The sequence below is a fragment of the Hymenobacter sp. R533113 genome, assembly GCF_056835965.1.
This window is the reverse complement of sequence record NZ_JAKWBD010000011.1, coordinates 115,344-230,686: the sequence shown is the minus strand read 5'-3', so window position 1 is coordinate 230,686 and position 115,343 is coordinate 115,344. Positions and strand designations below refer to the sequence as shown.

The following is a 115,343-nucleotide window of genomic DNA, read 5'->3' as shown; positions in this document are numbered from 1 at the left end:
GCCGCAAAGCCCATCTAGGAGGCAAAGTAGCTGCGGCCCTCATGGCGAATGCGGGCGAACTGCTCTCCGCCGACCCTGTTATTGAGATGATTGATATCCTTGCTTCTAAATAGTAGCTCAGGGTGAGTCAGGCATAAAAAAGCCCCCCAGAAGTGTGAATAATACTTCTGGGGGCTTTTTTATGCCTGATTAAGATCGAAATATCAGACTGCTTCCTGGCCCTCGGCGGCTAAAGCGCGCAGCACCTCGCGCAAGCCTACAGGCTCCTGGATCAGGCGGGCCACGTGCTGCACGTACTCGGCCTCGGCGCGCAGGTGGCGCTTGAGTTGGCGCAGCTCGGCTTCCTGCTTTTTGCCGGTGCCGCTCAGCACTTTGGACGGCCCATATTTCAACTCGTTCAACTGCTGTTTCAGCTCAATTTGCTGCTGATGAAGGGCCTGCGTGTAGCGCGTAAGCACGTCATCATCGGCCTGATCAGTTGGGGCCGATTCAGACAGGAGCTGGAGTAGGGTGTAGAGGTCGTTGGCCTCGTAAGCTTCGGTGATGCACTGCATAAGCGCAGTTTTCTGCCGTTGGGCATCGGGGTTGCGCTCCAGGTCGGGGTGGTAGGTGCGGGCTAGCTGGCGGTACAGGGTTTTGGTGTTGGATAACAGGCGCTGCTCTTCCTCGCGGGCTGCTTTTTCGGCGGCTTCCTGCGCTTTTTGCGCCTTGGTTTTGCGCCGGGCTCGCGCCTGGGCGGCCGCTTGCTCGTGTGGGGGCAGAGTAGGGTCAAAGCCGGCCGCGGAATCAGGAGCTTCGTTGCGAGGCTGGGTGGCGCGTCTCTGGGGAGCGTATTTCAGCAACACGTCCGACGCGTCTTCCCCAAACCGCTCCTCCAAAGCCCGGGCATTACCAATGATTACTCGGGTAATCTGGTCCTCCTCAGCCCGACTGAAAAAGTGGAGCAGCAAGGCATTTTCCAACGGTGCAAACAGCGTCTGCCGCGCCTCCACCACCGCCCGCGCGGCCGGCCCTACCTGCTGCCAGTAGCGCCGCCGGGCTTCGGCCTGCTCAGCCTGTATGTCGCGTAGGCGCTGACGCAACCCTTCCACCTGTTGCACCGCCTCCCGAAAGGCTTGCTGGGCGGGATTGATAGCCGTATCCGTTGCCGGAATGGGTAGGGAATTTGCGGCTGGAAGGTCAGAGAGAGTGGGAGCATTCATAGGGCGACAAAGGTAGCGAGGCTTTGACAGCCTCTCTAGAGCGTGAAGAAATGTTCATTTCTTCTATAGCCGACGAGCAAAGCGATATGTGTTGCGTTAGGAATTCGAAAGCAGCTGCTGGAGTTAGTTGGTCAGCAGTCATAACGATGTAGAGACGCGACATTTCGCGTCTTGTCGTTGCGGTCCTTAAACGACCAGGACCGTAAGATCCAGTCATCACAAGATCAGCAACGACGCGACGCGAAGTGTCGCGTCTCTACATCGGTCGGCTAATCAAGGATTAACGCAAGCAACTTCCAAGACTGGGGGGCTTTTTGCAAACCACTTTTATTTTTAGGAGGTGTCTTGGCCCACTGCTTACCTGTGGGTATTTTACGGCTGCCACCTGAGCATTCGTATCCAGCCGACCCCTTTACTGCCGCATCCGTGTCTCCGCGAAAAACCCCTTTTCTTTTTGGTTGCCTACTAGCACTTGTGCTGCTGGGCTTCTACCCCTCGGTCCGGGCGCAAGGGCAGTCCATTACGGTGAAAACAGACCTTGGGGTAGAGTTAGTAAATGCCCTCATGGTGCAGCTTTCGCCCGAATTTTTAAAAGATTCGGTCGCGGACCCGCACCTGTTTCGCACCACCCGGCTGATGCGCGAAAGCTATACCCACTTTGCGCCATTCCGCACCCACGCAGCTGTGCAGCGCACTCACTGGCTGGCCGACAAAATCGGTACGGGCGTGTACTTGCTGCCCTTATTCTATCAGGGATTTCCGCGCCCTCGACGGCACACGCCCATTTCAACGCCGTTGCTCGAAGCTATTCACGCTAATCCAGACTCGGCAGTACGCATTGCCGACGCCTATATGCGCTTGGTGGGGCAGTTCTATCAGGACTCACACTTCGCACGCTTTCAACGCACCAACCACGTTGTGTACGAGGTAGCCATCTCGGAAGTGAGGCGCAACCTTCCTTCTCCGGCCTTTATACCTACCATGGAGCGCTATTATGGTGCCCAAAAGGCGGGGTATTGTATTATCGTCAATCCATTTTTTAAATCGCAGTGGGGCATGGCCTGGGAGGTAGGAGGCGCCAATGGCCCGGTTGCTACCCAGATTGCGGCGCCTTTCGGAGAGCAAGTGCGCGTACGCGGACTCTTGTTAAAAGCTGGGTTTGACAACGCCGCAGAAGTACGCAACTTGTCGGTGCACGAGTTCGGACACACCTTTATCAATACCCTGACAGCCCGGCCAACCTTTGCGGCGGGCATTAGAGCGCAAAGCGCCTTATTTCAGCCCATTCCAGGGCAGGGCCAATACCGCGACTGGGAAACGTCATTCAATTAACATTTGGTACGGGCCGGCGAGGTTCGCCTGGCGCTGGCACTGGGCCGGGGAGATGTCAGCCAGAAGCTACGAGCAGACTACGCGGCCTGGATGTACCTGCCTTTTTTGAGCAGCAGCTCCGGCGCTATGAAGCGGACCGGCAGCGCTATCCTACCCTGGAATCGTTCTTGCCAGACTTAATTAGTGCTCTGCCGACGCTCAATCGATAGTTAACTGGTCACTAAACTGACCACCAACTAATCGTTCTTCCGCAGTACGAGGAGCAGCTCAAATGCTTGCTAAGTCATTCCATACTTCATACGCCACCCGAAACGTATTGCAATGCGCATCCACTATGTCGCTGATACGCTCGGAGTAGCCGCCGCCCATACTCACGGCCACGGGCAAGTTATTGTCCCGACAAAGCTTTAATACGAACTCATCCCGCTGCCGACAGCCAGCTTGGGTTAGGGCGAGCTTGCCGAGCTTATCAGTCGCCAAAACATCCACGCCTGCTTGAAAAAACACGAAATCTGGCTGAACCTCGGTCAGCAAACGAGGCAAAGTTGCCGTGAGCTGCGCCAGATACTCCGCATCTTCAGTGCCCAGCGCCAACTCCACATCCAGGTCCGACTGCTCCTTGCGCAGCGGATAATTGGCCCCCGCGTGCATAGAAAAAGTAAACACCCGTGGTTCATGCTGAAAAATGCTGGCCGTGCCGTCGCCCTGGTGCACGTCCAGATCCACGACTAATATTTGCTTCGCTAACCCATGATGCAGCAAGTGCGCGGCCGCAATGGCAATATCGTTGAGCACGCAAAAACCCTCGCCCCGGTCAGCAAACGCGTGATGGGTGCCGCCCGCCAGGTTCAGCGCCACACCGTCATGCAAAGCACGCCGCGCCGACTGCAAGGTGCCTGCGCTGCTGCTCAGGGAACGGCGCACCAACTGCTCGCTCTGCGGCAAGCCCAGCCGCCGCACTTCGGCAGGGGAGAGGCGCTGGTCGCGCACTTTGTGCCAATACTCGGGGGTGTGCACGCGCAGGATATCCTCCTCGGCGCACAGGCCAGGGTCGTAGAAATCGGCCTGGGGGGCAATTCCCTGCCACAGCAGCTGCTCCCGAATCAGCTCGTATTTGGCAATCGGAAACCGATGGCCGGGGGGCAAGTCCAGGGTGTAGCGTTCGGAAGTGGCGAGGCAGGGCATAAAAGAATCAAAACAAAGAAACGGGTTGGCATACGTAGGCAGCACAATAAGGAGTGCCCAGCTTAGCAATAACCCGATTCAGGCAAGGTAAGCTTTCATGCTAGCGGTTTCCCGATCCGTGTGCCTTGTAGAGACGCGACACTTCGCGTCTCCTCGTTGCTGAGGTTGTTAAGTCAGCAATTCAGGTCGTTCAACGAGGAGACGCGAAGTGTCGCGTCTCTACAAGGTGCTTACAAAATTTAGTAAACGATTATCAAAAAAATTATCAATATGATTATTCAAAAAAACACTCCCAGTAACGATTTAAATGAGGTTTTGTAAACAAACAATTAATGCCAATAAAATTTATTTTAAAAATATATACACTACCTATTGCATAAATAAAATCAACCCTGCATATTTGTCCCATCAACTACACAACGCCATGCTACGCTGCACCAATTTTATTTCAAAGCAAGACGCCATGGAGCCACGGAGCTCCAGCGCGGTTCGGTACAGCTAAGTAGCAGCAGATTCTCCTCTGATACTTCCGCAACCCGAACCTAAGCAGTTCGGGTTGTTTGTTTTACAACAGTTTACACCCGCACGGTCATGCGTTATCAACGCCCCACCTTCCTGCATACCTCCCTGATTAAACGGTCCAAGAACCGTTTCCAAGATTGGTGCGACCGGGCTTTTCCCCTGGATACGTTACGTAGATAAACCCTGCGTAACCCTTCCACGAAAAAAGCCCGACCCCCAAAGTCGGGCTTTTTTCATGCTTATGCAACTGAAAAAAACAAATCATTTTCAGGGTGAAAGAAGTGTGTCTATTTGTGAAATAAATAAAATAACAACCGATTTTAATTTGAGTAAAACTTTCAAAATAAGATCAATAATTATTTTCTAAAAAAAGCCGCAGTAACATAATTCTCACTTCTACAACTCCACGATTATGCGCTTCAACTTTACTTTCCGCAAAGCCACTACCACCAACCACGAGGGCGCTGCGGCCTTCGCTCTTACTCCCCAGTTGGAGTTGTACGCCGCCGTAGCCACAGCCGCCCTCAGCGACCAGTTCTACGAAACCGGCGATACTCGCTTGCTCCGCTTGCGCGATTTGGTGGCCCGCAACGACCCTGAGTTCGTGGCCCGCTTGGCGGTGTATGCCCGCGAGCAGCTGTACTTGCGCACCGTGCCCTTGGTGCTCACCGTAGAGCTGGCCCGCCTGCACCGCGGCGACAATCTGGTAAGCCGCCTGGTAGCCAGGGTGGTGCAGCGCGCCGACGAAATCACGGAGTTGCTGGCTTACTACGCCCAGGCCAACGAGCGCGATGGAGTAAAAACCCTCAACCGCCTCTCCAAGCAGGTGCAGAAAGGCTTAGCCCTGGCCTTCAACCGCTTCGACGGCTACCAGCTGGCCAAGTACGACCGCGCCGGGCGGGTGCGTCTCCGCGACGCCTTGTTTCTGGTGCACCCCACGCCCCGGAATGCGGAGCAGCAGGTCTTGTTCGACCAGCTTGTGCAGGGTACGCTGCCCACGCCTTACACCTGGGAAACCGAGTTGTCGGCCCTGGGGCAGCAGCACTTTGCTTCGGCTGCGGATCGTAAGGCGGCGTTCTGCTCGGTGTGGGAAACGTTGATTGGGAGCGGCAAGCTGGGCTACATGGCCTTGCTCCGCAACCTGCGCAACATCCTCGAAGCTGGCGTGTCGGGGGCAGCGGTGGAGCAGGTATGTGCCTGCCTCACCGACCGGTTTGCGGTGGCGCGCTCCAAGCAGTTGCCTTTCCGCTTCCTGGCCGCTTACCGCGAGGTGCTGACGGTACAGTCGGGCTACGTGGCGGTGGTGTTGGGAGCCCTGGAAACGGCCATTGCCCACAGCGCGGCCAACCTGCGCGGCTTCGACTCCGGCACCCGCGTACTCGTGGCCTGCGACGTGTCGAGCTCGATGCAGCAACCTGTGTCGGCGCGCAGCAAAGTGCTGCTCTACGATGTGGGCCTGGTGCTCGGAATGCTGTTGCAAAGCCGATGCAGCCACGTAGCCACCGGCATGTTCGGCGATAAGTGGAAGCGTATCAGTCTGCCCCGCGGCCGGGTGTTGCAAAACGTGCAGGAGTTCTATCGCCGCGAAGGCGAGGTAGGCTACAGCACCAACGGCCACCTGGTCGTCCGGGACCTAGTGCAGCGCCGCGAAGTGGTAGATAAGGTGATGCTTTTCACCGACGTTCAGCTCTGGAACAGTACCGGCGACGGTGATACGCTGGCCCGAGCCTGGATCGACTACCGCCGCACCGTAGCGCCCAACGCCCGCCTCTACCTGTTCGACCTGGCTGGCCACGGCACAGCACCCCTGGAAGTGCGCGCCGGCCACGGCGTCGCCCTGATTGCCGGTTGGTCGGATAAAGTGTTCGACGTGCTGCAAGCCCTGGAAAACGGCGAGTCGGCTTTAGCTGAGATAGAGAAAATTGATCTAGGTTAATGGATAAATCCAGGTGGTCATGCAGAGCAACGCGAAGCATCTCGCGTGCCGTCGTTGGATTACTAACTGTCATGCTTGATCTAGCGTCCGCTTGTCGAAGCATCTGTCCCGCTTCGTTGCAGAAGCATTGATTAGTAACCAGTATAGATGCTTCGACAGGCTCAGCATGACGGATAAACAAATGGTACAGAACAAAAACCCAAAGGTTGGGGGCCTAAATGCACAGCCAAACGGGCTGGGCCTGCCCCCGACTACTTGGAAACAACCTACAGGCAAGGTGCGGTAGATGGGCGTTACTTCGCTGGTTAGTCAGGCGGCCCTCGGGCAACCTGTTAGGGTTCGAATCCCGCTGGGGGGCTTTTTGCTGCCCAGACACGCCTACCGCTGTTGCCCTTGCCGCTGGGTTGAGTCACTAAATATCCCGCTGGGTGTCGTCGGGTAGCGTTCCTTCGTGTCGCGGGTTCGATTCCTGCCTTCCGCCCACCGCTCCAGGCGGCGAAAGTAGCTCAGTTGGTAGAGCAGAATGGCTTCGGCCGCGCTTCCCATTTTTTACCCCGGTTGGGTTGTAGTAAAAAGTACCTCGTTGGGTGCCGTAGCCTAGCCTTACTTCGATTCAGATTCGCCGGGTCGGGGGTTCGATTCCCTCTCGTCAGCCTTCGGGTTGGCCGTAGCTCAGTTGGTTAGAGCAGGTCAGTTGGCTGGGCGCTTTGTTGCCCCAATGAGTTATTGTTACTGCTTCTCAGGTGCCGTAGGAAGGCGATACTTCGGTGAGATTCATTCGTGAATTAGCGGGTTCAAATCCCGCAACTTGTGGCTGTGGCTACAGGAGATGCGCTTGCAAAAGTGTGTCGGCAGCGCCCACCGTCCGTTGCCTTGAGTAGCAGCTTGTTTTCCTGATGGGTGCCGTAGTGCAGCCTTACTTCGCCATAACGCTAAGGTCGGAGGTTCGAGTCCTTCCTGCCATTCGGGCAGTAGCTCAGTTGGTTAGAGCCTAGCACCGTGGCTGCACGCCTAGTAGCCCCAGCAGGAGCCGAGCCGGAGACGGTGTCGTCGGGTAGCCTTACTTCGTCTTTTAAACTACGAAGGCTCCCCAGCTTTTTCACCCGTTTCCGTGCCTCGGTAATTTTATCAAAACGTCAAGCTCCCCTCCTCAGATGAGGAGGGGATGCGGTGGCGCAGCCGCCGCTAGGGTGGTTGAGGGCGTTGTTTGATTGAACGTCATGCAGAGCGCAGCGAAGCATCTCGCCAGCGGCAGTAAGATTACTAATCCTGAGTCAGCACGCGAGATGCTTCGCTACGCTCTGCACGACCGCCTTTTTGAGTTTTTTAAACAACTAAACAACGACCTCAACCACCCCCGCTTTGGCTTCGCCAAACCATCCCCTCCTCATCTGAGGAGGGGAGTTGGTCGTTCTCTCGTCATTTTACTTCTCACTTACAAACGCGAAGTACCCCTTCGCAAACCTATTCATGGCTCAACAATTACGCGGCAACGACCTCCGGCAGCTTGGCTTCCCCGAGGGCCGCGCCATCGGGCTCGCGCTGGCTCAATTGCAGCGCAAGCATCTCAAACGACTCTCGCTTACCAGTCAACTCACGCTCTTACAGCAAATTCTGACTACTCCCATGGACTTTATTACGCACCTCGATTGGAGCCACGTGGCAGCCGCGTTGCTCCCGCCACCTTCGCGCCAACTCGAATTGGTGGCGCGCAAACCTTACGCCCTCTACGGGGCCGAACACATTGAAGCCGGTGCCCTGCACCAAATGGACACGGCCATGAAACTGCCCGTGACGGTGGCTGGCGCCCTCATGCCCGACGCCCACCACGGCTACGGCCTGCCCATCGGCGGCGTGTTGGCTACCGACAACGCGGTAATTCCTTACGCTGTGGGCGTTGACATTGGCTGCCGGATGGCGCTATCGGTGTATAATTTGCCCCCCAAGCACCTCACCCAGCGGGTGCAGGAGCTGCAAAAGCTGCTCCTGGACAACACCCGCTTCGGTAACCGGACTGGCTTTCAGCACGGCAAAAAAATCGGCCACGAGGTGCTGGACCGCGACGAGTTTCGCGACATTCCTTTCCTGCGCAACAAGCAGGCAACCGCCGCCGAGCAAATTGGTACGTCGGGTTCCGGCAACCACTTCGTCGAATTCGGCATCGTGGACATCACGGAGCCGAATAACGAGATGGGCGTACCGGTGGGCCAGTATGTGGGCTTGTTGTCGCACTCCGGCTCGCGGGGCCTGGGCGCTGGTGTGGCTAACCACTACACAAAGCTGGCCATGGAAAACTGCCAGCTGCCCAACGAAGCCAAGCACTTAGCCTGGCTTTCCCTCGACGGTGAATTGGGTCAAGAATACTGGGCGGCTATGAACCTGGCGGGCGCTTATGCGTCGGCCTGCCATGAGCACATTCACCAGCGCATGGCGAAAGCCTTGGGTGAGCGGCCTTTGGCGAAAGTGGAAAACCACCACAACTTCGCCTGGCGCGAAAAGCTGGCCGACGGCCGGGAGGTGATTGTGCACCGCAAGGGCGCCACACCAGCCGGCAAAGGCGTGCTCGGCATCATTCCCGGCTCGATGACGGCCCCCGGCTTTATCGTGCGCGGTCGGGGCGTGGCAGATTCCTTGGGGTCGGCCTCGCACGGGGCCGGCCGTCTCATGTCGCGCACGCGGGCCAAGCAGGAGCTAAGCGAGTCGGCGGTGCGCCAGCACCTCACCGACCACGGTGTAGTGCTGCAAGGCGGCGGCCTCGACGAAGCGCCCATGGCCTACAAAGACATCCACGCCGTGATGCAAAGTCAGCAGGAGCTAGTGGATGTGCTCGGCTCATTCACCCCGAAAATCGTGCGTATGGATGGTGCGTAGTTGATTAAAAAAGTCCCCCAGAATAGTTCTGGGGGGCTTTTTTATGTCAGGCGGTCATGCTGAGCGGAGCGAAGCATCTCGCGTGCTGATGTCAGAGTAGTAAATGTCATATTGAGGAATTGAAGCATCTCTACTGGATAGTATTCCCAACGAAGCGGCAGAGATGCTTCGACAAGCTCAGCATGACATATACTGTGGCAACGCCCGCTGGCGAGATACTTCACTGCGTTCTGCATGACGTTCTTATGGACCAAAGTCAACTGTATGGGCTTTGCTAATCCCAGCTCAGCCATAACCTATAGCTACCTATTAGCGCTACAACTGGGTACCACCCACCTCCTGGCATCATGGCCAAATCGACCAATAAACTTCACAGTAAGGACCTCCGCCAGATCGGTTTTACCAACGACCAGCACATTAGCCTCGCCCTCGATATCCTCGACCAGCGCGAGCTGCGCCGACTCGATAAGGGCAGTGCGCAGGCCTTGCTGCAGGAAATAAAAAACGACCCATTCAAATATCTGCGCGACGAAATGTGGCGACCCCTGGCCGAGCAGCTCGTGCCCCAGCCGTCGCGCGATGTAGCCCTCAATCTTGAAATAAAAGACTACCGTCGCTACGGCGAGCGGTTTATTGAAGACGGCGCCCGCAAGCAAATGGACACCGCTATGCAGCTCCCCGTCACGATTGATGGAGCCCTCATGCCTGATGCTCACCAAGGCTATGGGCTGCCCATCGGCGGCGTGTTGGCGGTTGATAACGCAGTAATTCCCTACGGCGTAGGTATGGACATAGGCTGCCGAATGGCCCTGTCTATCTTCGAGTTGCCGGCCAGCTACCTGAGTAAGCACAGCCAGGATTTACGCAAGCTGCTGCTGGAACACACTAAGTTTGGCAACAAGGAAGTGTTCAAGAAGCCCTTCACCGATGACCCCATTTTCGAGCGGCTGGAGTTTCGCGAAATTGGGGTGGTGCGGCACAAGCGCGATTCGGCGTTGGCCCAAATTGGCAGCTCGGGCTCGGGCAACCATTTTGTGGAGTTTGGGCTGGTGGATATTACCGATCCGAATAATGAAATGGGCGTGCCGGTGGGGCAATACGTAGGCTTGTTATCGCACTCTGGCTCGCGGGGGCTGGGAGCGGCCGTGGCCCAGCATTATACCAAAGTAGCCATGGAAAAATGCCCCCTGCCGCCCCAGGCGCGGCATTTGGCCTGGCTGTCGCTGGACTCGCAGGAAGGGCAGGAGTACTGGAGCGCCATGAACCTGGCCGGCGACTATGCCTCCGCCTGCCACCACGATATTCACCGCCGCCTCAGCAAAGGCTTGGGTAATGCACCCTTAGCACAAGTGGAAAACCACCACAACTTTGCCTGGAAAGAAACCCTACCGGACGGCCGCGAAGCTATTGTACACCGTAAGGGCGCCACACCGGCCGGCAAAGGCGTGCTCGGCGTTATTCCCGGCTCCATGACCGCGCCCGGCTTTATCGTGCGCGGACGCGGGGAGCGGGACTCGCTCCAATCGGCGTCGCACGGCGCCGGGCGTCGCCTCAGTCGCACCCAGGCCAAAGCGCAAATAGGAGAGGGCGACATGCGCCGCCAGCTGCGCGACCACGGCGTAGAGCTCATCGGCGGCGGCCTCGACGAAGCGCCCGCCGCCTACAAAGACATTCACCAGGTAATGGCCCACCAGCGCGACTTAGTGGATGTGCTGGGTACGTTCACGCCCAAAGTAGTGCGTATGGACGCCGGCGGTGGCAGAGGAAAAGGGTGAGGGGAGTAGCTGGGGAGCTTTTTATTTAATCAAGCTGACCCGTAAAATTGAGTAGTGGCTAAGATTTCAGCCTGTCGATTTCAATTGGCACCACGCTTTTGCTTAGACAGCAAGGCACGAATTCCTTGTCTTGATTTATAATCTTCTTGCTCAATAAGGTTGACGTGATATTTAGCTAAAATGACGCTGTCCATGAATCGATTATAACACGTCCAACTTTCGACCTCTCCATCATAGACGATGCAACCTTTTCGATGAATGAGCATACCGTACTTTTTCTCTAGCGTATCAGCATAGAGTGGGATACCAATTCCCCAGAAGTAATAGCCAATGGTTCCGTCTTTAGTATCTGCTTTTGCTTGGGATATACCTTTGTAACAGGCGCTTTCTTCTTGGTTATCAGAATCTTTAGTGCTTATGATTTTGCTTGCATTTCGGGGCGTAGCGGCAGTGGTATCGATAGCGGCTTGGCTTCTCGTAATAGTGTCTTGATGCTGGTCTCTACAGGATAACATAAGACCTACGCTCAAAACCAATACTGCAATCCTGTTGGTCAGCATAAGAGGAGGTATTTAATACAAGGTAAAACTATCTAGCATCCATCAACTCCTCCGTAGCAACCCCGACCGCCAAAATCGAGTACCGGAGAACTTCGCTTGGCGCAACTGGACTCTCGCCAAGTCACCCTTTCTGAGCTTTATTACACACATAATGCTATGCCTTCATCTTCTACCAAACGCTTAAATAAGCAAGTAGCGATAGTAACAGGAGCCAGCTCAGGCATTGGAACGGGAGTAGCTGTAGCACTGGCCGAAGCGGGCGCAAGCGTTGTGGTCAACTACCATAGCGATGCTGAAGAGGCTGGGCAGGTAGTGGCGCACATACAAGAAAAGGGCGGGACAGCCATTGCCATCAAAGCCGATGTGAGCAAAGAAGACCAGGTGCAGCAGATGTTTCGGCAGACGATTGAGCAGTTTGGTACCCTTCACATTCTGGTTGCCAACTCCGGTATTCAACAGGATGCGACGCTGGTAGACATGACCCTGGAGCAATGGCAACGGGTAATTGACGTGAACCTGACGGGGCAATTTCTTTGTGCCCGTGAGGCGGCGCGGGAGTTTATCAAGCGCGGTCCCCAGCCTGATGTATCGCGGGCTACGGGCAAGATTATCTGCATGAGCTCCGTGCACGAAACCATTCCGTGGGCGGGCCACGTTAACTACGCCGCGTCGAAAGGTGGTCTGATGCTATTCATGAAAAGTATGGCCCAGGAGCTGGCTCCGCACAAAATCCGGGTGAACAGCATCGCGCCCGGCGCCATCAAAACGCCCCTCAACAACGAAGCCTGGGAAACACCCGAAGCGGCGAATAAGCTGCTGAAGCTCATCCCATACGGCCGCATTGGGGAGGTAGAGGATATCGGGCGGGTAGCCGCCTGGCTGGCATCTGATGAGGCCGATTATGTCCATGGTACGACCCTGTACGTAGATGGCGGCATGACCTTATACCCCGGCTTTGCTGATAATGGGTAACGAGATGAAATCGGTGTAAACATAAGCTCGTCAGTACTTTGTACAGGACGGTGCCATAGCTCGTCTGTAGGTGCACAGGCCGCTACTACTTCTGTTTTCCCCGCCGCCAATACTATCTACATTTAGCCCGGCGAGTAAGCCAAGGCTACGACACACCTATGACGCAAGAACAACTACGCTTAGCTGAATCTAACGCTCAAAATACCGTCTGGAAGAAATTTGGCCCTTACCTCACCGAGCGGCAGTGGGGCACCGTGCGCGAAGACTATAGCGCCAACGGCAACGCCTGGGAGTATATCACCCACGATCTGGCCCGCAGCTACGCCTACCGCTGGGGTGAGGAAGGGCTGGGGGGCATTTCTGACCATCGCCAGCGCCTGTGCTTCTGCGTAGGGCTCTGGAACGGGGCCGACGGCATCCTGAAAGAGCGCCTGTTTGGCCTCACCAACGGCCAAGGCAACCACGGCGAGGACGTGAAGGAGTATTACTATTACCTCGACAGCACGCCCACGCACTCCTACATGAAGATGCTCTACAAGTATCCGCAGCAGGAGTTTCCGTACGTGCAGCTGGCTGAAGAAAATGCCAAGCGCACCCGCGATGAGCCTGAGTACGAACTCGATGACACCGGGATCTTCAAGGATAACCGCTACTTCGATGTGTATGTGGAGTACGCTAAGGCTGGAATCGACGACATACTGATTCAGATAACCGTGCACAACCGGGGGGCAAAAATGGCCCCCATCATGGTGCTGCCTCAGGTGTGGTTTCGCAATACCTGGTCGTGGGGGCACAACCCATACCGGCCGGAGCTCAGCACAACCGAGCCTGGGGTAGTTCAGATTGACCATCAGACCCTCGGCCACTACCAGCTCTACTGCGACCAGAATCCGGAGCTGCTTTTTTGTGACAATGACACCAATGGTGACCGGCTCTATGGGCTGCCAGCGGAGGGAATGTTTTTCAAGGATGGCATCAATAACTACGTTATTGACGGTAAGCTCGACGCCATTAATCCTGCCCAGACGGGCACGAAGGCCGCCGCGCAGTACACCCTGCATATTCCGGCGGGCGAGTCTCAGACGGTGCGCCTGCGCTTGAGTCAGGCCACGCTAGACGCGCCATTCGCCGATTTTGCCGACCTGTTTGCTTTGCGCCTGCAAGAGGCCGACGAGTTTTACGACTGTGTGCAGGAGAAAGTAACCAACCCTGATGCGCGCAACATTCAGCGCCAGGCGTTTGCGGGTATGCTCTGGAGCAAGCAGTTCTATTACTACGACATGTCCCAGTGGATCGATGGCGACCCGAATATGCTGGCCCCACCCAATGAGCGCCGCACCGGCCGCAACAGCAACTGGCGTCATCTCTACAACGACGACATCATCTCGATGCCCGACAAGTGGGAGTACCCCTGGTACGCGGCCTGGGACCTCGCTTTTCACTGTATTCCGCTGGCCATGGTGGACGCGCGCTTCGCCAAGCACCAGCTGCGCCTGCTCACCCGCGACTGGTATATGCACCCCAACGGCCAGCTGCCGGCCTACGAGTGGAACCTGAGCGACGTGAACCCGCCGGTGCACGCCTGGGCTACCTGGCGCGTGTATCAGATGGATAAAGCGCAAAACAACGGGCAGGGCGACACGCACTTTCTGGAGTCAGTGTATCATAAGCTGACGCTCAACTTCACCTGGTGGGTGAACCACAAAGACAAAAGCAACCGCAATATCTTCGAGGGGGGCTTTTTGGGGCTGGATAACATCGGAGTATTCGACCGCTCGGCTCCGTTGCCTACCGGCGGCACCATCGAGCAATCGGATGGTACCAGCTGGATGGCTATGTACGCCCTCAACCTCATGCGCATCGCCCTGGAGCTGGCCCAAACAAACCCTGTATATCAGGATATTGCCAGCAAATTCTTCGAGCATTTCCTTTATATCGTGGATGCCATGACCCGGAGCGGCGACGGCGCTTTCAACCTCTGGGACGAGGAAGATGAGTTTTACTACGACGTGCTCCACACCCCGGATAATGTGCGCACCAAGCTTAAGGTACGCTCCATCGTGGGCTTGATTCCCTTGTTTGCGGTCGAAGTGCTGGATGACGAGCTGCTGGCGGCCATGCCCGATTTCACCCGCCGTCTGCGCTGGATGCTCGACAATCGGCCCCAGCTGGCGGAGCTGGTGTCGCGGTGGCTGGAGCCGGGCAAGGACAACCGGCACCTGCTGTCGCTGCTCCGTAGCCATCGTCTCAAATGCCTGCTCCGGCGCATGCTCGATGAGGCCGAATTCCTGTCGGAGTTTGGGGTGCGGGCCATGTCGCGCTATCACTTGGAGCACCCCTACGTGTACCCCACGCCCGAAGCCAATTTCACGGTGGGCTACGTGCCCGGCGAGGCCGAGTCCAGTATGTTTGGGGGCAACTCCAACTGGCGCGGGCCTATCTGGTTTCCTATTAACTTCCTGATTATTGAGTCGTTAGAGAAGTTTTATAAGTATTATGGCGACTCTCTGAAAGTAGAGTATCCGACCGGCTCCGGCGAGCTGCGCAACCTCCGCGATATTGCCGCCTCCTTATCCGAGCGCCTGACCAAGCTGTTTTTAAAAGACGGAAACGGCCACCGCCCGGCCTTCGGTAAATCTGAGCTGCTCCAAACCGATCCTCACTTCAAAGATAACCTGCTCTTCCACGAGTACTTCCACGGCGACGATGGCCACGGCCTGGGTGCCAACCACCAAACCGGCTGGACTGGCCTGATCGTGCGGCTGTTACAGCCACAGTCGTAGCGTAAGCAGGATTTACAAAGAAAGTATAAAGCTGGTCATACAGAGCACAGCGAAGCATCTCGCGTGCTGATGAGGGAGTAGTAATCCAACAACGGCACGCGAGATGCTTCGCTGTGCTCTGCATGACGGCCTATCAGGTAAATACTAGAAAACAAGAGACTCAGGCTGCTGAGCATTTTATTGCCTACTATTGAAGCCGCATTCCTCCGTTTCACCTTCTTTCTAAGATGCTTCGTTTCAGTACTGCTGCCTTTTGCCTGGCTGGCCTTTTTTTACTGGGGTCGCCCGCCGCTGAGGCCCAGCAAAATGCCCCCCAGGATTCCGTTTTCGTCCGCCAGAACTACCGCAAGCTCGACCGCCTTATTCCTATGCGAGATGGGGTAAAGCTGTACACAGTCATTTATGTGCCCATTGACGCTACCAAGAAAAACCGGTATCCATTCTTGCTGGAGCGCACGCCCTACTCAGCCGCTCCCTACGGCGAAACGAACTACCCCAAAACCGGGCCTGGCACGAGCCGGGCATTATCGCAGGAGAAATACATTTTTGTGTATCAGGATGTGCGCGGGCGCTACAAAAGTGAGGGCCAATTTGAGGAAGTAACGCCTAACGTGCCCGGCAACAAAACCAAGCAAACCGACGAAAGCTCTGATACTTACGATACCATTGAGTGGCTGCTCAAGAACGTGCCGAACCATAACGGCCGCGCCGGTATCACGGGCATTTCCTACCCCGGTTTCTACGCCACCGCCGCCCTGCCCGACGCGCATCCGGCCCTGAAAGCCGTGTCGCCCCAGGCTCCGGTGACCGACGAATTTATTGGCGACGACGCCCGGCACAATGGCGCTTTTTTCCTGCTGGATAACTTCTCTTTCACCAACTATTTTGATGCGCCGCGCACGGGTCCGGTGGAGGAATACCAGCCGTTATTCTCCTTCAAGCCCAAAGATCTATATCAGTTTTTCCTCGATTTAGGACCGATCAAAAACGCCAACGCACCCCAGTATTTTAACAATAGGGCCAAGATTTGGAATGAGTATCAGGAGCACGATACCTACGATACTTACTGGCAGGCGCGCAATATCCGAACGGCTTTGAAAAGCATAAAACCCGCGGTTTTGGTTGTGGGGGGCTTTTTTGACGCCGAAGATTTGTTCGGAGCCCTGAACACCTATAAAGCCATTGAGCGGCAGAACCCGAAAAATAACAGTCGCCTCGTGATGGGCCCCTGGACCCACGGCGCTTGGTCGCGGCAGGAGTGGAACCAGTTTGGGCCGCTGAACTTTGGTAGCAATACCGCAAAGTATTATCAGGAGGAAATCGAGCTGAAGTTTTTCAATGCTTACCTCAAAGACAAGGGCAAATTCACCCAAGCCGAAGCCACCATTTTCAACACCGGCACCAACGAGTGGAAGACGTTTGAACAGTGGCCGCCCGCCGCTACGCAAGCCCAGACTCTCTTCTTTCAGCCCAACGGCGCGCTTGCTTTTTCCGCTACCACTGCCCCGGAAAGCTTCGCGGAGTACGTGAGTGACCCCAGCAAGCCCGTGCCCTACACCGACGGCATCTTTGCCCGCCGCAACAACGAGTACATGATAGAGGATCAGCGCTTTGCCGCCCGCCGCCCCGACGTACTCGTTTTCCAGACGCCGCCCCTAACTGAAGATTTGACCCTGACTGGCCCGCTCACCGCCGACCTCTTCGTGACCACCACCGGCACCGATGCCGACTTCATTGTCAAGCTCATCGACGTACTGCCTGACTCGGCTCGCAACCCGACACCCAACCCGAAAAATGTGCAACTGGCCGGCTATCAGCGCCTGGTGCGCGCCGAGGTAACTAGAGGGCGTTTTCGTAATAGCTTCGAGAAGCCGGAGCCGTTTCAGCCCGGCCAGATTGCAGAGGTAAAGTATGAGCTGCCGGATGTGTTGCACACCTTTAAAAAGGGCCACCGCCTGATGGTGCAGGTGCAAAGCTCTTGGTTTCCCCTTGTCGACCGCAACCCGCAGACCTTCGTGGATATTTCGGAAGCGGAGAACAAAGACTTCGTGAAGGCCACGCTACGTCTGTACCACGATGCCCAGCGGCCATCGGGGCTACGGGTACAAAAGCAGCCGTAACGCTGGGGCAGCCGTTACTTTGTGGCAGCGTCAGCGGCAACTGGCTCCAGCACATGAACTGCGTCGCCCACCCAAATTTGCCCCCCGCGCACGATGCGGGCCGTAAGGCCGCCATGTCCGCGCATGGCGTTGTAGCCGCCCGGTCCCAGCTCTTCTTCCATGCGCGAGCAAGGGTGGCACTCGCCCGTTATTTCCAGAATAACCTCTTCGCCCAGCTGTACCTGGCGATTCTTTAGCGCCAGCAGATTCAGGCCGCTCACCACCAAGTTGCGCCGCAGCCGGCCCGGTTCTACGGGCGCATCGAGGCCCAAAAAGCCCCCCACGGCCGCCAAATGCTCGTGTTGGATGAGGGTAACCTGCCGCTTGCCGCCGGGCTTGGGACGGGCGTGGTCGCCGTGCAGGTGAGCGTCCGTTATTACCTCTACTTCCGGCAGCGACACAAGGGGCTCGCGCCGCACCGGCCGGATGCCAATCCACTCGATACGGCCGGTTTGGGGCAAGGTGGACAGCAGCCGGGCAATGGTCGATTTGTCGTCGCCGAAGAAAGGGAAAGCCATGTAGTAGAGAGTAAAGCGCGTAAGAGTAAGTGCAAAAATAACGTTCGCCGGTGATGCAGAGTACCGGGCGTGCTGATGAGGGAGTAATATCGCAACCAAAGTGAACGGCGTGCTCAGGAATCGAAGTATCTCTACTGCTCCGCTGGAATTACTACTCAGTAGAGATGCTTCAATTCCTCAACAGAATCGCCTCTATTGCCGCAATATCAGCACACCAGATGCTTCGAGCAACTCAGCATGATAAGGCCGTCTTCGCTTGGTATAATGAGGAAAATATGTTTTATCATTGTAATAATTAACTTAATTATAGCCTTATTGTAAGAACAGCTTCGACATATACGGTTCCTGAATGCAAGCACAGCAATTACAGCAAAACGTAGCCCGGATTCTTGCCCCAGCCGGCGTACAGGTGAATGGCTCCCAGCCCTGGGATTTGCAGATACACAACGACCGGTTTTACCAGCGGGTGCTTGGTCAGGGTACGCTGGGACTGGGCGAATCGTACATGGACGGCTGGTGGGACTGTGAGCAGATTGATGAGTTTGTCTTCCGGGCGCTACGGGCTGATTTGTACAAAACGGCTCGTCTGGGCTGGAAAAGTGTATTGCAAGTGCTGCTAACGCAGGTACTTAACCGCCAAGCCAGAGGTAAAGCCGCCCAAAATGCCCAGCGCCACTACGATATCGGCAACAATCTGTACGAGCTGATGCTGGATAAACGCATGACTTACAGCTGCGGCTATTGGAAAAACGCCGACAACCTCGATCAGGCGCAGGAAAACAAGCTGGACCTTATTTGCCGCAAACTATACCTCCAGCCCGGCCAGCGAGTACTCGATATTGGCTGTGGCTGGGGCAGCTTCGCTAAGTTTGCCGCCGAGCGCTACGGGGTAGAAGTAGTGGGCGTGACGGTTGCCCGCGAGCAGGTAAAGCTGGCGCAGGAGCTATGCAAGGGCCTGCCAATAGAAATTCGGTTGCAAGACTACCGCGACGTGCGCGAGAAGTTCGATCATATAGTGTCGGTGGGTATGGCTGAGCACGTGGGCCACCGCAACTACCGTACGTACATGCGTACCGCCGCAAACTGCCTGAAAGATGATGGGCTTTTCCTGCTACATACCATTGGTATGGCGTATTCGCGCACTTCTGCTGACCCATTCACGAATAAGTATATCTTCCCCAATTGCCTTTTACCTTCCATCAAGCAGTTGGGCGGTGCTATGGAGCATCTCTTCGTGCTCGAAGATTGCCACAACTTCAGCGTACACTACGACTATACGCTGATGGCTTGGTTTAAGAATTTTGACCAAAGCTGGGATCAATTGCAGCCTACCTACGGCGACCGGTTTTATCGAATGTGGAAATACTATCTACTCTCCAGCGCGGCGTCTTTCCGAGCCCGCCACAACCAGCTTTGGCAATTTGTTCTCTCGAAACGAGGATTACTAGGTGGCTATGAGTCGGTTAGATAGCTCGTAAGCTAGATGAAAATGCCCCCCAGGCAACTAGTCTAACCCCAAAAAACCCGCTGGCAGTGCCAGCGGGTTTTTGGGGTTAGACTAGTTGTCGCTTATTAGCGCACCATCAGGCGCTTCGTTACGACACCTTCAGGAGTAGAAAGCTGAAGCATGTAGATGCCTTTCGCCACGTTGGTGAGCAAGAGGCGCTGCGTAACGCCGTCGCGGGCCGAAAGGGTGCGGCGCATTACGGGCTGGCCCAAAGCATTAACAAGCGTAGCTTGTACCGATTGCTTGATCAGAGCGGCTGGCATGTTGATAGAAACCTCCCCGGTGGCTGGGTTCGGGAACACATCTACTTGGGCGCTAACTTTAGCCGACGCCTTATTGCTGGATAGTACAGTGCCCGAAATCAGAGCGGATACGCCCGAAATAGGCATGCCGGCACCAATAATTTCTACTTCAGTGGCCGCGCCGGTTGTCAGATTCACCGTGTACAGTCTATCGCTATTAACAAAGCTTCCCGTGCCCGTGCTGGCTACCAAGAAGCCTTTATTCCGTGTAGCATCTGGAGCAGCTGGATCGAAGAAGATATCAAAATCGACTCCAGAAGCCGCGTTTACCGTGATTCCGGAGCTGCCTACCGTCGCGAACGTACCGGCGTTGGGGTTGTCCTGCCGAACAAGCTGATTGGTAGCTGCGTCGTAGTTGTAAAGGATGGTAGCCGTAGGTGCAGTACCTGGGCCACTGTTGGTGTAAGCCGCCGATGAGATAACTGCGCCAGCCGGGTTCAAAGGAGTGTCAAGGGTAACTTCTCCGCTGGCAGGGTTGAGGCGGTAGTTCGCATTATTGGAACTCACCACCCGGATGCGGTCTGCCACTGGGTTGAAGTCGAAGCCAATGCGGGCCGCAGCATCACCTAGCTCTAAGCGTTGGGCAGCGCCCACAGCCGTGAGAGCACCAGTGCCTGGGTTTACCGTGTAAAGTTGGGAGTTTGCGGTAGGTGTTGCTGCCGTTGCGTTGTACCCAAGAGCGAATAGCTCGCCGGTAGCCGGACGGAAATCAAGTCCTACTAAAGTCTGATTTGCGCCTAAATTAGTAACAGACGTGGAGGTGCGGATAACGCGTGGGTTGTTCGAGTCAAAAGAAATCAAATTGCCTCCCGTCAGGGCAAACAGCAGTTGACCCGCGAGGGCGGCCGGTGGCGACACCGGATTAACCGCAAACTCAGCGAATGTTACGTTGCTAATGGATAATCCATTGCCAAGCGTACCCCGTAGTGTAGCAACCCCCGAGCCCAAGTTGATTTCGAATAGCTGGGTATTCGTGCTGGTGCCCGTAGCAGCGGCCAGTAGTACGAGGTCTTCACCTGACCTTACCGAATTGATATCCAAGCTGATACCGGAGTTACGGTTCACTGTGAGGCCCGACACGACACCAACAGCTCTTAACACTCCGGCATTAGGTGGAGACTGGTAAAAGAACTGATTCAGAGCCTCATCATATACGGCTAGCGATGAGTTACCAGTGCCGAAGAAATTGTTGGAATAGGCAGCCGCCGAAATAGTCGGAGCTACACCACTTAGTTCCGTAAAATTTAAGTCACCATCGCGCTGAATGCCAGCAGTAGCGGGGTCAGCATCTACTATGGTACCATCCGTAGGGTTGAGGCGGTAGTTTGCTCTGTTCGTACTTACTACGCGCAGAAGATCAACAACGGGATTGAAGTCTATGTCGATACGCGCTGTAGCTGCACCCAATTCCAAATCTGTGGCGGCGCTACCTACGGGGGTAGCAACGCCGGTAGTAGGGTTGATAGTATACAGGCGAGCATTGGCAGCTGTTAGCGCAGCATTATAGGCCAAAGCGTACAGCTGACCCGTGCGAGGACGAACGTCCATGCCTACGATTACCTGACCAGTCGCTAGGCCTGTAATGGGAGCAGTTGAGCGGATGATGGCAGGCGCTGCTTCGTCGAAGGACAGTAGGTTGGTGGTAGTGCCCACTACTTGCGTAGCGTACATGAGCTGACCCGTCAACGGAGGAATCGTTTGGGCCGTTGCTGGCGCCATAGCGCTAAGGCATAGACCTAGCGTAGCCCCTACTAACCAAGGGGCGCGGCGAGCAGGTTTACTGAAGGAAGGAGAGAGTATGGGTAATTGCATTCGACTAAGGGTTTAAAAATGAAATTTATAATACCGTTTGAACTGTATGAAATACTGTAAAGGCCTGCAAAGCTAAACTTTTATATAGTTTTTTTAACGAGGAAAATGTGAGAAATGAATCGATAAATCAACATATTTTTTCATTTCATACCTTTTATTCAGAAAAGCTTGATTTTGACAACAACCACATAGTTGCGTCGTATGTAACATGTTTTAATGTACGGCCAAATTCTGATTTGGAAAGAAGTTTTTAGCATTCTGCTGCTATCCGTTGTGAGCAGCATAGCCAGTTGCCCTGATTTCTTGAGTGCCCCGGTGTTTCTGGCCGAAGCTGGCTGTACACTCTGGTAGCAGGCGCGCTTAAATTTCTGTTAAAGTCGACAGCAAATAAGAAGATAACGCTAACCTGCGGGGAAGCCTTGCGTATTGACAACAAGACGGAAATGGACTACTGAATTGCCCTCCATGCGCATGTGTCTGTTTTCAATTTGTTCTTAAATCTTACCTTTCTATGGCAACCAAAACCACTGATAAGAAGCCGGCCGCTGCAAAAAAACGGCCGCTGCTGCACCCAAAGAATCGAATGGCGTAGCCGTCAACCAAGGCAAGATTCAGCCCGGTAATGTGGAGCAGCCTATTGTAAACCAGCGTGCCGCCGCTATCCAAAAGTTTGGGGTGGTATCACCGCGCATGCCGGTAGGGCTGGAGGAGAAGGTTCGGCAGCAAAGCGTTGATATGCTCAACCAGCTACTGGTAGACACTATTACCATTCGTGATTTGTATAAAAAGCATCACTGGCAGGTAGTAGGACCTACTTTTTACCAGCTCCACTTGCTCTACGATAAGCATTATGAAGAGCAAAGTGTATTGGTAGATGCCATTGCTGAACGCATACAACTGCTGGGGGGCGTAAGCTTGGCTATGGCCGCCGACATTGCCGAAACGACCCTCATCCCGCGTCCGCCCCGCGACCGGGAGGAGGCGCCCGTACAGGTATCACGCTTGCTCGAAGCCCACGAAATTATTCTGAAAGAGTGCCATGAGTTCGCCAAAAAAGCCGATGACTCGGGCGACGATGGTACCAACGACCTCATTGTCAGCCAGCTGATTCGGACGAACGAGTTGCAAACCTGGTTTGTGTCGGAGCATGTGGTTGATACGCCTTTGGCGCGTTCTTAAGCAGCTTTTAGCTAATAGTGTTTAATGATGCGGCGACCTTTCCATGCGGGGAGGCCGCCGTATTGTTTTTGGTCAGGATAACGTCACACCGCTTCCAAAAAAGCTCCCCAGCAATTTAAGTGAGGCCTCACCAATGAAAAAATACCGCTGCGTATTTGCGTAGGGCGTTACGAGTGCCTACTTTTGTGCCCACTTCGCCGCCTCAGCGAAGCCGGAAACCTAGGTTTCTGGAGTAAAGCGTTTTGTCATCCTACTGCGCACGTGGTGAAACTGGTAGACACGCCATCTTGAGGGGGTGGTGCCCTCCGGGTGTGGGAGTTCGAATCTCCCCGCGCGCACAAACAAAAAAGCCCGATCAGTTATGGTCGGGCTTTTTTGTTACTAAAGCTGTTTAGGAAGTATCAAGAATCATGCTTCGACAGGCGGACGCCAGATTCAGTATGACGTTCTAAAAAGGTTACAGCGACTTCCTAAGCAGCTTCACTTGCCTGCGGTACGGCTAGAACTGTTAAGATGCGTACCAATATCTACGCTGACACTTATTTACCCCCTACGCGCTCAAACGGGTTAGCAGGCACCACCAGCACCACCTTTTCCCGCTCTACCACCACCTGACCGGGTAACGCGCCTTTGGGCTTGCGCACAAACTTCTTGGGCGTCACGGTAACGGGGCAAAGGGAGTCGTGCTGGCGACGCGAGTACCAGGCGGCCAGTTGAGCGGCGCGCTCTACCACCGGAGTTGGCACCGCGTGGCCCGACCGGTGCCGAATGACTACGTGCGAGCCGGTTACATCCTTAGCGTGCAGCCAGAGGTCCTCTTTGTGAGCATAGCGCTGGGTGAGCAGGTCGTTGTTAGCCGCGTTGCGCCCAACCAGAATGGTAAAGCCTTCATCCTCAAATACCTTAAACGGCAACTCGGTAGCCGCTTTGGCTTTGGTTTCGGGCTGTAAGTCGTGCGTCTTGCGCCAGGTGCGCAGGGCGCGCAAGTCCAAAATGCCCCCCAGTTCCTCCAGGCGCTCCAGGCACCAGAACGCGTCGGCCTCGCGGCGCCCTACGCGCTCCTGAAGCTGGCGCGTCTCTATCTGCTGGTTTTTGGCTTTACGGTAGAGGTTTTGGGCGGTGCGCTGGGGCGTTTCGGTGGGCTTAAGCTTAATAAGGCGAGGCTGATTATCCTGATAAAAATCAACGACTTCCACCTGCGCGGCCCCCACCGGAATCTGGGTGAGGTGAGCCATGATGAGGTCGGCGGTTTGGCGGTAGCTGGCGCCGTGCTCCAGGGCATGCAGACGGGCTCGGGCCTGCCCGGCGCTAATGGTGCCTTCTTCGGCCCGGCGCTCCAGAAGCTGCCGCACCTGTCGTAATTCTGTTTCGTATGCCCGCCGGCTCAAAAATAGCGGTACAAACGCGCGTAGAGCCGTAATAGGCTCGGGGGGCAAAATCTGCTCTACCTCGCCTAAAGGCAGCAAGCTCAGGCGGGTGCGCCCCTCCAGATTGATGATGTAGAACTGCTGCGGGTCTTCCAGTAGCGCTACAACTTCCCGTAGCATGTGCGCTTTGTCCGCTTCAGTAGCTGCCTCATAGCCATGCGCCCGCAAGTAACGGGGGGCAAATCGCCAAGCGATGGGTAGCGTTTGAGTGGACCAGCAGCCGGGAGGGAGGGCGCAGCAGTATCGGCGGATAGAGGAGCTAACTCGGCGTCAGTGGTGTAGCGTTGGTGAAACAGCTCGGCGGGTGCATCGGGGGCCGGGCGGAAGATGGCGTTTGGCCGCGGTCCGTAGAGCTTGAAAAGGAGGGAAGCTCCGTCGGCAAAACGTAGCGCGAGCACCCGGTCGTTGGGAAATACGTCGGCGCCGGCCATGGTGCGGCCAAGTAAGCCCGGTAGCAGATCAACGGAATTGGTGCGGGTGCGGTGAAAGCTGGTCGGTAGAGCCAGAACCGGAAATGAAGCCGTAAGCTGGGCTTTGAGCCAGAACTCAGCAGTGCCATTCGTCAGGCCGATAACCAGCTCGTCTTTTTCCTGCGAAAAGCAGGCTGCCACCTGATAGCCCGATAGCTGAGCAGTAAGACCAGGAGCAAGCTGGCGCAGGAAGTAATAGTTGTTATGCATAAGTAAATTAAAACGGAGTGGTACTCCGTTCTTGCGCGTAGCGCAAATTCTGAATCGCGCCGCATAGAACCCTGACACAAGCTTGCCGCTACGCTTTACTCTACTTCCACTTTTAACCCATCATAGGCCAGCCGAATAAACTCCGGCAGCTCCGCTTCTACGTCGCGGTGGCGACCCAAAAGGTGGCTTATATGCGTAAGGTAGCCGTGCTGGGGGGCTAAATCAGTGAGAATATCTACGGCTTCAGACAGCGAAAAATGCGAAATGTGCGGCTCACGTCGTAGAGCGTTCAGCACAATCACCCGCGAGCCCCTGATCCGCTCCATCGACTCCGGCGAGATATAATTGGCGTCGGTGAGGTACGTAAAATCACCAATCCGGTAGCCCAGTACGGGTAGCTTGTAGTGCAAGGCCCTGATCGGGTGTACCTCAATACCTTCTACTGCAAAGCTGCTTTGGTCGTCGAGAATAGGGATGGTTTGCACGCGGGGCACACCGGGGTATTTATGCTCGGCAAAGATGTAGGCAAACTCCCGTTTCAGCTGATCAAGCACCCGCTGCTCCGCATACACGGGCATATCGCGCTGCTGCTTAAAGTTGTACGACCGGATATCATCCATGCCGGCCGTGTGGTCTTTGTGCTCGTGGGTGAAAAGCAAGGCATCAAGGTGGTCGACCCGCGCCCGCAGTACTTGCTGGCGAAAATCCGGGCCCGAATCAATGACGATACTTTTGCCCCCCACCGCCACATGTACCGACACGCGTAGGCGCTTATCACGGTAATCCAGGGAGCGACAAACGGCGCAGTGACACCCAATAACGGGTACGCCCTGCGAGGTGCCCGAACCGAGAATGGTAATTTGCATGCCAGAGAAAAATCAGCCGTCGGGCGCGCCGATCAGCTATAAGACAACGGCCAAGATACAGCCCGCCTGCTAGTCGCAGCCGCCCCCACTGCTTTGCTCGTTGGAATTTAAAAACGCCTGGGTTTCTTCCTTAATCTGCTCGCGGGGCAAGCCATCTTTCACGCCCAGCGAAATCTTGCGTACGAGCATCCCCACAATAGCTTTGCGGAAGCCCAGCTTGCAGGCCATATCAACGCAAAATTCCATCTCATGGTCGTCTACCACGCCGTCGGCTAGCATCATATCCACCAGGTCGAATATCTGGTCGAAGCGTTCGGAGTCGTTATCGGGCAGGAGCAATCCTACGCTGCCTGAGTTGGCCACGACACTGCGCACGTCAGCCGGGCGCATGCCGTTTTTTCGGCCAATTGCCACGATAAAATTCATTTCTCGCTCATCAATATGACCATCGGCCTTGGCCAGCGCGGCCAGGTTCACGATATGGCTTTTGATCTTCTTGGTTTGCTCATTTTCAAAAAACCAAACATACGGCGCGTTGCTTAAGTACAGGGTGGATGGGACGGGAACGGCACTACCAATCGAAACGCAGGCTCCGACCATACGGTAAGGTAGGCGGTTGACCTGAAGGTTCCAATAGCGTCGCATACGCAGATGGCCAAAAAATAGCCAGCCGTGGGGGCTTTTTAGAACTTGGCAAGCGACTGCTGCAATATTTAGCTTGGATTTGCCACCTTTGCCCCGCCGCTTTAGGCAGCTTTCAATTTTGATTAGTGATGAAACGTATTGCAGTTTTTACCAGTGGCGGCGACTCGCCCGGCATGAATGCTTGTATCCGCGCCGTGGTGCGCACGGCCGTGTACCACGGCATTGAGGTTTACGGCATTATGCGCGGCTTTAAGGGGATGATTAAAGGCGAAATCGTGAAGCTTGACTCCGCCTCGGTTTCGAACACCGTGCAGAAGGGCGGCACCATTCTCAAATCAGCGCGCAGCCAGACATTCATGACTAAGGAAGGGCGGCAGCAGGCTTTCGACCAACTTAGCAATCATAAAATTGACGGGCTAGTAGCTATCGGCGGCAACGGTACGTTTACCGGAGCCATGCTTTTTGAGCAGGAGTTCGGCATTCCAACAGTCGGCGCGCCCGGCACCATCGACAACGACCTTTTTGGTACAGACTATACCATCGGCTACGATACGGCCGTAAATACGGCGCTGGAGGCAATTGATAAGATCCGCGATACGGCCGACTCGCACGACCGCTGCTTTTTCATTGAGGTAATGGGCCGCGACTCGGGCTACATCGCCATTCCGTGCGCCATTGGCGGCGGGGCCGAAATTGTGATGATTCCGGAAACGCAGATGTCGACCGAATCCGTCATTGATACCTTGCGAACTGGCTGGAAACGCTCCAAAACCTCCTTTATCGTCATTGTGGCCGAAGGAGATGAGGAAGGCAGCGCCACCAGCGTAGCCGCCAAAGTAAAGGAAGCTATTCCCGAGATGGATACCCGCGTTACTATCATTGGCCATGTGCAGCGCGGTGGCTCCCCAACCGCCGCCGACCGCCTTTTGGGCTCTCAAATCGGGATAGCCGCCGTGGAAGGCCTGATGAACGGTATGCGCAACGTGATGGCCGGCATCGTAGACCGCAAGCTGGTTTACACGCCATTTCACGACACCATTTACAAGAAAAAGCTTATTAACCAAAGCTTTATGCGCATGGTAGAGATTCTGTCAGTGTAGGATCTGGATAAGTATCCATATCAATTACAGGCGCCCGAAAGGGCGCTTTTTTTGTGCGCTATACTTTAGTCATATATTTAAATTATACATTGCTGACACGTATTATTTTCCTTCCCTTCATCCTTTCAATATCCATAATTATGATTTCTTGTCTCCGTGTTTTTTTAGCCTTTATACTCAGTATAACTGCCTTTTCAGTCAGCGCACAGTCAACCAATGTAAGCCCTTCAGGAACCCTCCAATTGGGAGTTGGAACGGCCGGAATGGGCACCGGCGATTATATGCTGCTGAAAGCGCATTTGGAATACGAAATGCTTTTTTTACGGCACCTTGGCTCGGGCACACGCTTGGCTTTTGCCGGTGGTAGTAGTAGTGAGGACAGAATTCAAACGGTCTATAATCCGCAACGACCTGGCAGTCCCGGCGTAAATGTGCCTGTGGCTCTGAGCTACCAGACGACTAACCTGGAGCAGGAATTTTATATGTACCCTTTCGGCAATGATCGGCAAGCACGGTTTTTCCTGGGTGGCGGCGGCTATGTTGGCTATTCTAACCGGTATGGCTATCCGCAAAATCACATTGACTTTGCCACCAACGAAACCAGCTTAGACCTCGAACATGAAAAAGGTTTTCATGCTGGTTATATGTTTTCCCTCAACCTTGACCTTCGGCTTGGCCAGACACAAGATTGGTTGATAGGCGGCAAAACCTCGTTTCAAAACGACACGTTTGGCAATTCACTCCTAGCCCTGCAAGTTAAAGTAGGTCGGCGCTTTTAAATTCATCTAATCCCTTTCCTCGTGTCACTCCTCATTAGTTGGAGCGGCCAGAAATGCTAGAATCTGTTCTTCGGCTGTATCAGCGTGCAGCCAGTGATACGCCGGGTCGCGGCGTAGCCAGGTAAGCTGGCGCTTGGCGTAGCGGCGGGTATTACGCTTAAGCAGACGCACGGTTTCGGGCCAGTCCTGGGTTTCGTCCAGAAAATCGAATATTTCCTGATAACCCACAGTTTGCAGCGCGTTGTGGTGGCGGTGTGCAGCCACCGATTCTACTTCCGCCAGCAGCCCCGCCGCCAGCATCTCGTCTACGCGCTGATCAATGCGGGCGTACAGCTCTTCCCTCTCCCGCGAAAGGGCGATTTTCAGGGACTGAAATGGGCGCTGGGGGGCATTTTTCAGCGCATGAAAGCTTGAAAAGGGCTGCCCCGTACCGCGCGTAACTTCCAGGGCTCGTAGCACTCGCTGCGGGTTCTGGCGGTCGAGGCGGGCATACGTAACGGGGTCAGTAGTAAGCAGTTCCGCTACCAGCGGCTCCAGGCCGTGTGCAGCCAGCTCCTGCTGCAAGCCAGCCCGCACCTCCGGCCCGATCGGCGGCATCATGTCGAAGCCTTCCGTCACGGCCTGTAGATACAAACCCGAGCCACCCGTCAGAATAACCACGGCATAATCCTGAAATAGCTGTTCCAGCAAAGCCAGGCAATCTGCCTCGAAGCGCCCCGCATTGTATTCCTCCGAAATAGAATGCGAATCAATAAAATAGTGGAGTACGCCCTGCATTTCCGCAGGCGTAGGTTTGGCCGTACCAATGCTCAGCTCCCGGAAAAACTGCCGCGAGTCGGCCGATACTACCACGGTTTGCAGACGCTGGGCCAGTCGAACACACAGCGCCGTTTTCCCGACGGCCGTCGGGCCGGCTACTACCAGCAGCGTAGGGCGCTGGGGGGCTTTTTAGACAAAGAATCAGGCATTATTAAGCCGGTACAGGCGCCGGTTGGAGTAAGGTAGCGTAGAGTGCCAGTAAGGTTTGCTCCTCGCGCTGCCAGTTCAGCTCAAGGCGGGCGCGGCGGCAGTTTTGGGCAAGCTGATGATAGCGGGCCGGGTCATCACGCAGCAACCGATTAATTGCCGCCGCTAACGCATCGGGCGTCAGATCTACCACCTCGGCTACGTCATATACGTCATTGAGGCGGCGGTATTCGGGAAAGTCCACGACGAGCTGGGGCACGCCGGCGTGCAGATAGTCGAAAAACTTATTGGCCAGAGAATAATAATAGCTCAAGCCGCGGTTTTCGAGCAGCATAATGCCTAATGAGGCCCGCCGCGTAACATGGCGCAGCTCGTCGGGCAGCACAAACCCCCGAAACTCAACCTGCCCACTGGCCAGCAGCCCCAGGTGTCGGGCCCGCTCCCGTAGCGAAGTAGATAAGTCGCCTTCTCCGCAAATAACCAACCGAGCCGTCACTTGCGGCATCGCATCAATAAGCGCTTCCAAACCGCGGCCCTCGTTCAGCACGCCTTGGTAGAGAATATACCCGTCGGCGGGAGCTGCAAGGGGCGTGGGGGGCAATTCTGCCACGTCGAGGCGGCTTACGTTGCGCACTACCGCAAACGGTTGGCCGTATTGTTGCACAAACCATTGCGCCAAAGCTGGTCCTACTGTATAAGCCAAGGTAGCCCGAGGTACAATAAAGCTTTCCACCTGTTGCCAAAGGCGCTTAATGATCGGTCGGCCCACAATCTCAGGTACTTCCGTGAACAATTCGTGCGCGTCGTACACAAAAGGCTGCCCGCCCAGCGTAGCCCGCAGCCACATTGGAAGGGCAGTATCCAGGTCGATGGCACACCATACGCTGGCTCGCTGCCATATTAAATACAAAAACAATTTTAAGTTATATTCTAAATAGAATAACTTGCCTTTTTTAAATAAACACCGTAACCGATGCTGCCTGTATAGTTGTGGGCTAAGAGGCTGAGAATCCGGCCACTCACGCCCAATTAACAGCACTGAGTACCCATGAGCCGCCAAACTGCCGCAAATTCGCTGCATTCGCTGATCATAGTTCAAGTCGGTGGTGACCGCAAAGAGTAAAGGACGCATACGGAGGCGGGCACAAAACGCTACTTACCAACATGCGAAAGCCGATGGTAAAGCGCCGTTTTTGATATATTTTTGACAAATTTAGAAAGTTAAACCGCGTACTGGCCGGTGGTTTAATTTCAGTTGACCTGCCGGTGCTACCTCTTGCAATGCAATGCCTATTCGCTCCGCATCATCGCTTCCTCCTTCCGCGCTGGGGGCTCTGCCGGCCCAGCCGGATTTCTACCGCACTCTGTTCGACGATGCGTATGATGGCTTATTGCTCTACGACGAGCAGGGCCGACTAGTAGATTGCAACCAAACGGCCCTACGCATGCTGGGCACCACGCGGCCCATGCTGCTGACCTCGGGCCTGATGGCCTTTGCCATGCCGCCCGCCGACGAGCGCCAGGATCATTGGCTCTCGGATCTGATGCTGCGCGAAGCAGTGCTGCTCACGGCCCGCACGGGGGAACGGTTCTCGAAATGGTGGCATGGTCGGCGAACCGACCATGTGACTGTAGATGGCTGGGTAACGCTGCACCGTATACAGCTGCCCGTGGGTATACGCGTGCAGCTCACTTTGCGCGACGTGACAAAGGGCCGTCGGCGCCACGAGGCGGGGGAGCAGCGCCAGCAGGCCGAACGCACGCAGCATCAGCTGCGCGATGTGCTCAGCCGCACCGACCTATCCTATGTGCTGGTGAGCCGTGAGGGCATCATCCAGGATGTGAACGAATTCTTTCTCAACTTCACCGAATACTCGCGAGTGGAGTTGCTGGGAAAGAACTACTTTGATTTATTCCCGCCCGCTTCCGACCAGGAATTAAGCCGCCAGGCATTCCTACAAAATATCAGGGAGGAAAGTGTTGTTGATACCTGCGAATTTCCGCTGGTAACCAAGCTGGGCCAGACGCGGCTGGTTCATTGGCACGTAGAGTTTGCCCGCGACTTTGACCAAAACGTCACAGGCGCATTTTTCGTGGGTCGCGACCATACCGACCGAATGGTGGCCGCCCGCGCCCTTACCGACAACCGCAACCGCCTTCAGGACTTCCTCGATAATGCGCACGATCTGATTCAGAACCTGAGCATTGATAATCGCTTTCTGTTTGTGAACAAAGCCTGGAAGGAAAAGCTGGGCTATACCGATGATGATCTTACGCAGCTGACTCTCAGCGAGGTAGTGCATCCCTATTACAAAGCCAAGCTGCTGTATCAGCTGCGCAATCTGTATAAGGGTGAGAAGGTCAATAAGCTCGAAACTGTATTTCTGACTAAAACGGGCAAGCCAGTTCACCTGATTGGCAGTATCTCCTGCTCCTGGCAGGACAATGAGCCGGTTTCGACCCGCGCCATTCTGCATGATATCACCGATCGTATTAAGGCGGAGCGCTTGCAGAAAGTGTATTATAGTATTGCTAATCTGGCAATTAGCTCCAAAGATTTGAATTCGCTTTACGGCGCGATTCATCGGGAGCTGAGCAAGATTATCGAAACCAATAACTTCTACATTGCCCTCTGCGACGACGCCCGCACCACCCTGCAATTCGCGTATTTCGTTGATCAAAACTCCCAGGGCAGCCGCGGCATGGGCGCCCGGCCGTTCTCCACGGGCGTATCAGAATACATCATCCAAACCGGTCGGCCGCAGTTTTTGCTGAAGCACGAGCTCCACGAGCTGATTGCAGACGGTACCATCACCGCCTTTGGCCTAATGCCGGAGGTGATGCTGTGTTCTCCATTGAGCATTGGCGAACGCATTATCGGGGTGATTGCCGTGCAGGATTATCACAAAGCCGATGCCTACGCGACCACCGATATTGAGATTCTGCACTTCATTTCCAACCAGGTAGCCCTGGCCATTGAGCGCAAGCGCAATGAAGAAATGATTAACAAGCAGAACGCGCGTCTGAACGCTATTTTTGAAAGTGGCTCCCACCTGATGTGGTCTGTGGATATGCATTCGCGCCTCACTTCCTTCAACCGCAACTATGCCGCTTACTTTCTGCGGCGCAACGGCGTGTACCCGGCCCTGAATGTGAACCTCTGGCAGGCCGATATGGCTATGATGGACGAGGATGCCCACGAGCTTTTTCAGGAGAACTACAAAAAAGCTTTCCAGGGCTTGGCGCAACGGTTTGAAGTGCGCCTGCGCGACGCTCGCGGCCAGGATACGTGGCGGGAAATCTACCTCAACCCAATCTACCTCGACGACGGCTCCTTCGAGGAGATTTCGGGGATGGCCCACGATATTACAGCGACGAAAAGCTCGCAGCTGGAGCTGGCCGCCCAGGAAGAAAAATTCCGGGCCATCTTCGAGTCCTTTCAGGATATCTACTATCGTACTGACGATCAGGGCATTATTACTATCGTGAGCCCCTCGGTATATGAGGTGCTGGGGTATAAGCCGGAGGAGGTGCTCGGTAAGCGCATTGTAGATTATTATGTGAATCCCATTGATCGTGACCTACTCCTAACAGAGGTAGCTACGAACGGATCATTACGTAACTTCCCTGCTACCCTGCGCCATAAAAATGGCCATGGCGTCCCACTGCTCATCAATGCCCGCGCCGTATCGGGGGCGCTGAGTGGTACGGAGGGCATTGCGCGCGACATTACGGAGCTGAATCAGATTCAGGAAGATCTGCGGGGGGCAAAAAATGAGGCTGAGGCTGCGCTGCATGCTAAAACCCAGTTCCTGGCTAATATGAGCCATGAGCTGCGTACGCCCATGAATGGCATTATCGGCATGATTGACCTCTTGCACCAGACCGTTTCGAGCGAGGAGCAGGAGGACTACGTGGATACGCTGCGCAAGTCGTCGGACGCGCTGCTGGCTATTTTGAACGATATTCTGGACTTGTCGAAGATACAGGCCGGCAAGCTTCAGCTCAGCGAAGCCGGCATCGATCTGTACTACACGCTCGACAAGCTGCACTCGCTGTTCTCGAACCGTGCGGCCCAAAAGGACCTGCAGTTCAATTACAGTGTTACGCCGCACACACCGCGCTTCATCCATACAGACGAAACGCGCCTGCTCCAGATATTATCCAACCTCACCTCCAACGCCATCAAGTTCACTTCCCAAGGGCTGGTGAATATTCAGGTGGCGTCGGTATCGACGGATGGTGATAACCACACCTTGCGCTTTGCCGTGCAAGACTCGGGTATTGGTATCTCGGCGGAGAATGAGAAGCTGCTCTTTACCAATTTTACCCAGCTCGATACCACGCCTACCAAATCATTTGGTGGTACGGGCTTGGGTCTGGCCATCAGTAAGCAGCTGGCTGAGTTGCTGGGGGGCGAAATTGGCGTGATATCCAATGAAGGCGTGGGCAGCACGTTCTGGTTTACAATTCAATGCAAGGTGGCTCGCAATGAGGACGAGATTTTGCAGGAGCGCATTACGGCCCGCGAGCGGACGCAGGAAGTATCGCACTTCGAAAATTCCCCCCAGGTGCTGCTCGTCGATGATAACCCCATCAACCAGAAGGTAGCCGTCCGCCTGCTCGACCGCCTAGGCTGTAAGATAGACGTGGCCAGCGACGGATTTGAAGCCATTAGCAAAGCCACTGATCCGAAGGCCACTTACGACGTCATCTTCATGGACATCCAGATGCCGGAGATGGACGGCGTGACGGCTATGAACGAGATTCGGCGGCGCTTAGGCAAAAAAACGCCCCCCGTAGTGGCCATGACGGCTTATTCTATGAAGGAAGACGCGGAGCGCTTCGTGCAGGAAGGCATGGATGACTATGTGTCGAAGCCCGTCAAGACCCAGGACTTGTATGCCGTGCTGCGACGCTGGACCACTATAACGATGGAGCCAGCAGCACCAACACTTCGCCTCGTGGGCGCAGAGGTAGCCGTGCAAGAACCCGAACTAATACCTACGCCTGAGCCGGTGGCAGAGCCGCTGCCTGAAGAAACCGCCAGCAGCATTGATACCGCTGTGCTGGAGCAGCTTCGGCAACTGGGAGGCAGTGAGTTTGCCGCGCAGCTCTATAATGACTTTGAGCGCGAGGTAGCCCAACTGCTGGAAGAAGCCACGGCGCTGGTCAAAGTAAAAGAGTACACGCAGATCTTGCCACATTTACATCAGCTGAAAGGCACAGGCTTTACGCTGGGCATAAATCAGCTGGCCGAATGCGCTAAGAGTCTGGAACATACCATTAAAGAAGGTAAGTTTGCCGGCATAGAGCAGCGTTTCTCCTCCTTGTTGCGTTACTTTAGGGAGTTCGTTGCAACTTACCCTGAAGTCACGCAAGCAGTTTAATTCAATCTATACGCCATAATTTCCAGTCTTTTCTCTCTTCACATCATATCATCTGAAACTAAATCTATTCCATCATGGCCGAGTCCAAAACGATTCTGATTGCGGAGGATAGCTCCGTTATTCTGAACCTGACAAAAAAAATTCTGGAACTGCAGAAATACCACATCCTTTCGGCCAAAAATGGGAATGAGGTCCTCAAGCAGATGGAAAGTCAAGCCATTGACTGCGTGTTGATGGACATCAACATTCCGGTAAAAGATGGTATGGAGTGCACCCGCGAAATCCGGCGCAGCTCTAACCCACAAGTTGCTCAGGTGCCCATCATCGCTATTACCGGCAATGCCAATAATTACTCCATGGAGCAGTTCCGTGAAGCCGGCATCACCGATTACCTACCTAAGCCTCTTGACTTTGATGCCTTGGTACGCGTGGTAAAGCAGTACGTAGGGTAAGAAGTAGCTTGTCAGAAAAACGTCTGTCATCCTGATGAAGGACCTTATCACGTTGAAACAACTCGTTCAACTGCTATAAGGTCCTTCCTTCATCAGGATGACAGACGTTTTTATGCGTGGTTGTTAATGGCTAACTACATAAGTAATAGCCCGCAGCAGCGCGGCGCAGGCTTCGTCAATTTCACTATCAGCGATAGTGAGCGGTGGGGCTAAGCGCAGGGAGTTGTCACAGAACAAAAACCAGTCGGTCAGAATACCTTCATGTTCCAGAGCCCGGTCAATGATGGGTTTGAGGACATCGTAGGAGTCGAACTCAACGGCCATCAGCAGGCCCTGCCCGCGTACGCCCCTGATAGCAGGGTGTACAAGCTGGCGGCGAAACCGGGCGGCTTTTTCCGCTACGTCTGCTAACAGGTTTTCTTCCAAAATAACGCGCAGTGTAGCTAAGGACGCTGCGCAGGACACCGGATGCCCGCCAAACGTAGTGCAATGGCCCAGCACCGGATTGCTGCGTAGGCCCGCCATAATAGTCTGGGATGAGATAAAAGCTCCGATGGGCATGCCGCCGCCCATGCCTTTGGCGCAAACCAGAATATCGGGCCATATCCCAAACTGCTCGAAGGCCCAAAAGGAACCAGTGCGCCCAAAACCACACTGAATCTCGTCCAGAATGAGTAGGGTACCGGTATAGAGGCAGCGTTTTCGTAGGGCTTGCAGGTAATTGTTCTCCGGTACCCGCACGCCCGCCTCGCCTTGCACCGTCTCGATGATAACGGCCGCCGTGCGTGCAGTAATGTGCTGTAAATCAACGAGGTAGTTGAACTCGATGTGGCGCACATCGGGCAGCAGGGGCCGGTAGCTGCGCTTAAACTCCTCGGACCCCGTAACGGACAAAGCGCCGTGGGTAGAGCCGTGGTAAGCGCGGTGACAGGAAATAAGCTCGGTGCGGCCGGTGTGGCGCTTTGCTAGCTTGAGAGCTCCTTCTACCGCTTCGGTGCCAGAATTGGTGAAGTATACAGCATCTAGGTGGGCGGGCAGGGTTTGGTAGAGGGCGTGCGCCAACTCGGCTGGTGGAGCTTGCACCAACTCGCCGTACACCATCAGGTGTAAGTATTTATCAAGCTGATTCTGAATGGCTTGAATGACTCGTGGATGACGATGGCCCACGTTGCTGACTCCAATACCCGAAATCAAATCCAGATAGCGCCGACCATCAGGGCCGTACATATACACGCCTTCCGCCCGCTCTATTTCCAGGAGTAAGGGAGAGTCAGATGTTTGGGCTTGATGCCGAAGAAAGAGTTGGCGAGGGGTAAGCATGCGAGTCAAAAAAGATATCTGGGGGGCAAAAGTACGCATCGCGCAGCCCGCGCCTGGATCTGAGAGGTGAATTTGAGGAGTTCCGTTATCCAATTTGCCCCTAGCCACAATCGACCAACAAAAAAAGGAGGCCGATTGCTCAGCCTCCTTTCGAGGTTTAGTGGTAAAGTCCTGAGCAGCTAATTGGCTTCGGTGGGCTTAGCGGGACGGCCACCGGCCCGGCCTTGCTGGCGCTGGCCTTTCATTTCGCGCATCATCACACGGCCAAACTCGCGCTCGGCCTTATAGAGCTGCGCCACCTGCCGGGCCGACACTACTTTTTGAAACTTGGCGAAGTAGTCCTCCGTCATGGTCAGCTCGCTTTTCGAGATAGTAATGATCTGTTTGAGGTTGTTGCGGGCCTGGTCGTCGGTCATGGTGGGCGAAGCGCTGCGGCGCAGCTGGTCGTGCGACTGGCGCAGGTCGCGGCGCTTGGTGCTGTACTCGTTGTACAAGGGCCAAAAACGCTGGCCCTGCTCCGGCGTGAGGGCCAACTCGCGGGTGATATAGGCGATGCGCGCGTTCTCAATACGCGCCTCTACGTCGGCGCGGCTGTCCTGGGCGCGCAGGCCGGGCAGGGCCGTCAGGAGCAGCGCCAACACCAATCCTAAGCGGGATAAAAGGGAGGGAATATTCATGGGAAGACAAAAGGAAATTAGAAATAAGCTTCGTCAAGCGGCTGCGGCCCTAAGGCCGCTTCAAGCTCTTGGGGGAAGCTTGCAGAAAGTAAGCCATCAGGTTGTCGTCGGGCAGAGGCAGAGAAGCTAAGTCCTCCGTTTCTAGCTCGTTATTTATGGCCAGATAATTAACCAATGCCGACTCAGGAACCGCCGCCAGCGCACTGCTGGGGGTGAATTGCTGGGCGCTGTAGCCGGTTGACTTAAGTAGAAGGCCGTAGAAAAGCCCCCCAGCACAAGCGCCGAGGCTAAAGCCGTGCGCAGAGGTCGGGAGAGGTTTGTCAGCCAGCCCCACGTCACCGACTCAGTGGTAGCCTCGGGCTGCACGCGAGCCATTATCTGGCGCGGCAGCTGGTCGAAGTAGCCAGCCGGGGGAGGAGCCAGCGGGGGATGCGGCCGGCGCGGGTAGTCATCGAGCCGAAAAGGAGTTTTCATATGCGTTGGATGTGGCTAGGGCTGGGAGGTTTAATCAGTAGTAGATTCTTCGGTCACGAATTGCTCAATCTTTTTGACGGCGTGGTGGTACGAGGCTTTGAGCGCGCCTACAGAGGTGCCCGTTACGTCGGCCATCTGCTCGTAGGTCATCTCGTCGTAGTATTTGAGGTTGAACACCAGGCGCTGTTTGTCAGGGAGACGGAGAATGGCTTTTTGCAGCTTGCGCTCTATCTCATCGCCGGCCAGCAGCGGGTCAGCTTCTATTTTGGCCGCTAATTCGGCCCCCACGTCGTTCATCGGCAGGAAAAACTTGCGGCGCTTGCTTTGCAGAAAGTTCAGGCACTCGTTGGTGGCAATCCGGTAAATCCAGGTGTAGAGGGAGGCATCCTGGCGAAAGTTGCCCAGGTGCTTCCACACCTTCACAAACGTATCCTGGGTCAGGTCGTCGGCATCGTTATGGTCTACCACCATTTTGCGCACGTGCCAGTACACCTTCTGCTGATACTTGCGCACCAGCTGGTTGAAGGCCACATTGCGGCTGGCGGGGTCCTGGAATTTGAGGAGAATGTCGTGGTCTTCCAAACGGCGAAGCGGGTGTAAATCGGGCTAAGAACGGCGGTTAGACGCGAAGGTAGGAGGGGGTTTAATGAGCGGAAGCAAGGTAGCCTGATAATTGCCACATACGCTCCAAGAAGCAGGCAGGCAGGCACCGCGGGCTGCCTATACAGCTACCAAGGAGCCGCCAAACCTATTCAATCTTATTTTTTCAGGACTTACGCAAAAAGGGGGCGTAGGCTTGTAGCGCGAAGCTTCCGCTTCGCGTCTCGTTGAACGGAATCAGTTGATACTCAGCCACGATACGCGAAGCGGAAGCTTCGCGCTACATCCTTAGTGCGTAAGTCCTATTTTTAAGAAGCGGCCGGTACCGACCAGCTATGGTCTTGCTTCCGGCCGCTTCTTATTTCAGCTTACTCATTATGCGCGGACTAAACAAAGTAACCCTAATCGGCAATGTGGGCAAAGACCCGGAGGTGCAGGTGCTGGACGGCAACCTAGCCGTGGCGAAGTTCTCCTTGGCTACCTCCGAAACCTACCGTGATAAAAGCGGACAGCCGCGCACCACCACCGACTGGCACACCATCGTGCTGTGGCGCGGCTTAGCGGAGCTGGCCCAGGCCTACCTGCGCAAAGGCAGTTTGGTGTATGTAGAAGGCAAGCTGAAAACCCGCCATTACGACGACCCCGCCGGGGTGCGCCACTACATCACGGAAATAATCGGCGAGCAGGTGCTGCTGCTGGACAAGAAAACCGGCGAAGTGCCGTCCCTGGCGCCATGAAAACTGCCGTATCGCTGCACCTAACCGACGACCGTACCGGGTTTCGGGTATTTTTTCCGTACTCCGATGCCACCGTGCGCGCGGCCCTGCTGGCGGCCGGCGTGCGCTACGAAGCCGGCGCCCGCGGCTACCTGCTGGCGGCCACGCCTGAAGCCGTGGCCCCGGTGCGGGCCGCCTGCCAGCGGCTGGGCGTACCGCTACAGGTGCCGGTGGTGCCCGCCCTGGCCATCGCCCCGCCCCCGCCCACGCCACACGAGGTGCTGCTGGCCCGCTACTGCCAGTTTATCGTGCTCAAGCGTTACAGCTCCCAGACGCTGAAAAGCTACCGGGGCGCCTTCCAGCAGTTTCTGACGCACCACACTCCCCGCCTGCCCCTAGAGCTGGACAAGCAGACGGTGCTCGACTACCTGGCCGGGCGCGTGGCAACCGGTATATCCGAGGCCTACCAGAATACCCTCATCAACGCCATCAAGTTTTATTATGAGCAGGTGGAGGGCCAGCCGCGCCAGTACTACGAGGTGCCCCGCCCCAAACGGCCGCAAACCAACCCCAAAGTATTGGCCAGGGAGGAAGTGCGCGACCTGCTGCACGGTACCCATAACCTGAAACACCGCGCCATGCTGATGCTGGCCTACGGCCTGGGCCTGCGCCTGGGCGAAGTACTGGCCCTCACCCCCGCCGACATCGACAGCAAGCGCATGGCCTTGTACGTGCGGGGCGGCAAAGGCAAGAAAGACCGGGACTTGCCCCTACCCGAGAGCCTGTTGCAGCTGCTACGGGAACAGTTCCGGCAGTTTCGGCCCGTCACGTTTCTTTTCGAAGGCCAGCGGCCCGGCGAGCCCTACGGCGAACGTAGCTTGCAGCTGGTGGTGAAGCAGGCCGCTGAGCGAATCGGCATCCGCCGGCCCATCACCCTGCACATGCTCCGCCATTCGTATGCCACCCACTTGCTCGAAATGGGCACCAACATTCGCATCATCCAGGAGTTGCTGGGACACAGCAGCATCAAAACCACCGAAATTTACACGCATGTTGCCCAACATACTCGTCCCGCCTCGCCCTTGGATTCCTTGGGACTATAAAAACAAACCTTCGGGAAGCATCCCAATTTTGGGATGCTTCCCGAAGGTTTGTTGCGGATAAAGCGCCGGTTCCCGAAGTTGGCGGGCCTCCCGGGTTTCGGGAACCCTAATGTTGTGCGTCATTTTCACGAACCCTATAATTATCGAATGAAAAGAATCATGAAACTTTTAGGGTTGATACTTCTAATATTTATTGCAGTTTTTGGCATCTCATATTTGACAAACAAGACAACATACACGAATTGGAAATTAACAAACAACTCAACCGATAAAACAGAAATTTCTTGGGCAAAATTTGATTGGGGCGGAGATACTTTAAGTGGAAAATTCTATGAAAAAGCCTCTATGCAAATTCCTTGTAAGTTAGAAGGACTTCCCAATGTATTTACATTTCAATTTGACTTAGGTGCAAACCTGACAGGTGTTTATGAAAATTCATTTAGTTCTTTCTATCCTTTAAGACAAGGCTTGAGAAATAAAATTGGAAGGCTTAAAAGCCCACTTCAATTTTGGAATAAAAATATAGTTTTTAAAAATTGTAAAATAAGTTTTGGAAATTATACAGCGACAAACCAAGTGAGTTTCATTTACAGAAGCTATGGAGAACAAATAGCCAATCCAAATTTGACAGACGCTTTTCATTTAGGAACAATTGGCGCAGATTTATTTAAAAATAAAATCCTAATAATTGACTATCCAAATAAACGATTTGCAATTTGTAACAAAATGCCAAAACAATTTTCCATAAACCTTATTAATATTGAGTTAGGTAAAAATGGAGAAATCATTTTGCCAATGAAAATTCATAATAAAAAGTATAGAATTATGTTTGACAATGGTTCAAGTTTATTTCCTATAATTACACAAGCAAAAAATATTTCAAAATTTTCAACTTTACCTGACATTGACACAATACAAGTTTCTTCTTGGGGTACAAAACATAATGTAACGGGAAAATTGATTATCGACACTTTTACACTTGCCGGACAAACGTTTTCAAATGTGGAGGTATATGCAAATCATAGCGGTTTAGGGACTGACAAAACCACCGATGGCACTACAGGAAATTATTTGTTCTGGGACAAAACAATAATCATAGATTTTAAAAACAAAAAATTTGGAGTGAAATAAAACGAACGCACAACATTGCATTGGCAATAGCTGGGCTGACGTGCATTTCATCAGCTTTTGTTCGCTATTGGGCTACAGTTCCGGGCTGAGAATTCTCTATTGAGCTATGAATCATAATTTCAACTATTTGTTCGAGTACTGTACTTTTGTTCCGGCTGAAAATTCATTGAATGCCCTGCCATCGCCAAGCCCCGTCCGTTAGCGGTCATTGTAAAGCGACACTCTACACAATTACAACATTCCGGCAAAATCCATTTTCGACAATTCAATTTTTTAATTTTTTTCAGAAATTATTTGGACAAGTTGTGTATTTAATATTATCTTTGTATCTAAGATACTTATTTAATAAGATATAAAATGAATAACGACTTAATCCAACGCATAAGAATACTAAGCCGACAATATTCAGACACATCAATTCTGATGCACGAAGCCATTGCCCGAAAGGCAGGACTTTCAGGAACTGACCATAAATACTTAGGACTTTTAATTCAAAACGGGCAGATGACCGCAGGAGAACTTTCAAGTTTAACAGGCTTGACAACAGGTGCTGTAACAGGTTTAATTGACCGACTTGAAAAGAAAAAATTAGTAAAAAGACAATTTTTAAAGGACGACAGACGGAAAGTTATCATTGAACCAAATTCTAAAAATATAATGACACTTTTAGAGCCACTTTTTGCTGAATTGCAAAAAAAATCAGAAAATCTAATCGGTTCATTTACAGAGAATGAAATTAAAATTATAGAAGCCTACTTTTCACAAGCAATTGAAATAATGAATGAAACAACAAATAAACTCAACACAAAATAAAAATATTAAAAATGGAAAATATTACAACTCAATACTTAAACAGAGCCGAAATTTGGCTATTCATTACAACACTTGTTTATTTTTTAATGAACGGTGCACAAATTTTTGAAACTGCGGTAATCGTTCCAAAATGGACAGCCTCACCACCAGAAACGTTTCAAATGTTCAAAGGCAAGTATGGACTTGACCTTAAATTTTTTTGGATAATTATCCATTCATTGCACGAAATCACTTTTATTTTAGCAATATTTTTCTGTTGGAAACTCAATATTAGAAATCCGCTTTTAATTTTATTTGCCATTCATTTTGCTGTTCGTGTATGGACACTTATTTATTTTGCACCTAATATAATTGAATTTCAAAAAATTGCTAATTTGGAAAGTATCGGAACTAACTTGCTGAACAAAACAACCATGTGGAGAAATCTAAACTATATCAGAGTTGGAATTTTTATTGCAGTTTCATTAGGACTAATTCCACTTTGTGTAAAATTAATGAACTTGAAAATAAATTAAGAACAATACGAGCTGAAGAAGAACAACGAACCGCTAACATTGGGTTTGGCAATAGCAGGGCTGACGTGCATGTCATCAGCTTTAGTACTACTATCAGCAGTAGTTCGGGCTGACATTTCTTTACTCAGCTTTTTATTCATAATTTCAACTTTAGTAATTCTATTGGGCTGCGGTTACGGGCTGACAATTATAAAATTCCCTGCCATCGCCAAGCCCCAAACCGTAAGCGGCAAGCGTACAGACCAACCTTATAGCTGACAAAACCCTAACTTAGCGACATGAAATTTTACGTTGACACATCTGTTTGGGGCGGTTACTATGACAAAGAATTTTCCGAGTGGACAATTCCCTTTATTGAGCAGGCACGACAAGGAAAATTTACTGTCATACTTTCAGACATCACTATCGGGGAACTTCAAGACGCACCACTGAATGTTCGCACATTGCCCGAAACAATCCCAGTGAAGTTTATAGAACTTATCAGTATTACTGACGAGCAGTTAGACCTTGCAGACAGTTACGTAAAGGAGGGTGTGCTAACACCAAAATTTCTATCTGACGCACAGCACATTGCCATTTCAAGCATTATTAAGGTAGACAGCTTGGTAAGTTGAAACTTCAAGCACATGGTCAATTTTTTTCGCATCAAACAATATAACTCAATAAATCTTAAATTTGGCTTTCAGACAATCGACATTAGAACGCCTAAAGAAGTAACTTATGCAACAGATAGGGAATAAAACAGCAGACAAAGAGTTCCATGCAGTGGCCTACATGCGGCAGGTAAGAGAAAAGTTGTCTGAACAGTATCAGGCTGACAGACAAAAATATTTGGAAAGAGCCAGAGAAGCTATGGCAGCGTTTAAACTTCGGCAGACCAACGCCAGCCGCTAACAAAAGTATTGCAGCATGCAGGGCTTGACGTTGAAACAATCGGCAGCAGTTCGCTATCAGCAGCGGTTCCGGCGGACGAACATCTATTTGGCTTTTTGTTGTTATCTTGTACTTTAGTTTTTCAATCAGCTTCAGTTCCGGGGCTTGACGAGCAATGAATCCCCTGCCTGCAGCAATACTCAAACGTTAGTAGGACGCTATAGAAGTTTCATGTTTTGTGTGCGGAGGAATACGCGGAGTAAAAAGCAACGAGTGGGGCGCAGGTGTATCTAATACACGAAACTGCCGGGTCGCTGGACTACTTATTCGTCGCGTAGGAAACCCCCAAAGTCACGTTCGTATTATCATTAAATCGCCCTTCGATTACCCGGCTTTCGTGGGTGTAGTTGTAAGTGAAGTTGACGGCCAGGCGGCGCGTGAGCTTGAGGGCCAGCGTCGTGAGGTTGCTGAAACGATAATCGGCGAAATCATCCAGTGAAGGCTGATAATACGTAAGGGCGCTCAGCGTAAGTATACTGTGTGAATAAGCGATTTTCAGTCGGGCAGAATTACGGGCTGTTACGCGCTCGGTACCATTCTGAAAGTTGGTTGACTCGCGGATAATCAGATTGCTCACCGACACTTCTCGTCCCAGCGAATCGGAATAAAAAGCCCAGCCCGGCCCGGCGCCCAGCTGCACCCGCCGGTCGATGCCGCGCAGATTGCTGCGCTCGAAGCCACCGATACCGTAGAAGCGGAAGCGGTCAAGGCGGTAGTAAGGTGTCACGTTCAGCAGTAGCTCGCGCTCCTTAAGAAGACGATCTTGCTTACCATAAATAAAGCTGCCGCTTAAAGGCAGACCGATATGCTCGCCGCGGGTGAAGGTGGCGGTGTGGGCCGTAGAAAGCAGAGCGCGGTTTACGCCACCCGCACTATAAGCGCCCGTCAACTGGCCGGTGTACACGATTAGGGTGGTGTCGGGGGGCAAATCCTGGGCCTGGGCGGAGCACGCCAGCAACACGAGAAGAAGGAGTAAAAAGCGCATAATAAAGAGAGAAAAACCAATGGCCTGCATTCCTTACCGCTCCCATTGGTTGGAGGCAAATAAAATAGTCCGACGCCACGAGGACACCGGACTATTTTAGTATGATTCAGAGGGTTAGCGCTGCTGCTTGCGGGCCATAACCCGTTCTACGGCCGCCACGATGTCGTTTTCCATCAGGCCGTATTTCTCCATAAGTTGATCGGGGGTGCCGCTCTCGCCGAAAGAGTCGTTGACGGCTACCATTTCCAGGGGAAGCGGCTCTTCGCGGGCGAGCAGCTGGGCGATGCTGTCACCGAGGCCGCCGTTCATCTGATGCTCCTCTGCCGACACTACACACCGCGTTTTGCGCGCCGATTGGAGAATCGCAGCCGCATCCAGAGGCTTGATGGTGTGGATGTTGATGATTTCGGCATCAATGCCTTTTTCGGCCAGAAGCTTGCCCGCCAGGATAGCTTTCCAAACGAGATGGCCAGTAGCAAAAATGCTTACATCGGCACCCTCATTGAGCATTACGGCTTTACCAATTTCAAATTGCTGGTCGGCCGGGGTAAAGTTGGGCACCACAGGCCGGCCGAAGCGCAAGTACACCGGGCCTTCGTAGTCGGCAATGGCGATGGTCGCAGCCTTGGTCTGGTTGTAGTCGCAGGGGTTGATAACGGTCATGTGGGGCAGCATTCGCATCATGCCCAGGTCTTCCAGAATTTGGTGGGTAGCACCGTCTTCACCCAGCGTAACGCCGGCGTGGGAAGCACAGATCTTCACGTTCTTACCCGAATAGGCAATGCTCTGCCGAATCTGGTCATACACGCGGCCGGTGCTGAAGTTGGCGAAGGTGCCCGTAAACGGAATTTTGCCCCCTATGGTCATGCCCGCCGCCATACTCATCATATTGGCCTCCGCAATACCTACCTGGAAGAAGCGCTCGGGAAAGTCTTTTTTAAACGCGTCCATTTTGAGCGAGCCTGTGAGGTCGGCGCAAAGCGCTACTACGTTCTCGTTGGTTTTGCCCAGTTCGTGTAGGCCGGCGCCGAAGCCGGAGCGCGTGTCTTTGGACTCGGAGTAGGGAAAGTCTTTCATGAAGGAGATGTAAAATGGAGCATTAGAACGACAAGCTCCCCTCCTTACCAAGGAGGGGACGTTTCAGCGAAGCTGAAACTGGGGTGGTTGTGGCGTTGAACGAAGCTACTATGCTTTCGTCGAACACTATTAACTGATGTTACGCACCGCATTGGTTGATTACCTGGAAACAGTCTTCTCTTAAGCAGCAAAAGCTTCTTTCCTGCATCTTGAGCGATTCACTGCGTAACATCAGCTATTAAAATGACTCGCAATAGTGTGTAATACACTTTCCAGATCCGACCAAATTACTTTGTTTTCAAATCGCAACACCCGAATACCTATGCTATTGAGAAAAGCCGTACGCGCCGCATCGTGTAAATTACCAGACACCGTGAAATGTCCTGCGCCATCCAACTCAACGGCTAATTTTTCTTTGGGGCAGTAAAAATCAATAATATATTCACCAACGCTGTACTGACGACGAAATTTGCGATTGTGCAGTTGGGCTGATTTGAGCACAGACCATAATTTAGCCTCGGCGGGCGTGAGATTGGCCCGTAGAGTGCTGCGTTCTTCTTTTTTATGGGTGAGGTTGTAGAGTTTAGTCATGCGGTTAGTTGTTCAGATGCTTTGTTCAACGCCACAACCACCCCAGTTTCAGCTTCGCTGAAACGTCCCCTCCTTGGTAAGGAGGGGAGTTGCTCGTTCTATCATTTCCCAAACATACTCACCGAAGTTGTCTGGCCGCTGCGAATGGTGAAATTCCGCACGTCCGTAAACTGGCTGCCGGTAGATGTTTTGGTGCGAAATACCAAGCGGTAGGCGCCCGGCTGCATGGTCAGGTTGATTTTGCTGGTGGTTTCGGGAAGGTTATAAATCCAGGTTTGCGATTCGTCATCGTTGAGCTGGTAGATGCTGCCGTAGCCTGTCAGATCCGTGACAATATTTAGGATGCCAGGGGCTGGATACGTAATCATTGTCTCCTGTCCTTGCTTGATCGTGACACGGCGAATGATGCGCGGCAGCGTGAGTACTTCTACTTCATAATTGCCCCCCAGCAGCTTCTGCCGACTCCCAAAAGGCAATGCCACGACCGTCGTTGCCTCACCCTGCGCCCGCACTACCGCCTGAACCGTGCCATAGGGGTTAGGCGTCATGTTTGGTCCTTGCAGGCGAAGAGTGCCCTGCGGCGTCTTGTAAGTGAGTAAGTTAGCTTGGCCAGGCTTGATTTTTAAGTTGGCCTGACGTACGGGAGGTACTGTATTGATTAGGAGGTCGTAGGACTGGAGGGCGTCGATGTCGAGCACGTCGGGCTGGCCTTGGGCGTCGCGGTAATGCACGTAGTTGTATTCAGGCTGACCAGTGGCGCTGTTAACGAAGGTCATGTTCACATTGCTTTCCACAGGCTTACCCTCGGCGTCGGTCAGGTTCACCCGAACGGTGGTTTTTTGCAGCGTTTGGGTAATAACATTGTCCAGCACCGAGCGGAAGGTTTTTACATCAGCCGCATTGTAATATTGGCCCAGGCATTCGAGCTGCTTGCCAAACTCTTTTTCGGCTCCAATGCCAATGACAAAAGGCTTCAGAAAGATATGCTTGCGCTGCAAAGCCAGCGACGTAGCGCACGGATCACCCTGGCAGGATTCGAGACCATCAGTGATAAGAATGAGCACGTTACGAGCCGTTTTATCGGCCGGAAAGTCATTGGCCGATTGCAGCAGCGAATACGTAATGGGCGTATTACCACGCGGTTGCAGGGTCTGCAATTTGGCCTTGATGGCCTTCGCATTCTTAGCTGCAAAAGCTACTTCCAAGCGCGAGTCCTGGCAGTTATTTTCCTCCCGACCGTACTGATGGCCATACACGCGCAGTCCCAATTCCAGATTTGGGTAAGTATTAAGCGAATCCACCATCTTGGCTAATAGGCTCTTAGCTACTTCCATGCGCGGCCGGCCTTCCCATACGGCTCCCATACTGCCCGAGGCATCGAGCAAAAACAGGATGCGGGTAGTGCGGGGCTTCGTGGGGGGCAAATTTTGAGCACACAGCGGAGTGATGAGCAACAAAATGCCCCCCAGCAGTGATCCGCGCAGGCGTCTGAGGTGGTTCATAAACAGGTAGATAACTTGGGACGTCATGCTGAGCGCAGCGAAGCATCTCGCCAGCGATAGTGAGGTTAGTATTCCCACTAAACACGCGAGATGCTTCGCTGCGCTCTGCATGACGTTCAAAGTTATAAAGCCAAGTCTGCGGCTCGGCTTTAGTAGTCGCTGGCTTCCCCTACCAGCAATTGCTGCAAGGCCTTCTCCAGTTGCTCATCGTTTGGTGCCACGCCATGCCACTTGTGCGAGCCCATCATGAAGTCAACGCCTGCGCCCATCTGCGTGTCCATCAGTACCATCACGGGCTGGCCCTGACCGAGTAGCTGACGCGCTTCTTCCAGCGTAGCAATGAGCTTTTCAAGGTCGTTGCCGTCGGTTTCGAGTACGCGCCAGCCGAAGGCTTCGAACTTGGCGCGCAAGCTGCCCAGGTTCATAATCTCCTTGGTAGCGCCATCAATTTGCTGGCCGTTGCGGTCCACAATGGCAATCAGGTTGTCTACCTGGCGGTGGGGAGCATAAAGTGCTGCTTCCCATATCTGGCCTTCGTTCAGCTCCCCGTCGCCCATGAGCACATACACCGTGCGGTCGTCTTTGTTAAGTTTTTTGGCTTGAGCAGCCCCCACGGCTACACTCAGCCCCTGACCCAACGAACCCGAAGCTATGCGCACGCCGGGCAGGCCTTCTTCCGTAGCAGGGTGGCCCTGCAAGCGCGAGTTGAGCTTACGGAAGGTGGCCAACTCGCTCACCGGGAAGTAGCCCGAACGCGCCAACACGGAGTAAAACACCGGCGAAATATGCCCGTTCGACAGAAAGAATAAATCCTCATCGTGGCCTTCCATCGAGAAATTAGGATTGTGCTTCATGATGCGGAAATACAGCGCCACCAGCAAATCGGTGCAGCCCAGCGAGCCGCCGGGGTGGCCCGAGTTTACGGCATGAACCATGCGCACGATGTCGCGGCGTACCTGCGCGGCAATCTGTTTTAGCTCAGTAATGCTTCTTTCGCGCTGGGCGGGCGGGTTTTCGGTCTGTACGTTGGCGGGGCTGGACTGCGACATCTGTGAGTTCTTAGAAGGTTTGGAGCGAAGATAAGCGGTGTAATTATGCGCCAAGCAGTTGAGCTGCGTGATTTTTGGTGTCCACTTTTGTAATCACCTTTTCCATGTTGCCCTGCTCATCAATCAGGAAGGTGTAGCGCATGGTGCCCATGTACTTACGGCCGTACATCGATTTTTCCTGCCATACGCCGTAGGCTTCCACTATTTTCTTGTCCTCATCTACCAGCAGGGGGAAGGGCAGGTCGTATTTAGTGGCAAACTTCTGGTGCGACTTTTCTCCGTCGATGCTGACGCCCAGCACCTTAATACCGGCTGCGCGCAGCTCAGCTTGGTTGTCGCGCAGATTGCAGGCCTGAGCCGTACAGCCCGAGGTATCATCTTTGGGATAAAAGTAAAGAGCTACTTTCTGGCCGCGTAGATCCTGAAGGCGGATGAGGTTGCCGTTTTGGTCAAGGGCTTCGAAATCGGGGGCGGGGTCGCCGGGCTGAAGGGACATGGGGGGCAAATATTAAGGTAAGTTGGCCGCAGGTTGAGGCGTGAAGATGAGCTTTTCCACCGGAAAGCCAGCGGCTTGCGCCACGGCAATCAGCTGCTCGCGCATGGGCTGCGCCAATTGAGGCGTGCGGCTCAGCAGCCACAGGTTTTCGCGGCCAGGTTCCCCCACCAGCGCATATTGGTACTCAGGGTCGAGGTCCAGAATCCAGTAGTCGCCCTCGAAAGGCCAGAAAAAGCTAACCTTGAGCTTAGCGTTAGTCTTAGAATCCACTACGCGAGCTACACCGCGCGCTATTTCCAACGGGCCCGTTGGGCTATTCTTACGACAGCTGTTTATCACGGTCACCTTCCCATCGGGGCGCAGGGTATACTCGGCTGTCACGTGCTGGCAACCTTTCTCGAAACGGGTGGGCAGACGGGCAATTTCATACCACACGCCCATGTAGCGCGATAAGTCAACGTGCTCAGCTACGGCCAGCGGTGCCTGGCGGCGATTTCGCGAATAAACCAGGCTCGCTGCTGCTACAGTAACGGTTGCGGCGGCAGCGAAAAGAATAGGGCGGCGGGTTTTCATAGGTTGGTGTTGATGCTTGGTAGATGGTGCTTAGTTAGAAACGTCCGACAGGCTCAGCATGACGGACGTTTTGCCCCCCAGCCGACTGGTGCCAGCCGCTTGTTAGATCTTAAACTGGAGAATTTTTTCGTTGCCGGCTTGGTCGGTTAGGCGCAGCTCCGCCTCACCTGTGAGGGGCACTGTTTTATCCTGCGGATCAGTGAATAAGGTAGCGCTTTTGTATTCATAGCGCAGCATGCGCCATTGCCCGTTTATCAGCAGGCGGTAGCTGCTCAGCCCCGAAAGATTGTCGGCCACCATAAAGGTGAGGCCCGCCGGCGACTTGCGCACCAGCCGCGCAGTAGGAGCAAGCGTATCGGTCAGAATGCGAAAGGAGCCGAACGTTTTCACCGGAAACGTAATCTGCTCGCCATCCCATTTACCTCCTTGATAGATGCGGGCGCCTTTGTAATTAATCATATACACTGCCGAGCGAGTTTTGTCGGCTACGGCTACGGGCGGCTTCAGGGTAGCTTGCAGCGGCTTAAACAACGGCGTGCGCGCATTATGAATTGTCCAAAGCCCGTCTTTGTAGCTGTTTTGCAGATACAAGGTATCGAACAGCGTAAGAGGAGAGAAAACCAGATTTTGAAGTCCGTTGGCAAATGCCTGTTCCGAAGCGGCCGGAATAAGGGCTTGAGGCTCGAAGGGCTTGGTAAGCTGCCCGAAGCGAATGGAATCGGGTAGGCCGGCGCGCAAATCGTAGAGGTACACATTCTCGCTTTGCACCGTGTAGCTCGGCACTACTTCCAGGCGGCGGTTGCCGCGCATCAGCATAATATTTGCCCCCTGGCGGCTGGTATCCGGGTCGGTGGCCACTACTTTGAGAATGTTGCGGTTGATATCGTAGCGCAGGGTTGCCTTGCGCACGGCCGCATTGCGTGTCTTATAGTAAACCGGCTTCTGACCGCGCAGCACAAACGTGAAGGGTGTTGTGTTACCATAGGAGTCGCTCAGGCGCACTTCAATGGTATACAGCAAGCCTTCTTCTACCCGCAGCTTGCCCTTAGTGCCGTTCGTACTATAAATCGGGAGCGTGTTGCCATCGTCCACGAACAGCTTCTCTAACGTGCGGCCGTTGGTTTGTTGCCACTGATAGTCAATGTGCTGCGAAATCTGCCGGGAGTCGCTGAAGGGAACGGCGTCAATAGTATGGCGATAATGCGGCTGCCCGTTTACGCGCACTTCCACGCGTTGCAGCCCATTGCGGTTGGAGGCTAAATCGAACCGGTCGAAGCCCTGCACCAGCAAACCCACGGTCCCGAAAGCCGCAATGGTATCGGGGTAGGCGTAGGGCGCGCCGGGAACTGAAGGCGTGGGGGCTTTTTTGGGATAAAAACCGCCTTATCAAAGCGGCCCAATACGCGCGCATCAATGCTGAGCGGCTCCACGGCAAAGGCTTGCAGGGTGGGCGCCACATGGTCCTGAATCTCAGGAAATCCCCCAAAACGCAACGGATTCAGCTGCCGATCTTCCCCATCACGCACTTCCCAGTGCAAGTGCGGGCCGCCCGAGCCGCCCGTGTTACCCGACATGGCCACAATCTCGCCGCGCTTTACCACGAATTGGTTCTTCGTCGGATACAGCTCCAGCTCAAAAGTTTGCTTGGCGTATTGCTGCTGGCGCAGAAAGTCAGCCACCGGCCCCTCGAAGCGGTTGAGGTGACCATATACCGTCGTCAGCCCGTTGGGGTGCGTGATGTACAGCACATTGCCATAACCAAACGCCGATTGCTTCAGCCGCGATATGTAGCCATCGGCGGCGGCGTACACTGGCAAGCCAATGCGGCCATCGGTTTTGATATCAAGCCCACCATGGAAGTGGTTGGCGCGAATCTCACCCATGCTGCCCGTCAAAAAGTTAGGCTTGCCCGGCTTAATGGGAAACATGAAGTAGCCGGCCGGCACGCTATCTAGCGGAGTAATAAGTCGGCTGGCCTTGGCTGTGGGCGTCGCCGGAGCGGAGCGGTGGGGCGCAGCCGGCTCCTTAAACGGGACGGGCCGCAGACTCATAACTGCTAAGGCTGCGGCCCCGGCCACCACGCTTAATCCACTCAGCTTTACTAGTTTACTAACGACTCGTACTTGATACTGCACAATTTTCAACCCTTTACTTAACAGCAACATCCAACAGCTTTTCGTTCTCTATATAGCCTTCCAGGCGGTCGCCAATTTGCACGGGCCCCACTCCGCTGGGCGTGCCGGTGAATATCAAATCACCCATTTTTAGGGTAATGAAGCGGGATATGTAAGCAATCTGGGCCGCGAAATCGTGCAGCATCATGCCGGAGTTGCCTTGCTGCCGAACCTCACCGTTCACCTCCAGCCGGAAGTTGATACTGGCTAAATCAGCAAACTCAGCTACTGGCTTAAACGTGGCAGAAAGCGGGGCCGAGCCATCAAAGCCCTTCGCCAGCTCCCAAGGCAGGCCCTTGGCTTTGGCTTTGCTTTGCAGGTCGCGGGCCGTGAAATCAATACCTAAACCGATAGCATCAAAATAGTTGGAGGCAAACCGAGGCTCTATGTTCTTTCCGTTCTTACAGATACGCATCACCAGCTCAATCTCGTGGTGAATATCCTGCGAGAAATCGGGGTAGAAAAAGGGCTGATTCCGCTGCAACAAAGCCGTATCAGGCTTGGCAAAGATGACGGGCTCGTCGGGCGTTTCGTTCTTAAGCTCAGCTATATGTTCGGCATAGTTGCGGCCGATGCAGAGTATTTTCATTTATGTATGATGCTTAATGACTTCAGCTTAGTCTGTCAGCCTTTGGTCTGCCCTGAAAATAAATGGCCCCAAAGCCGCAAACGTGTGCAGCCAAAATTAGGGCTATTTCTGTGGGATAGGAAATAAATAAGGCCCCATGCGGCTTAGCACCTCCCATAGCCAGGTTGCAAACAGTAAACATTTACCCCCGGCGCTTTCGTATAGTGAGGAGCTACCAAAGCTAGGCTGTAAGGCAGTTTGGCCTTATAAATGCTACATGTGATGGTAGTTAAGTGCCATTTTATTTCAAGATAACATCATTGTCATGTTTAGAAAGTTTCTTCTAGCCAGCTGCTTACTCGTGGCAGTAGGCTGCTCCACCGTTCCAATTACGGGTCGTCGCCAGCTTAGTCTGGTATCTGATGCCGAGATAAATACCCTGGCTGCCCAGCAATACCGCGAGGTAATCAGCCAAAGCAAGCTTTCTACAAACTCTACCCAAACGGCCATGGTCCGACGGGTAGGGCAGCGCATTCAGCAAGCCGTGGAAACGTACTTTCGGCAGCAAAATGCTCAGGATCAATTAGCTGGCTATGCCTGGGAGTTCAATCTCATTCAGGACGATGCACAGCAAAATGCCTGGGCAATGCCGGGGGGCAAAACGGCCGTTTATACCGGTATTCTGCCCATTACCCAAGACGAAAACGGCCTTGCCGTAGTAATGGCCCACGAAATAGCGCACGCCGTAGCCAAGCACGGCAGTGAGCGCATGAGCCAGGGTCTGGTGCAGCAGCTCGGCGGTCAGGCCTTGGGGGCGGCTCTTTCAACCAACTCCGCTACCACCCAACAAGTAGCGCTGCAAGCGTTTGGCGTGGGCTCGCAGCTGGGACTTCTACGCTACGGCCGTAACCAGGAATCGGAAGCTGATCGATTGGGCCTTATCTTTATGGCCATGGCGGGCTACAATCCCGACGGAGCCGTTGGCTTCTGGCAGCGCATGGCTGCTCGGGATAATGGGGCATCGCCACCCGAATTTCTCTCCACGCACCCCTCCAACGAAACGCGCATCAGCGACATTCAAAGCCTGCTCCCGGAGGCGCGTAAGTATTATCAAGCGCGCTAATCCCGTCGCTACTGTCTGCATCAAATGAACTTTGCCCCCCAGTCCCTAGTGCGGCGTGTGTTGCCCTTACTCGTTGTGCTGCTGGCCTCGCTGGCAGCCTGCGAAACCAGTAAGCGCGGCATTCCCGAAATCAATGCTGCGGACGGTACTGATCTGGAACGACGGCAGTTGGAAGTGAGCAGCAAGCTGGTAGGACGGGTAATAGAAGGTAGAGTAGAGTACGTGATACCCCGCGCACAGCTGGCTACGGGTTTTATCCGGCAGTTCAGTGATGGTACCGTCGTTGATAAAACTTCTATTCGCAAGGTGCAGGACAGTCCCAAAGACAAGGCTACTTATTATCTGGTGGGTATGGGGCTGCGCAACGGCATGTACCGCGCCATGGCAATTCCATTGGAAACCTCCACGGACAATAGCTTGTACCTGCGTTCCAATGCCGAGCGCTACATCGTGACGAGCGTGGGATGTACGTTCTGTTATTTCTCCTTCGAGAAAAACCGCATTACTGGCACTGAGTGCGAAGAGAATACCGGTGGCAGCCGCTGCGACATGGAGGTAGAAAGCAATAACAACTTCTTTCCCCGCTGATGAGCCGCAAGTGGATTATTCGCCTCACCCTGACCGCCTTAGCCTTGCTGCTAACCACAGACAAGCGCCCGGAGAAAAAACCGACTAAAGACAAATAGAAAAGGGCCGCTACGTAGCGGCCCTTTTCTATTTGTGGCTACTAACCTTAGATTATTGGGTTACGGCCTCTGCCAGCTTCGCCAAATCCAGTCCATCAAATGTGCCCGACGACATCATCAGCAAATTTGCGTCAGCCCAATTCTGCTCGTGCAGGAAGGCGGCCAGGGCGCGGCTGTCAGTAAATACGCGCAGGTCAGAGCGTTGGAAGGCGGCGGTAACTTGCTCGGGGGGCAAATCGGGGAGGCGTTTGTGAGCCAGCACCTGCGGATTGAAGTACACCACGGCAACATCAGGCGCATCGAAGGTATGGGCGTACTGGGGCAGAAAGGCCGGGTTAAGGCTGCTGAACGTGTGTAGCTCCAGGCACGCCACTAGGCGGCGTTTTGGAAACTGCTTTTTCAGGGCTGCCGCCGTGGCTTTGAGCTTAGAGGGAGCGTGCGCGAAGTCCTTATACACAACCGAGTCGTGACCGGCGCGCACCAGCTCCAGGCGGCGCGCAGCGCCTTTGAAGGTAGCCAGCGCCTCAAAAAAGTCCTTGCCCTTGATTCCCAACTGCTTGCAGACCTCTTTGGCAGCCGAAATGTTGCGCAGGTTATGGTCGCCAAAGATCTGAATCGGAATCTCGTCGTCTTTCTTGGTGAGCAAAAAGGTTTTGCCGTCGCGCACCACATGCTCGTGCGGGCCGTAGCCGATGTACTTCACGTCCGGGTCAGTGGGCACGCTCACCAGCTGCACCTGCTCGTCGTCGCGGTCGTAGATGAGCACGCCGGCTTTGGGCGTCATCTCGGCAAAAATGCGGAACTGCTCGCGGTAGTCTTCCTCCGTGGGGAATACATTGATGTGGTCCCAGCTAATACCCGAAATAACCCCGATGTGGTGCTGGTATAAGTGGAACTTCGGCCGCCGATCAATTGGTGACGAAAGATATTCGTCGCCTTCAATAATAATAATCGGCGCGTCCTCCGTTAGCTGCACCATCAGGTCAAACCCTTCCAGCTGGGCACCTACGGCATAGTCGAACTTGCGGCCGTGGTGGCGCAGCACATGCAGAATGAGCGACGTGATGCTGGTTTTGCCATGACTGCCGCCAATAACTACCCGCTGCTTATCGCGGGAAGCTTCGTAGATGAACTCCGGAAACGAATAGATGCGCAGCCCAAGTTCCTGGGCGCGCAGCAACTCGGGGTTGTCGGCCCGCGCGTGCATACCCACAATCACGGCATCCAAATCAGCGGTTATCTTTTCCGGGAACCAACCCTCGCTGGGGGGCAAAATTCCGGCGGCAGCCAGGCGACCGTGAGCGGGCTCGAAGATTTCGTCGTCGGAGCCGGTGACCTGGGCGCCACGGTGATGTAGCGCCAGTGCTAGGTTATGCATAATGCTTCCCCCGATGGCAATCAGGTGAAGATGGTGAAGCGCGGTGGGCGTGGGGGGCATTTCTAGAGTGATAAAGCAAGAATAAAACGGCGGAAAGCCGCTTGGCAAAGGTACTAGCCCCAACTAGAAGTTGATCCTCGGTCGTTACGGTACTTAGTTGGTTTTGGGCTGACTCAGCACCTCACCTGTTGTAAGGGCAAAGCCCGTATTTTTTAGTAAGATCAGATAGCGAAAAGAAACCACTTTTCCGTCTGCTAATTCTGAAAATCTGCCCCTAGATTTACACCCCTTTGAGCATAAAAAGACGGTTGACAGCGAGAGGGTGAGCAACAATAAATTGTAAGGGTTGCGAACCAAAACCTTCCAAAGCTAACTACCTTGTACAATACCCAGTGATGAACGACCAGATGAATGAGCGCGTAAAGTTGCAGGCCTCGCGGGGCGTCGCTGCCCTTGCTGGGCGTCCTGCCGCTTTATCCATGACCGGACCGGCGGGCAAGCTGCCTCCCCAGGCCCGCGAGCTGGAGGCGGCGGTGCTCGGCGCGCTTATGCTCGAAAAAGACGCGCTGACTACGGTTATCGACATCCTGAAGCCCCAAAGCTTCTACGATGATAAGAACCAGCGCATTTTTAAGGCTATTCTGAATCTGTTTGATAAGTCTGAGCCGATTGATATTCTGACGGTTGTTCAGGAATTGAGGGAGATGGGCGAACTAGAGCCCGCTGGCGGCCATCACTACGTTGCCAACCTCACCTTCAAGGTTAACTCGGCGGCTAACATTGAGTATCACGCTCGCATTATCACCGAAAACGCTATCAAGCGGGAGCTAATCAATATTGCCTCTACCATCCACCGCGACGCTTTCGAGGATACCACCGACGTATTCAACCTGCTCGATCAGACCGAGCAGGCCCTGTTTGAAGTGTCGGAGTCGAACATCCGCAAGAATTTCGATGATATGCGCAGCCTGATGGGCAAGGCTATCAAGGAGTTGGAGGAAAAAGCCCAGCAGAAAGACGGCCTCACGGGCGTACCTAGCGGCTTCTCGGCCCTGGACCGCGTAACCAGTGGCTGGCAACCATCTGATTTAGTGATTATTGCGGCTCGGCCAGGTATGGGTAAAACTGCTTTCGTGGTATCCGCGATGCGTAATGCTGCCGTAGACCACAAGAAGCCAGTAGCTATTTTCTCGTTGGAGATGTCGTCCATTCAGCTCGTTAATCGTCTGATTTCGGCCGAAGCAGAGCTGGATTCGGAGAAGATTAAGAAGGGCAACTTAGCTGACTATGAGTGGACCCAGCTCAATACAAAAATTACGGGCCTCTCCAATGCCCCGATTTATATCGATGATACCCCGGCGCTAAGTATCCGGGAGTTGCGTACCAAATGCCGCCGACTTAAGGCCCACCACGACATTCAGATGGTCATCATTGACTACCTGCAGCTAATGACGGGTAACACTGATGGAGGCAAGGGCGCTGGCAACCGCGAACAGGAAATTGCCAGTATTTCGCGGGCATTGAAGGGGATTGCCAAGGAGCTGAATATTCCGGTTATCGCGCTGTCGCAGCTTTCGCGCTCGGTAGAAACCCGTGGCGGCGACAAGAAGCCCCAGCTTAGTGACCTTCGTGAATCAGGCTCTATCGAGCAGGATGCTGACATGGTTATCTTCCTCTACCGGCCTGAATACTACAAGATTACGGAGGATGAAATGGGTAACCCCACCCAAGGTACCGGCGAAGTTATTATTGCCAAGCACCGGAATGGCTCTCTCGAAACCGTACAACTCAAGTTTATTGGCCGCTTCACCAAGTTTGCAGACCTAGACGGTGCGGGCTTCGGCGGTGACGCAGGTGGCTTCAACACTGGCGCTTTCCCCGCCAGCACCTTCGATGAAGACCCTAGCAGCTTTGCTCCCAATACTATACGGCTGGGGAGTAAAATTAACGACGGAGCCAGCCCCGTACCTTTTCCCAAAAGTAATTTTGGGAATGACGACCCGCCTTTCTAAGAAACGGAATACTATATCAAAAGCAGAGTGCCCAACACTTAGTCTACCAAAGACTAACTGTTGGGCACTCTGCTTTTTTTTGAGTCGACGCTATCACAGAAGGTTCTGATACACATAAAAAGTGGCTGCCCCTTTTCAAAGGCAGCCACTTTTTATGAAGATATGCAGGCTGGAATTAGCGGGCGTATTCTAGTTCGGTGTAAGGCTCCCCGGCTTTCGCTACGCTACGCAGCTTAAGCGCGGAGGCAGTCAGCGAGGTAATCTGGTATTCCTTGGCTTCACCCAGATTAAGGGTCAGTGCTTTCTTGTCGGCGCTGAGCGCCCAGGTGCCGGGCTTAGCGGGCGTTTTAGAATCCTTATCGCAGACGTTAGCGCCTTCCAACTTCGTCAATTCACCCGTTGCTTCAAAGTGTAGCTTGTCATCCTTGCTGCACTCGTCAAGCATCATGAAGATGTTCGTGGTTCTAACATCAGTTGGAGTTGGCACAATGCCTTTATGGGCTACTAGCTGCCAGTCGCCGGCCAGGTTAGCATCCGTCGAAGACTGAGCTGTGGCCCGGGGAGTAGGAGATTCTTCTAGCTGCTTTTCGCAAGAGGCAAACAGCATGGTACCCAACGAAAGGGCCGTAAGCAGACGTACTTTAGTCATTGAAAAGATAGAAAGGTGAATAGAAAAGAACGCGTAGAGATAAGCCGTATAGCTAAGAATTTAGGAGGATGCGCAAAGGCGCGAAAAGGGTTGAAAGTAGTTGAATTACCTTGAAGAAGTGTAATTACTCATGTATCCTGACTACAAATATAGAAACCACCTTTGTATACTGCACCAAAAGCAGGATAAAATGGAGCTATAAAATTATGTCAATTGTATTTTGTTAATATTTATTTAAGGTCCGCTAATTTTTAAATCAAGAAAGTCTGCCATTACCTCATTTCAGAGATGTAGTAGCATACTTATATCTAGTATATAATAATATTACGATTTAACTTTCGGCTCAAGCAGAGTAATAGCTTCTTTATTACCGCTGGCTTTGGCGCTGGTAAGGGCTGTGTTACCGTCCTCATCTTTTGCCTGTAAATCAGCGCCGCTGGCTAACATCAACTCAATGAGTTCTTTACCGCCTTTCCCGGCCGCGTAATGAAGAGCGGTTGCTTGAAAAGCGTCGCGCCAGTTGATTTTCGCCTTAGACTGAAGCAGCAATTTTACGATGGTCACATTATTATTCGTAGCCGCCACAATTAAATAGCTAGTAGGAAAACCAGGCACTACTTCAATGACGTGGTTAGGATCGGCGCCTGCTTTTAGCAAGGTTTCGACGGCTGCGGTATTATTTTTCAAAACCGCAGTATATAACTCCTTGCTTTTATCCTGAGCCGCTGAAACATAGCTCAAACTCATTAAAAACAAGCAAAAGAAGGTAATCTTTTTCATAAGAAAGGGTGATAGAAAGAATGCGATATTGCGTAAAAGTACAATATCGCATTCTTTCTATCACCAGCTTTTATTAACAACTTATTCCGAAGTCGTCTTTTACCACGACTTCGGAATAAGTTGTACTTAGCCGACTGTGGCTACCTGTTTTTGCTGCTTCTTTTTCTCCTTTTTCAATCGGTTAAGCCAGAGAATAACGCCGGTAATAGGGAACGTAACGCCCAGCACGCACACTATTAAGGCAATAATTTTGGAAGGCAGCCCAAAAAGGGCTCCTGTGTGCACTGGCTTAAAGGTACGTCGTACCCGTTGGCCCAGGTTACGATCTTGGAAGGCGAGCTTACCCAAAACTTGCCCACTATACTGATCTAGGTATAGTTCATCATTGGCTGACTCGTGGGGGGCATTTTGCGGCAGCATAACTACGCGCACTGCCTCGGCGGAGTCTTTGGGCAACTGAATACTGAAGTTTTGCGCCGTCGGCAGTTGCTGACGCGCTATGGCGTAGGCCGCGTCGTAAGTCAGGCGTATATCGGCGGGGGCAGCTACGGACTTCGGCGGCTCGGGGCCCTTCATCTCCGAGTTGGTAAGCGTAAATATGCCCTTGTTGAACCACTCGAATGACCAGGCCAGGCCCGTAAAAGCGAATACGAATAAAAATAGCGCGCTATAAAACCCAAGCACGATGTGCAGATCATGATTGAGGCGCTTCCAGCTGGCATCCCACTTTACGGAAAGGCGCTGCCGTAGCACCTTGCCCGTAGCCGGCCACCACAGCACCAGCCCAGTCCCGATAATAAAGAGGAAAAACAAAGTGCTCACACCCACCACGAGCTTGCCTGCCGCGCCGGCCACCATGCCCCGGTGCAGGGCAAACACGGTGTAGAAAAACGTGTCGCGGTACACGTAGGGGCCAATTACCTGCCCGGAGTAAGGGTTGACAAAGTACTTAGGACTGCCGCCTTCACCGCCTTTGGGTTTGCCGGCAGCCTGGGACGCCCCAGATTTGCCCCCCGACGTGGTTGGGCCCTCTGCGCTGGGTTCTTGGATAGTTAAGCTGGCCTCTACCATGCGGCTGGGGTCGGCGAATACTTTCAGGCCGGTGACGGTAGCGTGGGGCACTGTAGCTTGCACCGCCTCGGTCACTTGCTGAAGCGACAGGCGCGTCTGCGAGCTGGGCGCGGCTACGAAGTAGCGCTCGGGATGCCAGGCTTGTTCCAGCTCTTTCTCAAAAACCAGTATCGCGCCGGTAAGGCAGAGCACGGCAATCACCAGCCCGGAAGCCAGGCTGAGATAGAGGTGAATAGTGCGGAAGAAGACCTTCATGACGTTGGGAGATTCAAGCTTAGTAACAGAGCGAGCTGTGAAGCGGAAATGATTTGGGCAGCCGTAGGAGTGTGGGGGGCAAATTTCACCACTTTACTCCCACGGTGAGGAAGTAGCTGCGGCCGTCCGAGGGGAGAATGCCGGGGCCGGGGTAGCCAGTGGCGCGGCGGGTAAAGTAGATATTATTGGTCAGATTGTTTACGCTGCCTTCCAGCTTCAGCCAGCGATGCTCCCACGACAAAGAGGCATCCAGGACGTGATAGGCCGGGATGAGGCCCACCACGGCCGATACGCCGCCGTCGGTGGCATTCGTGGCGTCGGTAAACTGATCAGAAAGGTAGGTGTACTGAAAAGAGGCCTTCAGGGGACCATAGCCCGCCCGCGTGCCGGCTTTCAGGTTCAGATTGGGCACAAACTCTACCTGGTTGCCTCGTACGCCGGTTATTTCGCTGGCAGTATAGCGGCCGCGAATCAGGGCTACGTTACCAAACGTTGACCAAGACCAGCGCCCGGCTGGAGGCTGCCACAGGCGCAGCACGTCGGCCTCGGCGTAGGACTCTATGCCCAGAATCAGGGCGCGGCCGATGTTGCCGCGGCGGCGCAACACTCGGTCGTTCTCGTCGTAGGTCTGCACCTCGCCGATGCGGTTGCCGTAGTTGAGGGCAAACAGGCTGACATCATAGGTAAGCCACTGGCCCTGCTCCCCACGCAGGCCGGCGTCGGCCGAGAAGCCGCGCTCGTCCTGGAGGTTAGGGTCGATAACGGCCGAAGGATTAGCGATGCGCATGTCGCTGAAGGTAATGGAGCGGTAGTTCTGCGAGATATTGGCGTAGAACTCGCGCTCTTCCTGGGGCTTGTAGCTCACCCCGATGCCGCCCAGCAGGAAGCCGCGCGGGCTGGTGCGCTGCTCATCCTGGCGCGTTACCTCGCTAATGTTGCCGGCCAAGTCCCGATCTACCACGCCATAAAAGCCGTTGGCGCGGGTGCGGATATACTCGTAGCGCAAGCCGGGCGTAATCGAAACCTGGTCGTTGAGGTACAGAATATTCTCGGCGAATAGGGCGACGTTGTGGTTGGGAAAGCGGTAGTCGGAGTAGCTGGAAGTGGAAAGCGCGCTGGGTTCCACGAAGCGAAAATCGGCGCCGCGGCCGGCGGGGCCAAAGCCCTGGACACTATGGTTATAGCCCCGGTAGTAGCGCGTACCCAGCAGCAGCACGCCATTTTTGCCCCCCAGCGCGTAGCGGTTGAGGTAGCGAGCTTCAAGACCAACGTTGCGGAAGTCGCCGGTAATCAAGTCGCGGCCCAGCTCGTCGTTGTCGTTGGTGTCGACGCGGTTGGGCCGGAAACCCAGAGACTTGCGCGTGGCCAGCAGGCCGAAGGTGGTCAGGTTAATATTAGCGCGCGGGTTCAGCTTCCAATCGGCCGAGACGTTGAACAGGTTCCAATTCACCTCAAACCAGTTCCGCTCCCGGTTCGACTGGCGCGGGTCGCGGGCAAACTGCTGGTCGCTCAGGCCGCCGGGCTGCTGGGCCAGGTAGTCCATGTGAGTTACCTGGGCGCCCACTTTGAGGTTTTCGGTGAATTGGTAGCGCAGGTCGGCGTAGGCGGTTTTGCTGTCGAAAGGGGAGTTGGGCCGCCATCCGTCGCCGCGCTTGTACTGGGCGAAGGTGTAGTAGCTCAGCTTCTTCACCGTGCCGCTCACGCTATTAAAGGAGTTGAAAAAACCGTAGGAACCCACCGTTTGCTGCGACGTGACGGCCACTGTCTTGTCGGTTTCGGGAGCGCGCAGCTCAAAATTTATCAGGCCGCCGAACTGAGTGCCGTACTGCAAGGAGGCCGCGCCGCGCACCAGCTGGATGCGCTTAACGGCCTCGATGGGCGGGGTATAATAGCTTTCCGGGTAGCCCAGGGCATCGGCCGAGATGTCGTAGCCGTTCTGGCGCACGTTGAAGTTGGCCGTGCGATTGGGGTCGAGGCCGCGGCCCCCGATGCTTAATTGCAGGCCACCTTGGTCATTTTCCCAGATGTTGAGGCCCGCCACGCGCGCGTACACCTGTCGGGCGTTGTTGGTAGCCAGGTTAGCTACCAGGTTGTCGGGGATGATGACTTCCGACTTCTTGGCCGCGAAAATGGCGGTGCCCTCCACTTCTCGCAGGCGGGTTTGGCCAAACCGGCTCTGGGGGGCAGATACCACCACTTCATTCAGGGTCCGCTCGCGCCGCGTCAGGGTAAACTCCTGAAGGCCCAGGTTTTGGGTCAGGCTTACCTCAACTCTGAGCGGCTCGTGGCTGATGGAAGAAAACTGCAGCAGCTGGCGACCCGGCGCCAAGTTAGGCACTGTGAACAAGCCGGCGCTGTCGGTGCGGGCAATCTGACGGGAGCCTTTCAGGTATACTTCGCACCCTGCTACGGGCTGGCCGGTGCTTGCTTCCCGCACCAGGCCGCTGAGCGTGAGGCGTTGGGCAAGGGCGGGATGCTGGAACAGCACGCTAGCTACGAGCAGCCAAAAACTATAAACCGCTAATCGCATCATCGAAAGGTAAAATCCAGGGCTTGGACCGCCAGGTGTCGGTTTCGCGGGCCAAGTCTACGGTGGGGTCAATATAAGATTTGCCCAAGCGCCCGTTCAGGCTCACGTAGGCATCGGCGTACACCTGAGGGCGGTGTATGCCCTGGCGGGCGTAATAGTCGCGCAGGTAGTGGGCAAACTGCACCATCATGTCGGGCTGGGTAGCCAGCATTTTTTCCTGCAGCACGCTCAGGTGCTCATCGTTGTTCACTAAGCGGGCCCGGCCCGTGGCGCCGTCCACGACCTTAAATTGCACCTGGCCCATCTTCTCCATAAGCATTACCCGCCAAGAAAAACGGTAGCCTTCCTCCGTCCAGAACAGCTCATTAGGATAAAGGAAATAGCGAAACGGCAAGAGCAGCTGCACTACAAAAAAGCCCCCCAGCCCAATAAGTAGCAGCTGACGGGCCGCAGGCCGGTAAATCAGCGGCGCGGCGGCGTGGGGGGCAAAAATGGGCAAGCGGAGCACGCGGCGCAGGAGTTGCAAAGCCCGCTCGTGCGCGGCAGCCGGGAAGAAAATCAGCGCGGCCACTATCATCACGTACGGGAACATACCGATGGGAAAGAGCACGGCCGTAAGCACATGAAACACAACCACGGCCGCGTAGGCATAGGGCCGGGTGAAGCGGTTGAGCAGAAAAAACGGCACCGTCAGGTCGTAGAAAGCGCCGAACCAGCTGAAAGCGTAGGCCACCCAGGGGTAGCTGAACAGAAAGCCGAGCAGGGGTAAGTCGTTTTTGGCGGGCAGCCAGATGCGCAACGGCATGGCCTCAAGCAGCCAATCGGAGTTTAGCTTGGCCAGACCGGCGTAGAAATACACGATGCCCAGCAATAGGCGCAGGGCGTCCACGGTCCAGCGGGGAACCTGGTCGTGCCAGCGGCCGGGGTGACGGTAGGCATCCAGGGAAAAGTAGCAGCCCGCGGGCAGCACAATGAGCAGCAGCGCCACCAGACTCACAAAATAATAGTGATTCAGGTAAGTGCTTTTGTCCATGAGCTCTATATAAGTAAAGCTCAGAAACAGCCCGATGGCCGCCGGGCGGTACCACCAGCCCACGGCTACCAGCAAGGCGCAAAGGCCGCACACCGCAAACAGCCCATACGTGAGTGGCCCCAGGGGCTTTACCCACTCAAAGCCGTAGTACGAAAAGAAAAGCTTGGGCTTCAGATACAGCTCCGCAATCCAGCCTTTACTCCAAAAACGAACTACGCTGGCCAGTACCAGCAGGCCAAAAGCCAACCGGAACGTAGCCAGCGGAGCCGCTGAGGTATACGTATGCAAGTAGCGCTGCAGGTGGTGGCCCAGCATTAGTCGCCGTCGTTGTCGACGTAAGTGACGGTGATACCCAGGGCTGAGGTCATGTCTACTTTGATCATGCGCACGGCCTTCTGCATCTCGTTATACGAGGCCACCGCGTCGGCATTGCGGCTGCGCACGGTGGCGTACAAGTCGGGGCTCAGGGAGCCCAGCTTCTGGTACGATACGCTGAGCTGAGCGTTAATAATGTCACTCAGGGCCTGGTTGGTGCGGCTGTCTTTGGCCCCCAGAGCATTGAGGTAAGCTTTCAGGGAAGGCTGACTGGCGCTGCGGCCATTGAAAAACTGCTGAACCGCCGCGTGAGCCGTCGTGGCCAACTCTACGGGCAGAGCTCCGCGGAAGTAAAAGGCTTCAATCTTGTCGGGAGCGGGGTTACCCGTCATCGTGCCGGCTGGAATACCTACTTTGCCCGCCCGCAGGTAGCGTTCGAAATACAGGGAGTAAGCATTGACTACCCGCGACAGGGAGCTGCTGGCGTCGGTGCCGGCGTTGTTGATGAAGGTGTTGCGATAAGAGCCGTTCCACTCGGCGGATACCTTACCGAATTTCTCATCCATTTTGGCGACTACATCCGTGAGGTAGCGGCGGTGGTTAGCGGAGGTGGCATACTGCTGCACGATGGCCGCATCATCGGCTGCCAGCCCGTTGAGCAGATAATCCAGGGCCGGAAAGCCTTGCTGAGGAATGGCCGTGGCCAGGTCGAAGTTGTACGTGCCAGAGCTGATGTTCTGGCGGATGCCGGCGGCATCGGTGGGGTAGATGTTGAAGTGGTTGCGCAGGCTCACGGTTTCGGCGGGGCCAAACTCAAACATTTCCACTTTCTGCCACTCCACGTAAGCTTGCTGCCAGGCCTGGCGCGCGTCCAGCAGGCCGGCCGTAGTGGGCGCGGCTGTGAAGGCGGTGGTCTTGGTTTTCAGGGCCGCCAACTTATCGTTGAAGCGCTGATAGCCGGGCTTCACCAGGCTGTCGGCCCACTGCGTGAGCAGGGCTTTGCGGTCGGGCGTGGTGCTAACGGTAGGCTCCGGGGTGTCGCTGCCGGGGTCTTTTTGGCAGCTGAGCATTACCCAGGCCATGAGCAGGAGGGAGAGGGCAGAAATGAGCGTCTTTTTCATCGGGCCGGTTGTTATTGCCAAACCGCCTTAAGCAGCTTGCTGCTCAAGGCGGTAGCTGTAGTCCGCTAGCGTGCGAACCTAAGACTATTGAATGCTAAACTTTGACTTGATGGCATTGATAGCGACATCAGCCTGGGCATTAGTCAGGCTCCAGGCACCCTGGCTGCCGGAGAGCAAGCCATTGAGCAGGCCATCGGAGAAGGCCGCGTCGGCACCGTATTTCGTGCAGAAGCGCAGGGAATAGATAAAGCCGAGTCCCTCGCCCAGAGCGTGGGCTTTGGATGGTAGATCGGGGAAACCTTTCCAGTTGGTCAGGTAAGAAACGGCCGATAAAGCAATGGTTTTTTCCAGCTCCGTACGGATAATGTCGGCCTGGGCCTTCACGGTAGCTTTATCGTTGTTGACAATGGCGGCGCGGCCTTTCAGGAAAGCCATGTACACGCCGGGCGAGGCCGGACCGTTTTTCTCATTCAGGTAGCCGGCCAGGAAACGCTCCCGCGGCGTTATGTTGATGTCGGTGGTCATAATGGCATTGGTCGTCATGTAGCCGTAGGCCATGTCCCAGTTGTGCTCCAGCTCCGTGTAGGGCTTGCCCTCAACCGTCTTGCTGTTATTGGCATTCAGAGCCTGATCAGTCAGCAGCACGTTGTCGATCTGGTCAAGCAGTATGGCTCCGATTAGCGCCTTCTGAATTACTTGGTTTACCTCAATTCCTTTGCCATCAACCAAATAGCGGCCCAAACGGCCAGCGTTGCCGGGCGTGGCCGTGTTGTTCACCGACTGGCTGGCTACTGCTAAAGCGGCCAGATTGCTATCAATATAAGTGCGGGAGGCCTCGGCGTTGGTAGCGGGGAAAGAAGCGGCCGTAGCAGTGCGCAGCTGCACTCCCGATGTATTTAAGGCAGGCACCGAGAATGGAGCGCCCGTATTGCTGTAATAGTTGCGGAGGGTAGTGGCATCCAGGGTGGATGGGGCAGCCGGCGCTGCTACGGCCACCTTAGCCATGTAGGTGTTTAGCTCCGAGAACATATCCAGGCGCACTGCTGCGGTACCCAGATCGACGGTCGATTGGCCGCTGGCGTCCTTGAAGGACTCCGTGTATTTAGAGCTGGACGTTAGCGTAGCGGCATCAATGCTTGTCCGCAAGGTTGGCGCCGTCTCGTTTTCATTTTTGTCACAAGCAGTAAAGCCAAAAGCGAAGGCGACTACTGCGGCAGCGTATTTAAATGACATGTAAATAGAGGGAAGGTTAGAGTTTGATGCTGCAAATATAATGACCCTATCTGGAATGCTTATAAATAGGCTAATCTTTTTTAGAAATTTTCTAAAGAGACAACAAGACGGTTTTGAAAGAGAATGGAAAAGTAAGCCAACAGCTTGATTACAAGCTAGATTTTCCCGTTGCGGCCAAGGCATAAGGCCATCTGCTGGTTTATATGGGAGCACAATAAAAAGCATCCGGTCACTCGGGTGGTTTCGGAATAACCACTGAAAATGCCCCCCAGGAAGCAGTTTGGGCTCTGCCTTCTAAGCAACTTGCTGAGGCACTAGGGCCAGCTCGAACACTTCAGCCAGTAACTCATAGGAACGCAGCCGATCGGCGAAGCTGTAGGTGATAGTAACGGCCGTAATTTCCTCTACCCCATAAGAGGCGGCCAGGGCCGTAAGTTGAGTGCGTACCTGCTCGGGCGTGCCGCTCACCATGCGCTGACGCTGGTAGGTGAGGCGGGCCCGCAGCTCGGGCGTGAGCGGGTAGTCGCGCACGGTATCGTAGGAGCCAATGGAGGTTCGGTCGCCGGTTTCGAGCTTGAGCATTTGCAGCGCCAGCGTTTCGGCCAACTCGTTGGCTTTGGCTTCGGTATCGGCGCAGAGCACGAAAATAGCTGCCGTGGCGCGCGGGGCAGCCAGCTCCTCCGATGGGCGGAACCGCTCCTTATACAGCCGGACCATATCAGGGCCCCCAACCGGATTGATGAAGTGGGCAAAGGAAAACGAAGCTCCCAAATGGGCCGCAAACAGCCCGCTTTGGCCGCTGGAACTGAGCAGCCATAGCTCGGGTACGGTGGCGGCGAAAGGCGCAGCTTTTACTTTTTCGTGTACGGTGTTGGGCAGCACTTCATCGCGCAGGAAACCACGCAGATCCATGAGCTGATCCACAAAATCCTCGTCGCGGAAAGTGTTCTGGGGATTGAGCACATGGGCCGTGAGGCGGTCGGTGCCGGGCGCCCGGCCGATGCCCAGATCGATGCGGCCGGGATAGAGTGTTTCGAGGAGGCGAAAGTTTTCGGCCACTTTCAGAGCGCTATAGTGAGGTAGCATTACGCCACCGGAGCCCAAACGAATGTGCTGCGTTTCGACCCCCAGTCGCCCTAAAAGAACCTCGGGCGCCGAGCCGGCCAGTGTACCCGTGTTGTGGTGCTCTGACACCCAAAAGCGCGTGTAGCCTAATTGGTCGGTGAGGCGGGCCAGCTGTATCGTTTCTTCAAGCGCCTGGCGTGCCGTACCTCCCTGCCGGATAGGAGACTGATCGAGCACGCTGAGGCGAAGTGTATTGGTCATGATGCGGAGATATGTAGCAGTTGAATAGATGCTTCAACCCCGCGGCAGCCTCTCGTGTTCAGTTTGCTCGGTTTATTGGCAGTCGTCCGGCTACTTGGCAGCTACGGCTACGGGTTGGCTGATGGCGTTACTCTTGCGCAATGGCAGCTCTGGAATGAACAGCGTTGCTATCCAGCCGGCCATCACCAGCAATAAGGTAGAGAAGTAGATACGCGAAATAGCATAGATAAAGGCCGCCCGAATAGCCGGCGTAGGGCTGCCCCCGACCTGCGCCAAGCCGGGGGGCAAACTGGGCCCTTCCGTCACGCTGACTTCTGTAGTCGCGGCCGGCGCGGCAGCAGGAGCAGGTAGGGCCTGCGCCAGACTTACGCTAAGCACCGCGCCGAGCCCGGCCGCCGCAATAGCGCCCCCAATCTGCCGGAAAAACTGGCTGGCCGACGTTGCCTGACCCAACAAACGGGGCTCAATGGCATTCTGTACCGCCAGCGTGTAAAGCGGCATGCTCGGACCCAGCCCCAGGCCGCAGAGTACCACGTAAAACAACACCTGATAATAGGTTACATTGGCAGGCATAGTAGCCAACAGGCTCAGCCCGATCATCAGCACTAGGCCGCCCCCCAGCATCCAGCGTTTGTAGTGGCCGAAGCGCGACACCATCTGGCCCGCCAGCATGGAGCCAGCTACCACTCCCAGCGAGAGCGGAATAAGGCTTACGCCGGCCTGCGTAGCGGTAGTGCCCAGCACATTTACCATGAATAAGGGCTCGAAAATGATAATGCTCAAAAAAGCCCCCCGAGGAGAAACAGCGCCAGATTGGCGGTGCGAAACACCTTATTATCAAAGAGCGAGAAGTCGAGAATGGGGTTGGTGGCGCGACGGGAACGGACCACAAACAGCGTAAGCGCCGTCAGGGCCAGGGCAAAAAGACCCAGCGTGGTAGGCGAAGTCCAGCCGTACACGGCTTTATTCAGTTGCAAAGCAATTACCAGCGGGCCCAGGCCCAGCATCAGCAGCAAGGCCGCCACATAATCAAGGGGTTGTTGCTCGCCGCGGGGGCGTAGGGCCGGCATCCGAGATAAGATGAACCACAGGGCCAGGGCGCCTAGCGGAATATTCACATAAAATACTAAACGCCAACCCTCCACACCTGAGACTAGGCCATCGCCGTGGTCGGTTAAAAGGCCCCCAGAAAGGGCCCCAGCACCGACGACACACCAAAAGTAGCTCCCACAAAGCCCTGATATTTACCGCGTTCGGCGGGCGGAAACAAGTCGGCAATGATAATAAAGGCCATGGCAAACAGCCCGGCTCCGCCCAGGCCCTGAATGGCCCGGAAGATGATCAGCTGACTCATGCCATCGCCGAGTAGAGGCAGGGTGCCAAACTCGCCGGCCAGTCCGCACAAAGCCGAGCCGAATAGAAACACTAGAACGGCTGTGACCTCAATGGTGCGCCGCGAGTACATGTCGGCCAGCTTACCATAAATAGGCACCAGCGCCGTGCTGGCTACTAAGTAAGCGGTAGCAACCCAGGTAAAACGATCGAGGCCGTGCAGGTCGCCCACGATGCGCGGCAGGGCCGTGGCTACTATAGTTTGGTCAAGCGAGCCGAGGAAAAGGGCCAAGAGCACACCAGCCAGGGTAAAGAGCTTGGTGCGTTGGGTAAGCGAGTCAGTCATGAGAGCAGAAGGTCGGACAGAGTTACGCGGCAGCGCTTGGTTAGTTGTTGCTATACGTCTCAAGGTTTTTGGCCTGCAATTGCCAGTGGCCAATTACCTTCGCCGCGCGCTTATCAAAAATGCCCCCCGCATGACCCTCACGCTTGCCTTGCTCTGTGTTTTCGCTTTTCTGGCGGGGTTTATTGATTCGATGGTGGGCGGGGGCGGCCTGATTCAGTTGCCGGCTATGCTGGTGCTGCTCAAGGGAAAAGTGCCCGACCCCACCATCTTCGGGACGGGTAAAGTATCGGCCCTGGCGGGTACCACGCTGGCGCTGCGGCGCTACATGGGGCAGGTGCCCATTCGGTGGCCCGCACTAGGGCCCACGGCCGTGGTGGCCGGCTTGGCTTCCTTTGCCGGTGCCCGCTTGCTGACGCTATTTCCGCCGGAGCTGCTGCGGCCTCTGGTGCTGGGCCTGCTGGTGGTTATTGCCGTGTACACTTTCTGGCGCAAAGACTTTGGCTCCATCCACGCCCCGCGCCTCACCGACCGGCGCGAGCTGCTCTACGGCTTGCTGGTTGGTTTGGGGCTGGGTTTTTACGACGGCTTCTTTGGTCCCGGCACCGGCAGCTTTCTGCTGTTCGCCTTCGTGGGTCTTTTTGGCTACGATTTCCTATCGGCTTCGGCCTCGGCTAAGCTCATTAACGCTGCTACCAACCTGGCGGGCGTGGCGTACTTCGCTTTCACCGACCAGATTCTCTACCGCGTGGCTCTGCCCATGGCTGTTTGCAATATGCTCGGCTCGGTGCTCGGCACCAATATGGCTCTGAAGCACGGCACTGGCTTTGTGCGGGTGCTGTTTCTGGTGGTAGTGTGCGCTATTATTATAAAGCTCGGGCTAGATACGTTTGGCGGCTAAACAGCAGTGCTGACACCTACTGTCGCGGATGATTGCTCTTTAGCTCAGCCAGCAAAATCGGGAAAAACTGTTCAAAATCGCGGTAGTGCGGGTTGCCATAGTATTGACGCTCCATAATGTCCAGCATTTCGGCGGACAGCAGATAAAAGTCATCTGGCGCTAGTTCTTCTTCCCGGCTGACCTTGCCTGTGCGGATGCGAAGCAGACTAGTAACCGCCTGCGTTGTATTCTCATTCAGGTAATTCGCCCACCCCCCGCGAAGCTTTGCCTGGCTTTCAATGGCGGGGTTCTGCTGCATGATGTACTCCAAGGATTGAATCTGGGGCTGATATTTCTGGAAGAGTCTCGTTAAATAAGTGTGACCCAACTCGTGCCAGGTAAGTTGCGACGTGCGAGTTGGCGCATAGAAATTGGGAGCCAAGCTAAGTGAGGCTTTCTCCCGCGCCACCTGATGATAGGCGACCATAATGGTGTACTGGTTGGGCAAGTTGGGATTGATGCCGCGCAAGTCCGACATGGCGTAAGAACCGCAGTTCAATGCCCCTAACGTAATCACGACGGGCTGAGCGCGTGGCAAGCGATAGAAACTGTCCAGCGCAGCAAGCATCTTATCTTGATAAAGCCCCCGCTCAAAACCGGCTACCCAACGAGCGTACTCGGTCGCCTGCCCCTGATAAAAATCCCAAAAACGGGTGTCTTCATAAAAAATAGCACATTCTTGGAAATAGGCCTGTATCTGGGCAAGGTTGAACTCGGTTTCGTAGCCATCCATGTATTCCGGCTTCATGGTTGCCACCTTAAGGTTTGGAAAATTATAAAACGCCCAGCTCAGCCGCACCGGGAAGTCGCAGTTGATGCGTGGCAAGGTGCGCGCTTTCAGTACGGCCGGATGCTGCTTGTACTTCTGGAAGTATCGCAATACCGCCGTATTATAAGTTGAGTTGGCCATCTGCGCTGTATCCGACAGCAGATGAATAACTTGTAATAGTTCAGTGCCGGGATATACCATCACTTTCACCGGCACCTGACCGCAACTCTCCCGACTAAAAACAGACTCATGAACACGAGAAAGCCAACGACGTTTTTCATGCGATAGGAATAACGAAAAGGAGTAGATATGCTCGCACAACCTACCGAAAATCTGACGAACAGTATAAAAGCGAGGATGGATACGCTTCACTAATAAGAGGCTACTAGTGCTGAACTAATGCCTAATAGCGAATCTGTTATTCCAACCCCTTCTTATTCATTATTAAGAGAAATACCGATGATCTATCGAAGCTTGCTGCTTGCTACGGGAACAGTGCTTGTGCTCGGGTGCGGCGACTCTCCTCCGACTTCTCGCCCACCGCAACCCCAGGCCACGCACCCGGATACGGCTGATTTTCGGGATTATCGTGCGCAGCTCACGCAACTGGGTGCGGCAGATCAACAGGATCGGGAAGTGTTTATGAGCCTGTTACGCCAGTATGGGCTGAATTCCATGCAGTTCGATACCGCTAACGGCTGGTTAGGCCGGCAGGATTCCATCCGCCTGCGCCACTTTTTGGCGCTGGAAAAACGCTACGGCTGGCCCCGGCAAAGCCAGGTTGGTTCCGAAGGCGTAGTGTATGCCTATCTTTTGATTCAACACGCGCCAGAGCAAGTACAAGTCAGTTACCAAGATAAAATTCAGACTTCTTATGAACGTGGTGAGCTATCTGGGTCCGATTATGCCACTTACCTGGACCGGATGCTAGGGTATCAAAATCAGCCCCAACGCTATGGCACCCAGTACGCGCGGCGGGTACTACCCAATGGACGGGAAGAAAGCTACTTATTACCTGTTGAGGAGCTTGCCCAAGTCGATCAACGCCGTGCAACCATGCAACTAGAGCCGCTGCTGCCCCAGCTCGTGCCTGGCACCTTGATTTTTAAGCCGGGAGTGAAATGATATGGCTCTTATCGGACAAATTCAGATTTAAAGGCGTAGAAAAGCCCCCGGAAATGTTTCTGGGGGGCTTTTTCGACTGTGCGATACCACGCTTACTGCTCGCCGCCCGGCAAGCCCGGCACCGGATTGCCTTGGGCGGCACTCGTGTTTGGTACGCCCATTTTCTCTTCCCGCTTGCGCTGATAGCGGGCAAACTGGTCGGCCGACAACACGTCCTTCAGCGCGGACATGCGGGAGCGGCCGATATCTTCTACTACGCCATTCAGCTTGCGCAAATCGGTGCGGTAGCGTAGGCGGGCAGTTTCCACACCGCGCACGCTGGTCAGGTTTATCTGATTCACTTTTACGACTTGCTGCGGCGTGAGGCCCAGTGCCTGACGCATATTATCGGTAAGGGCCTTGGCGCGGGCTTCTACTTTGTCGGCTGCCGGTGCGGGAGCCGCGGCGCTTGCTTTCGCTGGCGTAGCGGCTTTGGGTTTGGCCGTTGTCGGGGCGGCCGTTTTGGGCTTAGGTGCGGTTTGAGCCTGCGTGAGGCCAGTAGCCAGAGTCAGGACAAGGAAAGCAGCAAAGAAAGAAATTTGCATGTCAGAATGGATAGTGCGGTAGCCGAAAAACGGGCGCCCGGTGCAAAGGTGCGTCAGAGAATGAGAGCTGAAAACAGGCTTTTCAGCACGTAAATATGGTGCCAGAAAGGGGTAATGGGCTTGTAACGCAGACAAGTGGGTATTCATGCCCTGCATAATTAAAAAAAGCCCCCCAGTCAGCGTAACCTTTCCTCCGGCATTCCATACTAGAAAGCATGAAGCAAAAAAATCAACCTAAATGGCTGGCTTTGGCTGGCATGGGCGCCGTGGTAGCCGCTGCGGCGCTGTGGTCTAACCGCCGTGGCTCTTACGATTTGGCGGGCCGCGTGGTCCTGATTACGGGTGGCTCGCGCGGGCTGGGCTTAGTGCTGGCCCGCCAGGCCGTAGCCGAAGGCGCCAAAGTAGCCATCTGCGCCCGCGACGCCGAAGAGCTGGAGCGCGCCCGGCAGGAACTGGCCGCGGCCGGTACCGAAGTAGTAGCTCTGCAGCGCGACCTTACCGATCCGGAGGCCGTTCGCTCCCTCATTGCCGAGGTGCAGCAGCAGTTAGGTTTCATCGACGTGCTCATCAATAACGCCGGTATCATCACCGCCGGCCCCCTCGACCACATGGAGCTGCGCGAGTACCAGGATTCGATGGATACGCACTTCTGGGCGCCGCTGCACGCTATGCAGGCCGTATTGCCGGCTATGCGTCGGCGGGGTGAGGGACGCATTGTGAATATAGCCTCCGTGGGGGGCAAAGTGCCAATACCGCACCTGGCCCCATATTGCGCCAGCAAGTTTGCGCTGGTAGGTCTCTCCGAAAGCTTCCGTATTGAGCTCAAGCAACACGGTATTCTCGTCACTACTATCTGCCCCAATTTGCTGCGTACGGGTAGTGCTCGTCATGCCATTGTGAAAGGCAAACACAAGGAAGAGTACGCCACTTTCGTGGTTGCTGACTCCTTGCCAGTGCTGACCCTGGGAGCCGAAGCCGCCGCTCGTCGCATCTGGAACGCCTGCCGTCGCGGCGATGCTGAAGTGATAGTCGGCACGCCTGCCAAGCTGCTCGCTGGTTTGCACGGCCTGATTCCCGGTACCACCACCGACCTCCTGAGCTTAGTAAATCGCGCTCTGCCGGGCGAAAACGGAGAAATCGGCGACGAGCGCCGCCACGGCTACGAAAGCGAAACCCCCCATTACGCGCTCTTGGGTAACCACGCTCACACAAAAGGCGGAGAAGGAAAATAACGAGTTGGCTAAGAACGCTGATCCTTCTGAGGTACCGTAGGTTTACTGTTAACTCTATGATATAGAGGGATATAAAGGGTACGGTGCTGCTCGGACTCGGCGCGCGTGGTAACGTCAATGCGTAGAGCCTGCGCGTTGCGGCCGGACTTCGCGGCCGCAACGCGCAGGCAAACCTACACCATTAGGATTGCCGGTTTTAATAAAATTGGCAAAGTAGCTCTGCATCGTCTCCGAAAGTTCGTAGTCATCCGCGGGGTCCAGGCGAATCTTCTTTCTAGATGCCACCGCGTTGCTCGTCAATCCCCACCGCAAGGCCCAGGAGCAAGAGGCACCAACCGCCATTTAAAGAAACGAGAATTACAGCTCTTCTATTACTTCCCGCAAAGCGTTGGCAACGTCGCCATCATCTTCCACCGCCAATTGCCGTTGCAGTACGGGAACCACGCGCTCCACCTCTAATTGACCCAACGCATAGGCTGTCATAATCCGAATGTCCGCAAGTGGGTGGTTGAGCACCTGAACCAGCGCGGGGAGCAGACCTGGGTGTGAGAACGTCATGCATAACTGCACGTTCCAGTACAAGGTAGCAGGGCGCAGACGAGTCACGTCTTGGAGGTTAGTCAAGAGTGCCGGGCCGGGTTGCCAAGCCGTACGCTTTTCGGGCGCCGGCCTCGCCCAACTCCCGGTACGGCTGGTACCCGATGGCGGGGAGCCACTCCATATTCCGGAAGCTGCTGCCGTTTTCCATCACCTGCGCGTCGGCACCGCTGTTGGAAAAGCCCCGCGCTTTATACGTTACCTGAAAGCGCAGGCACAGCGAATCGCCGGGGCGCAGAGGCTTCGTCAGGGCGTACATGCGCTGGCCATGCTCCTCGTCCACGAGCACTGCCTTGGCTGACTGGTTGAAGTGAACCGCGCTTGTTTCAACTCCCCCCGTTCCCGCCGCCAGATGAACCGAGTCAATGGGTATTTGAGTGTTGTTCACCAGCAGGTAAGTGCCTTGTATCGCCACCATCCGCTGATTAGGATGCATTTCTACCTGGAGTTTTACGCCCGTCAGCACAGGCTGGGGTACGTTCAGGTACCGGCGGAAGCGCTGCTCGTAGGCCGCCCGCAGCGCCGTGGTGGCGGAGGCGTTGCGGTAATCATGCAGCACGTTGGTGTTATAGAAAATGAAACTGCCGAACACCAAAATGCCTCCGGTCGCTACCACTGACACCCGTGCCAAAGAACCCGTGAAGCGGCGGCGGGCCAATTGGAGCCGGGAGGCAACACTGCCTTCCCGTCCCCGCGCCCAGAAAAGCACCACCACTACGGCCAGCAACAGCGCCCACGCTACTCAGTGACCTTTAAACCACAGCCAGGGTGCCAGGGTAGGCCCAAAGCCGGCCATGTTGGTATAGGTCCAGCGCGGGCTGGCGGAAAAATGAGCAGCTTGTGCTCAATACCAAGTTTGGGGGCCAAGGCGATGCCCCCGTAGGCCAGCAGCGCCACCAGATGCCCCACAAACTTCTGATTAATCAGCACATGCACGGCGAGGGCCAGCAGAGCGAAGAGCAGGCAATCGACCAACTGCAGCCCGAACAGCACCTGCACGTACAGCCCAATTTCCGCCCTGGCCCCGCCCAAGGCCGCCTGCGCCACCAGTCCGGCCGTCATCAGGAAGGTTAGCCACCCCACCAGCACCAGGCTTAGCGCCAGAAAGCAGCTCAGAAAAAGGACCCATTCCGGCACCTATGCCTCGTTGGCAATTTCGCTCACGCCCGTTTCCCGTTCCCGCCACACCAGCTCCCCGGCGTAGAAAATGGTGAGCAACGCCAGGATGACCCAGAAAGTCTCCGGCTGCGTAAGGGGAGCAGTCAATAAATCCAGGACAAAGTCGGTTTGGGGCAGCAACGGCACGCTCCGGGCCTTCAGGTTTCCGGGTATGGTCAACCCCACCATCACGGCCAGCAGGGGCAGACCGGCCTTGCTTTTGGCGAGCTGCAGAAAGGCTTGCCCGGTGAGTAGGCGCAACTGGCGCAGCTGCGTGGCTAAGCCATACGTTCCCCGGACCGGCGGCAGCGCTTCTCCGGTTCCCCAGTTTAGCTTCTGCTGGCGAGCCACAGCTGGGTTTAGCGGTTTGCCAGGCTTCAGTTTTTGGCTGGATTCCGGTAAAACCAGCTGAAACCGAAAATAGGTAATTGTCAGCTTACCCAGCGAGATGCCTAGCCACAGGAGGCGGTTGGCGAGAAAAGAGCCCTCCAGCAGGAACAGGCGCGTATTCTTCTCCAGTGGGCTCCAGTCGTTGAGGTGGCTCAGCACCGGGGTGAAACCGGTGGGGTCGACCATTCCTCCTTATCCTGCAGCCCTTGCCCCAAAATATAGGCCGCCGCGAACAGGAGCGCCCCAACCAGATAACTTGCCATGGCCCGGCGGCTGAGCGCCGAGAGCGAGAACTGCAGGGCCGTCGCAAAAAAGGCGTTGGGCACCAGAATATAGAAGAAGGTGGTCAGGTAGGCCACCGTCCGGAATGGACCCAGAATTTCGGCCTCGACCCCGGCCGCGTGCATGGCCAGCAGGGTGCCCGCCGGGATGGCGAGCAGAAGGAGGACACTCAGGGCGAAGGCGGCCAGAAACCGCCTGCCCAGGTAGGCGGCTTTGCTGGCGGGGGCCGTGTACGTGAGCAAGTGCATGCGGGTCTGCACATCGCGGGCCGCCGCATCGCCCGCCACGGAGGCACCTACCAACAACCACTTCACGCTGCAGATTACCGCAACTGCCGCAATGACGATGGGCGCATTCAATAAAAAATACCCGTCCCGCGCATCGGAGGCATAGTTGGCAACGACAATCAGAAAAGCGATTCCCAACAGAACCCCGAAGTAAAGCCAGGTAGCGGCCCGGCGCAGCTGGTAGCTGAATTCCAGCGCAAAAATCCGTTGGAGCTTCATCGTACTATTTCCTCCGCTTTCTGCTGCTGACTGGCCGGGCCGAAGCAGCCCGTCATGGCACTGAAATAAACATCCTTTAAATCCGGCTCCACCGGTTCAAACCCGTGGCCGAGCATTTCCGGGCTGTATACATGCGCCAGGGTGCGGCCGCTTAGCAGTTTGGCCGCAATGACCCGGTGCTCCTGCTCCAGCGCCGGCAGGGCGCTTTTATCGGTCAGCTGGCGCCAAATCCGGCGAGATGAAGGTAAGGGTGGAGATAAAAGAAGAGACCCTGGCCTTCAGCGTGCAGAACCCGATAGGGAAAAATTCGGCTAATCTGCTGGAAGAGCCCGGTGGCATCGGCTTGCCCAACGTCCGGAAAAGGCTGTCGTTGTTGTATCCTGACCAGCACACGCTGAGCATTCAGAACACCGGCGAAACCTTTACGGTCCTTCTTATCATCCACGGTCTTCATTCACTGGCTCATGAAAGAAAAGCTCAGCTGCTACATCATTGAGGACGAGTACCTGGCCCAGGAAATACTGGAAGAAGACATCCGGAAAGTCTCTTTCCTGGAGTTGAAAGGGTCCTACGTGAGTCCCCTGGAAGCCGCCGGCCATTTGCAGGAAGACCAACCCGACCTGCTGTTTCTGGACATCAACATGCCGGGCCTGGATGGGCTAAGTTTCATCCCGATGCTGAACCCCAAACCCATGATTATCCTGACCACCGCCTACGACCAGTATGCGCTGAAGGCGTATGAATTGGAGGTGAAGGACTACCTGTTAAAACCCTTTACGTTTGAACGGTTTTACAAAGCAGTTTTACGCCTGTACCAGGAACAAAGCCCCCGGCAACCTTGGGAAAACAAGGAAGAAAAAGCGGAAACCAAGAATGAGCAGGAGTATATTTTTCTGAAGGCGGGCCACCGCATCCAGAAAGTAGCTACCCGCCGTATTCTCTTTGTGGTGGGCATGAAAGACTATCTGCGGATTCATACCCCGGAAGAGAAGATTATGATGCTGTTGAACTTTGCCAAGCTAGAAGAGCTGCTACCCGCCCAGGATTTTGTTCGCGTGCACCGGTCCTTTCTGGTCGCTATTGACAAAATTGACCATATCGAGAAAAACAGGATTACGATTGCTGACCAAATCATCCCCATCAGTGATACCTATGCCGAGGCTTTTTATAACATGCTGAAGGGGTTTCAGTAGGGTGAGCTTGTAAGTGAGTTTCTTTGTCCTCCCTTCAACAGTCCCTACTAAAATTAGCAAATCAAGGTTAACTAGGCAGTGTCTGCACGCGGTTGGCAGCGGAAGCTGCGGGGGGCTTTTTTGTTTGCGCAAAAGCCGTAGGCAAACATGGCAGAGTAAGGAGCGAAAGTAGCAGCAACGTTTTCATAGGTAGCTAGGAGCAAGAGACAGAAACAGTTATAAGGCTGCCGACTACTAATGACCCCAGCCAGAGCGCTAAGCGGCGCAACGGTTGGGAAGGTATAGGTTGAGTAGTTAGAGTATTCATAGCAGCTTCATTTTAGCCTCGCCAGCAGCAATGCCTTCACGATTGCCACCTCAAAAAAGCCCCCCAAGACTAAGTCTGGAGGGCTTTTCATAGGCTAGAGATGCGAACAAGTTATTGCTGAGTCGGTCGCTTATAAAGTTGAAATCCGACCTCCAGAATCAGTTGCTGCAAGTTCCGATTCAGGTAGAAAGATTGCTGCTGCCAGGTAATAGTGCGGCTATACTGCGTTAAGCCCCATTCGTAGCGGGCATTGATATCCAGTCGCCACAGGCTCACGCCCGCGCCAGCCTGCACGGTGGCTTGAAGCCGGGGCGGCGGCGCATTGAGAGCCGCCAGGGCAGCTCGCACTTCCGGGTCAGGGTAGTCGTTGGAAAAGCTAGCGTCGGTGAAATTACGCAGGAAATAGCCCAGGCCAGGACCAGCAAATACGCGAAGCGGGCCGGCCTGATAGCCGGCTAAGAGCCGGGCATCTAAGTGGCGAATGCGGCGACTGGAATAAGAGAAGTTGCCGCGAGCATGAGCTACTCCCACCGGGGTTTCAAGGGTGGAAACATAGCCGAGTTCGGGTTGGGCGTACCAGCCGCCGCGCCCCACCTGCCAACGTCCGAAGAGGGTCAGGCCGTTGCCGGTTTCGTCATTCGACTGGTCCGCCAGCGGATCGAGCGTGACGGAGCCGAGCTGAAAAGCCGGCTGGGTAGTGTACAGGCGGGCTACGTTGAAGCTGCCGCTCACCCCGGCCGCCTGCGCCCTGGCCGTAGCCGGGAGTCATTAGGCCGATAAAAAACAGAAAAGCGCTACCGCAAGTAAATGTTTTTTTCATGTACAAGGTTGATAAATATAGGCCAGTAAAGACTAAAGGTCATGTAAATACAGAGCCTAAACAAGCTCGAAATCTTTCCTAAAAAGAAAATTGAAGAGCAGTTATTTAGTTTGATCTTAACAAACGCCAGCGCGGACTATATCAATCAAATAAAAGCCCCCTAGAACTGGTTCTGGGGGGCTTTTTTAAGTTATATTATCTGGCAGCGCGGACAGATATACGTCGCCCGCCCGCCTACATAGCTCTTGTCAATCAGCGTTTTGGGGTGGCGCGGACAAAACTTGTGCTGCTCCGAGCCGGGCGTGGCCGAGTCGTCCCACTCGCGGGCGTGGATGAGGAAAGAGGCCGGGAAGTGGCGGTACGTAGCTTCGTGCTGAATGGCCGTTTGCAATACCAGATGAATGGCGGCACTCAGAGCTTTGAATTCCTTGTCAGTAAGTGAGTTGCCAATTCGTTCGGGATGAAGTTTGGCCTGAAACAACACCTCATCCACAATCCAGTTACCCAAGCCCGCCGTGATGCGCTGGTCGAGCAGGAGAGGCTTGAGAATGGTTTTTTGCCCCCCAGTGCTTGCTTCAGATAGTCAGCGCTGACGTCGAGGGCATCGGGGCCGAGCTTCTTGGCTTTCTGATACGCCTTAACGCTATCGGCCAGGCGGATGCGACCGAATTTGCGGGGGTCGATGAAGGCTACGCGCAGACCATCAGCCAGGTGCAGGGCTACGCGAGTGAAGCGCGGCGCGTCGTGGTCGTCGCGGTAGGCGCCTACGTCGCCGGTCATGCCAAAGTGTAGGGCCAGCACGGCCCCATCATTGAGCTCCAGAAAACAGTTTTTGCCAATGCGGCGGGTAGCGGTTACCTGCCGCCCCACCACGCGCTGACGCAGTGTATCTTCGTCGGTGCCCAGCACGTGGGCGTCGCGCACTTCGAAGGCGGTAATCGGTTGATGAAGAATGATATCATTGAGAAACCGGCGGTAGGTTTCTACTTCGGGAAGTTCGGGCACTGAGGGAGCGAGCTTAAGAAGGGTAAGAATATAAAAATCCCCTAAGGGCTTTTTTGGTGGGGATTTAGTCCCGTATTCCTAACTAAATTTCCACTTCTAAGTTCAGCGTAATAATAAACCTGACTGGCATGTAGAGACGCAAAGTATTGCGTCTCTACATTGAACGACAATCATTGAATGAAGAAAGTCTAGATAAACAACGTCAGCAACGAGGAGACGCGAAGTGTCGCGTCTCTACCGCGTGCAGGAATTCTCAAATTCGCATGGTGCCTACGGCTACAACCACGGCCGTACCGCCAATTTGCACCATCTCAATGGACTCATGTGAGCCCCGCACGCTCACTTGCACGGTGCCAGGGCGGTCTAGCCAATGACCCTGCTCGGCCACAAAATTGAGTGAATCCAGATACCGATAGTGCCACAGATAGGCGGCCATGCCGCCCGTAGCGGAGCCCGTAACGGGGTCTTCGATGGTATCGGGGGGCACACCAAAGTGGCGGGCGAAGGTGTGGCCAGCCTTCGTAACGCCGCCCAAACAAAACAAATGCGGACTGAAAAAGTCGCTGGAGGCGCGGTACTTGCGGAAAGCTATTGGCTCGGGGGGAGTGGCGCGGCGCAGAGCGTCGTGGTTGCGGAGCAGCGCCATGAGCTGAGGCGTGCCGGTGCTCACCGTTTGGATGAGGGAGCCAGGATAGAGGTCGTCGGGGGTGAGACCAAAAAAGGGCATCACCACTTCCGGCTCGTGCACGGCACCAAATACCGGGCGGCGCTGGGTCATCACGACGTGCGTCGGCTTTTGCCCCCCAGGCGCCAACACGTCAATCTGAATCGGACCTTCCTGCAGCTCCAGCTGCAAGGTAGTGTGGATGCCGGCCAGCGGCAGGCGGCCCGCATAAATCAGGGCCGTGACGGCGGCAATAGTAGGGTGGCCAGCCAGTGGCAATTCTTCGGCCGGCGTGAAGTAGCGTAATCCAAAATCGGCGGTGGGCGAACGGCGCACGAATACGGTCTCTGACTGGTTGAACTCGCGGGCCACCTTCTGCATGGTTTCCGCAGAAAGTTCATCAGCATCAAACACCACCGCGCACGGGTTGCCGCTTAGCGCTGTTTGGGTAAAAGCATCAACAAGCAAAAAGGGGTAGGAAATGGGCATAGGTGGCAGCAGGAACGGAACCCCTAAGGTAGGAAGAGTACGGAGAGTTAGATATAAAAAAAGCTAATTCCTCGGGGGAGGAATTAGCTTTAGACAAAAACTCAACCAAGACTTAAGAAGGGTCGGAAAGGCGGCCAACTTGTTCGCCATCAGTGTCAAATACGCCCCCATTGGCGCTTACGTACAGCCGGCGCTGCTGCCCATCGGTAAGCACGTACGGAAAAGTGCGGCTGCTGGAGCGCGTCAGGCGGCCTACTACCTGGGCCGAACGACTGTTGCCCGCCAGGCGCACTACGCTCAGGCGGTCGGTGAGATAATACTGCTCGTCGGGGTTGTCGCGGAAAGTGATTTTTCCAATTACGCTTACCATCGAGCTAGCCGTTTGCACCGGCGTGGCCGGCGGGGTCCGCTGCGTCAGAACGGCCGGCGCGGCGGATGGGGCAGTGGTATTTCTACTGGCTACAATCTGGCCGTTGGCGCGTTGCCAGCCTTCGCCAATCGCTTTGAGGCGAGTAGGGCGGCCAGGATGGGTGGCCGAAGCCTGATCATCGGCAATGACGGCCATAGCAGCCTGAGACTGCGCTAAGCTAGCGCCCATCTTGCGTAGCACGAAGCCCGAAAACTCGTCGGCTTCCAGCTCATCAGTGGGGTTGCTGCCGCCGGCGCGCAGGGTATGGCCGTTGAGGTGGTGGCCCATCTCGTGGGCCAGAATGCTGATGCCGGCCCAGTCGGTGCGGCCAGCTTGGTTCACGGCTCCCACAAACTGCGGATTATACAGCAGATAGCGCTGCCCGTTATAGACGACAGCCGCCGCGTTTTGCACTTCCGAAGTGGAGCGCAGCTCGAAGCGGGGTTTCAACCCGACCACATCCGTGATTTCGCGCAACACGTCGCGCCGGCCACCATTATTTGTTTGGGCCGTCGCTGCATTACCCGATAAAAAAAGCCCCCCAGCAAGCAACAGGCCTGCAACACGGCGGAAGATGCGGTTGGTTTTCATAGACAAAGTTTGATAAAGTTGACGCTTTACGAAGGCAACTTTCCGGCCAGAGGCACAAAGCAGTCAGCTTGTCAGCGGTTCGAAATCATAACGTTATCTGGCGGGCTTTTCGTTTGAAAAGCGAACAAAAAGTAAAATTTAGTTGTCGAGTTAGAGGTATTTAGGAAGGAGCAGCATTGTACTACAGCGGCACATAAGCGTGGCGGTCATGCAGAGCGGAGCGAAGCATCTCGCGTGTTTAAATGGGTTACTAATCCCGCTAAACACGCGAGATACTTCGCTCCGCTCTGCATGACCGCCTGAATTTATCCGGATGCTACCTACATGTTCTCTATACTAAGGCTGGTACGCCTTCCGTGGGTGTGGCGGCCGTCCGCTCCCCAATTTGCTGCCGCCACATGGCGTAGTACAATCCTTTGGTGGCCAGCAGTTCCGCGTGGCGGCCTTGCTCGGCAATGCGGCCGCGCTCCAATACATAGATGCGGTCGGCGTGGAGCACAGTGCTAAGGCGGTGGGCAATGAGGATGGTAATGTGCTGGCGCGAGCCTGACAGCTCCCGCACGGTCTGGCTGATTTCCTCCTCGGTAAGCGAATCGAGGGAGGACGTAGCCTCATCAAAAACCAGCAAAGTTGGTCGGCGCAAAAGCGCTCTGGCAATACTCAGGCGTTGCTTTTCGCCCCCCGACACCTTCACGCCGCCTTCGCCGATGACCGTATCCAGACCTTGCGGGGCGCGGGCCAGCAAGGTGGTGGCGGCGGCTTGCTGTAGCGCGCGGAGGCACTCCTCGTCGGTGGCCTGGGGCGCGACAAAAAGCAGGTTTTCGCGGATAGTGCCGGCGAATAGCTGGGTGTCCTGGGTTACGAAGCCGATCTGCTCGCGCAGCTGATCCAGGTCAAGCTCGTTGCCGGGCAAATCGTTGTACAGAATCTGGCCGCTGGCGGGCGGATACAGGCCAACGAGCAGCTTCACGAGCGTGGTTTTGCCCGAACCGGAAGGCCCCACGAACGCAATGGTTTCGCCGAGCTTCGTGTTAAAAGAAATACCATCCAGCGCCGCGTTGTTGGCCGACAAATGCTGAAAGCGCACGTCAGCGAAACGGAGCGTCTGGATTTGCTCGATACGCTTCGGATTGCTGGGCTTCACTTCTTTTGGTGTGTCCAGAATCTGCTGGTAATTGGCCAGTGAAGCTTCCGTTTCGCGGTAGATATTGATAATGTTGCCCAGCTCCTGCAAAGGCCCGAAAATGAAGAATGAGTAGATAAACAGCGAGAAGAATTCGCCCACTGTAATGCGCCCATTCACCACTAGAAACAGCATGAGCAGCAGAATACAGTTGCGCAGCAAATTCACGAAAGTGCCCTGAATGAACGATAGGGAGCGGATATAGCGCACCTTCTTCAGCTCCAGCTTCAGAATCTTGTTGGTGGTGGCATTCAGGCGCAGGGTTTCCTGCTGGCCAAGCCCCAGACTTTTTACCAGCTCGATGTTGCGCAAGCTCTCCGTAGTAGCGCCCGCCAAAGCCGTGGTTTCGGCCACGATGGTCTTCTGCAACACCTTGATTTTCTTGCTCAATACGGAGCTAAGAACACCCAGCAGCGGAATGGTAAGAAAGTACACCGGCGCAATAACCCAGTACACCGTAATGGCATACACCACCACAAAAATAATACCCACTAATGAGGTAAAAAGCACGTTTACAAAGCTTTGAATAAGCTTCTCCACATCGGAGCGCACCTTTTGCAGCTTGCCTAAGGTTTCGCCCGAGCGCTGGTCTTCAAATACCTGATAAGGCAATTCCAGTGAGTGGCGCAGGCCGTCGGAATACAGCTGGGCCCCCAGGCGCTGGGTGATGACGTTGACGTAATAATCCTGGAAGTTTTTGGCGATGCGCGACACCATGGCCACGCCCATAGCGGCCAGAATAAGCACGCCGGCCCCACGGATAAAAGTGCCTGGATTGATGTCGTGCAGCTCGCCGCCGGGCTGCACGACGTACTGGTCAATGATTTTGCGAAAAATCCAGGGGTCGAGGAGCGAGAAGATCTGGTTGACGGCCGCCAGCGCCAGGGCTAAAGCCAACAGGCCTCGGTATTGGCGCAGATAAGAGTAGAGTAGGCGCATGGAGGAGGGGAGGGTTATGGCTGAAAAGCCGCGAGCCTGAGTAGAAGTTTAAGCAAAGCCTCAAGCAATACCCAATTTACTCCCAACTTCCTCCCAAAGCCCGCACTACTTGCACTGTATAGCGCAGCTGGTTCGCCTGAATCTGAACCAGCTGGCGGGCCACATTCAGCGTGATGCGGTCGGCATCGACCACCTGAAAATAGTCGGTGAGGCCGCGGCGGTAGCGCTCCAGGGTGAGGCGACCCGCCTGACGGGCCGCAGTGAGCGCGCGCTGCTGGGCCGCGAGCTGAGCCGCAGTTTGCTGCACATCAGCCAGGGCCGTTTCCACTTCCTGAAAGGCCACCAGCGCCGTTTGCCGGTACTCGGCCGCTTGAGCATCGTAGCGCGCTTGGGCAATCTGTTGGTTGGCCCGCAGACGGCCGCCGTTGAAAACCGGAATTGAAATTCCGCCCCCTAAGTAGTACGTATAGTTATCCGAAATCTTGGGCAAATCGCGCAGGTCGGCGGCCTGGGGGCCGATGAAGCCATTTAACAGAAGCGTTGGCAGGCGAGCCAGGCGGGCGGCATCCACGCGCGAGTCGGTGGCGGCGAGCAGGCGCTCGGCCTGGAGCAAGTCAGGGCGGGTAGTGAGCAGTGCGGCGGGAACGGAAACAGGGACCTGGGGGGCATTTAGCGGCCCGCGCCGCGGCGCTAAGGTAAAGGCGCTAGCCGACTGGCCGGTAATAGTGGCCAGCGCCGCTTCGAGACCTTTACGCTGGCGCCGCGCATCAAACAAGCTGGCCTCAACGGTAGCTAATTCGGTTTCGGCGCGCCGCACGGCTATTTCATTATCGACGCCGGCGGTGAAGCGGGCAGTAGTAAGCGCCAGGCTTTGGCGGCGGGCCAGCAAGGTGCTATCAAGCACGGCCAGCTCGGCATCGAGGCCGCGAATGCCGAAGTAGTAGGTGGCCGCGTCGGCGGTAAGGCTGAGCTGCACCGTGCGCAGCTCGGCTTCGCTGGCCTCCGCTTCGGCCTTGGCTGCCTGGATGCCGCGGCGCAAACGGCCCCACACATCTACCTCGTAGCTAACATTGAGCGGCACATAATACTGCGTTTGGGTAATGCCGCTGGAGGTGTTAGCGCCACCATTTTCGCCCCCCGTAGCAAATGGCACGGGTCGCAAACCTGAGAGCCGGGTAATGTAAGCCTGCGGATCGAGCGTGACTTCGGGCTGCCGCGTGGACGTGGCTACGCGGATGGCGGCGCGGGCTTCATCGACGCGGGCTACGGCGGATTTCAGGCTAAAATTGCCCCCCAATGTTTGCTCTGCCAGCTTGGTTAGCTCAGGGTCATTGAAAATGGTCCACCAAGCAGATATGGCTGGCTGCTGGGCTTGCGCGACGGGTGCTGAAGTAGCTGCTGAAGCGGAACCGGAGCCATTCTTCCAGGCGGTGGGCGTCGGTACAGCGGGCGCTTGATAACGCGGGACGCGGGCACAGCCAGTCAAACTGCCGAACAGCAGCAAGGTGAGCAGGTGGCAGATATATGGGTAGGGCAGTGGCCTCATGCAGAGTGAGCGGTGAAAAGATGTAACCCCAAGCTCCGGCTTGGAATGTAGCGCGAAGCTTCTGCTTCGCGTACCGTTGAACGACTCCCGGTGGGAGTTTTTTCAGATTACTTGTTCAACCTCAGCAACGATACGCGAAGCAGAAGCTTCGCGCTACAAACAACGACTTCCCAAGCGGGAGGTTACTTATCCGGTTTCTTGGCGGCGGGCGTTTCCACGCGGGGCCGGTCGGGGTCGTAGGGGCGCTCGGGGGCTTTGGGTTTCGACTGGCCGCCGGGCTTTTCGTCTTCTTTCTTGGGCTTGCGAGCTTCTACTTGCTGGCCGTCGCGCAGGCTTTCAATGGGATTCACGACCAGCATCTCGCCGCCTTTCAACCCTTTTGTCACTTCTATCTGGTCGCCGAAATCCCGGCCGGGCACAATGGTCTGGTAGCGAATCTTGTTGTTGGCAACGACTACCACGCGCGGCTCAATACCGCTGGGCACCAAGGCGTTGGCGGAGATAACCACGCTGGGCCGGGTGCGCGGCAGTTGAAACCGAACCTGGGCAAACATGCCGGGCCGCAGCAGCCTGTCAGTATTAGGCACCTGTACCTGGGTGAGCAGCGTGCGGGTTTCCTCGTTCAGGGCGCCCGCGTCGCGGGCCACGCGGCCGGGGAAAGTGCGGTTGGGATATTCGGGCACTACTATCTCCGTAATGACTCCCGGCTCAATTCCAGCCACAAAGTTCTGGGGAATATCGACGAAAGCACGCAGCGTATCCGTTTGCTCAATCTTGAACAGCTGCGTACCCTCCGCGTTGCTGGCCGATACCAGCGCGCCGACCTCCACATTGCGCTGCGTTACGATGCCGCTAAACGGGGCCGTAACGCGCCGGAACCCTTGCTGAGCGAGCAGGCCGTTGAGCACCGCCTGCTGGGCTTCGTATTGAGCCCGGCCTTCATCCAGCTCCTGCTGCGAAATGGCCCCTGGCAGCTCAATGCTGCGCAACCGCTCGAAGCTGGTGCGCGCCAGATTAAGGCTGGCGCGGGCCTGCGCCACCTGCTGATCCAGCTCGGGCGTAGAGAGCAAAGCCAGCAGCTGACCACGCTTCACGCGGGCGCCAATATCAGTGTACCAGGTCTTTACGAAGCCGTTGGCGCGGGCAAACACGAACGTTTCGCGGTTGGAGCGCGTGTCGGCGGGCAACTCTACGCGGGTGGTGTCGGGAGCAGCAGCGGCGGGCTCCACCGTTACGATGGTCAGGGCATTAGCATCTTTTTCGGCTGCTTCTTTTCGCTTTTTGTCTTTGCTTAAGCGCGGCAATAAGCCCGTCAGCAGCAGGGCCGCAAACACGACCCCGATACCTAGCGTGATCAGCCAAATACGGCGCTTTTTCTTGGTGGGGGGCTTTTTTCGTTGTCTTCGTCGTCCCCCGAAGCTTTTGTTTCTATCTCCTTATCAGCCTTCGATTCCTGATCCTTTTTGCGGGCTTCCTCGTCGGGCTTCGGTGGGGAAGACGTTCTCCAGTCTGCTTCGGGTGAGGATTGGGGGGCTTTTTCACCTGCAAACGTGTCGCCTAGCTCCGCGCGCTGTGCGAGGTTGTCAGGCCGGTTATCTTGGTCAGAGTCGGCGGCAGGCTCGTCGGGGCGCGGGTCGTCCTTGGGCGGTTCTTTGTAGTCGTCGGAATGGATAGCCATAGGAGAGAGTAACGTAAGTTGAAGCGGCAGCTTCGGGTATCGTAACAAGTGGTGGACGACGGCCTTGCTTAGGCCGCTACACGGTCTTGTTCAGCTTCTTTTTCTTCGGCTACCAGCTGCTTCTTTTTGAAATAGCTGAACACGACCGGCACAAAAAACAGAGTGGTAAACGTGGCCAGCAGCAAGCCGCCGATAACCGCGCGGCCCAGGGGCGCGTTTTGCTCACCACCTTCGCCCAGCGCCAATGACAACGGCATGAGGCCGATAATGGCGGCCAGGGCCGTCATCAGCACCGGGCGCAGCCGGGTTACGCCCGCATCAATAGCCGCGTCGCGGGGGCTAAGATCGGGTTGAGCCTCGCGCCGCTCATTGGCAAATGACACCACCAGAATGCTGTTGGCCGTGGCAATACCGATGCACATAATGGCACCCATGAGCGAGGGCACGCTGAACGTAGTTTGAGTAACAAACAGCATCCAGAGCATGCCCGAAATAGCTCCCGGCAACGCCGTAATAATGATAAACGGATCGAGCCAGCTCTGAAAATTGACTACCATCAGCAGGTATAGCAGCACGATGGCACCGGCCAGGCCAATGCCCAGACCAGTGAAGGAGGTTTTCATGCTTTCCACCTGTCCGCGCAATTCGATGGTAGTGCCTTTAGGTAGATTTTTACTGGTTTCCTCAATGATATCGCGGATTTCCTTAGCCACGCCGCCCAGGTCGCGGCCCTCCACGCTGGCGTAGACATCTACCACGCGCTGAATGTCATAGTCGCTCACCACGGCGTCGGTTTGGTCGCGGCGGGTTTGGGCAAAGCTGCTCAGCAGCTGGGCCTCGGTCTGGGTGGGGCTGGTGATGCCGATGGTCCGAATATCATTAAGAGTGGCCAGCTCTCGGGGGGGCGTTTGCACGGCCACCGTGTAGTTCACCCCGCTCTCCGGGTTCAGCCACTGGTTTGGGTCGGTTTGAGTGCTAGAGCTGAGGTTAACCAGTACGTTGTCAGCAATATCGGCCTGGGTGAGGCCGGCCCGCTGGGCACGCACCCGGTCTACGTCGAGGCGAATCTGGGGGGCTTTTATCTGGAAAATAAACGCATCCACCACGCCCGGAATGGCTGCTATTTTCTGCTGAAGCTGCTTGGCTACTTTCTCGTTAACCTCCATTTCCCGGCCCGTCACCTGCACGTCGATGGGGGCGGGCAGGCCGAAGTTCAGGGTCTGATTAACAATGTCGGCGGGCTGGAAAAAGATGGTCAGGTCAGGGTGTTCGCGCTGCACCCGCCGCCTGATTTCCTGAATGTACTCGTCCGTGGGGCCGTGGCCCTTTTTTAGCGAAGCCAGAATCTCGCCGTCGGCCGAGCTGATCACCGGGTTGTCGCTCAGCAGCAGGTTCACCGGAATGCTCGGCAAGCCAATATTAGATAGTACGAGCTCCAGCTCTTCGGCCGGAATTACCTCCCGAATGATGCCTTCCACCTCCCGAAAGCGCCGCTCCGTTTCTTCCAGACGGGTGCCGGCAGGAGCACGCACGTGGAGGCGCATTTGCCCGGCATCTACTCGTGGAAAGAAATCCTGTCCAATAAACGGGTACAGGCAGCCCGATCCAATAAAGAGCACCGTGAAGCCAATAACCGTGGTTTTGCGGTGGTCGAGCGCCCAGCTCAAGGCGCTTTGATAAGCCTCGCGCACCTTATCAAATCGCTTTTCAAAAGCTTGATGCACCCGCCAGATCCAGCTTTTCTGAATGATTTTGGCACCCTCTTTTTCCTCGGCCGTGAGGGGCTTTTCCTCGTCCTCACCCTGAAGGTTGGCGGCCTGCTCCTTATCTACCTGCTCGCGGCGCAGCTGGGCTAGCTCCTTCTCGTACTCACTTACTTTTTTGCCGTCGCGTATATGGTCGCTGGGCACTTGCTCGGGGCCTTGCTCATGGTAGATGGGCAACTCCTTGCGCAGCAGCACGCGGGCCAGGGTCGGCAGTAAGGTCCGCGACAAGAAATACGACACGAACAGCACGAAAATAACCGTGAGGGCCAGGGGCGTGAAAATGTCGGCCGAAACACCGGAGAGGAAGAAAATCGGCACAAACACGATAGCCAGGCCCAGAGTCGAAACCAGCGCTGGCAGTGCCACTTGGGAGGCACTATCCAGAATAGATTTTTTCACCCCCTTGCCCATGCCCATGTTGCGGTGAATATTCTCGATTTCCACCGTCGCATCGTCCACCAGGTTACCAATGGACAGCGCGATGCCGCTCAGGGTCATGATATTAAGCGTCTGCCCAAAAGCCCGGAGCAGCATGATCGTGACCAGCACCGAGAGCGGAATGGAGATAACAATGATGAGCGTAGACCGCCAGGAGCCCAGAAATAGCAGAATCATAACGCCCGTGAGGGCCGCCGCCACGCAGCCTTCCACGGCTACCCCCGTGATGGACGAGCGCACGAAGAAAGACTGGTCGAACAACAGCTTCACCTCCAGCCCTTCCGGCGAAGTAGCTACCACATTGGGCAAAGCCTTTTTTATGCCGTCAATCACGTCGAGCGTGCTGGAAATCCCGCTTTTCAGGATAGGAATAACGGCGGTGCGCAGCCCGTCCTGCCGCACAATATTGGTCTGGACGGCTGCGCCCTCGTGCACAAACGCTACGTCGCGAATGTACACCGTTATGCCATCTACCTCCTTGACCGGCAGATCGTTGAGCGTGGCAATCAGCTCCGGGCTGCTGTTGAGGCGCACGTCGTATTCCCGATCACCAATTTTGGCGGTGCCGGCGGGCAGGATCACGTTTTGGGTGGTTAGGGCATTAACTACGTCATTGCCGGAAAGGCCCTTGCCCGCCAGCGCATTGGGCTTCAGGTCGACCATAATCTGCTTCGACCGGCCGCCGTTGGGCACCAGCAGCGAGGCCCCTTTCACAACCGCCAAGCCCGGCCGCACAAAAGAGCGGCTGGCGTCGTAGAGGTCAGCTTCGCCCAAGGTTTGGGACGAGAGGCTGGCTTGGGCGATGGGCACGTTGGCCGCCGAATAGCGAATAATCAGCGGGGGCCCAATACCCTGGGGCAGGCCCCGAATGAGGGTGGCGGTGATGGCCGTGAGCTGAGCTACGCCCGCATCGGGGTCGGTGCCGGGCTGGAAGAACACTTTGATGATGCCCACGCCCTTAATGGCGCGGGATTCCAGGTGCTCGATGTTGTTGACGGTGGTGGTATATACGCGCTGGTTCACGTTGAGCACGCGCTGGTTCATTTCCTCGGCACTCATGCCCGAGTAGCTCCACACCACGCCCACCACCGGAATATTGACCTCGGGGAAGATGTCTACCGCCATCGTGAAGATGGTCAAAATGCCCCCCGCCAGAATTACCAGGGCCATCACGATAAAGGTGTACGGACGCGAAAGCGCCAGGCGAACCATCCACATAGGCTAGAATAAAAAACAAGGAATAAGCTTGGCCTCGATAAACAGGAACAACTAGGGCCGTGCTGTCGAGGTACGTATTCGTAGCTGTTTAGACCAATATAAATAGCTTCTGGGGGGCAAATTCACACTACCAACCACTTACGAGGCGGAAGGTTGGGTTCGACCGTGAAAGTTGGATACTCCTTTAACTCACCTTCCATCTATAAAGAGGTAAATCCGCTTTTCGGACAAATGAATGTGTCTGCGGCCTATCTGACTGCACTTGCTTGTGCCTTGCTGCCAGCTTACGTCCGTGCTAATGGGTGCTAAAAGAGAGGCAGCTACACGGTGATACGACTTATAACGGATCAGGTCCTTTCGCGTCTCGTTAAGGCTTGGTGCTAAAAAAGCTCAACTATAAATAGTTAAATTTCGATTGGTTATAATTTAATTATAAAAATATTTGATAAAAGGTATGTTTGCTTTTTCATTGATAAAAAAGCTATATAAATTGCTAAAAAAATTATAATTATGAAAAGAAACCAGCAATTAGACTTCTTTAGAGGTATAGCGGTTTCGTGAACCATTCGTCCAGTTATCAGACGGGCTGGGTGTGGTAGCCACAGTGGTCGAACCAGTGGCGGGCATCTTGGCTGGTAATCCAGTCGAGGGCTTCGTGCAGGGCCTCTTGTAGGGCCTGGCAGGAGCGGGCAGCGCAGGCGCGCAGCTTGGTTTTGAGCTTGCTCCAGGCCTGTTCCACGGGCGCGAAGTCGGGCGAGTAAGGCGGCAGAAACAGTAGCTCCACCCCCCGCTCGGCCAGCCATTCGCGCCCCCCCGAGTTTGTGCACGGCCAGGTTGTCGAGCACCAGCACATCGCCCGGTTGTAGCGTGGGGGCTAGGCACTGGGTCACGTAAAAGGCGAAGCTGCGCTGGTTCAAGGCCCCGCGCAACACTTGCACCGCCCCCAGCCCGTGCACCGATAAGGCCCCGATCAGCGTCAGCGAACGACCCCGCGTGATCGGGACGCCCCCCGGCACGCGTCGCCCGCCCACCGCTCGGGCGTGGGTGCGGGCATAGTCCAGGCGCAGGCCCGTCTCGTCCAGAAAATGAAAGCGGGCCACATCCGGGCGAGTGCAGACCTGCTCGACGTGCTGCTGGCGCGCCTGCCGCACCCGCGGCGTGTTACGCTCCGTGGCGTGTCGGCTTTTTTCCGCCGCAGGTTCTGTTCGTCCAGCCCCTGCCAGAGGCAAGTCTGACCCACCGGCCGGCCGCCGCTGGCCTGCCAAGCCAGGCCCAGCTCGGCTAGCGTCGCGGCGGGGTACTGGTCTACATAGGCCACCAGCCAGGCCTGCGCGGCGGCGTCCAGGTAGCGGGCGCGCCCGCCGCGGGCCGGCGCCGGTGCCAGGGAGCCGGTGCCGGCCTGGCGGCGCACCAGGTCTTTCACAAAGGAGCGGCTCACGCCGAAGCGCCGGGCCACGGCGGCCTTTTTCGCGCCCGGTTCCTGGCAGGCGGCGGCCACGCGGGCGCGTAAGTCAAGCGAGTACGGTTTCATGCTTCTCGCTACGTATAGCAATCAATAGTGGATGAACTGTTTACGAATTCGCTATAGCTCGCTCCCCTTGAGGTCCCATTGTGTTAGAAAACTCCTTTAGAGAGGAAGCAATGGAAGGGACTACTACTAGGCCGAGGTTTCGCCGGCGGTGCTGGCAATGTGGCGGGTGCTGCCTGGCACCATCACGCGGGGCGGCGGGGCGGGCTCGGGATAGAGGGCCAGCAGACGGGCTACGTAGGGCATTTCGGGGCCGATGTGCAGCTCGCGGGCGCGGTTTTTTATCTCGGCTTCTTCCCGGCTCACGCCCCGGTAATGCAACTGCTCGTACTCCTCCCACGATTCCACCATAAAGTACTCCACCAGGCGGGTCGGATCGGCCAGATCGGCGTAGAGGCCCACGCGGATGGCGCCTTCGCGGCGGCGAATGCGGCTTAGCTCCTCCATGAGGGCCGCGAAAGCAGGGCGGTCGGTGGGGGCAATGCGGTAAGTGGTCGTGATGATAATGGGGCCAGCATCCGGGGCCGGCTCTTCCTCGGCCAGCACGGGCGTCGGCCGCTGGCGGGCGGGGGTAAAGTCGAGGCTTTCGGGCGCATTGATAAGCGAATAGCGGAATACCAGCAGCGTACTCAGCCCCAGCCAGATAGCGGCACCCGACAAAGCAACAGGCAAGCCCCACTGCGCAGCCACCGTTCCCCAGACCACGCTGCCCAGGGCCATGCCGCCCTGAATGGTAAGCAGGTATAAGCTGATGGTGCGGGCCTGTACCCAGCGCGGCACCACCGTTTGTACGCCCACGCTGAAAGAGTTGAGCACCAGCATCCAAGCCAACCCCACCAGCACCAGCAAGCCATATAGCAGCCAGTGACTATCGGCGAAAGCCAGCCCCAGCACTCCCATAGCAAAGGCGATAGTCGAAAGCGTCACGCGGTGGTCGATGGTGAGGCCGCGGTTGAGGCGCGGCAGCACGACGGCCCCAATAACGGCCCCCAGCCCCATGCACGAGAGCAAGGTAGAGTAGAAGGAAGTGGGCAAGTGTAGCCGCTGGGATACCACGGCCGGCATCAGGGCCAGCAGGGCACTGGCCCCAAACGTGAAGCTGACGCCCCGCACCAGAATACGCTGTACCGGCGGCGCAAACCGTGCATAGCGGATGCCGCCCCGGATAGCGGCCACCACCCGCTCGGTGGCCAGGGTAGAGGTGGCCTGGGGCTCGCGCTGCCAGCGCCACACCATGTAAATGGTAGCCAGAAACGATAGGCCATTAATCAAAAAAGCCCCCCCGGCCGAGTAGTAGCCAATCACCAGGCCTCCCAGCGCCGGCCCAAAGGCGCGGGCGAGGTTGAAGCTTACGCTATTCAGGGCCAAGGCCTGGGGCAGCTCGGCGCGGGGCACCAGATCGGGCGTTACGGTTTGCCAGACGGGGTTGTTGAGGGCGCCGCCCAGGCCCAGCATAAACGTGAGCAGCAACAGCAGCCAGGGCGTGGTCAGGCCCATAAACGTGAGCAGAGCCAGCAGAAGCGCCACCGAGGCCATCCAGGTTTGGGTAAAGAGCAGCATTCGGCGCCGGTCAACCAGGTCGGCCAGCGCGCCGGCGGGCAGGCTGAGCAGAAATACCGGCAGGGCCGAGGCCGTCTGGAGCAAGGCCACCAGCACCGGCGACGGCGTCAGCTCCGTCATCAGCCCCACGGCACCCACGTTCTGCATCCAGGTGCCGATGTTGGACACAAACGACGCTACCCAGAGCATCCGAAAAAACGGAATCCGGAGGGGAGCGAAGGGGAAGTAGGTGTAGGCTGGGTAAGGGTAGTGGAAGCAGGCATGGGGGGCAAATCTGGAACTAAGCCATTCGCGGGCGAACCTGTTAGTTTACGTAGCCACGCCAAAAATTGCTGCTACTACGACCAACCAGCCCGAATTTGCCCCCCAGCGTAGTGATTCTGCGATTCCAAAGTTGTCGGAATACTACCGTAGAACAACCCGGCTATGCTTCCGGCCTCAGCGCCGATAGTGGTCCGCCACAGCCGGCCGTCGCCTGCTAGGGTGTATGAACAGTAAGCTAAGAAGTGGTTTCTAGGCCCAAAAAAGAACGTCAGATGGAGCATGACGTTCTTTTCTCTACTATCCACACGCCCTGATAAGCTATTGATTGTATGCTAATTGTATCACGAAATGCGGCGGTGAAATGGTAAAAGAACGTCTGGAAGCTCTGGGGGGCTTTTTTGGGTCTGGCGTTCAGCCCGGCCTGCCGTTCAGCCCGCCCCAGCGCCACGATAAGCTGGTATTTCTCGTTGAGAAGAGAGCAGCGCCCAATCGACCTGCATTCCTCACATAATCAAGCTTTTATTTGCCTGAGCTCCCATGAAAAAGCTGCTTCTGCTTTCCCTGCCCTTGCTGGCCGCGGCCGTGCTTTCCGGTCGTTTGCCGGCTCCTGACGCACCAGCGCCCGGCGCCGCCCGCGTACCCGTCGTCGTGGAGCTGTTTACGTCCGAAGGCTGCTCCAGCTGCCCCGCGGCGGATGCCGTGCTGCTGGAGCTGGAAAAACCCAGCCCCTGGCCGGCATAGAGGTTATTGCCCTGAGTGAGCACGTAGACTACTGGAACCGCCTGGGGTGGCGCGACCCCTTTTCGGCTCCGCAATTCACGGAGCGCCAGCGGCAGTACGCGGCCGTATTGCAGTCCAATACTTATACGCCCCAGGCCGTGGTGGCCGGGCAGCGCGAACTGGTGGGGAGCCGGCGCGCGCAGCTTACCCAGGCTATTACGGCCGCCGCCCAAGTGCCCCGCGCCGAGGTGACGCTGATGGCCGCTGAGGCGGGCCGCACCGGTATCAGCCTGCCGCTACGGGTAAGCGTAAAGCAAGCCACGACTGCCAACGGGGCCGAAGTGCTGCTGGCCATCACGGAAAAAGGTCTTTCAACGAATGTAGGGCGGGGCGAGAACTCGGGGCGTCTGCTCCGGCACCCGGCCGTGGTACGCGAGCTGCGGAGCCTGGGCAGCGTGGGCGCGGACGGCACGTTCGCCGCCACGCCTACGGTTGCGATTAACCGGCAGCGGAAGCCCGAAAACGTGCGTCTGGTGGTGCTGGTGCAGGAGCGGCAGCGTCGCCGCATTGTGGGCGCGGCTACGCTGCCCCTGCGCTGAGGAGTTGGCCTGGCTACCCGAGCTGGTTATGTGGTAAGCCGCGCCGCCGGTTATAGAAACAGGTTGAACTCGTGACCGTTTCGTGATAGCTACTCCCGTGCTTTAGCTTTTCATCAGCAACCCCGCCTGGCAAGCCGCCAGGAGCCACGCAACCACCGTTCCCTTACTGACTCCCTATGAAACACTCCCTTTTTCTTCTATTGGCCGCCGCGGCGCTGGTGTCATCCTGTAAGGACGACGGCCCCATTGACTTTCCCGCCGCCAACTACGTCGGATTCGTGTACACGAGCACCAACGCCACTACCGGCAACGGCATTATTGCCCTGGGCCGCCGTAGCAACGGCACCCTGACCGAGCTGCCCAGCTCGCCCTACCTGACCGGGGCTGCCGGCGACGCGGCCGAGGGCGACTTCGACACCCAGGGAGCCCTGCGCATGGTGGGCGACTACCTGCTGGCCGTCAATGCCGGGGCCAACCCCACCAATGGCAGCATCTCGGTGTTTAAGGTAAACCGCACCACTGGCCGCCTGACCCAGATAGACCAGAACCCGGCCACGCCGGCCATGGACAACATGGACTCGCGCGGCATCCGGGCGGCCTCGCTGGCGGCCAGCACCGTGGGCGGCACTACCTGGGTGGTGGTGGCCAACCAGCACAGCAATCCGAACTACCAAATGAGTCCGGCCGTGGCCGTGGGCACGGTGCAGGCCAGCGCGCTGCGCAACCTCGCCATCTTCACTCTTAACCCCGCCACGGGCGTGTTGCAGTTCAGCCGCGTGGGGCCTACCTACGACAGCGGCCAGTTTGGCGGCCCCACCTCCGTTGAGTTCAATGCGACGGGCACGAAGCTCATTACCTCTACCTGGGGCGTAGCTCACTTCCTGACCCCCGACGCCGATTTGGCGGTGCAAAAGCCTGGCCGGCTGTATGTATACAGCTTTGCCGGCGGCACCCTTACCCAAACGGGCCTGTACGAGGAGCCCGGCGTGTCGGGCAACATTGGCATCTCGTGGAGCCCCAACGGGCAGTACATCTATATGTCTAACTTCAATCTGCACTCTTCCAAAGAAAACAACAGCCTCACCGTGCACGATGGCACAACGGCTGCCAAGCTGCAAAACTTCGCCACCGGGGGCCGCAACGACGAAGGATGCTGGACCCACGTCAGCCTGGACCGCACCAAGCTCTACGTGGCCAGCTTCGGCGAAAACATCGTGAGCGTATTTGACATTGGCCCCGATAATCGGCTCAGCAAATCCCTGAACCCTAACTTTTTTGCCCGCGGCGGCAACCTGCCAATGGGCGATACCAAGGATATGTACGAGACGCCCGGCGGCTACCTCTACGTGCTGGGCGCCTTCCAAAGCCACTCTATTACTACCTTTAAAATGGCCCCCAATGGCGCCCTCACCGAGGAAAGCGGCTCGCCGTACTACATTCCCTCGTCGAGAGGCAAAACCAAAGAGCAGCACGCCTTTCTGGGCCTCACGGGCTTCGAGAAATAGCTCCTTGAGTAGTCATCAAAAATAAAAGATTAAAAAAGGGCGTCATGCAGAGCGGAGCGAAGCATCTCGCGGGCTGATGCTGTATTACTCACACTAGCAGGTCATCGGGCAGTTGGTAAAGTTGAAGTTTGCCGTTAAATAATTATATTTAAATTGCTTAGGGTGTGGATAGTAGCGCTGTTCTACCAAAAAGGCGGTCATGCAGAGCAAAGCGAAGCATCTCGCGTGCTGACGCAGGATTACTACTCTTACGACCGCTGGCGAGATGCTTCGCTTTGCTCTGCATGACCGCCTTTCTGGGGCTAAAAACAGCTACTGTTCACACACCCTAGTTCACTCCTCCTAGCCCCATGACCAAGCGCGCCCTCATTGTGGAAGACGACGCCGACATTGCCACGCTCGTGCAGGTCAATCTGCGCGATATTGACTGTCAGGCGGTTATTGCGCGCGATGGGCTGGAGGGCCTGCGCCAAGCGAAGGAGGGCACCTTCGATGTGATTATCCTGGACATTATGCTGCCGGGCCTGAGCGGCATTGAGGTGTGCCGCCGCCTGCGCGAGCAGCACGTCAGCACGCCCATTCTCATGCTCACCGCCCGGCACGAGGAAATTGACAAAGTGCTGGCCCTGGATTTGGGGGCCGACGACTACCTGACCAAGCCTTTCAGCGTGCGCGAGCTAGTGGCGCGGGTGAAGGCCCGGCTGCGTCGCTCGGCCCCGGACCTGGAGCCCGGCTTCGCGGGGGGAGCGACGCTCACCCGGTACGCCCGGCGCGACTTGCTGCTCGATACCGACCTGCACCGCGTGACCGTGGGGGGCAAAGTGGTGGACCTCACGGCCAAAGAGTTCGATTTGCTCCTGTTGTTTCTGCGCCATCCGGGCCGCGCCTACACCCGCACCCAGCTTCTGGACTTGGTGTGGGGCTACTCCTACGGCGGCTACGAGCACACTGTGAACTCACATATTAATCGGCTGCGCATGAAAATTGAAGCCGACGCTGCCCGGCCCGAGCATATCCTGACGGTGTGGGGCGTGGGCTACAAGCTCAGTGATGAGCTAAGCTGATGGGGGTGGCCGAGGAGTTTGCAGGCGCGCCTGTCGCTGCTGTTTGTGTTGCTGCTGCTGGGCGTGAGCATCGTATATGTGCTGCTGCTGGCCCAGAGCACGGAGAATTATCTGGCCGAAAACATCCAGCAGCGCAACCGTACCCTGGCCAATTCCGTGGCCCAGGTGCTGGCCCTCGACTCCGCCACCAACGAGATTCCGCAGGCGGCCCTACGCCAGACCTTCGAGGCGGCCATGACTATTAACCCCAATATCAAGCTCTATATTATTGGCCTCGATGGGCAGATTCTGACTTCCTCGGCCGAGCCTAATGAGGTGAAGCTCAACCGCATTCCGCTGGAGCCGGTGCGGGAGTTGCTGGCCGGCACCGTGCCCTTACCCATTCTGGGGGCCGATCCGCGCAATCCGGCCGTGGAGCGGCCTTTTTCGGCCGTGCCCCTGCACACCCGCGCCGGCCGGCCGCACGGCTTTCTCTACATCACGCTCGGCGGCGGTGAGCAGGCCGACGAGTCGGCTTCGCTGCGCCAAAGCTACAGCCTGGGGGTGCTGCTGCGTACGCTCGCCGTGGCCGGTGCGGCCGTAGTGGCGCTGGGCTTAGTGCTGATTTCTTTTCTGACTAAAAACCTCGACCGCCTCGCCGCCGCCGTGCGCCGCCTGCAAAGTGGCGACTACGCGGCCCGCGTGGCTGGCATTCGGCGCGGCGATGAGCTGAGCGCGCTGGCTGACGCCTTCAACGAGATGGCCGCCCGCACCGAGCAGGCCGTGGCCACCCTGCACAGCAACGACCAATTGCGGCGCGAGCTGGTGGCCAACATCTCCCACGACCTGCGTACGCCCCTGGCCAGCATCGAGGGCTACACCGAAACCATTCTGCTCAAGGAGCACCTGCTCACCGAGACTGAGCGGCAAACCTATCTGCACACCATTCTCAAGAATACGCAGAGTCTGAAACGGCTGGTATCGGAGCTGTTTGAGCTGAGCAAGCTGGAAGCCCGGCAGACGGTGCCCCGCCCCGAGCCGTTTTCGGTGACCGAGCTGGTACAGGACGTGCTGCTCAAGCTGGAGCCCGAGGCCCAGGCTTGCACCATTCGGCTGCACGCCAGCTATGCGCCGCATGTGCCCTTCGTGTGCGCCGACGTGGGCCTGATTGAGCGGGTTCTGCAAAATCTGCTCGACAACGCCCTGCGCTATACTCCGCCCGGCGGCAAAGTGGAAGTAGAAGTGGCGGCCCCCGACGCCGGGCAGCGCATCGCCCTGCTGGTGCGCGACACGGGCCGCGGAATTGCCCCCACGACCTGCCCCACGTTTTCGACCGCTTCTACCGCTCGGATCAGGTGCGCGAAAAAACGCAGGACGGCCTGGGTCTGGGCCTGGCCATTGCCCGCAAAATCGTGGCCCTGCACGGCAGCGACCTCACCGTGACCAGCACCGAAGGCGCCGGCGCCTGCTTCACTTTTTCATTGCCCAGGTACGCGCCTTAGGGGGGCGTATGCCGGGAAACATGATAGGGTATGTGGACAGTAAATGAAGCTGTTTAGGAAGTCGTTTTGGTGTAATGCTCAATCTGGCGTCCGCTTGTCGAAGCATCTCTACCACGCTATTAAACGAGCTTGACGAAGCGGGAGAGATGCTTCGACAAGCGGACGCCAGATTCAGCATGACGTTCTTTTTTCGTTTTAAGACTTCCTAAACAGCTTCGATGAAAAGAACGTCATGCTGAGAGCAACGAAGCATCTTGCTCGCGTTCGTGTGATTAGTAAAGGACTTTACGCACTACGTGCGCTACCTACAGGAAAACGTGGCGGAGGTAGAGGCCTTGTTTAAGGAGCTGCTCATCGGGGTAACCAAGTTTCTGCGCGATGCGGAAGCGTTCGACTCGTTCAAAAAGCATATGCTGCCCGTGCTGCGCACCAAGGCTGAGGGTAGTCTGGTGCGGGTGTGGGCTCCCGGCTGCTCTACCGGCGAGGAGGCGTATTCGCTGGCTATTACCCTGCTCGAATGTCTCGACCTGATAGCGCCCGAGCGCTACCTGAAAGTGCAGATTTTTGCCACCGACCTCAACGCGGAGGGCATCGCCTACGCCCGCGCTGGCTTCTACCCCGAAAACATTGCGGCCGACGTAAGCCCCGAGCGGCTGCGGCGCTTCTTTAGTAAAACAGATGGCGGCTACGTGATTCAGAAGGAAGTGCGCGACCTGGTGGTTTTTGCCCCCCACAACATCAACAAGGACGCGCCCTTCACCAAGCTCGACCTGCTGGTGTGCCGCAACCTGCTGATTTATCTGTCGTCGGAGCTGCAGCGCAATCTGCTGCCGATGTTCCATTTTGCCCTGAACCCCGGCGGGCTGCTGTTTTTGGGCCCCAGCGAGAACCTGACGGGCTTCCAGGATTTATTTGCCCCCCTGGATATAAAGTGGAAGATTTCGCGGCGCCTGGAAGGCGTGTCTACCATGCTGCGCCTGATCAATTTCCCGTCGGGCCTGGCGCGGCCGACGGCGCCCATCGTGCCAGCCAGCAGCGCCGGCATGGGGGCAGCCCGCAAAGACGGCCCCTTTGCCATGCTGGTGCAGAAGGCGCTGCTGCGCTATTTTGCCCCCCGGCGGTAGTCGTGAATCCGAAGGGCGAAATCCTGTTCGTGAACGGGCGCACCGGCCGCTATCTGGAGCCCGCCCCCGGCCTGAGCCACCTGAACATCTTCGAGATGGTGCGCGGGGAGCTGCGCTACGAGCTGACGGGGGCTATTCATCAGGTAAGCACCACCCGTGAGGATGTAGCGGTGGAGAACGTGAAGCTGGCCACCGAAGGCAGGTTTCAGCTGGTGCGCCTCAGCGTAAAATACCTGGCTGAGCCCGAGCATTTGCAGGGGCTGATGCTGGTAGCGTTTGAGGAGCAGCCCACGCCCCGCAAAGTGCGCCTGGGCAAAGCCAGCGTCCACAACGCCGAGCTGGGTCGCGACACGGTGGTAGCCACCCTGGAAAAGGAGCTGCAGTACACCGAGCTGCGCCTGCAAACCACCATTGAGGAGATGGAAAGCAGTCTGGAAGAGCTGAAAAGCACTAACGAGGAGCTGCAAAGCGCCAATGAGGAGCTGCAAAGCACCAACGAGGAGGCCATGACCAACAAGGAGGAGATGCAGAGCATGAACGAGGAGCTGCTGACCCTGAACATGCAGTACGTAAGCCGGACGGAGGAGCTAAGCCAGGCGGCCAACGACATGAAAAACCTGCTCGACGCCACCGAAATAGCGACTATCTTCCTTACCAATGATTTGCTGATTAAGCGGTTTACGCCGCCCGTGGGCCGCATTTTTAAGCTGGTAGCTTCCGATGTGGGCCGCTCCATCACCGACTTTGCCAATACCCTGCGCTACGACCACCTCACCCGCGACGTGCAGCAGGTAATCGACCGGCTGGTGAGCGTGGAGACCATTATTCAGGCCACCACGGGCGAGTGGTACGCCATGCGTATTCTGCCCTACCGCACCCTCGACAATTACATTAATGGGGCCGTTATCACCTTCAACGAGGTCACCCAGCTCAGGCACCTGGAGGAAAGGCTGCAAGCCAGTACCAGCTTTGCTGAGAGCATTATCGAAACGGTGCGGGAGCCTATGCTCGTGCTCAACAGCGACCTGCGCATCCTCACCATTAGCCAAGCCTTTGCTGAGCGCTATCAGCTGAATGTGGCCGAAACCAAAAACCAGCTCCTGACCGATCTGAACGGCGGCGCCTGGAATGTGCCGCCGTTGCGCCGGCTGCTGCTGAATCTGATAAGCGATAAAAAAGAGGAGTTCGACGAGGGGCCTTTACAGATAAAGCTGCCCCAGCTGGGCACCCGCAAGGTATTGGTGTACGGCCGCCGTCTCCTCAATCACGGCTCGCTACTGGACTGCCTGTTGCTGGGCGTGAGCAAGGATATAGCCCCGGCCGCGGACTAGAAAATCAAAGTTAGAACGACCAGCTCCCCTCCTCAGCTGAGGAGGGGACGCCGTGCCGAAAGCGCGGCTGGGGTGGCTGACGGGCGTTGCTGATGTTGTTTGGTTGTTGAGGTGAACGTCATGCAGAACGCGGTGAAGTATCTCGCTTGTTTAGCGGGATTACTAACCTCACCTCAGCACGCGAGATGCTTCACTGCGTTCTGCATGACGCTCACCTCAACAACCAAACAACCAAACAACGACCTCCCTCCGGTGGCACCACCCCAGCGTCGGCTGCGCTGTCGCATCCCCTCCTCAGCTGAGGAGGGAAGCTGGTCGTTCTGGTCGTTTACTGTTCACTCGCTCCGGCCGGTTTCTCTTTGCTATTGTAAAAAAGCCCCCCAGTCATTCTATCATCATTTGCCGCTTTGCGTATGCACTAGCAATACGGCGACAAGGGCCAGAAAAGCAGGCTGGGGGCTTTTTTACTTATTCAATTTTGTTCGCGCTATGGACCAAGACCAGTGGCTTTCCGTGCATGAGGCGTTGCAGCAGCTGCGGGCCCGCGCCGAAACGCGCCGGCGCCTGGTAACGGAAAGCGTGAGCGATGGTGTGCCGGCCGACGCGCAGCGCCTCGTGCAGGAGCTGCAAGTGCATCAGATAGAGCTGGAAATGCAATACGAGGAGCTGCTGTTGTCGCAGGCCGCGGCCGAAGCCGCTCACACTCAGTACGTCGACCTCTACGACTTCGGGCCGGTGGGCTACTTTATGCTCACTGAGGAGGGCCAGATTCGTCTGCTCAACCTGCGGGCCGCACAGTTGCTGGGCACCGTACGCACACGCCTGCAAGACCGCCGCTTTGCCTTGTTCGTGGCAACAGAATGCCGGCCCGAGTTTCAGGAGTTTCTGCTCCGGGCTATGCGCTCCGACGCCCGCGAAACCTGCGAAATGGAGCTGCTGCGCGAGGATGGCTCGCGCTTCTTCGCCCGCCTGGAGGGGCTGACGATGCTGTCGGAAACGGGAAAAACAAACTGCCGCCTGGCCGTCATCGACATCACCGAGTCGCGCGCGAGCCTCCGGGCGCTGGAAGCCAGCGAGGCCCGCTTTCGGCTGCTGTTTGAGCAAAGCCGCGACGCCACGCTGCTTATTCAGGACAACCGCTATATCGACTGCAACCAGGCCGCGCTCCAGCTGTTTACCCTGCACCACAAAAGCCAGCTCCTGGGGCAGCATATTTCCCTGTTTGCTCCCGACGTGCAACCCAGTGGCAAGCCTTCGGCGGAGGCCGCCAACGCCCACAGCGCCGAGGCCCTGCGCAATGGCTGGCACCGCTTTGAGTGGCTGATGCTGGGATCAAACGAGCAGGAGCTATGGATGGAAGTATCGCTCACCCGCTTTACGCTGAATGGCCAGCCCGTGCTGCACTCCGTGATGCGCGACATCACCGTGCAGCGCGGGGGCAGGGAGCAGCTGCGCCGGGAAAAAGAGTTTACCGAAAGCCTGCTCAACAATAGCGTCGACGGCATTATGGCCTTCGATGCCCAGCGCCGCCTCACGGCCTGGAACAAAGTAATGAAGCTGAATACCGGCAAGACCGAAGCTGAGGTGCTGGGTCAGGATTTATTTGACCTGTTTCCGCATCACCGCGACGGCCCTGAGGGAGAAGCCATCACTAAAGTGCTGGCCGGAAAGCGGGTTACGAAATATAATCTTCAGCTTTACGAACGCGTAGGTCACTTCGAGTCTTATTTCGTGCCTTTGCTAAGCACGGAAGGCACCGTAGAAGGAGGGCTGATGCTGATACGCGACGTAACCGAGCGCGTGCGCCTGGCCGAGGAAGCTACCCGCCTGAAGCTGCGCCAGCAGCAGGAGGTGCATTCCGCCATTCTGACCACCCAGGAAGAGGAGCGCAAGCGTATCGCGGAAGCCTTGCACAATGGCGTAGGCCAGCTGCTTTACGCTACCAAGCTCAATCTGGAAAACCGCTCAGGCGGTGCTTCCTCCCGCGAGGCGGCGCTGGCCTTGCTCGAAGAAGCGATAAAAGCCACGCGCACTATTTCCTTTGAGCTAACGCCCGGTATTCTCCAGGATTTTGGCTTGAAATCGGCGCTGGAGGAGCTGGTGAAGCGCATCCCGCGCTCGGGTTTGTACGTGCGCCTGTATCTGAATGGCTCCCTTGATGATTTGCCCCAGCAGCTCGAAGTATCCGTGTATCGTATTGTACAGGAGCTGCTCAACAACATTATCAAGCACGCGCAGGCCCGCAGAGCCTTTGTACATGTGGTGCGGGAAGATGACCATGTATCTATCTCCGCCGAAGATGATGGCCAGGGCTTCGACCCCGTTGAAGCCCGCGCGCTGCACTCCGGCATCGGCCTTACCAGCGTCCGCAACCGCGTCGATCTGCTGGCCGGCACCTTTTCCATCGACTCCCGCCCCGGCCTCGGCACCATAGTGACTATCGAGCTGCGGATAAAGTAACACGCTACCAAAGAGGGATGTGTCTGAGCATAAAAAAGCCCCCCGGATAGTTATCCGGGGGGCTTTTTTATACAGAACTCTTACAGTCTGATGCCAATGCCCGGCCCCAGCAGGAAGAACAGCTTGCCGCCATTCAGCAAGTAGCCGCCGCCCAAATACAGCGGAAAAGTTAGCTTGGCGTCGCTGCGCGTGGGGTAGACGGACCCCAGAATTACGATGCCCAGGTTGCGGGCGCTGTTGGCGTCGGGGTTGAGGTTGAAGGCGTTCAGGGCCACGAAGCCCGCCCCGATTTTGTAGGGCCGTAATTTGTTGATTTTGTTGGGGTTGTAGAAGCTGAACTGGGCCAACGTAGCTAAGCTGATGCCGTTGAAAGTGCCCACGCCCTGCACGTCGCTGTTCACTTGCTTGGTCAGCAAACCGGCCGGAAAGCTTACATCGATATCGAACTTCACGCGGCGCTGGAGCACCAGATCAAGCTTCTGCTGGAAGCCGGGCTCGCTGTATTTATCCGCGACGTGCTTCACCGTAACCTGAATGCGCGCCCAATCGTCGAGGTCGTAGGTTTTGCGGGTGCTGAGGTGGCTGTTGAGGCTGAGGTTGCCCACCTGACACTGTTTATCCTGGTAAAAAGCCCCCCGAATAGAGTTTTCGCCCGGACAGACCACGATGTTGTCCAGCGTGCGCATCTCAATCAGCTCGCCCTTGCTGTTCAGGGTCCGAATCTCGAAGGCGAGGTACTGCTTGCCATACAGCTGGGCCTCCGTGTCAATAGCGTCAGCGTTGAAGCTGAACACCACGTCACGGATGGACTTGTCGTAGAGTACGGGCCCGTTGAGGCGGGTGATGGGGCGGGGCGCTTCGCCGAAGGTTACGCTCACAAAATCGAGCGGGTGGGGGCGCTGAAACTCCCGCACTTGCAGAGCGTGGCCCGTGGGTTGGCCCGCGTTAAAAATGGTCAGCCGCTTCTTGTCAATATTAAGCGGCACCTGCACCCGATACACCACCGCCTGCTCGGAGCGTACCGAGGAGTCGGAGGGAACCACCAGCACGTCTTCGAAATGAAAGCGGGCTTTCTGCAACGATTCGCCCTCCAGGCGCACATCCACGGTTTCGCCGGGGTTCACGGTTTGGCTGGCGCTCCAGTCGCCGCCGCGGTGCCGCACCTGCACGCCCGTGATGCTGGTTTTGGGCGACACGTTGAAGTTAGTGAGGTACTTGGGCTGGTCGTTTTCCTTGATGTAGAGGTAGCTGTCCGTCTGGCGGTGGGTGTTGTAGACGCGCAGCCAGCACAGCACCCGGTCGTTGGAGAGGTAGCTGCGCGTCACCAGCTCGGCAATCAGCGGACCGCCTTGTTCTTCCTGGTCCTCAACACGATAGGTGCGCTTAAGATCGAAGCTGCGGCCATTGTCCAAGATAATTTCCACGCCCTGCCGGCGCGACGCTTCATTGAGGGTGATTTCCTTTTTATCGACGCTCAGAAACCGCAAGCGGCTGGATTTCACGGTGAACTCCTGACGGAGCGGAGCCAGACTGTAGCTCAGGCGACGGTTGTTTTCGACGAGAAAGGGGCGTTCCGTTTGGGGGCGCACGGTGAGCGCGCGGTTGCCGGGCACATTGGGCAGCACATGCAGGCGCAGCGTGCCGTTCTGCTGACTGAGCCGGTAGTCAATATCCTGGCCGTGGGTCCAGTCGGGACTCACGCGCACGTTTTTGGGGTTGTTGCTGGTCAGGTCAAACACCTTTTCCTCACCCACATACAGCTCCGTATCAGTAGGCCGAAAGGCCAGCGTGGTGCGCGTAACGGGCAGCAGATTCACCGTCTGGGTTTGCAAAATGCCCCCCACAGCCTCGAGATTCTGCGTGAAGGTGAGTCGCAGAAAGCGCGTGGCGGTCAGGTCGCGGAAACGGATTTTGGCCCGATAAAACGCGTTGTCTACGGCCGTGAGCGAGTCGAGGAGCTGAAAGTCGGCGGAGCGCTGGAGGCGAAGTGGGCGCTGGGGGGCAAATTGGGTGGGATACACTAATAGCTCGGCCGTCTCGTCGTCCTGGCGATAATAGAAGTACAGGTGCGGCTCATTCTCAACCGCTACTACCTGGCGACTCAGGCGGTAGCGGGCCGTATCGACGTGCAGCACCATCTCACGCAAAAGGGGAGCCTGCGCGAAGGCGACGGGGCCAATTCCCAACAAAAACAACAGCAACAAGGCGGTGCCGACAGCGCGGCCAAAATCTGGAAGAAGGCGCACGGGGCAGTTTGGGTCAGAGAGTGAGCAGTCAGAAGCCAGAAGCGCGAACTACCCAAGCAGTCCACAATTGGACAAAGGTAAGAGGGGAGGGGGTTTGGAATAAAAAGAAAAGTGAGTTGTAGCGCGGAAATCCGTTCCGCGTCGAGCCGCGGGCGAGGACTCGATACCGTGCCTACGCCTTGTTTCTCGCGGTGCTCGACGCGGAACGGATTTCCGCGCTACATTTCTTGTTGGTAAGTGTGGGGCCAATCTTGCCAGTTCTCTACTAAGCCAGCCTTCACCGGATTTTGAAGTACGTAGGCAATTACTCTATTCAACTCCCGACCGTTGCGGATTACATGGTCGTAGCTTTCTGACTGCCAGAAAGCTCCCGTGAGCTGAAGTAACTGGTTCGCTTTCGTGGCGCTGTACCGCTTTTGAGCCTGTAACACCCGGTAAAAAGGCTGCTGTAGATTTTCCGCTATAGTCAGCACCAAATGCACATGATTAGGCATAATGCAGTAAGCGTGCAAACTGTATTCACGACCAGAAAAGTGAAACAAGGATTCGCGTACGAGAGCGGCTATCCGCGGCTCGATGAGCCAGTGCGGTCCACTCCTGTCGTCGTCCAGCCACCGATCATAGTGTACGAAAGCTCGTTTGCGCTGCCGCCGCTGTTGCTCACTATTACTGGTGTACGGTGCCAGATTTGCTTCTGCTTCCAAAGCTTCCCGCACGGACCGGGGCAGGGTGCCGGCCAGCCGATACGTGATAAACAGGGTGCTGCCCGGTGGGAGATGGTGGGGTAGATTTCGCTCGTAATGACTGTGCAACAAATCATCCATCCCGAAATGTAGCGCGGAAATCCGTTCCGCGTCGAGCACCGCGAGAAGCCACGCGCCTTCATTCGCTAGCATACGATTGCCTTTCGCTGCGCTCAACGCAGAACGGATTTCCACGGCTACGACCGGGCCGGCGGCAACCCGACCGGCGTCAATAAGGTACACTACGGAGGAGTGGCGTTACAAAATACCCCCTAGTACCGCTTTCATCACCTTTCCTCTTCCTATGACGACAAAGCACACCTACGATATGGGCGTGATTGGCAACTGTGCCTTTCTGGCCTTAGTGAAACAAGACACCGCTATTTCCTGGCTTTGCTGGCCCCGCTTCGATAGCAGCTTCGTGTTTGGTAGCCTGCTCGATACGCGCAAAGGCGGCGAGTTCAGCATAAAGCCCGCCACCGAGGAGTATAGCTCGCATCAGTTTTATAAAGAAAATACCAACGTCCTCTGCACCGAAATTGAGAACGAAGACGGGCGCTATCGGGTCACGGATTTTGCCCCCCGCTTTCCGCAGTACGACCGCTACTACAAGCCCCTGATGCTGATTCGGAAGCTGGAGCCACTGTCGGGTACGCCCCGCGTGAAGGTGATCTGCTCGCCGGTGGGCAACTACGGCGAGCTGCCCCTGAGCCGGCGGCGCAGCTCCAACCATATCGCCTTTCTGGGGCTGGAAGAGGAAATTCGCCTGACCACCAACATTCCCCTGACCTATATTCTGGATGAGGAATTGTTTGTGCTCAATGAGCCTAAATACCTGGTGCTCACTTATGGAGCCCCCTTAGAAGCACCTTTGGAAAGCACGGCTGAGCGGTTCTTGCGCAGCACCGTGCAGTACTGGCAGAAATGGGTGAAAAGCACCAGCATCAGTAGCTTCTATCAGGAGGCCGTTATTCGGTCGGCGCTGGCGCTCAAAATTCACCAGTACGAAGACACAGGGGCCATTATTGCGGCCAGCACCACCAGCTTGCCCGAAGCGCCCGGCAGCACCCGCAACTGGGACTACCGCTTCTGCTGGATGCGCGATACCTACTACATCCTCACGGCCTTCAACAACATTGGTCACTTTGAGGAGATGGAGCAGTATTTTCACTACATCGCCAACATCTCTACCAAAGTCAAAGACAAGTACCAGCCGCTGTACAGCATCAGCGGGGGCACCGAGCTGATCGAGCGCGAACTGGATCTAGAGGGATATTTGGGTAACAAGCCCGTGCGCATCGGCAACGACGCCTACACCCACATCCAGAATGACGTGTACGGGCAGGTGCTGGTGGCTTTGCTGCCGCTCTACGTTGACCGCCGCTTCCTCGACGAGGAGCGCAACGACTCCCAAAAGCTGATCTATGATGCCCTGCGCATGATCGACAAAACCATGAACATGCCCGACGCTGGCTTGTGGGAATTCAGGACGCTGGCACAATACCACAGCTACACTTACCTCTTCCATTGGGCCGGCGCCCACGCCGCTCGCCACGTAGCCCGCCGCCTGAGAAACCCTGAAATGGAAGCGCTGGCTACGCGCTTAGTTGAAGAAGCCAGCCAAAAAATCGAAGAATGCTTCGATGCCAAACGCGGCGTGTACACCAATGCGATCGGCTCGCCTCACCTCGACGCCAGCACCATGCAGCTCATCATGATGGGCTACCTCGACCCGGCCTCGGAAGTGGCCAAAAAACACCTCGTAGAGCTGGAAAAGGAGCTAAAAACACCCGAAGGTCTTTTCTACCGCTACCGCCACGCCGACGACTTTGGCACACCCGAAACCACTTTCCTCATCTGCTCCTTCTGGTACGTGGAAGCTCTGGCCTGCGTCGGTCGCGTGGAGGATGCCATTCGCGAGTTCGAGTCATTGCTGACGTATACCAATCATCTGGGCTTGCTTTCAGAAGATGTAGACGCCCGCACGGGCTCGCAGTGGGGTAACTTCCCGCAGGCGTACAGCCACGTTGGCTTAGTGAATGCAGCTTATCGCATTGCCAAAAAGCTGGATCAGCCGAATTTCGTGTAGGCGCCTCAACGATTGGCCTCACCCCCCGGCCCCGTGTGCCTCACCCCCGGCCCCCTCTCCCAAAAAGAGGGGGAGCCAAACGCTTGGCCTACGCCGCCCCTTCCGCTTTCGCTTCAGGTACGGCTACCATGGTAGCCCAACAGCAAAAAGAGATTTGAACAGAAAAAGCCCCCCAACTTATTATTGGGGGGCTTTCTCTAAAAACTAGAACGTGGTAGCGGTTGCGGAGGCGGTAGCCGATGTAGCCGCGCAGGCTGAGCGCCTGGCTCCCCCTCTTTTTGGGAGAGGGGGCCGGGGGGTGAGGCACACGGGGCTGGGGGGTGAGGCCTGCGTTAAACGACCTACGCCTCCACCAAAGCGCGCAACACGCGCCGCACATCATGATGAGAATCCAGATGAAAGCGGGCCAGGGAGCGGTGGGTGCTACCTACTTTCACGGTGTAGGCGTGCGAGGGCATGGCACCGAAGGTATCTTCATCGGTACGGTCGTCGCCGATGGCGATGATGAAGTCGGCGGGGTAGGAGGCCAGCCAGCGCGCGGCACCCGCGCCTTTATTTACGCCGGCGCTTTTTACTTCTACCACCTTGTTGCCCTCCATCACTTGCAGGTCGCTGTTGGAAGCCAAAAAGTGCAGATGACTGGTCAGCTCGCGGGCCCGCACCTCGCCTAGCTCCACGTCGGCGCGGCGGTAGTGCCACACCAGGGAGTATTCTTTTTCCTCCACAAAGGAGCCCGCCGTGCGGCTGACATGCAGATCGAGAATAGGTCTGATTTCGTGCATCCAGTCGTTGGTAAGCGGCCGGAGCATGGTCCATTCTTCGCCCAGCGCCCGCAGCCATACGCCGTGTTCCACAATAAAATCGAGAGGCAAATGGCCGAGCCATTTCTCCAGGGTGGCCCGGTCGCGGCCACTCACGATAACGACCCGGTTGCGCTTATCGGCGCTTAAGTCGGTCAGCAACGTGAGCAGTTCCTGGTCGGGACCGGCCAGCTGGGGGTTGGAGTTAAATCCCGCCAGCGTGCCGTCATAATCCAGGAATAAAAGCCGCTGGGGGGCATTTTGATACTCGCTGGTCATGCGCTGCAGCTCGTCTGCATTCAGGGTGGTAGTAGCCAAGGTTTCTTGCTTTAACTTGCTGTACGTGAGTCGATTCATAAATAACTCGACCCAATGGTGAATATTATATTTTTTTACCAGCGCCTGCATGGCGCCCATGCGCTGCCGTTGTTCGTCCTCGGGCATTACCAGCGCATCGTGCATAGCCTCAGCCAGCTGGTTGGTGTCAGTAGGGTTAATGATGATGGCGTCCGACAGCTCCCGGGCGGCCCCGGCGCGCTCACTCAGAATAAGCACCCCAGGCGTGTCAATCTTGCTGGCAATGAACTCCTTAGCTACCAAATTCATGCCGTCGCGCATGGGCGTAACCAGAGCCACTTCGGCCATCCGATACAAAGCCGCTAATTCCTCCAACGGAAAAGAGCGGTAGAAGTATTGAATAGGATTCCAGGAAATGGTACGATACGTACTATTAATGCGGCCTACCAGCTCGTCAATTTCCTCTTTCAATTCCTTGTACTGCTCCACCTGGTCGCGGGAGGGCACCACCACCATCAGCAGCGTAGCCCGCTCGCGCCACTCGGGGTAGGTTTGCAACAGCAACTCATAAGCCCGCAGGCGCTGGGCAATGCCTTTGGTATAATCGAGGCGGTCGATAGACAGGATTATGCGCTCGTCGCGCAGTGCGTCGCGGTAGGTTTGCTCGTGCTGGCGGGCCTGCTCCGATTGCGCTACCTCCGCATATTTGGCCTGGTCAATGCCCATCGGGAAAGCATCAACCAGCACGCTGCGCGTGCCCAATTCCACCAGGCCATTCTGGCTCTGGTAGCCCAGCAGCTGCGACACCGAGCTCAGAAAGTGCCGCATGTAGCCGTAGGTGTGAAAGCCAATCAGATCAGCCCCCAGCATCCCTTCCAATAGCTGACGTCGCCAGGGCAGCACCCGAATCAGCTCGTAGGAGGGGAACGGAATGTGCAGAAAGAAACCGATGCTGCTTTTCGGTCTAGCGGCCCGCAGCATCTGCGGCAAGAGCAGTAGCTGGTAATCGTGCACCCAAATGGTATCGTCGGGGCCGGCCAGCTCCAGTACGGCCCGGCAGAATTTCTCGTTCACGGCCACGTAAGCCTCCCAGTGCGACTGGTCGTAGATGGCGTATTGCGCGAAATAATGGAAGGTCGGCCAGAGCGTTTCGTTGCTGAAGCCTTCGTAAAAATCCCGGATTTCGCTTTCCGTCAGAAACACCGGCCGCATGCTGTCGGCGCGGAGCTGTTCGCGCACTTCCGGTTCCTCTTCTTCGTCTACCGAAATGCCCGGCCAGCCCACCCACACGTTGTTATCAGCCCGATAAATGGAGCCCAGGCCGGTGGCTAAGCCCCCTTCGCTGGGGGAAAATGAAAGGCCTTCTTCGCTGCGTTGTACTTTGGTTGGTAGGCGGTTAGAAACGATAATCGTACGGGACATGGGGTATTTACTTCGTGCACAAATAGCTTTTCTTACGTTAAAAAGAACCGTTTCGATGAAAGTGTTTGTGATCTAGGGCGGAGGCAGGTACCCAAGCCGCGGCGAAAAAGCCCCCCACACCAAATTGAAGAAAGAGAACAAGCAGACGTATTTACTCAAGGTCAAGGCTGTCACGGCAGTAGCGCCCGCAGGCATCGATACTATTGCCGAGAAGATGCTGGTGTATCAGCGCAGCGTAGGCGCCCCAAAGCCGTGGGCGAGGTGAAAGTAGACTACAGCAAGCCGCTGAGCGCGCCCAAGAAAGCGGCTACGCTGGACGACGCTAGTCGCAACGATGCGACTAGCGACAACGATGCCACTACCCAGGAGATTAAGTACCTGATGGAGGCATTCCAAAAAACCAATAACCCGGCTTACCGAAACGGGGCTGAAAGAGGCATCGAGTACTTGCTGAAAATGCAGTACCCCAACGGAGGATTTCCGCAGTACTACCCCGACATGAGCGGCTACCGGCACGCCATTACTTACAACGACAACGCCATGATGCGGGTGCTGGTTTTGCTGCGGGATGTAGCGCAGCAGAAAGGCAACTTTGCCATCGTGAATTCGGGCTTGATACCCCAGGCTCAGTCGGCGGTAGCGCAGGGTATCGACTGCATTCTCAAAACGCAATATGTGCAGAATAGGAAGCTCACGGCTTGGGGCGCCCAGCACGACGAGAAAACTTTGCAGCCAGTGAAAGCCAGAGCCTTTGAGCTGGCCTCGCTCAGCGGCATGGAGACGGTTGAAATTGTGGAATTCCTGATGGGAGTAGAGAACCCTACACCGGAAATCAAGAAGTCGATTGAGGCGGCAGTGGCTTGGCTGGACGCGGTGAAGCTCTCGGGCTACGCCGTGAAGCTGATTGATGCTCCCAAAGAGCCCACCGGCAAAGACCGCGTGCTAGTGCCGGAGCCCGGCTCGGTTATCTGGGCCCGCTTTTATGATTTGGAGACCAACAAGCCCATCTACGTGGGCCGCGACGGGGTGAAAAAAACCACTCTGGCTGAAATTGAGAATGAGCGGCGGGCCGGCTATGCCTACGCGGGCACTTGGCCAGCTAAGCTGCTGAACAAGGAATACCCTAAGTGGCAACAGAAGTGGGCCAATGCCACCGGTGCGAAACTATAAGTATCAAACTATGAAAAATTTATCTCGCGCTGTGGCCTTGGCTGAAACCGAGGCACCCGTGCTCCGCCCCACGGCTGCGCTGCTGGAGCTGCCCGAAAAAGTGCTGCAATTTGGAACTGGCGTATTGCTGCGCGGCCTGCCCGATTATCTGATCGACAAGGCCAACCGCCAGGGGATTTTCAGTGGCCGCATCGTGGTAGTGAAATCTACCGACGGGGGCGACCTAACCGCTTTTGAGCGCCAGAATAACCTGTATACGGTAGGCATTCGGGGCGTGGAAGACGGCCACACGGTGGAGGAAAACGTGCTCTGCGCTTCTATCAGTCGGGTGCTGTCGGCTAAAAGCCAATGGGCCGAGGTGCTGGCTTTCGCCGCCAGCCCGGACCTGCAGATCGTGATTTCTAACACCACCGAAGTTGGCATTCAGCTTACGGCCGATGACATCCGCCAGGAGCCACCGCACTCGTTTCCGGGCAAGCTGCTGGCCGTGCTCTACGCTCGTTTTCAGGCATTTGACGGCGATTTAACCAAAGGCCTGGTCATTGTGCCTACGGAGCTCATTCCCGATAATGGCCGGAAGCTGGAGGGCATTTTGTTGGAGCTGGCGCACCGCAACGGACTGGAGCCGGAGTTTATCGAGTGGCTGGAGACGGCCAATACCTGCTGCAATTCGCTGGTTGACCGCATCGTGCCCGGCAAGTCCGACGCGGCCACTGGGCAAGGGCTGACCGAGCAACTGGGGTATGAAGATGAGCTGCTGACCATGACCGAGGCCTACCTGCTCTGGGCCATTGAGGGCGACGAGCGGGTGAAGCAGGTGCTCTCCTTCCATGCCGCCGATCCGGGCATCATAGTCCGGCCCGATATTAATCTGTTTCGGGAGCTGAAATTGCGCTTGCTCAACGGTACCCACACGCTAAGCTGCGGCCTGGCGTATCTGAGTGGTTGCGAGACGGTGCGCGGAGCTATGGAGAATGATTGTGTGGCCACGTTTGTGCACAATCTGATGCTGGGTGATTTGCTGCCGGGCATCCCGTATGCCGTAGACGAAAAAGTAGGTCAGCGCTTCGGTTTGCAGGTGCTGGACCGCTTTCGCAACCCCTCCATCGAGCATCGGTGGCTGGCCATTACCATGCAGTACACCCTGAAAATGCAGATGCGCAACGTGCCCACCTTGATGCATTATTACAAGCGCTTCAACACGGCGCCCCAGTATATGGCGCTTGGGTTTGCGGCCTATCTGCTCTTCATGCGCGGCACGCGTCAGGAAGGTAAAATCTGGTACGGCACGGCAAACGGCACGGAATACCCTATTCAGGACGACCAGGCGGGCTACTTTGCCGAGCTGTGGGCTCGCAACCTGTCGGCGGCCGACCTGACCACGACTGTTCTACAGAATCAAACGCTCTGGGGCCACGACCTCAGCCAGTTATCTGGCTTTGCCAAACGCGTCAGCGACAACCTGCAGCAAATGCTGGAAACTGGCGTTTCGGCCACGGTAGCAAGGCAATTAAATAAAAAAGCCACCTTAGTCAAATGAGGCATCAGGTAGCCAAAATTCATCCTGCCGATAACGTATTGGTGGCCCTGGCTGATTTGCCGGAAGGGACGCGCGTGCCCTGGGATGGAACGATCCTAACTACGACGGCTCGTATTCCGGCCAAGCACAAGCTGGCCACCCGCGATTTTGAACCCGGCGACTTAATA

At 55.9% G+C, this 115,343-nt stretch carries 102 protein-coding genes, 1 tRNA gene and 2 pseudogenes (2 of these 105 cut by a window edge); 42 read left to right on the top strand and 63 right to left on the bottom strand.

The window, feature by feature from the left end:
• Window positions 1–113 carry the final stretch of a putative quinol monooxygenase gene (locus MKZ35_RS08085; protein ID WP_482512721.1) on the top strand. It extends 181 nt beyond the left edge of the window, so 113 of the gene's 294 nt are visible here — the last part of the coding sequence; its start codon lies beyond the left edge, outside the window; its stop codon occupies window positions 111–113.
• Window positions 114–203: 90 nt separating this feature from the next.
• Here MKZ35_RS08085 and MKZ35_RS08080 read toward each other — a convergent pair whose 3' ends face one another.
• Window positions 204–1,202: a J domain-containing protein gene (locus MKZ35_RS08080; RefSeq protein WP_482512720.1), complete on the bottom strand. Its 999-nt coding sequence runs from the start codon at window positions 1,200–1,202 to the stop codon at window positions 204–206.
• A 474-nt stretch (window positions 1,203–1,676) separates the two neighbouring features.
• On the opposite strand from MKZ35_RS08080, the gene MKZ35_RS08075 reads away from it, so the two are divergent.
• Window positions 1,677–2,534 carry a DUF4932 domain-containing protein gene (locus MKZ35_RS08075; protein ID WP_482512719.1) on the top strand — a complete coding sequence of 286 codons (858 nt, stop codon included), beginning with the start codon at window positions 1,677–1,679 and terminating at the stop codon, window positions 2,532–2,534.
• Window positions 2,535–2,801: 267 nt separating this feature from the next.
• Here MKZ35_RS08075 and MKZ35_RS08070 read toward each other — a convergent pair whose 3' ends face one another.
• Window positions 2,802–3,719 carry a histone deacetylase family protein gene (locus tag MKZ35_RS08070; RefSeq protein WP_482512718.1) on the bottom strand — a complete coding sequence of 306 codons (918 nt, stop codon included), beginning with the start codon at window positions 3,717–3,719 and terminating at the stop codon, window positions 2,802–2,804.
• A 934-nt stretch (window positions 3,720–4,653) separates the two neighbouring features.
• Between MKZ35_RS08070 and MKZ35_RS08065 the strand changes: the two genes are divergently transcribed.
• Window positions 4,654–6,177, top strand: coding sequence for a TROVE domain-containing protein (locus MKZ35_RS08065; RefSeq protein ID WP_482512717.1), 1,524 nt, complete (start codon window positions 4,654–4,656; stop codon window positions 6,175–6,177).
• Between the two features lie 378 nt (window positions 6,178–6,555).
• On the opposite strand, the gene MKZ35_RS08060 is transcribed toward MKZ35_RS08065, so the two are convergent.
• The gene (locus MKZ35_RS08060; protein WP_482512716.1) at window positions 6,556–6,723 is read right to left on the bottom strand and encodes a hypothetical protein; all 168 of its coding nucleotides are present in this window, start codon (window positions 6,721–6,723) and stop codon (window positions 6,556–6,558) included.
• A 924-nt stretch (window positions 6,724–7,647) separates the two neighbouring features.
• Between MKZ35_RS08060 and MKZ35_RS08055 the strand changes: the two genes are divergently transcribed.
• Window positions 7,648–9,048: an RtcB family protein gene (locus MKZ35_RS08055; RefSeq protein ID WP_482512715.1), complete on the top strand. Its 1,401-nt coding sequence runs from the start codon at window positions 7,648–7,650 to the stop codon at window positions 9,046–9,048.
• A gap of 347 nt (window positions 9,049–9,395) precedes the next feature.
• Entirely contained in the window at window positions 9,396–10,823 is a 1,428-nt protein-coding gene (locus MKZ35_RS08050; protein WP_482512714.1) for an RtcB family protein, read from the top strand.
• A gap of 80 nt (window positions 10,824–10,903) precedes the next feature.
• On the opposite strand, the gene MKZ35_RS08045 is transcribed toward MKZ35_RS08050, so the two are convergent.
• The gene (locus MKZ35_RS08045; RefSeq protein ID WP_482512713.1) at window positions 10,904–11,383 is read right to left on the bottom strand and encodes a hypothetical protein; all 480 of its coding nucleotides are present in this window, start codon (window positions 11,381–11,383) and stop codon (window positions 10,904–10,906) included.
• Between the two features lie 156 nt (window positions 11,384–11,539).
• Here MKZ35_RS08045 and MKZ35_RS08040 point away from each other — a divergent pair, with 156 nt between their 5' ends.
• From MKZ35_RS08040 to MKZ35_RS08030, 3 genes are all read left to right on the top strand, one after another.
• Window positions 11,540–12,355 (top strand): SDR family oxidoreductase, encoded by an 816-nt coding sequence (locus MKZ35_RS08040; RefSeq protein ID WP_482512712.1) that lies wholly within the window; start codon window positions 11,540–11,542, stop codon window positions 12,353–12,355.
• Between the two features lie 158 nt (window positions 12,356–12,513).
• Window positions 12,514–15,138 carry an MGH1-like glycoside hydrolase domain-containing protein gene (locus tag MKZ35_RS08035; protein WP_482512711.1) on the top strand — a complete coding sequence of 875 codons (2,625 nt, stop codon included), beginning with the start codon at window positions 12,514–12,516 and terminating at the stop codon, window positions 15,136–15,138.
• A 227-nt stretch (window positions 15,139–15,365) separates the two neighbouring features.
• On the top strand, window positions 15,366–17,258 hold the full coding sequence (locus MKZ35_RS08030) for a CocE/NonD family hydrolase (RefSeq protein ID WP_482512710.1): 1,893 nt from the start codon (window positions 15,366–15,368) through the stop codon (window positions 17,256–17,258).
• A gap of 14 nt (window positions 17,259–17,272) precedes the next feature.
• Here MKZ35_RS08030 and MKZ35_RS08025 read toward each other — a convergent pair whose 3' ends face one another.
• Window positions 17,273–17,815 (bottom strand): MOSC domain-containing protein, encoded by a 543-nt coding sequence (locus MKZ35_RS08025; RefSeq protein WP_482512709.1) that lies wholly within the window; start codon window positions 17,813–17,815, stop codon window positions 17,273–17,275.
• Between the two features lie 349 nt (window positions 17,816–18,164).
• Here MKZ35_RS08025 and cfa point away from each other — a divergent pair, with 349 nt between their 5' ends.
• Window positions 18,165–19,286, top strand: coding sequence for a cyclopropane fatty acyl phospholipid synthase (gene cfa, locus MKZ35_RS08020; protein ID WP_482512708.1), 1,122 nt, complete (start codon window positions 18,165–18,167; stop codon window positions 19,284–19,286).
• Window positions 19,287–19,387: 101 nt separating this feature from the next.
• On the opposite strand, the gene MKZ35_RS08015 is transcribed toward cfa, so the two are convergent.
• Window positions 19,388–21,343: a DUF4394 domain-containing protein gene (locus tag MKZ35_RS08015; protein ID WP_482512707.1), complete on the bottom strand. Its 1,956-nt coding sequence runs from the start codon at window positions 21,341–21,343 to the stop codon at window positions 19,388–19,390.
• Between the two features lie 717 nt (window positions 21,344–22,060).
• Here MKZ35_RS08015 and MKZ35_RS08010 point away from each other — a divergent pair.
• Together MKZ35_RS08010 and MKZ35_RS08005 are read left to right on the top strand one after the other, a co-directional pair.
• A complete protein-coding gene (locus MKZ35_RS08010) occupies window positions 22,061–22,615 on the top strand; it encodes a Dps family protein (protein ID WP_482512706.1) in 555 nt (184 codons plus the stop codon).
• Window positions 22,616–22,870: 255 nt separating this feature from the next.
• Window positions 22,871–22,953: transfer RNA gene (locus MKZ35_RS08005), tRNA-Leu, on the top strand.
• A 201-nt stretch (window positions 22,954–23,154) separates the two neighbouring features.
• Here the strand turns inward: MKZ35_RS08005 and MKZ35_RS08000 are convergent.
• The 4 genes from MKZ35_RS08000 to MKZ35_RS07985 all read right to left on the bottom strand — a co-directional run bounded on the left by MKZ35_RS08000 (window position 23,155) and on the right by MKZ35_RS07985 (window position 26,233).
• Window positions 23,155–24,162 carry an NFACT RNA binding domain-containing protein gene (locus MKZ35_RS08000; protein WP_482512705.1) on the bottom strand — a complete coding sequence of 336 codons (1,008 nt, stop codon included), beginning with the start codon at window positions 24,160–24,162 and terminating at the stop codon, window positions 23,155–23,157.
• Window positions 24,144–24,722, bottom strand: coding sequence for a hypothetical protein (locus MKZ35_RS07995; RefSeq protein WP_482512704.1), 579 nt, complete (start codon window positions 24,720–24,722; stop codon window positions 24,144–24,146). Before MKZ35_RS07995 ends, MKZ35_RS08000 begins: the two co-directional genes overlap by 19 nt.
• 95 nt (window positions 24,723–24,817) lie before the next feature.
• The gene (locus tag MKZ35_RS07990; RefSeq protein ID WP_482512703.1) at window positions 24,818–25,588 is read right to left on the bottom strand and encodes an MBL fold metallo-hydrolase; all 771 of its coding nucleotides are present in this window, start codon (window positions 25,586–25,588) and stop codon (window positions 24,818–24,820) included.
• 69 nt (window positions 25,589–25,657) lie between these two features.
• On the bottom strand, window positions 25,658–26,233 hold the full coding sequence (locus MKZ35_RS07985) for a tellurite resistance TerB family protein (protein ID WP_482512702.1): 576 nt from the start codon (window positions 26,231–26,233) through the stop codon (window positions 25,658–25,660).
• Between the two features lie 128 nt (window positions 26,234–26,361).
• Here MKZ35_RS07985 and pfkA point away from each other — a divergent pair, with 128 nt between their 5' ends.
• Together pfkA and MKZ35_RS07975 are read left to right on the top strand one after the other, a co-directional pair.
• Window positions 26,362–27,333 (top strand): 6-phosphofructokinase, encoded by a 972-nt coding sequence (pfkA, locus tag MKZ35_RS07980; protein ID WP_482512701.1) that lies wholly within the window; start codon window positions 26,362–26,364, stop codon window positions 27,331–27,333.
• A 140-nt stretch (window positions 27,334–27,473) separates the two neighbouring features.
• On the top strand, window positions 27,474–28,112 hold the full coding sequence (locus MKZ35_RS07975) for a hypothetical protein (RefSeq protein WP_482512700.1): 639 nt from the start codon (window positions 27,474–27,476) through the stop codon (window positions 28,110–28,112).
• Window positions 28,113–28,136: 24 nt separating this feature from the next.
• Here the strand turns inward: MKZ35_RS07975 and miaA are convergent, their stop codons facing one another.
• Complete coding sequence (gene miaA, locus MKZ35_RS07970; RefSeq protein WP_482512839.1) at window positions 28,137–29,036, bottom strand: tRNA (adenosine(37)-N6)-dimethylallyltransferase MiaA; 900 nt, start codon at window positions 29,034–29,036, stop codon at window positions 28,137–28,139.
• A gap of 46 nt (window positions 29,037–29,082) precedes the next feature.
• On the bottom strand, window positions 29,083–30,159 hold the full coding sequence (locus MKZ35_RS07965) for a glycosyltransferase (RefSeq protein ID WP_482512838.1): 1,077 nt from the start codon (window positions 30,157–30,159) through the stop codon (window positions 29,083–29,085).
• A gap of 205 nt (window positions 30,160–30,364) precedes the next feature.
• On the opposite strand from MKZ35_RS07965, the gene MKZ35_RS07960 reads away from it, so the two are divergent.
• Window positions 30,365–34,468 (top strand): PAS domain S-box protein, encoded by a 4,104-nt coding sequence (locus tag MKZ35_RS07960; RefSeq protein ID WP_482512699.1) that lies wholly within the window; start codon window positions 30,365–30,367, stop codon window positions 34,466–34,468.
• Between the two features lie 74 nt (window positions 34,469–34,542).
• Window positions 34,543–34,920, top strand: coding sequence for a response regulator (locus MKZ35_RS07955; RefSeq protein WP_482512698.1), 378 nt, complete (start codon window positions 34,543–34,545; stop codon window positions 34,918–34,920).
• A 123-nt stretch (window positions 34,921–35,043) separates the two neighbouring features.
• Here the strand turns inward: MKZ35_RS07955 and MKZ35_RS07950 are convergent, their stop codons facing one another.
• From MKZ35_RS07950 to MKZ35_RS07935, 4 genes are all read right to left on the bottom strand, one after another.
• Window positions 35,044–36,240 (bottom strand): aspartate aminotransferase family protein, encoded by a 1,197-nt coding sequence (locus tag MKZ35_RS07950; RefSeq protein ID WP_482512697.1) that lies wholly within the window; start codon window positions 36,238–36,240, stop codon window positions 35,044–35,046.
• 179 nt (window positions 36,241–36,419) lie between these two features.
• Window positions 36,420–36,917, bottom strand: a complete 498-nt coding sequence (locus MKZ35_RS07945) for a hypothetical protein (protein WP_482512696.1) — start codon at window positions 36,915–36,917, stop codon at window positions 36,420–36,422.
• Between the two features lie 153 nt (window positions 36,918–37,070).
• The gene (locus tag MKZ35_RS07940; protein WP_482512695.1) at window positions 37,071–37,391 is read right to left on the bottom strand and encodes a hypothetical protein; all 321 of its coding nucleotides are present in this window, start codon (window positions 37,389–37,391) and stop codon (window positions 37,071–37,073) included.
• A gap of 30 nt (window positions 37,392–37,421) precedes the next feature.
• The gene (locus MKZ35_RS07935) at window positions 37,422–37,973 is read right to left on the bottom strand and encodes an RNA polymerase sigma factor (protein ID WP_482512694.1); all 552 of its coding nucleotides are present in this window, start codon (window positions 37,971–37,973) and stop codon (window positions 37,422–37,424) included.
• Window positions 37,974–38,326: 353 nt separating this feature from the next.
• Here MKZ35_RS07935 and MKZ35_RS07930 point away from each other — a divergent pair, with 353 nt between their 5' ends.
• The 6 genes from MKZ35_RS07930 to MKZ35_RS07905 all read left to right on the top strand — a co-directional run bounded on the left by MKZ35_RS07930 (window position 38,327) and on the right by MKZ35_RS07905 (window position 42,883).
• Window positions 38,327–38,728, top strand: coding sequence for a single-stranded DNA-binding protein (locus MKZ35_RS07930; RefSeq protein WP_482512693.1), 402 nt, complete (start codon window positions 38,327–38,329; stop codon window positions 38,726–38,728).
• Window positions 38,725–39,810 carry a tyrosine-type recombinase/integrase gene (locus MKZ35_RS07925; protein WP_482512692.1) on the top strand — a complete coding sequence of 362 codons (1,086 nt, stop codon included), beginning with the start codon at window positions 38,725–38,727 and terminating at the stop codon, window positions 39,808–39,810. Before MKZ35_RS07930 ends, MKZ35_RS07925 begins: the two co-directional genes overlap by 4 nt.
• A gap of 147 nt (window positions 39,811–39,957) precedes the next feature.
• Entirely contained in the window at window positions 39,958–40,941 is a 984-nt protein-coding gene (locus MKZ35_RS07920; protein ID WP_482512691.1) for a hypothetical protein, read from the top strand.
• 423 nt (window positions 40,942–41,364) lie between these two features.
• Complete coding sequence (locus tag MKZ35_RS07915; protein WP_482512690.1) at window positions 41,365–41,754, top strand: MarR family winged helix-turn-helix transcriptional regulator; 390 nt, start codon at window positions 41,365–41,367, stop codon at window positions 41,752–41,754.
• Between the two features lie 11 nt (window positions 41,755–41,765).
• Window positions 41,766–42,269 (top strand): transposase, encoded by a 504-nt coding sequence (locus MKZ35_RS07910; RefSeq protein WP_482512689.1) that lies wholly within the window; start codon window positions 41,766–41,768, stop codon window positions 42,267–42,269.
• Window positions 42,270–42,547: 278 nt separating this feature from the next.
• On the top strand, window positions 42,548–42,883 hold the full coding sequence (locus MKZ35_RS07905) for a PIN domain-containing protein (protein WP_482512688.1): 336 nt from the start codon (window positions 42,548–42,550) through the stop codon (window positions 42,881–42,883).
• Between the two features lie 91 nt (window positions 42,884–42,974).
• Here the strand turns inward: MKZ35_RS07905 and MKZ35_RS07900 are convergent, their stop codons facing one another.
• The 11 genes from MKZ35_RS07900 to MKZ35_RS07850 all read right to left on the bottom strand — a co-directional run bounded on the left by MKZ35_RS07900 (window position 42,975) and on the right by MKZ35_RS07850 (window position 52,238).
• Window positions 42,975–43,346 carry a hypothetical protein gene (locus MKZ35_RS07900; protein WP_482512687.1) on the bottom strand — a complete coding sequence of 124 codons (372 nt, stop codon included), beginning with the start codon at window positions 43,344–43,346 and terminating at the stop codon, window positions 42,975–42,977.
• A gap of 115 nt (window positions 43,347–43,461) precedes the next feature.
• On the bottom strand, window positions 43,462–44,187 hold the full coding sequence (locus MKZ35_RS07895; protein WP_482512686.1) for a DUF481 domain-containing protein: 726 nt from the start codon (window positions 44,185–44,187) through the stop codon (window positions 43,462–43,464).
• A gap of 114 nt (window positions 44,188–44,301) precedes the next feature.
• Window positions 44,302–45,264, bottom strand: coding sequence for a transketolase family protein (locus MKZ35_RS07890; RefSeq protein WP_482512685.1), 963 nt, complete (start codon window positions 45,262–45,264; stop codon window positions 44,302–44,304).
• A gap of 231 nt (window positions 45,265–45,495) precedes the next feature.
• The gene (locus MKZ35_RS07885; protein ID WP_482512684.1) at window positions 45,496–45,855 is read right to left on the bottom strand and encodes an endonuclease domain-containing protein; all 360 of its coding nucleotides are present in this window, start codon (window positions 45,853–45,855) and stop codon (window positions 45,496–45,498) included.
• 101 nt (window positions 45,856–45,956) lie between these two features.
• Window positions 45,957–47,357, bottom strand: a complete 1,401-nt coding sequence (locus MKZ35_RS07880) for a vWA domain-containing protein (RefSeq protein ID WP_482512683.1) — start codon at window positions 47,355–47,357, stop codon at window positions 45,957–45,959.
• Window positions 47,358–47,506: 149 nt separating this feature from the next.
• The gene (locus MKZ35_RS07875; protein ID WP_482512682.1) at window positions 47,507–48,406 is read right to left on the bottom strand and encodes a transketolase; all 900 of its coding nucleotides are present in this window, start codon (window positions 48,404–48,406) and stop codon (window positions 47,507–47,509) included.
• Between the two features lie 43 nt (window positions 48,407–48,449).
• Entirely contained in the window at window positions 48,450–48,902 is a 453-nt protein-coding gene (gene bcp / locus MKZ35_RS07870; RefSeq protein WP_482512681.1) for a thioredoxin-dependent thiol peroxidase, read from the bottom strand.
• A 12-nt stretch (window positions 48,903–48,914) separates the two neighbouring features.
• On the bottom strand, window positions 48,915–49,475 hold the full coding sequence (locus MKZ35_RS07865; protein ID WP_482512680.1) for a lipocalin family protein: 561 nt from the start codon (window positions 49,473–49,475) through the stop codon (window positions 48,915–48,917).
• A gap of 102 nt (window positions 49,476–49,577) precedes the next feature.
• Complete coding sequence (locus MKZ35_RS07860; RefSeq protein ID WP_482512679.1) at window positions 49,578–50,759, bottom strand: hypothetical protein; 1,182 nt, start codon at window positions 50,757–50,759, stop codon at window positions 49,578–49,580.
• Window positions 50,732–51,640: a M23 family metallopeptidase gene (locus MKZ35_RS07855; protein ID WP_482512678.1), complete on the bottom strand. Its 909-nt coding sequence runs from the start codon at window positions 51,638–51,640 to the stop codon at window positions 50,732–50,734. The genes MKZ35_RS07860 and MKZ35_RS07855 overlap by 28 nt, the downstream gene beginning before the upstream one ends.
• Window positions 51,624–52,238 carry a fumarylacetoacetate hydrolase family protein gene (locus tag MKZ35_RS07850; protein WP_482512677.1) on the bottom strand — a complete coding sequence of 205 codons (615 nt, stop codon included), beginning with the start codon at window positions 52,236–52,238 and terminating at the stop codon, window positions 51,624–51,626. Before MKZ35_RS07850 ends, MKZ35_RS07855 begins: the two co-directional genes overlap by 17 nt.
• A gap of 304 nt (window positions 52,239–52,542) precedes the next feature.
• Here MKZ35_RS07850 and MKZ35_RS07845 point away from each other — a divergent pair, with 304 nt between their 5' ends.
• The gene (locus MKZ35_RS07845) at window positions 52,543–53,340 is read left to right on the top strand and encodes a M48 family metallopeptidase (protein ID WP_482512676.1); all 798 of its coding nucleotides are present in this window, start codon (window positions 52,543–52,545) and stop codon (window positions 53,338–53,340) included.
• Window positions 53,341–53,364: 24 nt separating this feature from the next.
• Window positions 53,365–53,928 (top strand): hypothetical protein, encoded by a 564-nt coding sequence (locus MKZ35_RS07840; protein ID WP_482512675.1) that lies wholly within the window; start codon window positions 53,365–53,367, stop codon window positions 53,926–53,928.
• A 150-nt stretch (window positions 53,929–54,078) separates the two neighbouring features.
• Here MKZ35_RS07840 and MKZ35_RS07835 read toward each other — a convergent pair whose 3' ends face one another.
• Window positions 54,079–55,464: a UDP-N-acetylmuramate--L-alanine ligase gene (locus MKZ35_RS07835; RefSeq protein WP_482512674.1), complete on the bottom strand. Its 1,386-nt coding sequence runs from the start codon at window positions 55,462–55,464 to the stop codon at window positions 54,079–54,081.
• A gap of 419 nt (window positions 55,465–55,883) precedes the next feature.
• Here MKZ35_RS07835 and dnaB point away from each other — a divergent pair, with 419 nt between their 5' ends.
• The gene (dnaB, locus tag MKZ35_RS07830; RefSeq protein ID WP_482512837.1) at window positions 55,884–57,416 is read left to right on the top strand and encodes a replicative DNA helicase; all 1,533 of its coding nucleotides are present in this window, start codon (window positions 55,884–55,886) and stop codon (window positions 57,414–57,416) included.
• Window positions 57,417–57,591: 175 nt separating this feature from the next.
• Here dnaB and MKZ35_RS07825 read toward each other — a convergent pair whose 3' ends face one another.
• The 11 genes from MKZ35_RS07825 to MKZ35_RS07775 form a co-directional block, all read right to left on the bottom strand.
• Window positions 57,592–58,065, bottom strand: coding sequence for a lipocalin-like domain-containing protein (locus MKZ35_RS07825; protein ID WP_482512673.1), 474 nt, complete (start codon window positions 58,063–58,065; stop codon window positions 57,592–57,594).
• 324 nt (window positions 58,066–58,389) lie between these two features.
• The gene (locus MKZ35_RS07820; protein ID WP_482512672.1) at window positions 58,390–58,845 is read right to left on the bottom strand and encodes an ankyrin repeat domain-containing protein; all 456 of its coding nucleotides are present in this window, start codon (window positions 58,843–58,845) and stop codon (window positions 58,390–58,392) included.
• A gap of 126 nt (window positions 58,846–58,971) precedes the next feature.
• Window positions 58,972–60,171, bottom strand: a complete 1,200-nt coding sequence (locus MKZ35_RS07815) for a PepSY-associated TM helix domain-containing protein (protein WP_482512671.1) — start codon at window positions 60,169–60,171, stop codon at window positions 58,972–58,974.
• Between the two features lie 85 nt (window positions 60,172–60,256).
• The gene (locus tag MKZ35_RS07810; RefSeq protein WP_482512670.1) at window positions 60,257–62,704 is read right to left on the bottom strand and encodes a TonB-dependent receptor domain-containing protein; all 2,448 of its coding nucleotides are present in this window, start codon (window positions 62,702–62,704) and stop codon (window positions 60,257–60,259) included.
• Window positions 62,682–64,049 carry an HTTM domain-containing protein gene (locus MKZ35_RS07805; RefSeq protein ID WP_482512669.1) on the bottom strand — a complete coding sequence of 456 codons (1,368 nt, stop codon included), beginning with the start codon at window positions 64,047–64,049 and terminating at the stop codon, window positions 62,682–62,684. Before MKZ35_RS07805 ends, MKZ35_RS07810 begins: the two co-directional genes overlap by 23 nt.
• Entirely contained in the window at window positions 64,049–65,170 is a 1,122-nt protein-coding gene (locus MKZ35_RS07800; protein WP_482512668.1) for an imelysin family protein, read from the bottom strand. The genes MKZ35_RS07805 and MKZ35_RS07800 overlap by 1 nt, the downstream gene beginning before the upstream one ends.
• Window positions 65,171–65,254: 84 nt before the next feature.
• Window positions 65,255–66,403, bottom strand: coding sequence for a DUF4856 domain-containing protein (locus MKZ35_RS07795; RefSeq protein WP_482512667.1), 1,149 nt, complete (start codon window positions 66,401–66,403; stop codon window positions 65,255–65,257).
• A 294-nt stretch (window positions 66,404–66,697) separates the two neighbouring features.
• Complete coding sequence (locus tag MKZ35_RS07790; RefSeq protein WP_482512666.1) at window positions 66,698–67,729, bottom strand: LLM class flavin-dependent oxidoreductase; 1,032 nt, start codon at window positions 67,727–67,729, stop codon at window positions 66,698–66,700.
• A gap of 90 nt (window positions 67,730–67,819) precedes the next feature.
• Complete coding sequence (locus MKZ35_RS07785) at window positions 67,820–68,512, bottom strand: MFS transporter (RefSeq protein WP_482512665.1); 693 nt, start codon at window positions 68,510–68,512, stop codon at window positions 67,820–67,822.
• Complete coding sequence (locus MKZ35_RS07780; RefSeq protein WP_482512664.1) at window positions 68,509–68,847, bottom strand: hypothetical protein; 339 nt, start codon at window positions 68,845–68,847, stop codon at window positions 68,509–68,511. Before MKZ35_RS07780 ends, MKZ35_RS07785 begins: the two co-directional genes overlap by 4 nt.
• Before the next feature lie 56 nt (window positions 68,848–68,903).
• Window positions 68,904–69,407, bottom strand: coding sequence for an MFS transporter (locus MKZ35_RS07775; protein ID WP_482512663.1), 504 nt, complete (start codon window positions 69,405–69,407; stop codon window positions 68,904–68,906).
• Window positions 69,408–69,492: 85 nt separating this feature from the next.
• Between MKZ35_RS07775 and MKZ35_RS07770 the strand changes: the two genes are divergently transcribed.
• Window positions 69,493–70,305: a sulfite exporter TauE/SafE family protein gene (locus MKZ35_RS07770; RefSeq protein ID WP_482512662.1), complete on the top strand. Its 813-nt coding sequence runs from the start codon at window positions 69,493–69,495 to the stop codon at window positions 70,303–70,305.
• 16 nt (window positions 70,306–70,321) lie between these two features.
• Here the strand turns inward: MKZ35_RS07770 and MKZ35_RS07765 are convergent, their stop codons facing one another.
• The gene (locus MKZ35_RS07765) at window positions 70,322–71,485 is read right to left on the bottom strand and encodes a DUF4932 domain-containing protein (RefSeq protein ID WP_482512661.1); all 1,164 of its coding nucleotides are present in this window, start codon (window positions 71,483–71,485) and stop codon (window positions 70,322–70,324) included.
• A 123-nt stretch (window positions 71,486–71,608) separates the two neighbouring features.
• Here MKZ35_RS07765 and MKZ35_RS07760 point away from each other — a divergent pair, with 123 nt between their 5' ends.
• The gene (locus MKZ35_RS07760; RefSeq protein ID WP_482512660.1) at window positions 71,609–72,238 is read left to right on the top strand and encodes a DUF6624 domain-containing protein; all 630 of its coding nucleotides are present in this window, start codon (window positions 71,609–71,611) and stop codon (window positions 72,236–72,238) included.
• 92 nt (window positions 72,239–72,330) lie between these two features.
• On the opposite strand, the gene MKZ35_RS07755 is transcribed toward MKZ35_RS07760, so the two are convergent.
• Window positions 72,331–72,822: a hypothetical protein gene (locus tag MKZ35_RS07755; protein WP_482512659.1), complete on the bottom strand. Its 492-nt coding sequence runs from the start codon at window positions 72,820–72,822 to the stop codon at window positions 72,331–72,333.
• 215 nt (window positions 72,823–73,037) lie between these two features.
• Between MKZ35_RS07755 and MKZ35_RS07750 the strand changes: the two genes are divergently transcribed.
• Complete coding sequence (locus MKZ35_RS07750) at window positions 73,038–74,054, top strand: SDR family NAD(P)-dependent oxidoreductase (protein ID WP_482512658.1); 1,017 nt, start codon at window positions 73,038–73,040, stop codon at window positions 74,052–74,054.
• A 357-nt stretch (window positions 74,055–74,411) separates the two neighbouring features.
• Here the strand turns inward: MKZ35_RS07750 and MKZ35_RS07745 are convergent, their stop codons facing one another.
• The 6 genes from MKZ35_RS07745 to MKZ35_RS07720 all read right to left on the bottom strand — a co-directional run bounded on the left by MKZ35_RS07745 (window position 74,412) and on the right by MKZ35_RS07720 (window position 77,441).
• A complete protein-coding gene (locus MKZ35_RS07745) occupies window positions 74,412–74,678 on the bottom strand; it encodes a HEAT repeat domain-containing protein (RefSeq protein ID WP_482512657.1) in 267 nt (88 codons plus the stop codon).
• Entirely contained in the window at window positions 74,671–75,378 is a 708-nt protein-coding gene (locus MKZ35_RS07740) for a hypothetical protein (protein ID WP_482512656.1), read from the bottom strand. Before MKZ35_RS07740 ends, MKZ35_RS07745 begins: the two co-directional genes overlap by 8 nt.
• 11 nt (window positions 75,379–75,389) lie before the next feature.
• The gene (locus MKZ35_RS07735) at window positions 75,390–75,788 is read right to left on the bottom strand and encodes a hypothetical protein (protein WP_482512655.1); all 399 of its coding nucleotides are present in this window, start codon (window positions 75,786–75,788) and stop codon (window positions 75,390–75,392) included.
• Window positions 75,789–76,385, bottom strand: a complete 597-nt coding sequence (locus tag MKZ35_RS07730) for a hypothetical protein (protein WP_482512654.1) — start codon at window positions 76,383–76,385, stop codon at window positions 75,789–75,791.
• Window positions 76,352–76,987, bottom strand: a complete 636-nt coding sequence (locus MKZ35_RS07725) for an ABC transporter permease (RefSeq protein WP_482512653.1) — start codon at window positions 76,985–76,987, stop codon at window positions 76,352–76,354. Before MKZ35_RS07725 ends, MKZ35_RS07730 begins: the two co-directional genes overlap by 34 nt.
• A gap of 214 nt (window positions 76,988–77,201) precedes the next feature.
• Window positions 77,202–77,441, bottom strand: coding sequence for a hypothetical protein (locus tag MKZ35_RS07720; protein ID WP_482512652.1), 240 nt, complete (start codon window positions 77,439–77,441; stop codon window positions 77,202–77,204).
• 10 nt (window positions 77,442–77,451) lie between these two features.
• On the opposite strand from MKZ35_RS07720, the gene MKZ35_RS07715 reads away from it, so the two are divergent.
• On the top strand, window positions 77,452–78,180 hold the full coding sequence (locus MKZ35_RS07715; RefSeq protein ID WP_482512651.1) for a LytR/AlgR family response regulator transcription factor: 729 nt from the start codon (window positions 77,452–77,454) through the stop codon (window positions 78,178–78,180).
• 418 nt (window positions 78,181–78,598) lie between these two features.
• On the opposite strand, the gene MKZ35_RS07710 is transcribed toward MKZ35_RS07715, so the two are convergent.
• From MKZ35_RS07710 to MKZ35_RS07650, 13 genes and pseudogenes are all read right to left on the bottom strand, one after another.
• Window positions 78,599–79,219 (bottom strand): porin family protein, encoded by a 621-nt coding sequence (locus MKZ35_RS07710; protein ID WP_482512650.1) that lies wholly within the window; start codon window positions 79,217–79,219, stop codon window positions 78,599–78,601.
• A 278-nt stretch (window positions 79,220–79,497) separates the two neighbouring features.
• Window positions 79,498–79,815, bottom strand: coding sequence for a hypothetical protein (locus MKZ35_RS07705; protein ID WP_482512649.1), 318 nt, complete (start codon window positions 79,813–79,815; stop codon window positions 79,498–79,500).
• On the bottom strand, window positions 79,719–80,312 hold the full coding sequence (locus MKZ35_RS07700; protein ID WP_482512648.1) for a DNA-formamidopyrimidine glycosylase family protein: 594 nt from the start codon (window positions 80,310–80,312) through the stop codon (window positions 79,719–79,721). Before MKZ35_RS07700 ends, MKZ35_RS07705 begins: the two co-directional genes overlap by 97 nt.
• A gap of 253 nt (window positions 80,313–80,565) precedes the next feature.
• Entirely contained in the window at window positions 80,566–81,465 is a 900-nt protein-coding gene (locus tag MKZ35_RS07695; RefSeq protein ID WP_482512647.1) for a PhzF family phenazine biosynthesis protein, read from the bottom strand.
• 112 nt (window positions 81,466–81,577) lie between these two features.
• On the bottom strand, window positions 81,578–82,465 hold the full coding sequence (locus tag MKZ35_RS07690; RefSeq protein ID WP_482512646.1) for a M48 family metalloprotease: 888 nt from the start codon (window positions 82,463–82,465) through the stop codon (window positions 81,578–81,580).
• 331 nt (window positions 82,466–82,796) lie between these two features.
• Window positions 82,797–84,587 carry an ABC transporter ATP-binding protein gene (locus MKZ35_RS07685; protein ID WP_482512644.1) on the bottom strand — a complete coding sequence of 597 codons (1,791 nt, stop codon included), beginning with the start codon at window positions 84,585–84,587 and terminating at the stop codon, window positions 82,797–82,799.
• 76 nt (window positions 84,588–84,663) lie between these two features.
• Window positions 84,664–86,133 carry an efflux transporter outer membrane subunit gene (locus MKZ35_RS07680; protein ID WP_482512643.1) on the bottom strand — a complete coding sequence of 490 codons (1,470 nt, stop codon included), beginning with the start codon at window positions 86,131–86,133 and terminating at the stop codon, window positions 84,664–84,666.
• Window positions 86,134–86,315: 182 nt separating this feature from the next.
• A complete protein-coding gene (locus tag MKZ35_RS07675) occupies window positions 86,316–87,467 on the bottom strand; it encodes an efflux RND transporter periplasmic adaptor subunit (RefSeq protein WP_482512642.1) in 1,152 nt (383 codons plus the stop codon).
• A gap of 20 nt (window positions 87,468–87,487) precedes the next feature.
• Complete coding sequence (locus tag MKZ35_RS07670; RefSeq protein WP_482512641.1) at window positions 87,488–87,811, bottom strand: hypothetical protein; 324 nt, start codon at window positions 87,809–87,811, stop codon at window positions 87,488–87,490.
• Window positions 87,812–87,879: 68 nt separating this feature from the next.
• Window positions 87,880–91,227, bottom strand: coding sequence for an efflux RND transporter permease subunit (locus tag MKZ35_RS07665; RefSeq protein WP_482512640.1), 3,348 nt, complete (start codon window positions 91,225–91,227; stop codon window positions 87,880–87,882).
• Between the two features lie 583 nt (window positions 91,228–91,810).
• Window positions 91,811–92,264: pseudogene (locus MKZ35_RS07660) on the bottom strand (transposase).
• Window positions 92,210–92,785 (bottom strand): helix-turn-helix domain-containing protein, encoded by a 576-nt coding sequence (locus MKZ35_RS07655; protein WP_482512639.1) that lies wholly within the window; start codon window positions 92,783–92,785, stop codon window positions 92,210–92,212. The pseudogene MKZ35_RS07660 and the gene MKZ35_RS07655 overlap by 55 nt, the downstream one beginning before the upstream one ends.
• Before the next feature lie 105 nt (window positions 92,786–92,890).
• A pseudogene (locus MKZ35_RS07650) lies at window positions 92,891–94,531 on the bottom strand (MFS transporter); the annotation flags it as partial.
• 591 nt (window positions 94,532–95,122) lie between these two features.
• Here MKZ35_RS07650 and MKZ35_RS07645 point away from each other — a divergent pair.
• The 9 genes from MKZ35_RS07645 (at window position 95,123) to MKZ35_RS07605 (ending at window position 104,869) form a co-directional block, all read left to right on the top strand.
• Window positions 95,123–95,326: a DUF1223 domain-containing protein gene (locus tag MKZ35_RS07645; RefSeq protein WP_482512638.1), complete on the top strand. Its 204-nt coding sequence runs from the start codon at window positions 95,123–95,125 to the stop codon at window positions 95,324–95,326.
• Window positions 95,257–95,904, top strand: a complete 648-nt coding sequence (locus tag MKZ35_RS07640; protein ID WP_482512836.1) for a DUF1223 domain-containing protein — start codon at window positions 95,257–95,259, stop codon at window positions 95,902–95,904. The genes MKZ35_RS07645 and MKZ35_RS07640 overlap by 70 nt, the downstream gene beginning before the upstream one ends.
• A 176-nt stretch (window positions 95,905–96,080) precedes the next feature.
• Entirely contained in the window at window positions 96,081–97,409 is a 1,329-nt protein-coding gene (locus tag MKZ35_RS07635) for a lactonase family protein (RefSeq protein WP_482512637.1), read from the top strand.
• 350 nt (window positions 97,410–97,759) lie between these two features.
• A complete protein-coding gene (locus MKZ35_RS07630) occupies window positions 97,760–98,473 on the top strand; it encodes a response regulator transcription factor (RefSeq protein ID WP_482512636.1) in 714 nt (237 codons plus the stop codon).
• 18 nt (window positions 98,474–98,491) lie between these two features.
• Window positions 98,492–99,895, top strand: a complete 1,404-nt coding sequence (locus MKZ35_RS07625) for a sensor histidine kinase (protein WP_482512635.1) — start codon at window positions 98,492–98,494, stop codon at window positions 99,893–99,895.
• On the top strand, window positions 99,844–99,954 hold the full coding sequence (locus MKZ35_RS07620; RefSeq protein WP_482512835.1) for a hypothetical protein: 111 nt from the start codon (window positions 99,844–99,846) through the stop codon (window positions 99,952–99,954). The genes MKZ35_RS07625 and MKZ35_RS07620 overlap by 52 nt, the downstream gene beginning before the upstream one ends.
• A 296-nt stretch (window positions 99,955–100,250) precedes the next feature.
• A complete protein-coding gene (locus MKZ35_RS07615) occupies window positions 100,251–101,078 on the top strand; it encodes a CheR family methyltransferase (protein ID WP_482512634.1) in 828 nt (275 codons plus the stop codon).
• A 2-nt stretch (window positions 101,079–101,080) separates the two neighbouring features.
• Complete coding sequence (locus tag MKZ35_RS07610; protein WP_482512633.1) at window positions 101,081–102,409, top strand: PAS domain-containing protein; 1,329 nt, start codon at window positions 101,081–101,083, stop codon at window positions 102,407–102,409.
• Between the two features lie 489 nt (window positions 102,410–102,898).
• Complete coding sequence (locus MKZ35_RS07605) at window positions 102,899–104,869, top strand: sensor histidine kinase (protein WP_482512632.1); 1,971 nt, start codon at window positions 102,899–102,901, stop codon at window positions 104,867–104,869.
• 80 nt (window positions 104,870–104,949) lie between these two features.
• On the opposite strand, the gene MKZ35_RS07600 is transcribed toward MKZ35_RS07605, so the two are convergent.
• Both MKZ35_RS07600 and MKZ35_RS07595 read right to left on the bottom strand, forming a co-directional pair.
• Window positions 104,950–107,115, bottom strand: coding sequence for a hypothetical protein (locus tag MKZ35_RS07600; RefSeq protein ID WP_482512631.1), 2,166 nt, complete (start codon window positions 107,113–107,115; stop codon window positions 104,950–104,952).
• 218 nt (window positions 107,116–107,333) lie between these two features.
• Complete coding sequence (locus MKZ35_RS07595; protein WP_482512630.1) at window positions 107,334–108,101, bottom strand: REP-associated tyrosine transposase; 768 nt, start codon at window positions 108,099–108,101, stop codon at window positions 107,334–107,336.
• 61 nt (window positions 108,102–108,162) lie between these two features.
• Here MKZ35_RS07595 and MKZ35_RS07590 point away from each other — a divergent pair, with 61 nt between their 5' ends.
• Window positions 108,163–109,947, top strand: a complete 1,785-nt coding sequence (locus tag MKZ35_RS07590; RefSeq protein ID WP_482512629.1) for a glycoside hydrolase family 15 protein — start codon at window positions 108,163–108,165, stop codon at window positions 109,945–109,947.
• Between the two features lie 341 nt (window positions 109,948–110,288).
• Here the strand turns inward: MKZ35_RS07590 and MKZ35_RS07585 are convergent, their stop codons facing one another.
• Window positions 110,289–112,466, bottom strand: a complete 2,178-nt coding sequence (locus MKZ35_RS07585; RefSeq protein WP_482512628.1) for a bifunctional alpha,alpha-trehalose-phosphate synthase (UDP-forming)/trehalose-phosphatase — start codon at window positions 112,464–112,466, stop codon at window positions 110,289–110,291.
• A gap of 124 nt (window positions 112,467–112,590) precedes the next feature.
• Here MKZ35_RS07585 and MKZ35_RS07580 point away from each other — a divergent pair, with 124 nt between their 5' ends.
• The 4 genes in view from MKZ35_RS07580 to MKZ35_RS07565 are tightly spaced (at most 10 nt apart) and all read left to right on the top strand, a layout consistent with a single transcriptional unit that may run on beyond the window.
• Window positions 112,591–112,731: a hypothetical protein gene (locus MKZ35_RS07580; RefSeq protein WP_482512627.1), complete on the top strand. Its 141-nt coding sequence runs from the start codon at window positions 112,591–112,593 to the stop codon at window positions 112,729–112,731.
• A complete protein-coding gene (gene pelA, locus MKZ35_RS07575; RefSeq protein WP_482512626.1) occupies window positions 112,728–113,636 on the top strand; it encodes a pectate lyase in 909 nt (302 codons plus the stop codon). Before MKZ35_RS07580 ends, pelA begins: the two co-directional genes overlap by 4 nt.
• A 10-nt stretch (window positions 113,637–113,646) precedes the next feature.
• A complete protein-coding gene (locus tag MKZ35_RS07570; protein ID WP_482512625.1) occupies window positions 113,647–115,176 on the top strand; it encodes a tagaturonate reductase in 1,530 nt (509 codons plus the stop codon).
• A protein-coding gene (locus MKZ35_RS07565) for a UxaA family hydrolase (RefSeq protein WP_482512624.1) crosses the window boundary here: on the top strand, window positions 115,173–115,343 show its 5' end (the start). 1,485 nt of this gene lie beyond the right edge of the window; 171 of the gene's 1,656 nt are visible here — the first part of the coding sequence; its start codon is at window positions 115,173–115,175; its stop codon lies beyond the right edge, outside the window. The genes MKZ35_RS07570 and MKZ35_RS07565 overlap by 4 nt, the downstream gene beginning before the upstream one ends.

Bases quoted from the DNA above. Each gene is read 5' to 3' on its own strand.
- MKZ35_RS08080 (WP_482512720.1), bottom strand. From the start codon at position 1,202: ATGAATGCTCCCACTCTCTCTGACCTTCCAGCCGCAAATTCCCTACCC.
- MKZ35_RS08070 (WP_482512718.1), bottom strand. From the start codon at position 3,719: ATGCCCTGCCTCGCCACTTCCGAACGCTACACCCTGGACTTGCCCCCC.
- MKZ35_RS08065 (WP_482512717.1), top strand. From the start codon at position 4,654: ATGCGCTTCAACTTTACTTTCCGCAAAGCCACTACCACCAACCACGAG.
- MKZ35_RS08060 (WP_482512716.1), bottom strand. From the start codon at position 6,723: ATGGGAAGCGCGGCCGAAGCCATTCTGCTCTACCAACTGAGCTACTTT.
- MKZ35_RS08055 (WP_482512715.1), top strand. From the start codon at position 7,648: ATGGCTCAACAATTACGCGGCAACGACCTCCGGCAGCTTGGCTTCCCC.
- MKZ35_RS08050 (WP_482512714.1), top strand. From the start codon at position 9,396: ATGGCCAAATCGACCAATAAACTTCACAGTAAGGACCTCCGCCAGATC.
- MKZ35_RS08045 (WP_482512713.1), bottom strand. From the start codon at position 11,383: ATGCTGACCAACAGGATTGCAGTATTGGTTTTGAGCGTAGGTCTTATG.
- MKZ35_RS08040 (WP_482512712.1), top strand. From the start codon at position 11,540: ATGCCTTCATCTTCTACCAAACGCTTAAATAAGCAAGTAGCGATAGTA.
- MKZ35_RS08035 (WP_482512711.1), top strand. From the start codon at position 12,514: ATGACGCAAGAACAACTACGCTTAGCTGAATCTAACGCTCAAAATACC.
- MKZ35_RS08030 (WP_482512710.1), top strand. From the start codon at position 15,366: ATGCTTCGTTTCAGTACTGCTGCCTTTTGCCTGGCTGGCCTTTTTTTA.
- MKZ35_RS08025 (WP_482512709.1), bottom strand. From the start codon at position 17,815: ATGGCTTTCCCTTTCTTCGGCGACGACAAATCGACCATTGCCCGGCTG.
- cfa (WP_482512708.1), top strand. From the start codon at position 18,165: ATGCAAGCACAGCAATTACAGCAAAACGTAGCCCGGATTCTTGCCCCA.
- MKZ35_RS08015 (WP_482512707.1), bottom strand. From the start codon at position 21,343: ATGGCGCCAGCAACGGCCCAAACGATTCCTCCGTTGACGGGTCAGCTC.
- MKZ35_RS08000 (WP_482512705.1), bottom strand. From the start codon at position 24,162: ATGCTACGGGAAGTTGTAGCGCTACTGGAAGACCCGCAGCAGTTCTAC.
- MKZ35_RS07995 (WP_482512704.1), bottom strand. From the start codon at position 24,722: ATGCATAACAACTATTACTTCCTGCGCCAGCTTGCTCCTGGTCTTACT.
- MKZ35_RS07990 (WP_482512703.1), bottom strand. From the start codon at position 25,588: ATGCAAATTACCATTCTCGGTTCGGGCACCTCGCAGGGCGTACCCGTT.
- MKZ35_RS07985 (WP_482512702.1), bottom strand. From the start codon at position 26,233: ATGCGACGCTATTGGAACCTTCAGGTCAACCGCCTACCTTACCGTATG.
- pfkA (WP_482512701.1), top strand. From the start codon at position 26,362: ATGAAACGTATTGCAGTTTTTACCAGTGGCGGCGACTCGCCCGGCATG.
- MKZ35_RS07975 (WP_482512700.1), top strand. From the start codon at position 27,474: ATGATTTCTTGTCTCCGTGTTTTTTTAGCCTTTATACTCAGTATAACT.
- MKZ35_RS07965 (WP_482512838.1), bottom strand. From the start codon at position 30,159: ATGCAGCGAATTTGCGGCAGTTTGGCGGCTCATGGGTACTCAGTGCTG.
- MKZ35_RS07960 (WP_482512699.1), top strand. From the start codon at position 30,365: ATGCCTATTCGCTCCGCATCATCGCTTCCTCCTTCCGCGCTGGGGGCT.
- MKZ35_RS07955 (WP_482512698.1), top strand. From the start codon at position 34,543: ATGGCCGAGTCCAAAACGATTCTGATTGCGGAGGATAGCTCCGTTATT.
- MKZ35_RS07950 (WP_482512697.1), bottom strand. From the start codon at position 36,240: ATGCTTACCCCTCGCCAACTCTTTCTTCGGCATCAAGCCCAAACATCT.
- MKZ35_RS07945 (WP_482512696.1), bottom strand. From the start codon at position 36,917: ATGAATATTCCCTCCCTTTTATCCCGCTTAGGATTGGTGTTGGCGCTG.
- MKZ35_RS07940 (WP_482512695.1), bottom strand. From the start codon at position 37,391: ATGAAAACTCCTTTTCGGCTCGATGACTACCCGCGCCGGCCGCATCCC.
- MKZ35_RS07930 (WP_482512693.1), top strand. From the start codon at position 38,327: ATGGTCTTGCTTCCGGCCGCTTCTTATTTCAGCTTACTCATTATGCGC.
- MKZ35_RS07925 (WP_482512692.1), top strand. From the start codon at position 38,725: ATGAAAACTGCCGTATCGCTGCACCTAACCGACGACCGTACCGGGTTT.
- MKZ35_RS07920 (WP_482512691.1), top strand. From the start codon at position 39,958: ATGAAAAGAATCATGAAACTTTTAGGGTTGATACTTCTAATATTTATT.
- MKZ35_RS07915 (WP_482512690.1), top strand. From the start codon at position 41,365: ATGCACGAAGCCATTGCCCGAAAGGCAGGACTTTCAGGAACTGACCAT.
- MKZ35_RS07910 (WP_482512689.1), top strand. From the start codon at position 41,766: ATGGAAAATATTACAACTCAATACTTAAACAGAGCCGAAATTTGGCTA.
- MKZ35_RS07905 (WP_482512688.1), top strand. From the start codon at position 42,548: ATGAAATTTTACGTTGACACATCTGTTTGGGGCGGTTACTATGACAAA.
- MKZ35_RS07895 (WP_482512686.1), bottom strand. From the start codon at position 44,187: ATGCGCTTTTTACTCCTTCTTCTCGTGTTGCTGGCGTGCTCCGCCCAG.
- MKZ35_RS07890 (WP_482512685.1), bottom strand. From the start codon at position 45,264: ATGAAAGACTTTCCCTACTCCGAGTCCAAAGACACGCGCTCCGGCTTC.
- MKZ35_RS07885 (WP_482512684.1), bottom strand. From the start codon at position 45,855: ATGACTAAACTCTACAACCTCACCCATAAAAAAGAAGAACGCAGCACT.
- MKZ35_RS07880 (WP_482512683.1), bottom strand. From the start codon at position 47,357: ATGAACCACCTCAGACGCCTGCGCGGATCACTGCTGGGGGGCATTTTG.
- MKZ35_RS07875 (WP_482512682.1), bottom strand. From the start codon at position 48,406: ATGTCGCAGTCCAGCCCCGCCAACGTACAGACCGAAAACCCGCCCGCC.
- bcp (WP_482512681.1), bottom strand. From the start codon at position 48,902: ATGTCCCTTCAGCCCGGCGACCCCGCCCCCGATTTCGAAGCCCTTGAC.
- MKZ35_RS07865 (WP_482512680.1), bottom strand. From the start codon at position 49,475: ATGAAAACCCGCCGCCCTATTCTTTTCGCTGCCGCCGCAACCGTTACT.
- MKZ35_RS07855 (WP_482512678.1), bottom strand. From the start codon at position 51,640: ATGTTGCTGTTAAGTAAAGGGTTGAAAATTGTGCAGTATCAAGTACGA.
- MKZ35_RS07850 (WP_482512677.1), bottom strand. From the start codon at position 52,238: ATGAAAATACTCTGCATCGGCCGCAACTATGCCGAACATATAGCTGAG.
- MKZ35_RS07845 (WP_482512676.1), top strand. From the start codon at position 52,543: ATGTTTAGAAAGTTTCTTCTAGCCAGCTGCTTACTCGTGGCAGTAGGC.
- MKZ35_RS07840 (WP_482512675.1), top strand. From the start codon at position 53,365: ATGAACTTTGCCCCCCAGTCCCTAGTGCGGCGTGTGTTGCCCTTACTC.
- MKZ35_RS07835 (WP_482512674.1), bottom strand. From the start codon at position 55,464: ATGCCCCCCACGCCCACCGCGCTTCACCATCTTCACCTGATTGCCATC.
- dnaB (WP_482512837.1), top strand. From the start codon at position 55,884: ATGACCGGACCGGCGGGCAAGCTGCCTCCCCAGGCCCGCGAGCTGGAG.
- MKZ35_RS07825 (WP_482512673.1), bottom strand. From the start codon at position 58,065: ATGACTAAAGTACGTCTGCTTACGGCCCTTTCGTTGGGTACCATGCTG.
- MKZ35_RS07820 (WP_482512672.1), bottom strand. From the start codon at position 58,845: ATGAAAAAGATTACCTTCTTTTGCTTGTTTTTAATGAGTTTGAGCTAT.
- MKZ35_RS07815 (WP_482512671.1), bottom strand. From the start codon at position 60,171: ATGAAGGTCTTCTTCCGCACTATTCACCTCTATCTCAGCCTGGCTTCC.
- MKZ35_RS07810 (WP_482512670.1), bottom strand. From the start codon at position 62,704: ATGATGCGATTAGCGGTTTATAGTTTTTGGCTGCTCGTAGCTAGCGTG.
- MKZ35_RS07805 (WP_482512669.1), bottom strand. From the start codon at position 64,049: ATGCTGGGCCACCACCTGCAGCGCTACTTGCATACGTATACCTCAGCG.
- MKZ35_RS07800 (WP_482512668.1), bottom strand. From the start codon at position 65,170: ATGAAAAAGACGCTCATTTCTGCCCTCTCCCTCCTGCTCATGGCCTGG.
- MKZ35_RS07795 (WP_482512667.1), bottom strand. From the start codon at position 66,403: ATGTCATTTAAATACGCTGCCGCAGTAGTCGCCTTCGCTTTTGGCTTT.
- MKZ35_RS07790 (WP_482512666.1), bottom strand. From the start codon at position 67,729: ATGACCAATACACTTCGCCTCAGCGTGCTCGATCAGTCTCCTATCCGG.
- MKZ35_RS07775 (WP_482512663.1), bottom strand. From the start codon at position 69,407: ATGACTGACTCGCTTACCCAACGCACCAAGCTCTTTACCCTGGCTGGT.
- MKZ35_RS07755 (WP_482512659.1), bottom strand. From the start codon at position 72,822: ATGCAAATTTCTTTCTTTGCTGCTTTCCTTGTCCTGACTCTGGCTACT.
- MKZ35_RS07750 (WP_482512658.1), top strand. From the start codon at position 73,038: ATGAAGCAAAAAAATCAACCTAAATGGCTGGCTTTGGCTGGCATGGGC.
- MKZ35_RS07730 (WP_482512654.1), bottom strand. From the start codon at position 76,385: ATGGTCGACCCCACCGGTTTCACCCCGGTGCTGAGCCACCTCAACGAC.
- MKZ35_RS07725 (WP_482512653.1), bottom strand. From the start codon at position 76,987: ATGAAGCTCCAACGGATTTTTGCGCTGGAATTCAGCTACCAGCTGCGC.
- MKZ35_RS07720 (WP_482512652.1), bottom strand. From the start codon at position 77,441: ATGAAGACCGTGGATGATAAGAAGGACCGTAAAGGTTTCGCCGGTGTT.
- MKZ35_RS07715 (WP_482512651.1), top strand. From the start codon at position 77,452: ATGAAAGAAAAGCTCAGCTGCTACATCATTGAGGACGAGTACCTGGCC.
- MKZ35_RS07695 (WP_482512647.1), bottom strand. From the start codon at position 81,465: ATGCCCATTTCCTACCCCTTTTTGCTTGTTGATGCTTTTACCCAAACA.
- MKZ35_RS07690 (WP_482512646.1), bottom strand. From the start codon at position 82,465: ATGAAAACCAACCGCATCTTCCGCCGTGTTGCAGGCCTGTTGCTTGCT.
- MKZ35_RS07685 (WP_482512644.1), bottom strand. From the start codon at position 84,587: ATGCGCCTACTCTACTCTTATCTGCGCCAATACCGAGGCCTGTTGGCT.
- MKZ35_RS07680 (WP_482512643.1), bottom strand. From the start codon at position 86,133: ATGAGGCCACTGCCCTACCCATATATCTGCCACCTGCTCACCTTGCTG.
- MKZ35_RS07670 (WP_482512641.1), bottom strand. From the start codon at position 87,811: ATGGCTATCCATTCCGACGACTACAAAGAACCGCCCAAGGACGACCCG.
- MKZ35_RS07665 (WP_482512640.1), bottom strand. From the start codon at position 91,227: ATGGTTCGCCTGGCGCTTTCGCGTCCGTACACCTTTATCGTGATGGCC.
- MKZ35_RS07645 (WP_482512638.1), top strand. From the start codon at position 95,123: ATGAAAAAGCTGCTTCTGCTTTCCCTGCCCTTGCTGGCCGCGGCCGTG.
- MKZ35_RS07635 (WP_482512637.1), top strand. From the start codon at position 96,081: ATGAAACACTCCCTTTTTCTTCTATTGGCCGCCGCGGCGCTGGTGTCA.
- MKZ35_RS07630 (WP_482512636.1), top strand. From the start codon at position 97,760: ATGACCAAGCGCGCCCTCATTGTGGAAGACGACGCCGACATTGCCACG.
- MKZ35_RS07605 (WP_482512632.1), top strand. From the start codon at position 102,899: ATGGACCAAGACCAGTGGCTTTCCGTGCATGAGGCGTTGCAGCAGCTG.
- MKZ35_RS07590 (WP_482512629.1), top strand. From the start codon at position 108,163: ATGACGACAAAGCACACCTACGATATGGGCGTGATTGGCAACTGTGCC.
- MKZ35_RS07585 (WP_482512628.1), bottom strand. From the start codon at position 112,466: ATGTCCCGTACGATTATCGTTTCTAACCGCCTACCAACCAAAGTACAA.
- MKZ35_RS07570 (WP_482512625.1), top strand. From the start codon at position 113,647: ATGAAAAATTTATCTCGCGCTGTGGCCTTGGCTGAAACCGAGGCACCC.